Here is a 115,343-nt window from a genome sequence, read left to right as displayed (position 1 = left end):
CCATGGTTTGCATATCGCGATCGCCAATGACGTCGAAAGCTTCGTACTGGGCGGCACGCTGGCGGATATCGACGCTTTTGCCGACGCCGCGCGGCAAGCTGGCGCGAGCACCGTCAAGCGGCTGCGGATCGCGGTGCCGTCGCACACGCAGCTCGTTGCGCACGCCGTGCAACCCTTTGCCGATGCGTTGCAAAACGCTCGACCGATTGCCCCACGCGGCGGTGTGCGGCTGCTCAGCGGCATCGACGCCGAACGCGTCATACGCGTTGATGATGGCGCCCGCAAGCTGGCCGCACAGCTCGCGCAAACGATTCATTGGGGCGAGTGCCAGCAGGCTATCCTCGAGTGCGGCGTGAGCGCGGTGCTGGAGTTGGGTCCGGGCGACGCGCTGTGCCGCATGATGCGTCGTCGCACCGGGATGCCCACCGTGCGCGCGGTCGACGAATTCCGCCAGATCGACGGTCTGCGCGGCTGGGTGGCCAGCTTGCGATAACAGCCAGACTCAACGTTTTCAATCCCGAGCCGCTTCGCTTGGCAACATCTGCTCGTAGTGATGACGGAACATTTCGCGCAGTCTCATTTTCGAGAGCTTGCCCGTGGCCGTGTGCGGCAACTCGGAAACGAAGACGACGTCGTCCGGGATCCACCACTTGGCGACCTTGCCCTCGTAGAACGCAAGAAGCATATCGCGCGTGAGCGATGCACCCGTCGCGCGTTTGACGACAACCAGCAACGGCCGCTCGCCCCACTTCGGATGCGCGCAGGCAATGCAGGCCGCTTCGGCAACGTCGGGGTGCGCGACGGCGACGTTTTCGACTTCGCTCGAGCTGATCCACTCCCCGCCCGATTTGACGACATCCTTGCTGCGATCCGTAATATGCAAAAAGCCTTCGGGGTCGATCGTAGCCACGTCGCCGGTTGGAAACCATCCGGCGACAAGCGGCGACGCATCGCAGCCAAAGTAGCGATCGATCACCCACGGGCCACGCACATGCAAATCGCCGAACGCCACGCCGTCGCGCGGCAATTCGCGTCCGTCTTCGCCGACGATTTTCATGTCGACGCCGAAAATCACTGTGCCCTGCTTCTCGAGCAGGCTCCTCTGCTCCTCGGCCGGCCGCTGCGACTGCGCCCAGTTGAGCCGTGCCAGCGTGCCGAGTGGTGAGAGCTCGGTCATGCCCCAGGCATGGATCACGCGCACCCCGTAGTCGTCCTCGAAGCTGCGCAACATCGCGGGCGGGCAGCAGGAGCCGCCGATTACGGTGCGAGCGAGCGAGGTGAAGCGCTTGCCCGACTCGTGCAGATGGGCAAGCAGCCCCATCCAGACCGTCGGGACGCCAGCCGAGAACGTGACACGCTCCGCTTCCATCAGTTCGTAAAGCGATTTGCCGTCCAGATCCTTGCCGGGCAGCACGAGCTTCGCCCCGCTCAAAGGCGCCGCGTGCGGGATGCCCCAGGCGTTGACATGGAACATCGGCACGACGGGCAACACGGAATCGCGCGCCGACACGCCCATTGCATCGGGCAAGGCCGCGCCATAGGCATGCAGCACCACCGAGCGATGCGAATAAAGTGCCCCTTTCGGGTTGCCGGTGGTGCCCGACGTGTAGCACAAATAGCTGGCCAGCCGCTCGTCCAACACGGGCCATTCGAACAGGCCGTCCTCGGCGTCGACGAGCGTTTCGTAGCAGAGCACCGGCACCTGCACCGATGCCTCGATCGACGGCAAATGCGCGGCGTCGGCCAGCGCGATCCATGCCTTCACGTTCGGGCACCGCGGCGCCAGCGCGGCCACAAGCGGTGCGAAAGTCGTGTCGAAGAGCACGTAGCGATCATCGGCGTCGTTGATGATATAAGCGATCTGCTCCGGGAAAAGCCGCGGATTGATCGTATGGCAGACGGCGCCCATACCGGGGATGCCGTAGTAGGCTTCGAGATGCCGGTAGCCGTTCCAAGCCAGCGTGCCGATGCGCTCGGACGGCTCGACGCCGAGCCGGGTCAGCGCTTGGGCAAGCCGTCTGGCCCGATTTTCGCAATCGCGATAGGTATAGCGATGAATATCGCCTTCGATGCGACGCGACACGATTTCGGTATCGCCGGCATAGCGCGCCGCATGCTGGATAAGCATTGAAACGTTCAGCGGTACATCCATCATCTGGCCCAGCAACGGCTTGGTCATCGCGAATGTCTCCTGGGGGCGCCCGACGCGGCAAGGCCGGCACAGCAGCGGCGGGTTTGGGCGCGCTGATCACGCGCCGCGCCGTGGCGCCTTACAATATCGGGTAACTCAGAGGCAACTCAATATGTCGTTTTCCCCAAGCACCGTCGAGCCGATCGGCTCGGTAGCCGTACTCGCCGAGGCCCTTTGGGCCCAGCGCGAAGCATCGTTCGCGCAATTGGGCGAAGCGTTTTACACGCGTTTGCCCGCAGCACCGCTTCCCGCACCCTATGTGGTCGGTTTTTCCGCTGATGCCGCCACGAGCATTGGGCTCGCCGCAGACATTGCGTTCGCCCCCGGCTTCGCCGAATTCTTCTGCGGCAATACGACGCGCGAATGGCCCGCCCGTGCGCTGCCATACGCATCTGTCTATTCGGGACATCAGTTCGGCATCTGGGCGGGCCAACTCGGCGACGGCCGTGCGCTGACACTGGGCGAACTGGAACTCGAACACGACGGCGTGCGCCACGAGTTGCAGCTCAAGGGTAGCGGCCGCACGCCCTATTCGCGCATGGGGGATGGCCGCGCGGTATTGCGCTCGTCGATCCGCGAATTTCTCTGCTCGGAAGCCATGCACCATCTCGGCATTCCGACGACGCGCGCGCTGACGGTAATCGGTTCCGATCAACCCGTGCGCCGCGAGGAAATCGAGACGGCCGCGGTGCTCACGCGCGTGGCGCCCAGTTTCGTGCGCTTCGGCCACTTCGAGCATTTTTACGCCAGCGGGCAGGCCGACGCGCTGCGCGCATTGGCTGATCACGTGATCGAGCGTTTCTACCCGCACTGCCGTGCCGCCCGCGACCCTTATCTCGCGTTGCTCGACGAAGTGGTTCAGCGTACCGCCGAGCGCGTCGCTCAGTGGCAGGCGGTCGGCTTTTGCCATGGCGTGATGAATACCGACAACATGTCGATTCTCGGCCTGACGATCGACTACGGCCCCTTCGGCTTTCTCGATAGCTTCGACGCCGATCACATTTGCAACCACTCGGATACGCAAGGCCGCTATGCGTATCGGATGCAGCCGCAGATTGCCTATTGGAACTGCTTTTGCCTCGCGCAGGCTTTGCTGTCGCTGATCGGCGCGCACCATGACGAGGCCGCTCGCAGCGAACGCTCGATCGCCGACGCGCAGCAGGTTCTCGAAGGCTTCAAAGCCCACTTCGCGCCCGCGCTCGAGCGGCGTATGCGGGACAAGCTAGGCCTGGCGGAGGCGCTCCCTGGCGACGATCAACTCGCCGATCGGCTGCTGGAACTCATGCATGCCAGCCGGGCCGATTTCACGCTGACTTTTCGGCGGCTCGCGCAGTTGTGCAAGCACGATGCGAGCGGCGATGCCCTTTTACGCGATATGTTTGTCGATCGCGAGGCGTTCGATCGCTGGGCGACGGATTACCGCGCGCGTCTCGCCCACGATCCGCGTGACGACGGGGCCCGGCGCGAGGCGATGAATCGCGTCAACCCGAAGTACGTGCTGCGCAATCACCTCGCCGAAACGGCGATTCAGCGCGCGAAAGAGAAGGACTTCTCCGAACTCGAACGGCTTGCTGCCGTGCTGCGGCATCCATTCGACGAACAACCCGCGTTCGAAAGCTACGCGGCACTGCCGCCCGACTGGGCGGACACGCTATCGGTGAGCTGCTCGTCGTGAGCGCCTGGCGCATCCGAACCGTGCGGCACATCGTATAAGCCATGTATAACCCAGCGCTTGTCGAGGCTTATCGCCGCTTATGGAAATTGGCGGACCGGGCAGGCGCCCATTTTTCGCGGAGACATATCGACATGAATCGTCCCACCGATCCCCATGACGCGCCCGCTTCGGCAGAATCGGCCGGTGAGCACTACCCCGTGCAGAAACCGGACGAAGCCTGGCGCTCGCAGTTGTCCGAGATGGAATACGAAGTGACGCGCCACGCCGCCACCGAACGACCCTTCACGGGGCGCTATTGGGACCACTGGGAGCGCGGCGTTTACGACTGCGTATGCTGCGGCACGCCGCTTTTCGAGTCGTCGACCAAATTCGACGCCGGCTGCGGCTGGCCGAGCTACTTCAAGCCGCTCGACGGCGAGGTGATCGAAGAGCGGACGGACCGCTCGCACGGCATGCTGCGCATCGAAGTCCGCTGCAAGCACTGTGGCGCGCACCTCGGCCACGTATTCGAAGATGGTCCGGCGCCTTCGGGTCTGCGTTACTGCATCAATTCGGCTGCGCTACAATTCGAGCCCAAGTAGCGCCGCTTGTGGGCGCCGCCGATGTTGAAGCGGCGCCATCTGGCGCCTTCGCCGACATTTTGTCGCCTTAATCCGACGCCCTCGGCCATCCATGAAATTTCTGTTCGATCTTTTCCCCATCATCCTTTTCTTCGTGGCGTTCAAATTCTGGGGCATCTTCAACGCCACAGCGGTCGCCATTGCCGCGACGCTGATCCAGGTGGCCTGGGTTGCGTTCCGCCATCGCAAGGTCGACACGATGCTTTGGGTGAGCCTGGTGGTCATCGTCGTCTTCGGCGGCGCGACGCTTGTTTTGCATGATCAGAAGTTCATCCAGTGGAAGCCTACGGCACTCTATTGGCTCTTTGCGACCGGGCTGGTCGTGGCACGGTACGCCTTTCGCAAGAACCTGATCCAAACGATGATGGGCAAGCAACTGACGTTGCCCGACGCCGTATGGGACCGGCTCAACCTCGCGTGGGCGCTGTTTTTCGTCGCGCTCGGGGTGGTCAACCTGTACGTCGTCGGCAACTTTACCGAGACGCAATGGGTCAACTTCAAGCTGTTCGGCACGACTGGCGCCATGGTCGTTTTCATCGTCGCGCAAAGCCTGTGGCTCGCGAAGTATCTGAAGGAGGAGTGAGCGTGACACCGAGCGTCAACACACCGCCTATCGAAGCGTTCGCGACGGGCGGCCAAAAAGAGCGCATCGCGTTTATCGAAGCGCGTCTGAACGCCGCATTGGCGCCCTCGTCGGTCAACGTGCGCGACGACAGCGCGCTGCACGCGGGGCATGCCGGTGCATCAGACGGGGGGCATTACGCGGTCACGGTGGTTTCGTCCGTATTTGCCGGCAAGGCCCGTCTGGCGCGGCACCGGCTCGTGTATGATGCCCTGGCCGACGTGATGCAGCGCGGTATCCATGCGCTCGCCATCACGGCTTACACGCCAGAGGAATTCGCGCGCGCGAACGATGCGCCGCCCGCCTCATCCTGAGCGCGTTCGTTCAACCTCAGCCCGCCGTTTTCCTTTTTTCCCTTTTACCGAACTTTTCCCGCTAGGAACATTAGGAACCTTCAATGACCTATAAGAAATCCCGCCTCTGGATATTGCTGGCCGCGTTTGCGGCAGCGCCTGCCTTCGCGCAGAATATTGCAGTCGTCAATGGCACGCCGATTCCGAAGGCCCGCGCCGATGCGCTCGTGAGCCAACTCGTCAAGCAAGGCCAGCAAGATTCCGCGCAATTGCAGCAGGCGGTACGCGACGAACTGATCAATCGCGAAATTCTGATGCAAGAAGCGGTGCGCGAAGGCATTCCGACCCACCCCGATGTCAAATCGCAAATTGCCGTCGCTCAGCAAACTGTGGTGCTGCGTGCGCTGATCGAAGACTTCACGAAGAAGCACGCCCCCACCGACGCCGAAGTCAAGGCGCGCTACGACGAACTCATCAAACAAGTTTCGGGCAGCGAACTGCATTTGCATCACATCCTCGTGAAGGACGAGCAGCAAGCAAAGGATCTGACCGCGAAGCTCAAGGGCGGTGCTAAATTCGAGGATCTGGCGAAGCAATATTCGATCGATCCAGGCTCGGCGAAAAACGGCGGCGATCTCGACTGGTCGAACCCGAAGGCCTACGTGCCCGAGTTCGCGCAAGCGGCCGAGAAGCTGCAAAAAGGCCAAGTGACGGATGCCCCCGTTCACACCCAATTCGGCTGGCATATCATTCGCCTCGACGACACGCGCGCGATGACGCCGCCGCCGCTCGAACAGGTCAAGGCGCAGATCAGCCAGCAAATGCAGCAGGAAAAACTGCAAACGTTCGAGCAGAACCTGCGCTCGCAGGCGAAGATTCAATAACGCATAACGAAGATGCGACAAAGCCGCCCTTGTGGGCGGCTTTGTTATTTGTGGCGGCTTTGTCGCTTTGTCGCGCGCGTTCAGCCGAGCCAGCGACGTGCGTTGCGAAATGCGCGCATCCACGGGCTGGCTTCGCCCCAGCCTTCCGGATGCCAACTCATTTGCACGGTGCGGTGCACGCGCTCCATATGCGGCATCAGTACCGTGAAGCGCCCGTCGGGCGTGGTCACCGACGTGATGCCCGCGGGCGAACCATTCGGGTTGAACGGATAGCGCTCAGTGGCTTCGCCGCGATGATCGACGTAGCGCATTGCCACACTGACGCGTTGCACGTCGCCTTGTTGCGAAAAGTCGGCAAATCCTTCGCCATGCGCGACGGCAACCGGCAAACGCGAGCCTTCCATGCCGGCGAAAAAGAGTGAAGGCGATGAATCGACGCGCACGAGCGAGAAACGCGCTTCGAACTGCTCCGACTTGTTGCGCGTGAACTTCGGCCAAGCCTCGGCCCCCGGAATCATCGACGCGAGGCTGCTCATCATCTGGCAGCCGTTACAGATGCCGAGCGCGAACGTATCGCGGCGCGCGAAGAACGCGGCGAACATGTCCGCCAGCATCGGGTTGAATCGGACTGTCTTTGCCCAACCCTCGCCCGCGCCGAGCACGTCGCCGTAAGAGAACCCGCCACATGCCACCGCGCCCGCGAAATCGGCAAGCGTCGCGCGGCCCGACAGCAAATCGCTCATGTGCACGTCATAGGCGTCGAAGCCCGCGCGGTCGAACGCATACGCCGTTTCCAGATGCGAGTTGACGCCTTGCTCGCGTAAAATCGCCACGCGCGGACGCGCCCCCGTCGCGATCATCGGTGCCGCAATGTCGTCGGCCGGATCGAACGTCAGATGCGGCGAAATGCCGGGGTCTGCCGTGTCGAGCAGCGCGTCATATTCCGCATCGGCACAGGCGGGGTTGTCGCGCAGCCGCGCAATGCGCCAGCTGACCTCGCCCCACGCCCGCTGCAATTCGGCGCGCGGCGCATCGTAAATCTTCTTGGCATCGCGATAGATTTCGATCGCATCGCGCTCGTTCGGCTTGCCGATCACATGCGAGCATGCGCCGAGGCCATGTTCCCGCAGCACGCCGAGGACGGTGTCGCGCTCGCTCGCGCGCACCTGCACCACCGCGCCAAGCTCTTCGCTAAAGAGCGCGCGCAATGTACGGTCTTCGCGGCGCCCGCTCGTTTGCTTCGCCCAATCCTTCGCATCGCCATGGTCGGACTCGTGCTGCGCGTCGAGCGTCAACATGTCGATATTGAGCGACACACCGAGGTGCCCGGCGAATGCCATCTCGCACACGCTCGCCCAGAGGCCGCCGTCCGAGCGGTCGTGGTACGCCAGCAGCAAGCCGTCTGCGTTGAGTGTTTGAATCGCCGAAAAAAAGCGCTTCAGATCTTCCGGGTCGTCGACGTCCGGCACGCTTGCGCCGACTTGCTGCGTCACTTGTGCGAGGATGCTGCCGCCGAGCCGGTGCTTGCCGCGTCCCAGATCGATGACGATCAGCACCGACGCACCGACGTCCTCCGCGCGGCGCAATTGTGGCGTCAAATGGCGGCGCACGTCGTCCACGGGGGCGAACGCTGAAATGATCAGCGATACAGGCGACGTAACCTCCTTCGTCACGCCGCGCTCATCCCACTTCGTCTTCATCGACAACGAGTCCTTGCCCACCGGGATGCTGATGCCCAGCGCCGGGCAGAGCTCCATGCCGACGGCCCGCACCGTATCGAATAACGCAGCGTCTTCGCCAGGACTGCCGCAAGCGGCCATCCAATTGGCCGACAGCTTGAGCTTGTCCAATGCCACGATGGGCGCGGCTGCAATGTTCGTGATGGCTTCGCCCACCGCCATGCGCCCCGACGCCGGGGCATCGATGACGGCAAGCGGCGCGCGCTCGGCCATCGTCATGGCCTCGCCGCGAAAGCCGGCGTAATCGACGGCCGTGATCGCGCAGTCCGCGACGGGCACTTGCCACGGGCCGACGAGCTGGTCCCTCACACTCGTGCCGCCAACCGAGCGGTCGCCGATTGTGATCAAAAACGATTTGCTCGCGACACTCGGATGCTTGAGCACCGAAAGCGCGGTGTCCTCCAACGAAAGGCCCGTTACGTCGACCTCGGGATGCGCGCGCAGCGCGCGCGTCACATCGCGGTGCATGCGGGGCGCCTTGCCGAGCAGCACGTCCATCGGCATATCGACGGGATAAGCCGCCTCCCCTTCACTTTGCGCGTCAATCAATTGAAGCTGGCGCTCCGAGGTGGCCACACCCACCACGGCAAGCGGGCAGCGCTCGCGCGCGCATATCGCTTCGAAGGCAGGCAGATCGGCTGGTGCAATCGCCAGCACATAGCGTTCTTGCGCCTCGTTCGACCAGATCTCGCGCGGCGACAACCCGCTTTCCTCTAGCGGTACCTGCCGCAATTCGAAACGCGCCCCTTTGCCGGCGCCGTCGACGAGTTCAGGGAATGCGTTCGAAAGGCCGCCCGCACCCACGTCGTGAATGCTGAGGATCGGGTTCGCGTCGCCGAGCTGCCAGCACGCGTTGATCACTTCCTGTGCGCGCCGCTCAATCTCAGGGTTGCCGCGTTGGACCGAGTCGAAATCGAGCTCGGCCGTGTTTGCGCCGGTGGCCATCGAGCTTGCCGCGCCCCCGCCCATGCCGATACGCATGCCAGGCCCGCCGATCTGAATCAGCAGCGATCCGGCCGGCAAATCACGCTTATGCGTATGGGCGTCGGATATGTTCCCGATGCCGCCCGCAATCATGATCGGCTTGTGATAGCCGCGCACGGTGCCGCCGACATTTTGCTCGTAGACACGGAAATAGCCGCCCAGATTAGGTCGGCCAAACTCGTTGTTGAACGCCGCGCCGCCCAACGGCCCGTCGATCATGATTTGCAGCGGCGAAGCGATGCGCTCGGGCCGGCCGTAAGCGCCCTCGCCCGTTTGCTCGCTTGGACGCGAGCCAAGCGGCGTGGCGGCATCGCGAGCGTTCTCCCATGAGGCTACGGCGCCAGGCAGTTCGAGATTCGAGACCGAGAACCCCGTCAAACCGGCCTTCGGCCGCGCGCCGCGGCCCGTCGCGCCTTCGTCGCGAATCTCGCCGCCCGCCCCGGTCGCGGCACCGGCGAACGGTGAAATTGCGGTCGGGTGGTTATGGGTTTCGACCTTCATCAGCGTGTGCGCAAGTTCGACATGACGGCCGTAGCGCTCGTCGAGCATGCCGCTCGTACCGCTTGCTGGCCGTGGGAACCAGCGTTCGGCCGGGCCGCCAGCCATGATCGCCGAGTTGTCGGAGTAGGCGACGATCGTGCCTTGCGGGTTCAGCTTCTCCGTATTCTTGATCATCTGGAAAAGCGATATATCTTGCGGCACGCCGTCGATGGTCCATTCGGCGTTGAAGATCTTGTGCCGGCAGTGTTCGCTGTTCGCTTGCGCAAACATCATCAGTTCGACATCGCTTGGATTGCGGCCGAGCTTTGCAAAGGCATCGACGAGGTAATCGATTTCATCGTCCGCCAATGCCAAACCAAGCGCCGCGTTCGCGCGATCGAGCGCGGCACGTCCGTGCTCCAGCACATCGACCGTCGCGAGCGGCTTGGCCGGCAGTTCGTCGAACAAATGCACGGCGTCGTCGCGCGAGCGTACGACGCTCTCGGTCATGCGGTCATGCAGCGCCGCGGCAAGCGCTGCGCGGACGTCGTCGGCCAGGCTCCTTTTGCTTCCCACACCGAACAGCCCCGCCTTAAGCGTGACCGTGTACTCGATACCGCGCTCGATGCGCCGCACCTGTGTCAGACCGCAGTGATGCGCGATGTCGGTCGCCTTGCTGGCCCAGGGCGACACCGTGCCGAAGCGCGGCAGCACGAGAAACGATTCGGTGGCACCGCGCGCGTCAAGCGCAGCAAACGGCGTACCGTAATGGACGAGTGCCTCGATGCGCTCGTTGTCTTGTGCCGTCAGTGGCGTCAACGCGTTGACGAAATGCAAATATTGCCCCCGCACATCGACGATGTTCGGGTCAATGCGGGTAAGCGTCTCGAGCAGGCGGGTTTGACGGAAATCGGACAGCGCCGAAGCACCGGGAAAACACGAGAAGTGAGCCATGGAAGGACGTGTGCGTCGATGAGTGGCGCCAAGCGCGAGTACCGCGAACGCTTACCGGCGACGTGAGGCGTAAGGAAGACCAAGATTATACCCGGAACTCGGCCCCCAATAAGCCTGCTGCGCACCGCGCCGCCTGCTCGCGCGGGTGCACTCCGCGAATGCCAGACGCCGTTGCGCGCCTTTGCATTTCGCCCGCACGGGCGAGGCGCCCGGCGCCGAATGGCGCTATCATGCGCGGTTTGCTTCATCGGCGCGAAGGCGCGAAGCGAACGCGCCTTGCCTGCTTCGGGGTGGCCTTGTCGGCCCGCGACGCGTGTGCACGGCGCGTCGCATGCGCGTTACGCGTTACTCGCGTTTTTGCCGGGCTCCGAACCAATTATTCATGGATGTTATCGTCATAGGCGGCGGGGTCGTGGGTGTCGCCACCGCATATCAACTGCATTCGGCGGGCCACCGCGTCTGCGTGATCGAGCGTCATGCCACGGTCGCTCAGGGCGCCACCTATGGCCACGGCGGCGCAATCCTGCCGACTCCGCTCGACGTCTGGTTCGGCCCCACCCTGACTAAAAGCCCCAGAGCGCCGCGCAGCGGCGTCGTTTATCGGCCCGGCTTGAATTCGCGTACGCGGCGCTTCATGCAACGGCTTGCCGAGCTGCAGCCGCCCGACGCCTTTCGCAATCAGTATCGCCGGCTCAGGCCGCTCGTCGACGCGTCGCGCGAGGCCGTCGCCGCGATCGAGGCAAGCTTCAATTTCGAGTTCGAGCAGCGTAGCGGCATTCTGCACGTCGTACGGCACGCGCGCGAATGGGAGCAAGTGCAAAGCGCGCTCGATCTTTTGCGCGAATTCGAAGTCCAGCACCACGTACTCACCGCGGCCGAATGCGCCCAAATCGAACATTCGGTGCCGGCAGATCCCGCGTTTGCGGGCGGTGTCTTGTTCGAAAACGAGCGCCTTGCCAATTGCCCGTTGTTCACGAAGCTCGTCAAGCAAGTGCTCGAAGAGGACCGCGGCGTTCGGTTCATGTTCGGCCGCGCAGTCGAATCGATACGGCTGGACAATGATCGGGCCGCCGTCGAACTCGCGCTCACCGACGGCACGCGCTCGAGTGCGCGCGAGGTCGATGTCGTGTCGGCCGATGCAATCGTCGTCGCTGCCGGCGCCGGCAGCCTCCCGCTACTCGCGCAAGCCGGGCTCACTTTACCGCTGCACGCAGCTCGCTTTTTTGCGTTGACCGCGCCGATCGCTTATGAGGAATGCGCGCCGCATCTGGCGGTCGTCGACACCGTAAGGCGCATCACGATGACGCGCGCGAACCAGCGAGTCCGCGTGGCGGGTGCCGCGCTCGTTCAGCCCGAGCGGGAAATTGCCAAGCCGGCCACCGAGCCGCTCGCGAAGGCCGCGACCGCCGTGCTCGCACAAGCAACGCACGACTGGATTCCCGGCGCCGCCAAGATTTCCGCGGCACATGCCTGGGACGGCGTCCAGGTACTGTCGCCCGATGGCCTGCCCGTCGTCGGCCAAGCCCTGCACCCGCGACTTTTCGTCAATGTCGGCCATGGGCCGGCTGGCTGGGGCCTCGCTTGCGGGTCTGCTAAAGTGATTGCTGAGATCGTAAGCGGCGCCACACCGAGCGTTCCGCCCGATACGCTCGCCGCATTGCGCGCAGATCGCTTTACGGATTAACTTGCAGCGCCTCGTTTAGTTGGCTGCTTGAGTTGGGCTGCTTGACGGCCCAACTGTACGAACTGCGATGCCATTTGCGTGGCGTCGGGCGGTCCGTGAGCGTATCGTTCCTTCTTGTTTCGTTTCGTCTCATCCGTTTCGTTGCCCCGCCATGACCGAAACCGCTTCCTCCGCTCAGCAGCCTACGTCTCGGCCGGTGTTGGTCAGCCCGCACGAACGTGCGGCGCCGCTTTATACCGTCGCCCAACTGCGCGAACTGGAAGCCCATTCGGCGGCGCATTTGCCCGATAACACGCTGATGGGGCGCGCCGGCGCCGCAGCCGCACATTGCTTGCTCGAGCTCGCAGCGCACGACGGCTCGCTCGCATCAGGGCGCCCGGTCTGGCTTGCGGCGGGCCCGGGCAACAACGGCGGCGACGCGCTGGTATGCGCCGCGGCGCTGCGCGAAGCCGGCGTGGCGGTCGAGGTCTGCATGCCGGCCGACGTCAAACCGGACGATGCGCGCCGGGCTCTAGCGGCGGCTCGATTAGCCGGTGTGCCGATCTTCCACGTGCCGCCATCTTCGCTCGACGCGTATAGCTGGGTCGTCGACGGGCTGTTCGGCATCGGCCTCGCGCGGCCGCTCGAGGGCATCTTCGCCGAACTCGCACACCAGATCGCGTCGCGCGCCGGGCAAGCCGGGCGCGTGCTCGCGCTCGACGTGCCAAGCGGGCTCGACAGCGATACGGGCAACATCGTCGGCGGGATCACAGCCGCCGCCGCCCGCGCATCGCACACGGTCACGTTCATCGGCGCCAAGCCCGGGCTATACATGACTCACGGTCGCGATCTTGCGGGTGCGTTATGGATCGCCCCACTCGGCGTCGACGCGGCCGCTGTGCCGATGTCGAGCCCCGTCGCCGTGTTGAACGCGCCAGCGCTTTTTACGGCGGCATTTCCGCCGCGCGCATTCGCCTCGCATAAGGGCACGTTCGGCAGCTTGGCCGTCGTCGGCGGCGACACCGGCATGTGCGGCGCGCCGATTCTCGCGGCACGCGCCGCGCTCCACGCGGGCGCAGGCAAGGTACATGTTGCTTTTATCGGTGCCGGCGCCCCTGCTTACGACCCGCCCCATCCGGAACTGATGCTGCATTCGCTCGATACGCTGCCGCTCGACACGATGGACGCGCTTGCCGTGGGCTGCGGCATGGGCCGGACCGAGCGCGCGGCCGATGTGCTCGCCGAGGTACTTGCCATCGACGTGCCAAAACTCGTCGATGCCGACGCGCTCAACCTGCTCGCGGCCGAACCCCACTTGGCTCAGGCACTCGCCCAACACGGCACCACGCACTGCGCATGTGTATTGACGCCGCATCCGCTGGAGGCGGCCCGCTTGCTCGGCTGCGATGCGGCCGCGGTTCAGCGCGATCGGCTCGCGGCAGCGCGCACACTGGCCGGGCGGTTCGGCGCCGTTGTCGTCGTCAAAGGTGCCGGTACCGTGATTGCTGCGCCTGACGGCCGTGCCGCCGTCAATCCAACGGGCAACGCCGCGCTGGCAAGCGGTGGCACGGGCGACGTACTAGGCGGGATCATCGGCGCGTTTCTGGCACAGAAGCTGCCGCCTTACGAGGCGGCTCTTGCTGGTGTTTACTTGCACGGGCTTGCTGCCGATACCCTCACGGGCGACGGCGCGGGGCCGGCCGGGCTGACGGCGGGCGAACTGGCAGTCGCGGTTCGTACGTCGCTCAATCGCCTGATTTACCCAGCGCGGGATTAGCGCGCGGTTTCACCTCGACCAGCGCCCGGCGCGCGGAATCGAACCGCAGAATCATCAGTTTCGATACGGAAGGCGGCTTGAACATCGGCTCGTCGGGCATTCGATCGAGATAACGGACACGCACAGTGTCTCCTTGGAAGGTGATCGATTGCGGGACGATGCGATCGCCAAGCGCGGCCGGTACAGTCGCGTCGCCATCGCCGAACGTCACCCCTGCATACACAAAGCTGCCGCTGCCGCCCGGTTGATCAACGATGAACACGGCAGCGGCAGGCTTGCCCGCCAGTACGCCAAATGCAGGTGTTGCGACTATCTTCGTCACGTGCTGCGCAGCCGAACCTGGCGCCGAGGGCTCGGTATGCGCGCCGCCGGCGAGCGTCAGCACGCGATCGTCGATGCGAAACGACGCGTTGGTGTAGTCCACTCGCCGCTGAGCCGCATCGCCCGCATCGCCGGTTTGCGCATCGCCAACCGACGATGCGGCGAACGTCAACCCCAGATGCCGATGCGCGGTGTTGCTCAACGCGGCGATACGATTGCGATACGCCGTTTCCAGACATGCTGCACGCCGGCCGCATGCATCGCGGACCTGCGTCAGCCAACTCGCCTGCTGATTGCGAAGCGCGTCTCGAAACTCGCGATACGCCATGCCCGCTTCGAGCGGGCGAGCACTAAGGAGCAGCGCGTAATACGTACCCATACGCGCATCCAACGCTGCGAGTGTTGGCTTGCCACAAATGGTGCGCTCGACGCCCGTCGCCGCATTCGAGCAATCGAGGCCGGGACTCTGGCTGAACGCGCTGCCGGCTGCCACCACTAAACAGATGGTGAGCGCGGCTCGGATCACAATGTGGTTCATCTCGTTTTCCCATTGCTGCAATGGTCTGATCTTAACGCCGTCCCTTCCGGTTTTGACGCCGACCTGGCCATTCGGCCGACCCCGTGCACGCAAAACAATGCTGCGAGCGCGCAACTATCGCCGCTATACTGACCGACCGCGCCGCTTGTGCGCCTGGCCGGGCCTCCGGGCCTTCCTGGCTGTGCAGTTCACGTGGCACATTCGTTGAAAAACGCGCTGGACGGCCGGCCGCGCGCGCCGTGGCCTTCGTCCGAGCCTCTTCGATAGACGGAAGTTATGACGCCGAATCCGCTTTCCTCCTGGTCCGCGCTCCAAGCGCATTACGACGAGATCCGTGACGCCCGTCTGCGCGACTGGTTCGCCGCCGACACCGCCGCGCCGGCACGCGCCGAGCGCTTCACGTTCGAAGGCGGCGGCATCGTCGCCGACTTCTCGAAAAACCGCATCACTGACGACACCTTGCATCTGCTCGTGGCGCTCGCGCGCGAAGCCGGCGTCGAACAACGTCGCGACGCGATGTTCGCAGGTGAAATCGTGAACCCGACGGAAGGCCGGGCCGCGCTGCATACAGCCTTGCGCGCCACCGGCGCCGATGCGCCCTACCACGCGCAAATCGTCGCCGAGCGCGCAAAGATGGCCGCCTTCGCCGAACGTGTGCGCAATGGCACATGGACAGGCCACACCGGCAAACGCATTCGCTATGTGGTCAATATCGGTATCGGCGGTTCGGATCTCGGTCCGAAGATGGTCGTGCACGCGCTCGATCACCTCGCGCACCCCGAGATTTCGAGCTACTTCGTGTCGAACGTCGATGGAGCCGATCTCGCGCGCGTCATGGCGCGCATCGATCCCGAAGAGACGCTTGCCATCATCGTTTCCAAGACGTTTACGACGCTCGAAACGATGACGAATGCGCAAACACTGCGCGACTGGTTCGTGCAAAAGGGGTGCCCCGAGCAGGCGCTCGCCAAGCACTTTGTAGGCGTATCGGCGAACCCGTCGGAGGTCGTCAAATTCGGCATCGACGCAAACAACGTCTTCGAGATGTGGGATTGGGTTGGCGGGCGCTATTCGTTATGGTCAGCCGTCGGCCTGTCGATCATGATCGCCGTCGGCGCGCAACATTTCGACGCGTTGCTGGCCGGCGCCAACGCCATGGACACGCATTTCAAAACGGCGCCGTTCGAACGCAATCTGCCGGTGCTGATGGGGCTAATCGGCATCTGGTATCGCAATTTCTTTGGCTCGCAGAGCTATCTCGTCGCCCCGTACTCCGAAGCACTGCATTTCGTGCCCGCCTATTTGCAACAACTCGAAATGGAGAGCAACGGCAAATCGGCAAGGCTCGACGGACAGTTCGTCGACTACCCGACATCAGCGGTGACGTGGGGCGAACCGGGCACGAACGGCCAGCACGCGTTTTTTCAGATGCTGCACCAGGGCCCGACCATCGTCCCTATCGATTTCATTGCGTTGCTCACGCCCGAGCATCCGCTCGTCAGCCACCATCCCAAATTGCTCGCGAACTGCTTCGCACAGAGCGAAGCACTGATGTTGGGTCGCACGATCGAAGAAGCGCGCAAGGTGGCGGGCCCCGACAAACCCAGCCTGGCGCCGCACCTCGTGTTTCCCGGCAACCGGCCGTCCACCACATTGATCCTCGATGCGCTGACCGCGCACAGGCTCGGTGCGCTCATCGCGCTTTACGAACACAAGGTGCTGGTGCAGGCTGCGGTGTGGAACATCAATCCGTTCGATCAGTGGGGTGTCGAGCTCGGCAAGATCCTCGGCAAGGTCGTGGAGGCCGATCTGACTGCGCCAGCCTTCGACGCCACCAAACACGATTCGTCGACCTCGGCATTGATTGTCCGCGCACGCAAAGCAGCGGGCGCTGGCTCGTAGTACGAGTACGCGAGCGGAGCGCGCACGCGTACCGCTCGCTTCACGGGTGAACGATGCGCCCCGCGTCGAGCGTCACGCTGCGCGTGCAGCGGCGCGCCAGCTCGATGTCGTGGGTCACGAGCACGAGCGTCGCGCCGTGCGCCGCGTTCATCTCGAACATCAGATCGATTACGGCGCGGCCTGTGGCGGCGTCGAGGCTGCCCGTCGGTTCATCGGCGAAAAGTACCACCGGGTGCGTGGCAAACGCGCGTGCAAGCGCAACACGCTGCTGTTCTCCGCCCGAGAGCAGTTTCGGATAGTGCCCTGTGCGCGCAGCCAAGCCGACCTGTCCGAGCAACGCGTGGGCGCGCTGCGTCGCCTCGTGCTCGCTAGTGCCGCCTTGCAGCTCGAGCGGCAAACGCACGTTTTCGAGCGCGGTCAAATGCGGCATCAATTGGAAAGACTGGAACACGAACCCGACAGCGCCGCTGCGCAGGCTTGCGCGTTCGTCCTCCGACAGCCCGGTGAGTTCGCGGCCGAAGAGCCGAACCGATCCGGAGGTCGCGTTGTCCAACCCGGCGAGTAGACCGAGCAGCGTCGATTTGCCCGAGCCCGATGCGCCGACGATCGCCACGCTGCTGCCCGGCGAGACATCGAGCGTCACGTCCTCGAGTATCGTCAGTTCGCCGGTTGCATCTTTTACCCGCTTGCACAAACTCCGCACTTCGATGATTGGATCGTTATTCGTTTGCATGAAGGCGTGGCGTCGCTCGAGAACAGATGCGATGGATACGATAGGTGCGATGGCCGGCCGCTCGCGCCATCGCACGCTCGTGCGCGTGCTCGCGCTGGCTGCCGCGAGTGCTGCGCTTGCGCTGACTTCACAGACGGCCAGCGCTGCCGAAACGGGCAAGCCAGTCGTTGTCGTGCTCGGCGACAGCCTCTCTGCCGAGTATGGCCTGCCGCGCGACACAGGCTGGGTAGCGCTGCTTCGCCGCAGGCTCGCGGACAAGCGGATCGATTATAACGTTGCGAACGCCAGCATCAGCGGCGACACGACAAGCGGCGGCCGCGCCCGTTTGCCCGAGTTGATCACGCGCTTGAAGCCTGCGATCGTCATCGTCGAGTTGGGCGCCAACGACGCGTTGCGCGGCGTCCCGCTCGCGACCACCGAAGACAATCTGCGGGCGATCATCGAAAAGGCGCAGCAAAACCATGCGAAGGTGGTGCTCGTCGGCATGTACGTGCCGCAAAATTACGGCCCCGCTTATACCGAACGCTTTCACCAGATCTACAGTTCGCTCGCGAAAGCGCTCGACGTTCGACTGGTGCCGTTCCTGCTCGCCGGAATCGAGAATAAGCCCGAGATGTTCCAGGCTGACCAGATGCACCCGACGCAGCAGGCGCAGCCAGTGCTGCTGGGCAACGTGTGGCCCACGCTCGCACCGCTGTTGCAAGACCGCCCAAACCGTTGAAGGCCAGGGCGGCCTTCGGGCGCCCGCTTACTCGGTGCCGCCGCTTTGCTTGCTGTCGAGCGAACCGTAGAACTTGATTTTCGAGCGAGCCAGCAAGGCGTCGACGTAGGCCTGCATCTCCGCTTGCGCGCTGATCTGCGCGATTTGCTGCTGGGCCGCGGCCAAGCGGGCTGGGTCTACCGGTGCGCCCGGCAGGACCGCGTTGACGCGATAGATGCCGTAGCCCGCGGCGCCGAGATCGACGCCGACGTAAGCCGGCAGCTTGCTCGGATCGACCTTGAAAATCGCCGTCAGCACCGCCGGCGGGGCACCCTGAGAGTCGGTCCGCGAAAACTTCGTCTCCGCCGCGAAGCCGGCCGTCGACTTCGACTTCTGGAGTTCGGCCAGCTTCGCAGCACCGTCTTTGCGCGCAAGTTCGGCAGACTGCTCGGCGATGTAGCGGCTGCGCACCGCGTCTTTGATCGACGCCAACGGCGGCGTCGTGGCAGCTTGATACGCGGTCACGTGTGCGGAAATCAGCATGTTGTTCCCGACGTCGATTGCCTGCGTATTGTTGCGAGCCTTCACTGAATCGTCCGTGAATACGGCGGCCAGGAACTTCGGATTGTTGAGCGGGCTGTCCGGCGGCAGCGTTGGGGTCGGCTTGTTGCTGATCGTCGCCGTTTGGACCGACAGTTTGAACTTGTCGGCCGCAGGCTGCAGGCTCTTTGCCTGCTCGTAGACGAGCGACGTAAACGCTTCCGAGCCATCGCTGAATGCCTTGGCCGCCAGTTGTGCCTTGAGTTCCTTCTCGATCTGATCCTTCACGTCGGCAAACGGCTTGGTCACCGTCGGCTTTTCATCGGTCAGCATGATCACGTGATAGCCGAACGCCGAACGCACGACGTCGCTCACATCACCCTTTTTCTTCAGCGCCAGCGCGGCCGCGTCGAACGCCTTGTCGCCCGTGATGACGTTGCCGGTCGACCAGCCGAGGTCGCCGCCCTTTGCTGCGGAGCCCGAGTCCTTCGACTCCTTCTGAGCAATCTGCGCGAACTGGCCGGGGTGCGCCTTCACTTGCGCGAGGACATCCTCGGCGGCTTTTTTGGCGGCCGCGTCATCCGCGGGCTTCGCGCCGCTCGGCGAAGGAATCAGGATCTGGCTCACGCGGACTTCGCGCGGCGTCGCAAACCGCGCGATGTTGTCGTCGTAATACTTCTTCGCATCCGTTTCGGTCGGATTGGCTGACAAGCCAAGCGTCGTGGGCGAGAAAACGACGTATTGGATCGTCGCGGTAGGCGGCTTGGAGAATTCGCTCTGATGCGCATCGTAGAAGGCCGCAAGTTGCGCGTCGCTCACCTGCACTTTCGACGCATAGTCGCTCGCGCGGAGCACGAGTGCTTGCACGCTGCGTTGCTGCTCCACCACCTTGGCGAGGTGTTCGGCCAAGCTCTTCGGCGTAAATGCTGTCGCCTGGATGCTGTCGGGAATCTGATCCATCGACAAACCATAGCGCACGCGCTCGTCGTATTGCTCGGGCGTCATGCCCTGCATCGCCAGCATTTCCTTGTATCGCTCGACGTCTATCGTACCGTCCGGCTTGCGCAGCGACGTGATGACCGGGTCGGCCAGCAGCGCACGGCGTACGGCGTCGTCAGACGCGCTCAGGTGCTCGCGCTGCGCCTCGTCGGCAAGCGCGCGTTGCTGGATCAGGTTGTCGAGTAGTTCGCGGCGCCGCTCGGGCGTGTCGAACATTTTCGAATCGAATCTCGCGCCGAGAATCTGCCTGGCTTGATCGAGCTGGCGGCGCACCGCGTTATCGAACTCGGCGCGCGCGATCTTGTGCCCGTTGACACTGGCCACATTGGCGCTTTCGTCGAAGAAACCGCGAAAACCCTGGATACCGACGAAGCCCAGCCCCGGCACGATGACGAGGATGAGCATGAGCATCATCAGGCGCTTGTGGTTGCGAAAGAAATCGAGCATGCGTGACCGGTTACGTTGGACAAAAACGCACAATAGTACAACAGCGGACGGCAAATGAGACCAGTCCGATGGCCAGTTGCCCCGAACCTCGCCCGTGCGGCGGTGGCAAAACAACTGGCGGGCTTGCCAGCCGCAGCCCTCGGTCTGCAAAATAAGCAAGCGCACGCACGATGCCCTCGGTTACCGGCAGGCTGCACGACGCGCCGGCCGCCTGCTCTGCATGGGACCCGAGTAAGTGCTGAAGCACTAACTCGGGTCGACTACTCTGCATGGGACCCGAGTAAGTGCTGAAACACTAACTCGGGTCGACTACGCTGCATGGGACCCGAGTAAGTGCTGAAGCACTAACTCGGGTCGACTACTCTGCATGGGACCCGAGTAAGTGCTGAAGCACTAACTCGGGTCGACTACTCTGCATGGGACCCGAGTAAGTGCTGAAGCACTAACTCGGGTCGACAGGAGACAGGCATGCTTTATAACTGGCTGGAAGCGCAGCGCGAGTTGATTGGCTCCGTCCAGGCGTGGACAGACTATGCCGGGCAGCTATGCGGGCTGCCAGAGCAGCGGCGGGACCGTGCCGTCGCCCTGTCTGGCTGCGACTGGCTCGGCCGGCTGTTGCAGGCTGCGCCCGCGCCGCCGCCTTTCGCGATCGGCTCGGTGCTGATCGGTGCGCGGCGCGTGGCTATCGACGAATCCGTGGCCGAGCGAACGCCGTTTTGCGCGTTGCGCCGCTTCACGCGCCGCGGCGAAGCAGCGGGTCCGGCCATTCTGTTGTGCGCACCGCTTGCCGGTCATCACGCAGTCATGCTGCGAGAAACGGTCGAAACGCTGCTGAAGCACGCCGATGTCTACGTGACCGACTGGGCCAACGCACGAGACGTGCCCGCCGCCGAGGGTCCCTTCGCACTCGACGATTACGTTTTGACGCTTATGCGGTTTCTGCGTTTTTTGGCCGACATGCCGCTGCATGTGCTCGCCGTTTGCCAAGCGGCCGTGCCTACCATAGCGGCGGCCGCGCTCATTGCCGCACGCGGCGAGCCGCCGCCGCTCAGCCTGACGCTGATGGGCGGGCCAATCGATACGCGTCTCGCCCCGACCGCTGTCGATCGGCTCGCCGCTACGCACAGCATCGGCTGGTTTCGCGAAACCGTCATCGACACCGTCCCGCGCGGCTACCGAGGCGCAGGACGGCGCATCTATCCGGGCTATCTGCAGCATGCCGCCATCGTCACGGCCTATCCGCATCGCCAGCTTGCACTCGAATCGAACTATTGGACGAGCCGGCTAAGCGGCGACGCAGCGCGAATCGTCGCCAGTTTGCGTGCACTCAACGAATACGAGGCCGTGCTCGATATGACGGAGGACTATTTCCTCGATACGCTGCGAGTCATATTCCAGGAGCAGCGGCTCGCGCGCGGCACGTGGGACGTCGCCGGACGTCGCGTGGACTGCGCCGCGCTCGCGACGACAGCACTTTGCACAGTCGAAGGAGATCGCGACGACATCACCGGCGCGGGCCAAACGCACGCGGCGCACGCCGCATGCGGCGCACTGCCGGAGTCAGCGCGGATGCGTCTGACAATAGACGATTGCGATCATTACGACCTCTTTACCGGCCCGCGCTGGCGCGAGACGATCCATCCCGCGCTTGCCGCGTTCTGGCGCAAGCACGCGGCCGATCGACACTCGTCTTAATGCCCCTCGGTCTGCACATAGCGGTCCTTGATCCGTGTCACGCGGTGCCAGTTGTCGATGAAGGGACCCCGGCCTTCTCCGCGTCATGCCGAACGAGCAGCACGGGCACATCAGTTGCCCGCAACAACGACTCGGCTACGCTGCCTAACATCATCCTGCGCACGCCGCGGCGTCCATGCGTGCCGATCGCGATCAAGTCCGCATCGCATTCACCGGCCGTACGCGCAATCACGGCCGCAATGCTTTCGCCGCAGGCGTCGACAGCGCGCGACGTACCGGTTACCCCATTCGCCTCGAAAAGCGCGTCGGCTTCTTCGAGGGCCGCCGTAGCCGCCTCAATTGCCGCGGGGCTGGCGCTCGCCCCGCCTTGATAGACCGCGCCAACCTCAACGAGCTGCGGCGCTTGCTCGACGACGCTTACAGCGGTGAGCGAAGCGCCCGACGCGCGGGCAATCTTCACCGCTTCGTCGAGAGCGAGGCGTGAAGCGCGACTACCATCGACGGCCACCAAAATACGTGCATACATGATCGTCCTCCGGGGCTTGCGCCCGTTGCCCTTTTTGTGCAGCGATAATCCAGCGATAAAAGTGTGCGACCAGGCGCCGCAGGGCTGCTTGACCGGGATCAACGAGGCTGCGGATTCGACGCGCCTGAACAATCAGCGCTTTTTACGGCCGACGTAGGACAATTCTTACATCGCTTCGTCAACGCTTACCCGATTTTCGTACACCGCCGATAGGTTTCCCATGCAAGGTTCGCCATACTTCATGGCATGGAAAACCATGTGCCACGCATGACCGTGCAGCACGATACGAGCCACCGGCGGAGGCCAATATGTTGCTAGACCTCGATCGCACCAACGATATTTCCCCTTCGCCGGCGCTCACGCAAACGCCGCGCTACGCGCCTGCATCCACGGCGACACGCGCCGGTGGCAACTGCCCGACTTGCTCCCTGCGCGGGGCTTGCATGTCCAAGGATCTCAATATCCACGAGCTCGCGCGCTTCGATGCAATCGTCAGCGCAACACGCATCGTCAAACGCGGAGAGGCGCTTTATCGTACCAACGACGTATTCCAGAGCATCTACGCCGTACGCGCCGGCTCGTTCAAGACTGTCGTCATGCACCGCGATGGCCGTGAGCAAGTCACGGGCTTTCATCTGACAGGCGAAGTGCTTGGCCTCGATGGCGTTTGCGCGGAACGCCACAGCAGCAGCGCGATCGCCATCGAAGACAGCAGCGTTTGCATCATCCCGTACTCGCTGCTGGAGTCGATGTGTGCAGAATCCACGCAGTTGCAGCAACAGATGCTGCGCACGATGAGCGGGGAAATTGTGCGCGAATCGTCGCTGATGATGCTGCTCGGCACGATGAGCGCGGAGCAGCGCGTCGCTACGTTCTTGCTGAACCTCTCGGGCCGCATGAAGGCCCGCGGCTATTCGGCAGCCGAATTCAACTTGCGTATGACGCGCGAGGAGATGGGCAACTACCTCGGCATGAAACTCGAAACCGTGAGCCGCATGTTCTCCAAGTTTCATCGTGACGGTCTGGTGGAAACACGTGGCAAGCAGATTCGCATCGTCGACCCCGACGCGCTCGCGCTCATTTGAGCGCAAGCGCATCGCGGGGACATGACCGGCGCGTCCATCACTGCGTCATCGTCAATACCGCGGCGCCCGCGAGGCGCCCTTCGCGCAAATCGGCCAGCGCGCGGTTGGCTTGCGTCAATGAATAGACGGTCGTTTCGATTTCGAGCGGTATCTCGGCTGCGATGCGCATAAATGCGTGGCCGTCCTCGCGCGTGAGGTTCGCCACCGAAACAATACGCCGCTCCCCCCATAGAAGATCGTAAGAAAAAGCGGGGATCTCGCTCATGTGAATGCCCCCGCACACAACGATGCCGCCCTTCACCACCGCATCGAGCGCGACGGGCACGAGCGCGCCCACCGGCGCGAAGATCAGCGCCGCATCGAGCCGCTCGGGTGCGCGTTCATCGCTGCCGCCGGCCCAGTGCGCACCGAGCCGCCGTGCGAGTTGCTGTGCTGCCGTGTCGCCGGGGCGAGTGTAAGCGTAGACCGTGCGCGCTTGATGGCGGGCCACCTGCGCGACGATATGCGCGGCTGCTCCAAATCCATAAATGCCGATGCGCCCGGCATCTCCAGCCATAGCGAGCGTTCGGTAGCCGATTAACCCCGCGCACAGGAGCGGCGCAGCTTGCACGTCCGAGTACCGCGCCGGCAGCCGCAGGCAGTAGCGGCTATCTGCCACCGCACGTTGCGCGTATCCGCCGTCGAGCGTGTAGCCGGTGAACGCCGGCGCGTCGCACAGATTCTCACGACCGCTGCGGCAATAGCGGCACCCCCCACAGGCATGGCCGAGCCACGGCACGCCGACACGCTCGCCAAGCATGAAATCGGTCACACCTTCGCCAAGCCGCGCGACGGTCCCGACGATTTCATGACCCGGGACCAGCGGCGTCTTAGGATCGCGCAGTTCGCCGTCGACGATGTGCAAATCGGTGCGGCATACCCCGCACGCATGCACATCAATCAGCAACTGACCAGCTTCTGGTACCGGCTCGGGCAGCTCCCGCTCGCATAAGAGCGGCGAATGCCCATCGAACACCATTGCGTGCATCGTCGTTCTCCCCACTCGGGTACGACCAGTCACGGAAGGCCAAACGCCGGGCTTTTCCGATGAGCCAAGCATAGTCGAATGCGCGCGCTGCGCAACTTGACCTGAGTCAACGATGTCCGTGCCGATGTTACGTACACTGGTCATCGTCGGCTCACGCGACCCTTTTGAGGTATCGAAGCATGAATGCGCCGCATCGTCTGCCACTCGCGGCACTCGCCGCGCTCGTCGGCTTGGCTGCCATTAGCAGCCAGGCGCTCGCGCAACGTAACGAGCCCACCGCGCTGATTGATCAGCAACATTGCATGTTCTGCCACACCGTCGATGCCGCGTTTCTCGCTCCGTCGTTTCAACAGATCGCCGAGCGCTATCGGAACGACCCGAACGCACGCGTGATGCTCGAGCACAAGCTGCAGCGCGGCGGCCATGCGCATTGGGGCGACATGCCGATGCCGCCACCTTCGGAGCGTGGCGGACCGCTCTCCGAGCAAGACGCGCATACGCTCGTGGATTGGGTGCTCGCCCATTGAGCGGCAGCTCGCTTGCCTCGTACTCACTACCAGGAGAACAGCACGATGCGCATCACCGTCCACCTCAGCACATTCGATCATCTCAATGCCTGTGCCTATGCGATTCTCTGGCTTGATCCCGAGCGCGGTCAGTGGTCGCGCGAGAGTCATTTCGGCTTGGATCTGCCTGCTTGGGGGACGCTGCGCAACGCGCCCCACGCCACGGAGATCTGCGCGCAACGCGGCGGCTCGCCGCTTTTCTTGCTCGAGGGGCTCGAACTCAACGGGGACACCGGACCGTTCGAGGGTGAGACCGGCGGCGCACTGTGGCGCGGCGGACGGAAGCACTCGACGGGGCATTGGTATGTGCAATGCGTCGATGAGGATACCGTTCAGCCGGAAAACAGCGTCTTTGCAGGCGACGACATCGTCTGATAGAAGGCAAGCCGCCCCCATCGATCGCGCCGCCGCATGACACCGGTTCAGCCCGCCGCGACCGTACGTTGGCGCTGCTCGCCGAGGCCAGCGATGCCCAGACGTATCGACTGCCCGGCTTTCAGATAGACCGGCTCAGGTTTGATGCCAAGCCCGACGCCCGGCGGGGTGCCGGTCGAGATCACATCGCCCGGCTGCAAGCTCATGCACTGCGACAAATATGAGACGAGCTTCGCCACGGTGAAGATCATCGTGCGCGTATTGCCGTTTTGATAGCGATGACCATCGACTTCGAGCCATAAGTCGAGCACCTGTGGATTCGTCACTTCGTCGCGCGTGACAAGCCACGGTCCGATCGGGCCGAAGGTGTCGAAGCCCTTGCCCTTGTCCCACTGCCCGCCCCGCTCGATCTGCCATTCGCGTTCGGACACGTCGTTGACGACGCAATAGCCCGCAACGTAATCAAGCGCATTCGCCTCGTCCACGTTTTTGCAGGCGCGTCCGATCACCACACCCAACTCGACTTCCCAATCCGTCTTCACCGAGCCGCGCGGGATCTCGATGTCGTCGTTCGGTCCGACGATGGCGCTCGTCCACTTGTTGAAGACGACAGGTTCGCCCGGAATGGGCATGCCCGATTCCGCCGCGTGATCGGCGTAATTGAGGCCAATGCACACCATCTTGCCGACGCGGCCAACGCAAGCTCCGATGCGCGGTTCGCCGTCGACGAGCGGCAGCGTCGCCGGATCGATCGCACGTACGCGGGCAAGCGCGGCATCGGAGAGTGCCTCGCCGGCAATGTCGTCGATATGCGAGGACAGGTCGCGAATGTTGCCGTCGGCGTCGACGAGACCTGGTTTTTCCTGGCCTTTCGGCCCGTAACGAAGCAGTTTCATAAAGGTGTAATCGCGTTAAAAATGATAGCTTAAATTAATTAGTTCAATCAATTCAATCAGTTGGACCAGCCGCCATCAATTAGATGGATTTGCCCCGTCGTAAACCCAGCTTCGTCCGATGCGAGATAAGCGGCGAGCGCGGCGATTTCTTCCGGTCGGCCGATGCGGCCCATCGGCTGGCGTGCGACAAAAGCCGCCTCGATTTCGGCCACGGACTTGCCCTGCTCCAGCGCCTGCGCGGCGACACGCGCCGTCAGCGACGGTGAGGCCACCGTGCCCGGGCAGATTGCGTTGCAGCGCACTCCGCGTGTGACGAAATCAGCCGCCACCGATTTCGTCAGGCCGATCACGGCAGCCTTCGACGCACCATAGGCGAATCGATTCGGCACGCCCTTCACACTCGAGGCCGCGGACGCCATATTGACGATCGAGCCGCCACCGCGCTCGAGCATCGCCGGCAAAAACGCGCGAATCGTACGGTACATCGATTTCACGTTTAGATCGAACGAAAAATCCCAGTCGGATTCCTCGCATTCCAGCACGCTGCCCGCGTGAACGAAACCCGCGCAATTGAGCAGCACGTCCACGCCGCCCAGTTCGGCGGCCAGCGCGGCAATGGCCGTCGCGTCCCGCACATCGAGCGGACGTGTCTCGAACGGTGCGTCGCCCAACAAATCGATGCGCACATCGGTGGCAATGACGCGCGCACCCTCGCGAGCGAGTCGCTCAGCGCAGGCGCGCCCAATGCCCTGCGCCGCTGCCGTGACGAGTGCGGTCTTGCCGGCGAGCCTGCCGGCCGGCGGTTGCGGAAAACGTGTTTCGGTCGCGTTCATGAATGCTCCGTTGAAAATCGGTCTGGGCCGTCACAAGTCATGGCAGATGCTTGTTGCGGGCGTTCGAATCGGGTTCAAGGCGTAGGCGCGTTCGCACGCATCAACCCATTCGTGCGCAGCGCGGCCCACAACGCGCTCGGAATGGCTGCAGCGAACGCATCGACATTGCCGCGCACTTCCCCGGCACTGCGCGCGCCGGTCAGCACGCTCGCCACTGCGGGGTGTGCGTACGGGAACTGCAACGCGGCGCTCGGCAGCGCCACACCGTGCACCTCGCACAGCCCTTCGATTTGCGCCACGCGTTCGATCATCTCGGCAGGCGCTTCGGCATAGTTGAACTTGAGCGCACTCGGGTCGCCTGCCCCTGCCGCTCGCGGCGCCCTGAGGTGACGGACGCCATGCGCGAGAATTCCAGAGTTGAACGCCCCGCCGATCATAATCGACACCCCGCGCCGCTGGCACTCGGGCAAAAGCGTATCGAGCGCGGCCTGCTCGATCAGCGTGTAACGTCCGGCCAGCAAAGCGCAGTCGAGATCGAACTCGCGCATCGCGTCTTCGATGACGGCCGCCTCGTTGACACCCAGGCCGATCGCGCCTACTGCGCCGGCCGCGCGTAGCTCGTCGAGCGCTTTAAAGCCGCTCGCGCTCAATTGCCGCCAATAATGGGCGTGATGTTCGCCGTGCGTCAGCGCGCCGATATCGTGCACCAGCAAGACGTCGATGTGTGCGAGCCCGAGCCGCTGCAAGCTGTCGTCGAACGAACGCAAGATGCCGTCGCGCGTGTAGTCGTAGACGGGTTCGAACGGCAGCGGATTCGCCCAACCGTCGCGCGAGGCCCGTGCCTGCGCGTCGCGGCGCGGCCGCATCAGCCTGCCGGCTTTCGTCGAAAGCACGAAGGCGTCGCGTGGGCGCTCGCGCAGCGCCGCGCCGACAAAGTGCTCGCTCTTCGTGTAGCCGTAATACGGCGCGGTGTCGAACAGGCGCATGCCGGCGTCCCATGCCGCGTCGATGGTCGCACGCGCGTCGGCCTCGCCGACCTCGCTATAGAGCCCGGCGAGCGCCGCGCAACCGAGCCCGAGCGCCGTTGCTTCCACGTCCGAGCGGCCAAGCCGGCGCCGCTCGCCCACCGTTCGACGCTCAGCAGCGCTCATGCGTGCGCCCGCGCCGAAGCAATCGGAACGATCGGCAGGCAAGCGGGGCCTACCGGCTCGAACGTCTTGTACGTCAAAATGAATTCCTGATGGCCGAGCAACTCGGACTTCGAGCGCTGGCCGTTCGCCACGGCCACAGTCACATCGACGATCTCGTGGCCGAGCTCGTCGAGCGTGCCCCGGCCTTCGAGAAGGCGCCCCGCGTCGATATCCATATCGCCCGACAAATTGCGATAAGTGGCGGGATTCGCACAGATTTTGATGACGGGTGAGATGGCCGAACCCACCACCGACCCGCGGCCCGTTGTAAAAAGAATCACGTGACAGCCGCAAGCGATCAGCTCGCCGATCTCCGCGTTGTCGCTGATATTCGGAAAGCCGAAGCGCGGCTCGCCGTCAGGCACCACGTCGAGCAGATAAAGGCCGCCTGTCGGCGGGATATCGCCCGGCTTGACGATGCCCACGATCGGCGAAGCGCCGCTTTTCGCATAGGCGCCGAGCGACTTTTCTTCCTGTGTGGTCAGTCCGCCATCGGCGTTGCCAACCGCAAAGCTGCCATGACCCATGATCGTGTAATAGCGCGCCGCTTTCGCCACGCACGCGACGATCTCCTCGCCGAGTTCCGGTCGCGCCGCGCGCGAACGCATGTGGAATTCGCAGCCCACGAGCTCGCCCGTTTCCTCGAACACGCACGCCGCACCCCGTTCGATCAAGGTATCAAAAGCCCGTCCGACTGCCGGGTTCGCCGTCATCCCGCTGGTGCCGTCCGAGCCGCCGCAGATGGTACCGACGATCAGTTCGTTCAAGTGCATCGGTACCGTGAGCTGCGTACGTAACGCTTGCCGCGTGCGTTTGACCCAGTTGATACCGCGCAGCACGGTGCTGCGTGTGCCCCCGGTTTCCTGAATCGTCAAAATCTCGGCCGGCCGCCCGCTCTCTCGGACGAGATCGGCCAGATAGTGCTTGTTCATGCTCTCGCAACCGAGCGACACGAACAGCACCGCGCCGACATTCGGATGCGTCGCGATGCGCGCCAGCATTTTTTCCGCGTAAGCGTTCGGATAGCAGCCGGGAAAGCCGATCAAATGCACATCGGGCTCGTCGTCGTGCGCGTTCGTGGCGTCGAAATCGGCGTCGAAGGCGTCCAGCGCATCGGCGGCATCGAGGTCGTCGGGCAAAGTTGCGTTGTCATAACGCGCGCCAAAGCGTGTGACGATTTCGCGCGCGACGTGATGCGCGCATTCGACCAGATAAGCCACGGCGATCACGTTACGGATGCCCTTTCGCCCATCGCTGCGCAAATAGCCGCGCAGCGGCGCCGAATCGGATGGGAGGTCGTTCATGAGCGTGTCCGTCCAAGCACTAAGCAAAGTCACGGTTTGTCGTGATCGACGAAGCTGTGGCCGTCGTCGTGCGTATAGGTGGGTAGGTAATCGCTCACCAGATTGTGCAGATGCAAATGCTCACCGCGCGCCACGTCCGCCGTAACATGGCCGATCGGCGCGCCGTACCGGATGACCTTCTCACCCATCGCCAACGCCCGGCGCGCGAGCTTATGCGCGAGTGAGACTGTTTTGCCGAGTACGACGGTCTCTCCATCGATGACGAGCGTCGTGCCCGCTTCGAGCGTCGTCGCGGCGATCACGCAATTATCCTCCGGCGAAAGCAGGATCAAGCGTGCATCGAACATCGGGGTTGCATTCATGCGTCACCACCGGTCAGTCGCGTCACCATCAGAGACCTCGGAATAATGGCACCATAAATCACATGAATCCAGAACGACGGCGCCTGTGTGGGCATCAACAGGTTTTGCACGACGCCGAGCAACCGCATGCCCGTCAATGTAGCGAGCATCGTCCCCTTCCCGGTATGCGCTGGATCCGTGCTGAACGTCATTGCCGTCTCCTGTCGGCCCAAGTTAGTGCTTTAGCAGTTACTTGGGCCCCATGCAAAGCTGAGGATGCGTCTTCGCGACGCAACAACCGGCCATAGCAGCCGGGATCTTTTGTCCCGCTCTGCGGCGGCTTGGTTATGCTGCGGGTGAGTGCCGATATCGAGAGAGCTTGTTACCCATCAATTCATGTATGAATCTATTATTTATATATGGATGATCGGACGTCAAGCTCCGCGATTGCCGTGTTTTCCCTAGGTCCTTGGTCCTCAAGTTCTTAAGCCCTTACAACGGACCATTCACTGAGGCTGCATCCAATTGAACCCAGCGAAAAACGCGAACGTGGCCGATCAGGCCAACGACCCTTCTGCCGACGATGCCGAGCGTTACCGCGCGCCTGCACTCGACAAAGGACTCGACATTCTCGAATTGCTGTCCGAGCAAAAGGAGGGGCTGACGCGCGCCGAGATCATGAAGGCGCTCGAGCGCAACGCGAGCGAGATTTATCGAATGCTCGAGCGGCTCGTCGCACGGCAGTACGTCATGCGCTCGCCGAGCGGCGACCGCTATACGCTGAGCCTGAAGCTGTTTGCGCTCGCGCATCGCCATCCGCCGATGACGCGTTTTCTGACCGAGGCCGTGCCCGAAATGCAGCGGTTTGCGGATACGGCCGAGCAGTCATGCCATTTGACGGTCTACGACCGAGGCAATCTGCTCGTGATTGCGCAGGTCGACGGTCCCGGCACATGGGGCTTGTCGATTCGGCTCGGCTCGCGAGTGGGTTTGATCGATACGGCGTCGGGACAGGTGATGCTCGCATTCCAGACGGAGAGCGAGCGCGCGCGGATGCTTGCGGAGCACACGCGTGTGAAAGGCGAAGTCGCGTTACCTGAGACGGCATTGACAACGATGTTCGAGACGATTCGCACGCAAGGACATTTGCGTAAGGAAAGTACGCAGACGTTCGGTGTCGTGGATATCACGTTCCCGATTCTCGGGCCGTCGGGTCAGGCAATTGCATCGCTGACGAGCCCTTATATGCGCCGCATCGACAGCTATGTCGCACCATCGCTCGACGACGTCACGGCGATGCTCGGCGCGGCGACAACAAAATTGTCGATGTATCGGCCGAGTTGAGCACTGCGCACCGCCGAGAGCGGCATAGACGGTAGTTGGAATTGCCGTGCAATAGCATGTGCGACGCGGAACCCTATACGTCCGCTGCACTGTCCGCCACTAGCTATTCACCGAGGTTTTCTCGCTTGCGGTCCGCCTATCATCGACTCCACATTTGCGACGTTCGGGAGCTGAAAATGGGCGTGATCATCGACGTAGTGGCACTCGTCTGCGCCGACGATGTACTAGCCAAATACGGAACAAACAATACGCAAAGCAGCCCGACGGTGCTTGCCGAAGACTACGGTGGGCTCATCGTCGCAGGGGCGTATGGCGGCGGACGCGCCCTCTTCGGCCTTCGAATCGTCGCGCCGGCGGGCAGCGAAGGAAGCCGGCCGGTGGTTCGTTGGCGAGCCCGCACACTTTCGATGAACAGCGATTACCGATGCGTTATCGACGCGGTGTCGTTCGACGCAGGGGTGGACTGCATGGCGGCCGCAACGCAGAACAGCGCACCCTGCAATTCCTATCACACTGATTTGGTCGACCCCGGCGATGCGTCGAAGCTGACCGCACAGCCGATGATCGATCAATATTGGGAAGCTGCAGTGAAAGGATCGGGCACGGCACCCTATCAGATCGACGTCAAGATCGTGGACCATCATGGCGCCACGCAAGGGTATTACCGAATCGGCTCCGGAGCGACCCAACCGTCCGTGCTCATCCAATGATCGGCGCATGTCGCCGCGCCACACCGAGCATGCGGTTCATCGAAAGAATTCAGAGAGGCACCTATGTCCATTGCCAACATCGCGGTGATCGTCGATTCACAGTTTGTAATCAATACATACGGAACCAATACCGCGCTCAACCCGGGGGTTCCCGGTTTCCACGAGAACATCTATGTGACCGTGAGAGGCGAGCGCGTCGAACAGGGTAACGCGTCCGGCTACCTTGTGATGAAAGCAAAAGAAGAAGGCGAGACGGACGTCGACCTCCTCAGATGGCGAATGCAAGACATATCGCTCGGTTCAAACAATCAATGCTTGATTACCAAGTTCAATTTCGTTGCCGGCGGCACGTTATTGACGGCGCCCGAGCAAAAGCGACTTTCGTTGGGAACAGGAAACGGCCACGATTGCTTCTGGCAATCCGAAATACTCGAACAAGGACGCGTGCAGTACTACCTCAACTTCATGATCGTCAACAACCAAGGTCGGGTACAAGGCTTTTATACCTATGACCCGCTGATCGATATTTCCTAGCCGACTCTTCACGACGCGGGCAAGCACTTGACATCCTATCTACTGGTAGATAGGATGCTTGCATGGAAACGACGAAGACTGTCCGCGAACAAATTCTCGAACATGCCATCACACTGATGATGGTGCGTGGTTATAACGGGTTTAGTTATCGCGACCTATCGGCGTTGATCGGCGTGAAGACGTCGAGCATTCACTACTACTTTCCGTCGAAAGACGATCTTGTGCTCGAAGCGGTCAACGCCTATAGCAATGAAGTGATGCAAGCCGTTCAGTCGCTGGAACTCGCATTGCCGGCCGACATCAAACTTGCGAAATACGGCAAGATGTTCGGCCGCGTGCTTGGCGACGGCGAACAGATTTGCCTGTGCGGCATGCTGGCAGCCGATATCGCCTCGTTGCCGCAGAGCGTCCGGCTTGCAGTTCAGGCGTTCTTCAAAGCGAATGAAAGTTGGTTGGCGAAAGTGTTGGCACAGGGCTTGCGCGAAGGAACGGTGGCCGTGGCCGGCAAGCCGGAGCAGGCTGCCCGAGCGCTTTTTGCCGCGTTCCAAGGCAGCGTCATTACGAGCCGGTTGTTCCATACGAAGAGCCGTCTGGAAGACATTGAAACATCGTGGAGGACTCCTAAGTAAGCCGATTCAGCTATGTCAAGCCAAGCCCAAAGAACAAGGAGTTGTCGCGGTTTTGTTGATCGTTTTATCTATCTATCAGTAGATAAAACGAATTGATTCGATGCAGTACCACCCACCCCGCCACTTGAAAGGAGCTTTACTATGTCGATCGAAAAAGTGCTCTACCGCGCTCATGCCCGTGCCACTGGTGGCCGCGATGGCCGGGCAGTCGTCCCCGCAAGCAACCTTGATTTGAAACTGACGACTCCGCGCGAGTTGGGCGGTGCCGGCGGAGACGGCACGAATCCGGAGCAATTGTTCGCGGCCGGCTATAGCGCGTGTTTTCTCGGCGCGTTGAAATTCGTTGCCGCGCGCGAAAAGATTGCACTGCCCGCTGATGTCTCGATCGAAGGCAGCGTCGGCATCGGCGCTATTCCCACCGGCTTCGGAATCGAGGTGGAGCTCAAGATCTCGTTGCCCGGCATCGAGCACGGCGTGGCGCAATCGCTTGTCGAAAAAGCGCACATCGTCTGCCCGTATTCGAATGCAACGCGCAATAACATCGACGTCACGTTGACGCTTGTTTGACGTCCGTTTGCTGACGAATACAAAAAAGCCCAGACATGAGTCTGGGCAAAACCACCGGGAAAAGTCGCGCCGCTTGGCGCTGCAGTCACGAGGCTGCCCTTCTTGGAGGCAGCCTCACCATACCGTTAATTAGTTGTGCTGATAAACCGGCGGCGAATAAGCGCTCGCGGCGCGCTCGGTGCGACGACCGGATTCGGTATTACCTTGCACGCCCCCTACGCCGTTAGCATCGGTCTGCAGCGCGGCGGCTTGCGCCGTGCCCTGGGCCGCGTCTTCAGCCGCGACGCGCGCTTCGGCCGCCTGAATATTTTGTGGATAATGCATCCAGTCCGCAGGGTTATAGCCCGCTTTCATTACGCGTTCGAGATCCGCACGGACTTCCGCCCGAGTGAGAGGCTGCTGATTCGATTGAGCAAACGCGACGACCGGTGCGCCAAGTGCAACCGCGATGGCAATAGGCTTGATGAACGATTTCATGACGACCTCCGAATAACTGTTTTTACGAAGCTGCAATGGTCTATCTGCAGCGGTGAGACCAGTGTAGGCGGCACGCCGGAACGGATAAATAGTCGATTTCAGAATTCACTGGTGCACCAGAAAGAACAATCGGAGGCCTACCATGGACCGCTTTGCTGCAATGAAAGTCTTCACACGCGTGGTCGAATCGCGCAGCTTCGTCAAAGCCGGCGAATCGCTGCAGCTGGCCACGCCGCAGGTCTCGCGCATGGTCCAAGCGCTCGAGGCGCATCTCGGCGCTCGGCTGCTGAACCGCACGACGCGCAGCATCAGCGTCACGGAAGACGGTGAGGCGTACTACGAGCGCTGTATTCGCGTGCTGGCCGAAGTCGATGAGATGGAAGCCGAACTCACGCACGCGAAACTGAGCCCGAAAGGAAAGCTCAAGGTGAACTTGCCGTCGCTCATTGCAAAAACGATGATCGTCCCCGTGTTGCCTGAATTCTTCGCCCTGTACCCGGACATTCAAATCGAAATGGGCCTGAGCGACCGGCAAGTCGATGTCATCGAAGAAGGCGTGGACTGTGTGATCCGCACGGGCGACCTCGAAGATTCGGGCTTGGTGGCACGCCGTCTGGGCAACATCCCGCGCGTCACGTGCGCGGCGCCCTCTTACCTCGAAAAGTACGGCGAACCAAAAACGCTCGACGAGCTGCGCGAGCATATCGCCGTCAACTATGTGTCGAGCAATACCGGCCGGGTGCGGGGATGGGATTTCCTGGTCGACGATGCGGTGGAAACCATCGACATGCGCAGCATGATTGCCGTCAACGAGGTCGATGCTTACGTGACCTGCGGCCTGTACGGTCTGGGCCTACTGAAGGGACCGGTGTTTCCGCTGGCGCCCTATATCGAGACCGGCGCGCTGTGCCAAATTCTGAAAGACTATCCCTCGCCTGCGCGCCCCGTTTCGATCATGTATCCGCGCAATCGTCACTTGCCGCGTAAGGTGCGCGTGTTTTCGGACTGGGTCGTCGACGTGTTTGCGCGCATGACGCTGCTGCAAACGGACCGGGCGAACGCGGATGCGGTTGCGCGTTGAATGGGTTGAATGTACTCGGTTAGCCGAAGAACGGGACCGTCGTCGCCGGCACTCACATATACGGGTAATTCGGCCCGCCGCCGCCTTCGGGAGCGACCCAGACGATGTTCTGCGCCGGATCCTTGATATCGCAGGTTTTGCAATGCACGCAGTTCTGCGCATTGATGATCAGGCGATCGCCGCCGCGCTCGCTTTTGACGAACTCATACACGGCCGCCGGGCAGTAGCGCCCTTCGGGGCCCGCATAGATGTGAAGGTTCACGTCGACGGGCACCGATGGGTCTTTCAGCGTCAAATGCGCGGGCTGGTGTTCCGTGTGGTTGGTGTTCGACAGGAACACCGACGAGAGCCGATCGAACGTGAGCTTGCCGTCGGGCTTCGGATAGACGATCGGCGTGCATTCGGAAGCCGGTTTCAGCATCTCGTGATCGCGATGCCGATGATGGAGCGTCCACGGCACGTTCCCGCCGAGCAGCTTTTGCTCGATGCCCACCATCAGCGTGCCCAGGTACAGACCCTTGCTCATCCACTGCTTGAAGTTGCGCGCGCGATAAAGCTCCGTGTGCAGCCACGATTGCTTGAACGCGTCTGGGTAGGCCGATAGTTCGTCGCTTTGGCGGCCCGTCTGCACAGCGTCGAATGCCGCTTGCGCCGCGAGCATGCCGCTCTTGATGGCCGCATGGCTGCCCTTGATGCGCGCGGGGTTCAAAAAGCCGGCATCGTCGCCCACAAGCGCGCCGCCCGGGAATACGAACTTGGGCAGCGACAGCACGCCGCCGGCCGTCATCGCACGCGCGCCATACGAGATGCGCTTGCCGCCTTCGAGGAACTTGCGGATCTCGGGGTGCGTTTTATAGCGCTGGAATTCCTCGAACGGCGAGAGGTACGGATTGGTGTAGCCAAGCCCGACGACGAAGCCCACCATCACCTGATTGTTGTCGATGTGATAAAGGAACGAGCCGCCGCCCCAGGTATATTCGAGTTCCAATTTTTCGAGCATCGGAAAGCGCCGGTCGAACGAGCGCTGGTGCAGGCTCTTAGCCTTCGCCAGATCGCATTCAGTGACTTCAAGGCTTGGCCTGAACGCAAAATGATTGCGCACGCAAATGCGATGGCTCGCCAGGCGCCGAACGGTGGTGCCCATCGGATCCGCCGGAATGAGCGCCCATGAATGCGAGCCGCTGAGGCTGGCGATCTCGCTGGGTGTCATCACGCGCGTCATCGATGCAAACGTGTAGACGGGCAGCAAGCCGTTCTGATGCCCGCCGAACTTTGCCGCATAGGCGTTAGTACACAGAATGACGCGCTTGGCTGTGATCGTTCCGCGAGCGAAGGTCAGCGTTTTCACATCGCGGCGATCATTGATTTCCTTTACCGCACTCATTTCGAAGACCTTCACGTTCGCAGGTAGCGTCGCTGCAAGGCCCCGCATCAACGCAGCCGGTTGAACCGTGGTGCATCCGGGGGTGAAAAGCGCACTCTTTTAGAAACCGGTACCCGTGACCCTGCCGATTGCAGCCTCATCGAGCCATTCGCACGGCTCGCCTATGCGACCCAAACCATCAGCAAAGTGGACAAGCGCGTTCCGCCCTTTTTTGTTGACTGCTGCATGAAATTTGCCGTCGTCGCGCCAATCGCAATCGATGTTGTGCTGACGCACGATCGAACGAACATAGTCAATGCCATGCCGCTGGAGCCGCACGTCTGCCTTGTCGGCTTCCACACTGCGCGAATAGCTTTCGCTGCTAATGGCGTGTGGCAAGTCGACGAAGAAACCGGAATTACGTCCAGCAGTCGTGCGTCCTATTCGGTCAGCTTCCGCCAATGCGATCGAAGCATCGGGCGCGAGTTCGGCCAGGCGGCGCGCAGCGCACAACCCTGTAATGCCTCCGCCGATGACGACCCAATCGTATCGTTGGTCGGACACGACAATCTCGGGCGGCGCCGCTGGCGGCAGACTTTCCCACCATCCGTTCACGCCGTCCGGAGAGGGAAATCGCGCAAATTCCAGTTTCGAGGTCATGCGAGTTATCGAGCACTACGCAGCATCGGTTTGATGAGCTTCGCAAACGCACCGCGCTCATCGTCGGAGAGCCCACCAAGGGGCGCACGTGCCACACCGACCGGCAAACCTGCCAGTTCACAGCCATAGCGAACGTATTGAATAAATTTGCCGCTGCGCTCGAGCAGCTCAAGGACGGGCAGAAGTTGTGCCATTAGTTTGCGGCCCAACGTGAAGTCGCTGTTGTTCACGCATGCATCGAATAGCGCCGTGTGCGCTTCCGGCAAGAAGTTGGAGGCGCCGCCGACCCAGCTCTTTGCGCCCCATGCGAAGAATTCGAGGGCCTGGTCGTCCATGCCGCAACTGAGCGTCAGCCGGTCCCTGAAGTGCGTGGCCAGGTGATGCAGGTGCGCGATGTCGCCGGTACTTTCCTTCATGGCTTGGAAATTCGGACGCTCGAGCAGCTTTTCGAGCACGCCGTCGCTGATTTCCGTTCCTGTCCTGGCCGGAAAGTTATAGAGCATGATGGGCATGTCGAGCGCGTCATCTACCTTCAACAGATGAACGAGCAGTTCTTCCTGCGTCGGCTGCGCGTAGTACGGGGCGGCGACCAGCAACGCCTGCACTCCGGCGCGCTTTGCTTGCTGGCCGAGGAGTACGACTTCGCGCGTCGTCGTCGCATTGATGCCCGCGGTCAAATACGTCTTGCCGCCGGCTGCCTCGGCAACCGTATTGAACGTCGCCACGCGCTCGTCGAAACTCAGCGCATAGTACTCACCCGTCGTTCCGCCAACGCCAAGGCCCGAGACACGGCCGGCCAGATTGGCGGCGTGCTTGCCGAGCAAGTCATGATCGATCTCGCCATCCGCCTTGAACGGCGTCACGAGAGGCGTATGTACACCCTCGAAGCTCATTTCATTTTCTCCCGTCAGTAATCTTCAAATCGACAATCGAAACACCGGAGCCGACGGTCATACGCGACCGCTCGTCATACGACGTCCACCGCGTGCGAGTAAATCGGGAACTGCGCGCAGAGATCTCTCACTCGAGCGCGCACCGCACGCTCGACCTGGTCGTCGCCGCCTGGCTCTTGCTCCAGCGCTGACAAGACCTCAAGAATCATTTCGCCTATCTGCTCGAATTGAGCCGTGCCGAAGCCGCGCGTCGTGCCGGCTGGCGTGCCGAGCCGGATGCCGGACGTGACCGTCGGGCTTTGCGTATCGAACGGAATGCCGTTCTTGTTGCACGTAATGCCGGCGCGTTCCAGCGCCTTCTCCGCCTGCGTTCCCGTGAGCCCCTTCGGGCGCAAATCAACCAACTGCAAATGGTTATCTGTACCGCCGGTCACGAGGCTGAGCCCGCCCGCCTTGAGCACTTTGCCGAGCGCCTGGGCATTGAGCAGCACCTGATCGATATAGGCCGTGAACTCCGGGCGCAGCGCTTCGCCGAACGCCACTGCTTTGCCGGTAATGACGTGCATCAGCGGGCCGCCCTGCAATCCAGGGAACACCGATGAATTGATTTTTTTGGCGATCTCGCCGTTGTTCGTGACGATGAAGCCCCCGCGCGGCCCACGAAGCGTCTTGTGCGTCGTCGAGGTCACCACGTCCGCGAAGCGAACCGGATTCTCGTGCCGTCCGGCGGCGACGATACCCGCGATGTGGGCCATGTCGACCATCAACAGCGCACCGACGCTGTCCGCGATGTCGCGCAACGCTGCGAAATCTAGCGCGCGCGGATACGCCGAATAGCCGGCGATGATCAGCTTCGGGCGCTGCGCTTGCGCAAGCGCGCGAAGGTTGTCGTAATCGATGCGGTATGTTTCCGGACTCACGCCGTACTGCACCGCGTTGAACTATTTGCCGGACAGCGCCGGGCGCGCGCCATGCGTAAGATGGCCTCCAGCGTCGAGCGACATGCCCATGACTGTGTCGCCCGGTTTGACCAGCGCAAGCATGACCGCGCCGTTTGCCTGTGCGCCCGAATGCGGTTGTACGTTTGCGTACTCGGCTTCAAAGAGCGCCTTGACCCGATCGATGGCCAATGCCTCGATTCGGTCGGCGTGTTCGCAGCCGCCGTAGTAGCGCTTGCCCGGATAACCCTCGGCATACTTGTTCGTCAGCACCGTCCCTTGCGCCTCCATCACGGCAGCCGAGACGATGTTCTCTGAGGCGATCAACTCGATCTGCGTTTGCTGGCGGCGCAACTCAAGCGCGATCTCAGACGCGATGACTGGGTCACGGCTTTGTAGCGTTTCAGAAAAAAAGCGCGCGTGTTCGTTCACTGCTAACTCCCGAAAATAATCGCAAGACGCAGTCCTTACGAGACTGCAATCATCGTTGGGAAGGCGGGCGCTCTCTCGCCCGCCGCAATACAGGTCGAAGCCGTCCGTGAATGTATGCAACGTACGCATTCACCGGCGTCGACCTTCGGCTTACTGCTGCAACCAGGCCTTCAGCTTTTCAGGATGCGCATTGACAAACTTCTTCGCCGCCGCTGCGTAGTCGTTCGAGGTGTTGCCGTCGAACTCGATCGCTTCGACATCGGCGAGCGTCAGCTTGAAGTGTTTGAAGAACACATTGACGCGCGGGAATTTGGTCGCGAACTGCTTCGATGCAAAGGCATGGATATGCTCTTCTCCGCCGAGCGTGCCCTTCGGATCCTTCAGGTAGCGCATCTTCCACTTCTGGAAGAGCCAATGTGGGCTCCATACCGTTGCGACGACCCATTGGTTGGACTGATAGGCGCGCGACACCGCGGCGAGCATGCCGGCTTCGCTCGACGCTTGCAGGTTGTATCCGGCCAGGTTGTAAGCTTTAACCGTCTTTTCCGATGCCTGCATCAAACCACCACCTGGCTCAATACCCTGAATGGTCGCGTTGAGCTTGCTCTTGACCTCGGGCTTGTTCAGATCGGTGATCGACGACAGCTCGGACTCCGGCACATAGGCAGGGACAGCCCAGCCGTTCTTGCCGCCGGTGTAGATAACGCCAACATCGTCCATGTCGTTCTTGTATCGGGCGTAGTAAGTCGCATGCGTGACGGGCAGCCAGCCCCCGACCATGATGTCCAGATCCCCGCGTGCAACACCTTGATACTGGATACCGATATCGGCCTGCACGAATTGAACGGGCTGGTTGAGATTGTTCTCGAGCACATACTTGGCGACGTTTGCCACAGCCAGCACGTCAGCCCAGTTAGTTACCGCTACCTTCACGGGTTCGGCAGCCATCGCGGGCGCGACGCCGATCCTCACAGCAACGACCGTCGATATCGCCAGCTTCGCGAGAAGTGACTTTAATAAACCGCTTTTCATTTAGTACCCCTTAGCTATCAAAGAGATGATCACCATTCGACGGATGTCGCCGACTCTCCGGCCACCGCTGCAGCAGCCGGCCCAACCACGGCCTTTGCCTGTCAGTTGCTTGCCGCGCCGCTTGCCTGCGGCTTCACCGTCCGGGTGACGGATTTCGTTTTCTTTTTTGCCTTCACACCGAAGCTTTCGGTGAGCCGGTCAAGCACGATGGCGAGCAGTACGACACCCAAACCGCCCTCGAATCCGATACCGATATCCAGGCGTTGAATGCCGCTGAGAACATACTCGCCAAGACCGCCGGCACCGATCATCGACGCAATCACGACCATCGATAGCGCCATCATGATGGTTTGATTCACACCCGCCATAATCGACGGCAGCGCGTTCGGCAACTGAATCTTCCACAGCAGTTGCGAGTCAGTGCTTCCGAATGAGCGACCGGCTTCCAGCAATTCTTCGCGAACCTGCCGAATGCCTAGCGTCGTCAGACGCACCACCGGCGGCATCGCAAAGACCACGGTCGCGATCACCGCGGGCACGCGCCCCAGGCCAAATAAGATGACGGCCGGAATCAGATAGACAAATGCCGGCATCGTCTGCATGAAATCGAGCAGCGAGCGCAGAATCATTTCGATCCGTTTGTTTCGAGCCCCCCAGATGCCGAGCGGCACGCCGATGACGAGACTGAAAAACGTGGCAGCAATAACGAGTGCAAGTGTGGACACAGTCTGCGTCCACAACCCCATGTAATGAATGGCTTGCAGCGCGAGGCCGACGAACACAGCGAATACGATGCCACGGCGCCACAATGCCAGCGCGACAAAAATCACGAGCATGACGATGAACGGAATCGCCCCAAGGCCTGCCTCCAACAGCTTGACTACTGCGCCCAGTGCGGCGGAAAACGCATCAAAGCCGCCCCGGAAATGATGGAAGAGAAAATTGACGGCGTTCTCTGCGAACGAGCCGATCGCTGACGAATTATTCATCCCGCCCTCCGTTCCATAACCTGCTTCAATATCGTGCGGCACGACACCACGCCCGCGAGCTTCCCGAGCGCATCGACGACCGGTACGTCGTGTCGCTGGGCCAGGGCGATCGCCGCAAGATCGTGCAGGTCCGCATCCAGCGCAACCGCTTTCAAGTCCGGGATGAATGCTTCTCGGATGGGGCGCGCGCCGGCCTTGTGCAGCGATGCAGGTGTTACGCCGCCTTGGAAGCGTCCCGAGTCGTCGCAGACGTAACCGCACTCGACGCCACTGTCGATGAGTTGATTGAGGTAACGATCGGCGGGCGCCCCCACGTCGCACGCGATCACCCCTCGCTCGACACCGGCCAACAGGCTGGAAGCTTTGAGGAAGCGCGAGACGTCGACATGGCGGAAAAAGTCCCGCACGTAGTCGTCGGCCGGCGATTGGATCAATTCCGCCGGCGTGCCGACTTGAATCAGGCAGCCGTCTTTCATGATGCCGATCCGGCCGCCGATCTTGATCGCTTCCTCGATGTCGTGTGAGATGAAAACGATGGTGCGCTGCTCTTTCTTTTGGAGCCGCAGCAGTTCACTCTGCATCTCGTGCCGAATCAGTGGATCTAAAGCGGAGAATGCCTCGTCCATCAGAAGCACAGAAGGATTCACCGCGAGCGCACGCGCAAGACCGACGCGCTGCTGCATACCGCCCGACAGCTCATCGGGCAAGAGTTTTTCGTACGAACCGAGGCCAACGCGTGTCAGTGCGGTACGAGCGATCTCGTAGCGCTCCGCCTTTTTCATACCCGCGACTTCCAGCCCGTAGGAAATATTGTCGAGTACCGTACGATTCGGCAGCAGTGCAAAAGACTGGAACACCATTGCCATCTTCTTGCGGCGCACGTCGCGCAACTCCACCGTGGACATCGGCGCAATATCGCGGCCTTCGAGAATGACCTGACCGGAGGTCGGCTCGATCAGGCGGTTGAGCAGACGAACCAGCGTCGATTTACCGGAACCCGACAACCCCATGATGACGAAAATCTCGCCCGCTTTGACGCTGAGGCTGACGTCGTTGACAGCAACCATATTGCCCGTGCGCTTGAAGATTTCATCGCGCCCCAGACCCTGCTTGATCAAATCGGACGCGCGCTCCGGTTTCGGACCGAAAATTTTCGATAGGCGGTGGACCGTCAGAATATCGGAACCGGGCACTGCAACCGAGGTCGCAACCGGCGAGACGGCTTTCGCATTGATCGCGCCGGACTCGACGACGTCCTGCGGTGCGAATGTCAGATTCGGGGGTATGCTTTCTTCCCAACTGGCAAGTTCAAGAAATCAAGGGCCGCGATTAGGTAGCCTTCGGTCGAAGCAACCATCCTATTCGGGGGTATGCTTTCTTCCCAACTGGCAAGTTCAAGAAATCAAGGGCCGCGATTAGGTAGCCTTCGGTCGAAGCAACCATCCTTGGTCTCGTCTGTTTTTGTAATCCACCGGGCACTCGTGTTCGTGTATTTAGCGCTGCCCGTATCGAGCAGCGAATATTCCGACGCGCCTGATTGCATCAGTTGTCGCTGGTGGCCAATCGCTAATGGATAGCTGCCTGACCTGCCCGGTTTTTTAAGACCATTCCGTTCTAGCAATAACGGCGTTGGTTGAACTGCTTTCTAGCCGCTGGCGGTACGCCAGCGGCGTCTCGTAGTTTAGGCTCGAATGGGGTCTGACTTCGTTGTAGTGCCGGCGCCAGTCGTCAATCACAATTTTCGCTTCGATTCGGTTGCGAAACCACTCCATGGCCAGACACTCGTCGCGGAATTTTCCGTTAAAGCTTTCGTTCGTTCCGTTCTGCCATGGCTTGCCTGGATCGATCGTAAGCGACATTTGGCGGCCGTCTTGACGATCAGAATTTGATCTCGAAGAGGCGTTCGTTGGCGGTGTGAAGGTCGAAGGCTGCTGGATCGAAGCCACCGCCACACCAGTCGAGCAACTGCTGGTGTTCCTCATGAGCGGGGTCGATGATCGCATCGAGGAACTCGATGTAGCCGGGTCCACCGCCAACATCTTCCGGCGGACAGGCATTGCGGCCATCCAAGCAGATAGGCGAGCGCAACTCCGGATCAGTCGGCAGGACCTTCTCGATCTTCACACGATGTTGCCAGTTGTCACCATAATCGTAGAGGTAAGTGAACGACTTGCGCGTACCCAGCGCACGGTCCAAGGTCACTCGCGCCTCGTTAAGCATCGGCGGGTCACTCGGGAAGTCCAGATCGGGTACACCGTAGTTGGTGTCGCCGAACATGAATTCGTGCAGGTGGCCACCCTCCCAGCCCATTGCCAGCAGCAACACAACGTGCAGCTTCGGTAGTCTGATCGAGGCGGGAACCAGCACCCGTCTCCAGACTGCCGGCTTCAGATACTTCAGCTCAATGTGCAACTGATAGACCGGTGCCGGTGAATTGACCGCGCGTACCGCGGGTTTGCGAGTTGATGCCATCGTCACGCAGCCTGCTGGAGCGGCTGCTGCGCCGGCATCAAACGCCACGGCAGCAACTGATCGATTCGGTTGATGGGATGATCGGCAATGCGCTCGAACACTGTGCGCAGGTAAGCATACGGTTCGACACCATTCAGGCGTGCCGTGCCGATTAGGCTGTAGATGACCGCCGCACTTTGTCCACCACCGTCAGAACCGGCAAACAGGTAATTGCGCCGGCCGATCACGAGCGGCCGGATCGCGCGTTCCGCCGTGTTGTTGTCGATCTCGATGCGCCCGTCTTCGCAGTAGCGCACCAGCGCAGGCCAGTTCCCCAGCGCATACCGGATGGCACGCCCCAGGCTCGACTTCGCCGAGACCTGCGCGAGCGTGTGCTCCAACCAGTCCTTCAGCGCACGGGCAAGCGGTAGCGCCCGTGCCATACGCACCGACTGCCGCAACGCCGGCTTTCGGCCGCGAATCTCGCGCTCGATGGCATACAGAGCCGCGATGCGGCCAAGTGCCTCCTGTGCCACCGGCGAACGCTCCAGCTCGTACAGGTCGTAGAACTTGCGCCGCACATGCGCCCAGCACGCGGCCTCGATGATCATGCCATCGCGATACAGCGCATCGTAGCCGCTGTACGCATCCGCCTGCAGGATGCCCGACCAGCCCTGCAGATGCGTACGGGGTCGCTCGCCCTTCCGGTCGGGCGAGTATCGGTACCAGACGGCCGGCGGCGCCCGGCTGCCCGCCGGCCGATCATCGCGCACATACGTCCACAACCGTGCCGTGCGGGTCTTGCCACGCCCGGGCTCGAGTACCGGAACGGGGGTATCGTCCGTATGGATTTTTTGCGCCTCGCGCACATACCGGCCAACGGCATCGGCCAGCGGCTGCAGTAGCTTGGCGCACTCGCGAACCCATGAGGCCAGCGTAGCCCGCTCGAGGTCAATGCCGGCGCGGCGATAGATTCCTGCCTGCCGGTACAACGGCGTATGGTCAGCATACTTGGCGACCACCACCTGTGCCAGCAGACCCGCACCGGCCATGCCGCGTGCGATCGGGCGCGACGGCGCCGCTTCCTGGACCACCTTTGCACAGCGGCGGCAGCTTAGCCGGGGACGCACGTGGCGAATCACCCGGAAGTACCCTGGCACGTAATCCAGCATCTCGGAGGCGTCTTCCCCCAGCTTGCGCAACCGCCCGCCGCATTCGGGACAGTCGCAATGCTGCGGCTTGTGCTCGATGGTCTCGCGCGGCAGATGCGCAGGAAATGCGCGTGCGCGGCGGCGCAATGGAACCACCGGTGCTGTCGTGCTCACCCGTTCATCCTGCTCGGGTTCAGGAGGCGGCGCAGACACCTCATCGGGCTGCGGCAGCGGCCAGTCACTGAGCGCGAGCTGCAGTTGTCCCGTCAGTTCCACCATGCGTTCCGACGACCGACCATACTGCCAACGCTTCAGGCGCGAGATCTCGGCCAGCAGGCGTGCGATAGTTTCTTCGCGCACGGCAAGCATGCGCTTAAGGGTGTCGATGTCGTCGGGGAACCGGCTGGCTGGCATGCCCGGAATTTTATCAAGCACACGCAGACGCGGGAGCAAATTTACGCGGCGCATGTGGGCCTCCACGTTCGTTGCGGGCGTCGCCAGTCGATGCCTTCGAGCAGCATCGACAATTGTGCTGCCGACAGGTGGAGGCATCCCGCGTCAGCTTGCGGCCAGATGAAACGACCGTGCTCCAGCCGCTTGACGTACAGGTTCATTCCATCGCCACTCCACCACAGCAGCTTGAGCAGATCACCCCGGCGACCACGGAACGCAAACACGTGGCCCGAGAACGGGTCTTGCTCGAGCGCCACCTGGGCCAGTGCCGCCAGACCATCCATGCCACGGCGCATGTCGGTGACGCCTGCGGCTAGCCAGATGCGGGTGCCGGTCGGCAGCGCGATCATGCCGACCTCAGACAATGCAGCACCAGTCGCAACTGAGCCGGATCGACCTTCCCGTTCACCCACACGCGTGCGCCATTGAGTCCGATCTCAATACTTGAGGGTGCTGCTTCCTGTGCGCGTAATGGCAATTGCGCCGTTGGCAACGGCAGCGACGAAACCGCCGTCGACTCATCCGGCGATATCGCCACCGGAACAAACACCGCCGCCTTGCTCGCCGTCTTACTGTCCAGCAGACCGGCACGATACTGCCTGCGCCACTTGAACACCATGTTCGGATTCAGGCCGCGCGACTGTGCGAGCTTCGCCACCGAGATGCCTGACTCGCACGCTGCTATCGCAACCTCACGCCGGAATTCAGGTGTGTAATTCGGCCGCCCTTTGCGGCTCTTTGCACTGTCGATCTCTGTCATCAAAGTGGTCCCCACTACTCGAAGTGATGGGCATCACTTTGGACTCACGCGGCTACGCTGTCGATGCGGCCTCGAAATAACGCTTACGATCGATCAGCGCCGACTCAATTTTCTCCGACACGATCCACTTGAGCAACGCAGAACTCACGAACTCGGGACCATTGTCGCTTCTCATGTATCGCGGTGCACCGTGAACACTGATCAGCCGGCTCAACACCTCAATGACGCGTCCAGACCGGATCGAGCCGGAAACGTCGATTGCCAGACATTCACGCGTGTATTCGTCTACGACCGTCAGACACTTCAGCTGCTGTCCATTGGCACACGCGTCAAAGACAAAATCGTAGCTCCACACGGCATTGCGCATCTCCGGTACAAGTGGCCGCGGGCGCGAGCCGGCAACACGACGCCGGCGCCGCTTGCGAGGCACCTGCAGCCCTGCCTGCGCCCACAACCGGCTGCAGCGTTCCTTGCCTACGACTATGCCTTCGCGAGCGAGCATGATGCGGATCCTGCGCGAGCCGAAACGCGGATAGTCTCCTGAGAGCCTCCGCATCGTCTCAACTACTGGAGCGTTCTTGCCCGGCATCCTGCTCATGTAGCCGAGATTGGCGCGGCTGACCTGGATCAGCGCACACGCACGCCGCTGGCTCAACCCGCGCGAAATCGCATAGCGGGCCTGCTCGCGGCGCACCTGTGCGCTCACCACTTTTTTCCCGAAATCTCCTTCATGACCTCAATCTCGAGATCCCGCTCAGCGACCAGCTTCTTCAGCCGATTGTTCTCCAGCTCCAGGGCCTTCAGACGCCTCACGTCGTCGCTGACCATCTCTCCGAAACGCTTGCGCCACGCGTAGATTGACGCGTCACTCACGCCGTGGCGCTTCGCCACCTCGGCAATCGGCGCACTGTCTGCCTCCCGCAAAATCCGAACAATCTGCTCATCGCTGAATCGACTCTTCTTCATGACGCGCTCCACGTGGATGCGCCATTATCCTAGTTCAAGCTGGTCTCAGATTCCCGGGGCAGGTCATGCCGTCTATTGCATTGATTCAAGCGTACCAAGCCAATTGAATGTGTCCCGATACATTTCCTTCGCCTTTTTCCCTACCTGCGGTTATGCACCGAATACACGAAGCGTCGTTGAAAACTAGGCGGAATCGTCTCTTCTGGGCGGAACCTTTTAGTGGCGCGGGATTCGGGACGGCAGGGAGTGTGCTGCGGCAGTGGCGCCAGGCCTTTGCTTCATACGTTGAAACGACGTGGACATAGGGAATTTACCGACGACGACGACGCAGCACCGAACCTGGCCCGATCGATTTCAAGCGATGGTGGACCTATCGGAGTGTGCTCGGGGAACTAGACGTACGCGCGCTAACCGTGGCGCTCGCCGCAAATGCGCTTGACGCAGCAGAAGCCGAGACCATCAAACAGCGCAAATTCGAAAGGTGTCCGGCGCCAATCGCGCGCGCTTGAGGGAGATCGAAGACACCCTCGCCAAACGGAAAATGCAACGATCAATGTGCGAGTTCTAATCGCCGACTGCGGTCCCCTTGGGCTGTCCAAGTCCAACGGCAACAAAAAACCCGCAGAGCCTATGGCTATGCGGGTTTTGGGATACTGCTGCAGAACACTATGGAACTGCCTGGAAGCGATTCGCGAAACGGAATGGTGGGTGCTGAGAGGCTCGAACTCCCGACCTACGCCTTGTAAGGGCGCCGCTCTACCAACTGAGCTAAGCACCCGTTCGCGCTACGGTGCGACATCATGTCAAATCACGCTAGCCGGCAGCGATACAGTGCTTCAGCGCATGCCAGTCAACGAGCCCGCTAGTTTAGCGCATCTTTTAGCGCTTTGCCAGGCTTGAATTTCGGAACCTTCGCCGCCTTGATCTTGATCGCCGCTCCGGTGCGCGGGTTGCGCCCCGTACGTGCGGTACGCTTACCCACCGCAAATGTGCCGAAGCCAACCAACGTCACCGAGCCACCCTTTTTCAACGTGCTCTTGACGCCGGCAATGACCGCGTCGAGCGCGCGTCCCGCAGCCGCTTTCGATAAGTCGGCTTGTTCTGCGATGTGGTCGATCAGTTCCGTCTTGTTCATCCAAACCCCCGAGAATGATTGTTGAGTAACCGATAAGCGCCCCCGAGGCGCAGTCGATTGAAGCACAGCGAGCGCGCTGAACCCCCGCTCATTAAATGTAGCCGAAAGACGAGTGTCAACCAGGGTTGCCCCGACGATCTGTCGCATTCGATAACGATTCGCTGTATGGCATCCAGCGCCCGATCATCGGTTCTTGCGAGCGACGATCGATATACCGGTATCTTGGTAACCCGCGAACCATGCGGACTCCGCTCGCATGTTTCGCTGCATTTCATCGAAATTTTCAGCGGTCTTGCCTGTTGCGGGGTCCATATAACTACCGTCGGCGCGATGCATGACCCAATGCAGGCCTATCGGCACTTTAGCAATCGTTACTGCCAGCGCTTTGAGTTCCGCCTCGCCGTGACGCAGTTCCGGCGCGTCCGGTTTGACGACGGTACCGGGAGGGAGCTCTTTCTTGACATTGGGGTATAACCAATTGAGCGCCGATGAGAGCGGTCCAGGCTGCTCGTGAATTTCCATTTCAAGTCCGAGCAATCGCCCTGCGAACAAAAGATGTTGCGGCAGTGAGTATCCGGCTTCTTGTATGCTGCGGCTTTGCCGACGCTGCGTCGTCATCCCGCTCGTGATCGTGAAGAGATCTTGCTCGCTCTCGTGGTTAAGCTCGAGATTACCGCCTCCAAGTTCGCTCAATGAACCTTGGTAAGCCGGTATTTTCTCGATACCGAGTTCCTTCGCGACGCATAGCAGACTCGCCGCCCCACACGAATTCTGAAAGATCTGCTTGCGTTCGGCGCGCGTGGCGGCGGACGGGTCAAGCGGCCTATCGTTAATTTGGGCACCGGGTAACGGCGAAACATCTCCGTGATTCGACGTGCTTTCGAGCATGTTGGGTAAACCATCGGCTGATTTAGTTGCCTCGGCGCTGTCGTTTTCGACGGTGTCGGAAACCACCTTTTTGGACCCAGACACATCGGCAACGAGCCCATCGTTGTCGGCCAGCGTCACAGGGTTGTTTCGTACCATGCGGTAAAGGTTCAATCCATCGACAGTGCCGGCCGGATCTGTGTTCAACCATCGTCCAGCCCAGGGCTGATAGTATCGATAACCGTAGTAATACAACCCCGTCGCGTCGCGCTCCTTGCCTGAGTACCGCACGAACTTGGTATCCGCCTCGACTTGACCGCGCGCTGTCCATACCGCCGTGCCGCCATACGGGTAGTATTCCTCTCGGCTGATCAATTCGGCATTGGCATCGAGTTCCACCGTGATCGAGTTGATTGGATCGCTCGTTCCATAGCGCATCACGTTGCCCGTCACGCTCGCCGGTTGCCCTACCTCCCAATGTAGGCAACGCGCGTGGATGCTTCCCGCCTCGCAACTGATCTCTTGCAGCTTCTCGCTCACGGTCATGGCCTTGCCATCGCCGCTTGAGGTCACCCGCAGCGTCAAGCCTGGTAGATAAATTACCTCGACCGTTCGCATCACGCCTTTGGCCTGGGTCGTCATGCGTTTGCGCACCCGCATGCCGTCGCAGTCGTATTGATATGTTTCCCGGTCATCATCCGGCCCGTTGCGCTTGATCAGCGTCACCTTCTGCAGCCGGTTGCGGCTATCCCACGCAAGCGGCTGCACACTACCGGGCACCAGCATCCGCTGGTTGCCCCGCGCGTCGAACCATGTGCCGTTGTCGATGTCCCCAGGACCCAACTGCAACGATGCAGCTTGCAATACCGCGTGGTTACTCCGGTCGGATACGACAATCGCCTGCGTGTAGCTGGACGTCCCTTGGTGCTGAATCGTTGCGAGGTTGCAACCCGTATCGTAGGTGTACGTGCGCGTGTAGTTCGCATAGACCGAATCGTCGCTCGGCAGCGGCATCGTCGGCGTGGGCAAGGTCGCCGTCTGCGCGCCTCGGTTAGCCGTCTCGCGGCCGGTCGCGCTGATCAACTGATACAGTGCGTCATAGCCATAAATGCGCGCCGGCTCGATCTTCTGGTTGCGCCAGTAAGAGTTCACCTGCGCCGCGTCACTCACTCGCACAACATTGCCCACCGGGTCATACGTATAGCTCAGATCTTGCACGACGGTGGCGCGATTGGCCTGCGCCGCACGCGTCACCTTGAGGCCGATCAGCCGTTGCGTTTGTGGCTCGTAGGTATGGCTGCTGATAGCGCCATTGCCCGCCGTTTCACTGAGTACTCGACCTGCCGCACTGTAATCGATCGCCGAAAGCACTGGCTTCGCTACCCCACCCGCCGCCAGCGCCAAACTGCTGTTCGCGAGCCGCCCCGCAACGTCGAAACCTCGCTGCTCGACATTGTTCTTTGCATCGGTCTGCGTTACCCACATCCCCATCGCGTCGTGTACCCAGGTGCTCAGATACGCCGTCCCGTCCAGTTCGCTGACCCAGGCACTCTCGTCGTCCTGGCCGAACCAGTCAGGATCGGCCTCCGCATCGCCCAGCAACCAACAGGTCTCGTCGAGGGGCTGGCCCGTCAAGCGAAATCCGCCCCAACTTCGCTTGCCTGCGGTGTCATAGCGGCGCACGCACTGGCCTCTGAGGTTGTGCGCCTGGGCGTCCACTTGTTGCTCACCATAGATCCACACATCGCGCGTCGCGCTTGCCGTCTCCACTGTCTCGGCGATCGTCCACGGCCGTCCAAGCTTGTCGTATGTCCGCGTCGTACCCGTGCCGCGCGCATCCAGCGCCCACACCGGACGGCCATCTATATCGCACAGCGTCCATTGCATGCCCGCGTCGACGCTGTCAGTCCGAATCACGCGACCCGATAGCGACGAGATATAGGCGAAGTTCGGTGAGCCCGAGGCACACAAACGCGCATCGATACGGGATGCGACATGGTCCAGCGAATCATACGTCGTACATTCGATCAGCTCATCGACCGCGTTTTCGGCCGATCGCCGGTTGTACCGCAGCATGCGCACCGCTGTGCCACGGTTGCTCAGCACCGTTATCGTTGGAGTACCGAAAGCGGGATTCGACGAAGTCATATTCACATCCTATTCATCGGTTCGACCTCGTGAAGCGTGTTAATCGTCGCAGCCGAGGCGTCGCAGCAGCTGCTCCGATTGCGGACCGATGGCCCGATGTTAAACACCAGATACCAGTCGATCGCTCGTTCATGTGCCTTTGCCGCCTTTCGTCACGCAATCACGCCGCTCCGATCGTTTCGCCGCACTCTCAGAGCGGATTACCGCGATGCGCATGGAATTGACTATCATATTTTTTGACAAGTGCATGTGCATTCTCATTAACCTGGACGCCGTCGTTATCTCGGTAGCTGGCTGAAATACTATTTAAATCCGCACCTCTACGTTGCAGCGCCTTTAAAAATATCGCGAGATTTCCGGGCTTCGGTCGATAATGACCGCTCTCCGCTTCGACACCGATGATTTTCCAATAAGGATCCATAGAGATCATGCCGGCGGCTCGAACTTGCGCCCCTCCCATTAACGAAGAGTGGTGTCGATAAAATCTATCTTTATGCATTATGTAGATGTTATTGTCCTTATCCATGACAAACATAGCCTCTCGCACCTGCCCACTCCTATGGATCGCTGCTCTTTGATCACGCGGAAAATTCCAGGGAGCTCTCACGGTATTTCCGGCGAACGAATCTACTTTATGCTGATTTCGATCCGTGGAAGTCTGTAAGTAACGAACCCCAGCAAGATGCGGCCTGTTTCTGGGCGTTGCGGCGAGCGCCCGCTCCAACCAATCGAAAAAATTGTGCTCGGTGTCGTACCCTTCCCATTGTTTGCGATAGCCCTCCAGTGCTTTTCCGTATCTATGCTGCGGATCAAGCCGCTCCAGATGGTACGCGGGATCGAGAGGCAGTCCTCCTTTAAAACTGCCGGCGGTTAGTCGCATAGCAACACTTCGTACACGCCCCCAGTTCTGTTTAGCTCGCTCGCGTTGCTCGTGCGTCAGCGGAGGCTGCACTCCAGGCTCTTGATCCGGCGTTAATCCATTACTATCGAGCAGCGTCACAGGGTTGTTCCGGACCATCCGATAGAGATTCAGCCCATCGACAGTACCGGCCGGGTCTGAGTTCAGCCATCGTCCGATCCACGGCTGGTAGTAGCGGTAACCGTAGTAGTACAGTCCCGTCGCGTCGCGTTCCTTGCCCGAATAGCGCACGAACTTCGTATCCGCTTCAATCTGGCTGCGCGCCGCCCACACTGCCGTGCCGCCGTACGGGTAGTATTCCTCGTGGCTGATCAGCGCCGCATGGTCATCCAGTTCCAAACCGATCGAGTTGATCGGATCGCTCGCTCCATAGCGCATCATGTCGCCCGTTGCGCTCGCCGGTTGTCCTACCTCCCAATGCAGGCAACGCGCGTGGATGCTTCCCGCCTCGCTGTTGACTTCCTGCAGGCTTTCGACCACCGTCATGGTCTTACCATCGCCGCTTGAGGTCACCCGCAGCGTCAAGCCTGGTAGATAAATTACCTCGACCGTTCGCGTCACGCCTCTGGCCTGGGTCGTCATGCGCTTGCGCACCCGCATGTTGTCGCTGTCGTATTGATACGCCTCGCGGTCGTCGTTGTTAAGGCCATCCCGCTTGACTAACGTCACGCGTTGCAGCCGATTGCGCCCGCTCCATCCAAGCGGCTGAGTATGATCCGGCGACAAGAACTGGGCATTGCCCGCGGCGTCGAACCAGCCATTGCCGTCGATGTCGGCCGGCTTCAAGGTGCACGCCGCGTTCTGCGACATCGCATGGTTGCTTGCGTCCGAGACCACAATGGCCTGTGTGTAATTGGCCGCGCCCTGGTGCTGGATTTGCGTGAGGTTGCCCCCCCGATCGTAGGTGTAGGTGCGACTGTAGTTCACATACACTGAATCGTCGGCAGGCAGCGGTATCGTCGCCGGCGGCAACGCCTGGGACTGCTGAACGCGGTTGGCCATCTCCCGCCCCGTCGCGTTGATCAACTGGTACAGCGCGTCATAACCATACGTGTGCGCCGCTTGGATCTTCTGGTTGCGCCAGTATGAAGTCGCCTGCGCGGCATCGCTTATCTGCACGACGTTGCCCACCGGGTCATACGTGTAGCTCAGATCCTGCACGGTCGTGGCGCGGCTCGCTTGGGCTGGACGCGTCACGGTCAAACGAATCAGCCGCTGCGTCTGCGGCTCGTAGGCATGAGTGCTGAGAGCGCCGTTGCCCGCCGTTTCACTCAGCACCTGGCCCGCCGCGCTGTAGTCGATCGCCGAAAGCACCGGCTTCGCCGTGCCGCCGGCCAGCATCAAGCTGCTGCTCGCAAGGCGACCCGCCACATCGAAATAGCGCCGCTGCACATTGCACTTTGCGTCAGTCTGCGTCGTCCATGTACCCGTCGCATCGTGCGTCCACGCACTCGTGTATGCGCTCGTATCCAGCGCGCCAGCATTCGCCGACGCATCCCCGCCTTTCCAGTCGGGCTCGGCTTCGGCATCGATCAATAACTGGCGCGTTTCATCAAGCGGCTGCCCCGTCAATCGAAACCCGGTCCAACTCAGTTTGCCGGCGCCATCGTAGCGATAGACACACTGTCCGCGCAGGTTGTGTGCCTGCGCATCGGGCTGGTTCTCGCCGTAGACCCATACCTCGCGCGTCGCAAGTGGTTGATCTTTGAGCGCCTCTTGAAGCGACAGCGGCCGGCCCAGTTCATCGTATGTTCGCGTCGTACCCGTGCGGCGCGCATCCAGCGCCCACACCGGACGGCCATCTATATCGCATAGCGTCCACTGCGTGCCCGCGTCGACGCTGTCAGTCCGAATCACGCGACCCGATAGCGACGAGATATAGGCAAAGTTCGGTGAGCCCGAGGCGAACAGACGGGCATCGACACGGGATGTGACGCGGTCCAGCGAATCATACGTCGTCCATTCGATGAGCTCATCGAGCGCGTCTTCGGCCGATCGCCGGTTGTACCGCAGCATGCGCACCGCTGTGCTGCGATTGCTCAGCACCGTTATCGTTGGAGTACCGAAAGCAAGGTTCGCTGACATATCTATGATCCGCCTGAAGGGAACGGCACGCTTGAGCCGATGATTACGACGGTCTCGGTGAATCACATCCCATTCGTTCGTTGGTTTGCGCCGCAATCCGCTCCGGCCGCCTCGGTCCAGTCAGTCCTTGACTGACACGCTCGGTGTCGGAGCGGGCGCAGTCGGGTCATAAGTGTCACTCTCATCCTCGGCCACGGTAAACCACGGGAAATAGCTGTTGCGCCGCAGGTAGCCCTTCGCCGTCAGGACCTCGATTTCTCGTCCCACTGCATCATAAAAATGCGTATCCGCATACCCGCAACTGCGCATCGCCTTATCGTCGACATATCGCCAGTCGTCGATGTAATACGGCTGATAGCTGCGCACCGGTTTCCCTTTATTGTCGTACTCGACCTTGCCGGACACCGCCCAGCGGGTCGTCGCATTCGCCGTAACGGGATTGCCTCGCGGATCGACGACGATTTCTCCATGCGGATCGCGCTCCCAGGCAAGTCCCCCGGGCGTCTTCATCACATGTTGCAACGTACGGCCCAAACCATCGAAGTAGGCCACGCTCACACGAACCTGCTGTGCGGTGTCGGAGGGATAACGATCGGCAACCAGTGTCGCCGCCTGGACCGGCAAACGGTCCGCATCCGCAGCTTGCATCAGTGGCCGAGCCTTATCGACATCCGGCAACGAACCCGAGCCGGCTGCCCATGCACGCCCCGCCGCCAAAATCCAGCCATCGGATGTAATAAATCCATGGTCCTGCAGCGCGCTCCACAGCCCCGGCACATCGCTTGTGATGTCACTCAGCGATGTTTGCTCGAGTTGTCCGATCCAACTGAAAGGGTCTTCGATCTGAATGCTCGCGACTTGCTGCTTCGCCGTATCCGCATCCTGGATCGCTTGAGCAACGCTCAGCCCACTCGGCGAAAAGTTTGCCACCGGAACGAAGCCAACGGCCTTAGCCTCCTCGGTTCCGTAAAAGCTCGTGGCCATCACTCGCCCGAGTGCATCCAGCAGAACCTCATGACTGTTCGCATTCGCATCGATGATGCGGGTTGGATGTAAGAACCGATAGTCGTACTCTGCGGTGGTCTGATTGCCCAGGGCGTCGGTGGTATTCGTCAGCGCGCAAATGTATTCGTCGTAGCCATATGTCGTCGGCCCCACCAGATGACTCATCGTTTGACTGCTTGGCCGATAGAAACCGGACGCCGCTTGATAAACGATATATCCGCGAGCCGCTATCCAGACCTGAGCTTCCTTGTCTTCACTCGGCGACAAGACGCGGTCGGCCAGTGCATATCCTGCTTGCTTTAGCAGCGCATCGCGCGATTGACTATCGAGAGCGTCGTCGAACGCCTTAAGAGCGTCGTCATCGAACTCGGCGATCTCTGTATGGTCGACGAGGGCGGTGAACTGCACGGGGCTCGTCGCGTAGACGATCAACTGCTGCCCAGCGTAGGTACGCGATTTACTGGCATCGAGCAAGCCGCCGGTTTGCACCAGCGTTTCAAAACTGAGCCCTCCAGCGGAAATCTCGTTGCCGTCATAGGCGAGGACATCGCCGCGTTGCTGGAAAGGCAAGTGCAGGCGCCACGCTTGAGCGCTGTCCAGATGAATAGGCTGACTGCGTCGTTCGGTCAGAATCAGCTTGTTTTGCTGATCGTCGTAACTGCTGGTCCAGCTCGAGTCGGGCAACGAGGCAGGATAAGGATTATTCTGCGGCTTGGCGCGCCGCGGATAGCTAGCGCCAACCTGCCAAGTGACCGAGCCATACTGATCCCGTCGTAGCTGAACCTCCTGGTTAACCATCGGGTCGACAGCAATCCGTTCGTAATCGTAGCTGACTTTTTCGAGCAGTCCTGGTAGCACGACCGGACTTGCATCGTCGGCCGCTGGCTGGACGAGGCGGACCTGATGGCGCCACGTCGACGCTGTGTATGGGATAGCCTCGTTGTCGCTACCGTCAAGACCGTAGGTTTCCTGCCGCAGCGGGACACCCTTGAGAGCACGAAACATCCAAAAGCGGGTGGCCACGTCGACGGAGTCTAAATCGACGTCATCGTTGCTGTCCGAATCATATTGCGTCAGTCGAGTCGGTTTGACCGCGATTGCGTTGTCGTCTTTATATGGCGAACCGAACAATGTCCTTTCGTCGGTTTCCCTCCCCGAGTGGTACCACGTCTTGGTAACGAACGGCGGAGCGATCGGGACGTCTGACTTGACCGTCGCGGCCACTTGCTGCGCATCTTGACCAATAACATACGTGAAGCCGCGAAACTCGCGCTCGATGCCGTCGAAAACGCCGCGATGGAAGCTGTACTGTGAGGTCACAGAATTCCCCGTGATCTCGTCGATCGTCGCAACTTGTGCAACTGTATGTATTGGCATCGGCAACGCCGACATCAACGTGGGGTCAGCAGCCTTGTCGTCCAGCCAGTATTGAACCGAGCTGCGATAGCCGAGGGTCGTGCCCGCGCCCATGTTGTTGTTGATGGATGTCAGCAGGTACGGCTTTACGTGGGCGAAATCGAAGCGCCAATGCCGCGGATTCATATGGCGGTGAGAGATCACCAGACTTGCAACGCCGAGGCCCTGAAGGTCTGCAAAACTGACCTGACACAATCGATCGAATGTGAGCCCGGTGGGCAACGGAAGCGCAACCGGCGCGGCGAAACCGTTGCCAGACTGGTTCATGTACAGCATCAGTTGGTTCTGCTCAATATAAATCAAGTCGGCAGCGCCGCTGCCATCCACATCTGCCAGAAATATTCGGTCGGGGTTGAATGTATCGCGATCGAGGTTGAGTGACGCAATGCGGATGGCTTTGCCGAAGTTCCCGCGGCCGAGATTCGGCCAGCAGGTGACCCCATCGCATCGAATTCTGACGAGGTGCGGCTGCCCGGACCCCAACACGTCGCTGAAGGCAACCACCTCGCGCTTGTCGCGTCCGGCAATCGGCAGGCCCATCTCGCTGTCGTCTACATCGTGAGCGACGTCGGTTCCAGGCGAGAAGCCGTCGCGCTGATTGGCGTAGAGCCGCACGCTCTTTGGGCCGATCAACGCGAGGTCGGACAGCCCGGAACCGACAAGATCCGCTAATTGCGCTCGGGGATGAAGAAATTCTAGCGGCAGCGCGCTAAAGGGCGTAAAGCCAGACCACTGATTGCCCTCCTTCAGCGAAAAGCAACCCGCCATTCCTGGCTGCGTCACGAGCCAATCGAGGCGGCCATCGCCGTCGACGTCCATAAGAGCGATACGCGTTGGTTGCATGGACGGCACCGCGGGCAGCACTTGCCATGCGTCGTAGGCGATTTCGTCGGTGTCGGGTTTGCCTCGTACAGGCTGCCGATACCGCCAGCCATCGCCGTGACGAAACAGCACGCCGGGGACACCGTCGCCATACAGATCGACCATCTGGTAATGCACGCCGTCATTCAGTTCGGCGATACCTTCGAACACCTCATAATCGCTTGCAACTTTCGTTGCGTCGAAGGTGTTGTAGCTCAGTTCAAGCGGCGGCAGGCTTTGCATAGTGCCGTCCGCTGCGTACGCGACCGTGCGCGCGAGTGCAAGCTCGCTGATGACGGGCGATTCACGATACGTCAGTAGCAAGCGTCTCACCAAGGTATCGTCTGCCTTGAGCTCGGTCGGAAAGTGATGAAACATGAGCACCTGCCGACACAGTCGATGAGTGCGCACTTCGAACCCGTACTCGTACCGGGAGAAACTATCGGCACGAAGCGGCCACTTGTTGTTGGCCGGCACAGCATAAGAGGGAGGTTTGTCGATGTCGACGCCACGCTCGCCGTAGTCCAGTACCGCGCTGAATAGCCAGCCCTCGCCGCTTGCGTCCGACTTGCCCCAGAGGTACAGGTCCGCGGAGGCGGTTACGTTGCCGTAATAAACCTCCGCCAGATATCGATTGGACGTATGGTCGCGGTTGTTCTCATTGTCCGCGACAACGTTATCCGCGTTCTCGGCGACATAGCGATAATAGATATGCTCGCCTTCCGGGTTGACGGATTCCTCGATGCGCCACTGTGCGATTCGTTCAGGATTCGCGGAATCCGCCACGCGCGCCGCGGGCGTTTTGCCGAGGCAGTGAAGTTGTCCGTCCGCTCCGTGAACGAGCCAGAAATCGTCCGTTGCGGCCACGCCCCGCCAACGCTCGATGCGATTGAACGCGCCTTCCACTCGCGGGAAGTAGCGTGTGACGGTGTAGCTACCTCCCAGATCCGTGTCGCCGTACTTTTCGGTTGTCGAGTTGATCGTCTGTCCATTCGCATCGCGCTCGGTCACCAGCACTTCGCCATCCGGGCCTACGAACTCGTCTTCCGCGCCCCCGTCGTAGCGGGGTACGCCGCGATTCGTACGGCGTTGAATGGTCAACACGGCCAAACGCCATCCGATGCCGAACTCGCCGTTTCCCACGCCGCTGCTATAGCTGAGTGTTAACGCCGGCGCGTAGCCTCGGCCGGCCGAAATGGGCAACGGCAACGATAGCTGGGCCATCCCGGTGGGGCCGACCGGGCTCAGGCTCTCGCCTAGTCCAACGATGGCGCCGCCAGTCTTGGGCAACGCGAGACCCTTGATCGACATGGAGGTGTCGCGCTGCGTGGTTGAGTTATTCCCGTAGAGCGACACGATTCAGCTTCCCAGTGTCGTTTCGACCTCAGAGGCGAATGTGTCTCCGCCGTCAAGCGCCGTATAGCGCACGTGGACAATCACGTCGGTCAGCGCATTTACGACGGCTTGCTGGTCTGCCGACTGCGTGTACCGCGGAAAAGCGAGCGTCCAGCCCGACACCGCGCCCGTTCCTTCGAACGGCACGTAGCGCTCGTCGCCGAAATTGAGTTCGAAGAGGCCGGCATCGTTCAAGCCCGATGACAACGCAATCTGCTGGCTGGCGCGTAAATTCATGACGATATTCCCCGTGCCTTTCGAATTGCTCTGCCCCCCCAGGTACTTGACGCCATCGAGGCTGGTGTTGAGCAGCGTGCTGCTTTTCGTCTGGGTTAGCGTAGCTTTCACGTCCTGGTACGGGCCGAGCAACGTCGGCAGACTGATCGATATGGATTTAATCTGACGCATGTAGTGCCCTGGGTAGTCTCGATCGAACAGCTCTTCTGTCAACTCAAAGACAAATTGGCCAGTCGATCTTTGCGCATCGAATTTGTCTTGACCGCCGTATAGATCCAAAAGCGATACGGTTCGGGTAATCTCCAGCCGGCGCTCATAGCGTGCCAGATAGGCTGCCTCCATTTGTCGCAGATTGAGGTTGAGCGTCTTGCCGACGTGCAAACCACGATACTGGTCGTTCCACGCGCCGGTCTGTACAAACGTGGTCTCGAAATCGCACAATTCATACTGCCAGCAGGCCTGTGCCGAGAGACATAACGACATTACCGCGTCGTAAATCTGAAAGAAGACAGCCGCCAGTTGACCACTCAACCATTGATAAAGCGACGCTTGAGTAAATCGCTTGTTGCGCATGAAGGTAAGCATCGTCTGGATTTGTGCTTGTTGCGCGGTCAAGCGTGTCAGCTCCATTGTTGCCGCACTCGTGCGAACGGCATGTGCATTGAGTTGCTTGCCGACCGTGTCGACCTCATGCTGCGCCTGCACGTATTGGATCTGCCAATCCTCACGACGTCGCCGGTAACCTTCGGTGGTTGACAAGCGCTCGGCGGAAACCTCCTTTCCTTGCCCCGACGCGATGAGCCCGTGCGCGACTGCTTCTGTCGCACCCTCAAATCTCGAGCCGCCGTCAGAAAATCCAAAAATATTGGGAAGCAACTTGAGTGCTCCGCTCGCAGTCATCACACCCTCGGAACCTTTGAGGATCGATTGCGCGACGTTATGAGTATCCATGACTAACTGCTCACCGCTCGATACGTTGCCCTCGTAGAGAGCGCTATAGCTGTCGTACCGATGCTGGGCCGTCGCCTGACTAGCCGTCAACGATTCGCGGTCGGCGGCGAGGCTGCTGATTGCCTGTTGCTGCAGTGTGATGGCATAGCTGGACATGTCGAGCAACTGCTGCTGCTGCAGTTCTTCTCGGCCGGCGTTATCACCTCGCTCGATGAGCGACAAGAGACTCTCGCCAAAAGTCGTCAGTGCGGCAACAGCGTTATAGGCGCGCTCCAGGACCGCATTGAAGCGGTACGGGGGCACGGCCAGCTGGGCTCCCCTGATTGCATTGACGACTGTTCCTGACTGCGCCCGCTGCACGAGTAACGCGATCGGATCGGCAGGGGGCTCGTATAGCGCGAGCGACATCGGCTTGCCATCGATCGTCAAGCTGTGTCGAAGGTTGTAGACGCGTGAGTCCAAGGTATCCCAGTGGCCAAGCAAAAGCGTGTCGAGGGGAGCGATGAAGTTGGGGTTGTCCGCGAGCAGTAGGTAGCCGGCCGCCTTGCCCGACGATGCAACGATATTTGTTTTAGTGAGATCGATCGCCGCCTCGAAATCCCGCAGCGCATCGTTTTGCGCTTTGGCCAGCGCATTGAGCGTTTGGGGCGTCCAAGTACTACTCAACGTGACATCCGGGCGTCGCCCGAGCAACTGAGCGGCGAGACCGTAGAACACCCGCGCTTGAGTCAATCCGTCCCGCGTCAGTTGCCGGTAGCAAACATCGCCCTGAGCGACGAGATTGCTTACGTACGCGATAAAAACGGCTTTCTGATAAATGACTGGGTCCGCGTACGCGCACGCGTCCGGATCGAGCGGTGCCGCAATCATCAGCGACGGTTGACCTGACGTTGTGAGCGGCCGCACGTTCCAATAATCAGGCGCGCCGCTATCCTTGTCCGCCGCAGATGGATCGAAGATGTAGTGTAGCCACGTTTGTGCGTCGCCAAATTGCTGTTCGTTGGCAAAGCGCCATGCGACGAGGAACGGCATATGGAAAAACAATTCCCAGAAATACAAGCCGTTAGCGCCGTTGAAATCCATCGGCTCGGCTTGGCCGCCCGGGACTAAGGGGGCCTCGAGCAACCGCGTCTGCAACGTATAGTCGAGCAAGCTATCGAGGCTCAGGTTTGCCTTCTCGATAAGCGTTCGTACGAATGTCGTGTTCAGACGCGTGTTAGCCGGAAGCGATGGATCGCAAAAGTCGAGATATTGGGCGAGACCGAGCACCGGATCGTAGTTCGATTTTATCTGTGGCAGTGGCCCCACCGCGCCCATGTTGACATTCGTTATGTATACTTTGAACCACTTCCATACCGACGCAGTCCCCCCCATGTCCGACTGGTCGGGCCACCTGAGACGCCCCACCTGGACGGCCAGACAAACGGAAACGTAGCCCTCCCCGGGAGGCAACGCGAAATCGGATAGCACGAGGCTGTTAGTCCACGTCGAATCTTTGCCTAACTCGTAGGTATGTGTCTGCGGAGCGGACACATTGTCGTAATGCGACGTCACCAGTCTGATTGCGCAGTTAAAAGGGCGAACCATGCCAACTTGACCGAAGTTTTTAATTTCTGCTATCTGCGGCGATCCGTTCTCATTAACAAAAAAATAAGCAGAGAATGCTCCAGAATCAGCTGATCCCCAAATCGGACCTTTTCCTATTTTCATTCCACTCAAATCTAGGAATTTATTACTTGTACCGGTCCCATGGAATCCAATATTATTATTAACGATATCTACCGTAAAAATAGGTGCGTCCGAAAATATATTACTACCGCCCAGGACGCAAACATCGTAGGTCCCATCCGAGACGGATCCCGATCCAAACGTTGTAGGATCGTATCGTAGGGCAGTATTTACAAAAGTATGGCTATCATCATCATGGTACTGGATCGTTGCCCCCGCACTGCCGTCTGGTGGGCCGAATCCGTATCCGGACGTTCCACCCGAGTTCGTATCTCCGCTTTGAAAATCATATTCGTTCAAGAAATCATCGTTAAGCGTCATTTCGACGAATAACGTGAAATCGTCTTTCATATAAACATACGACGATGATCCGCCGTCACTAGCAACGAGGTCGTTTATTTTTTCCCACCAACTGCCGGTGTAGCTCTCGTCACCCTTATCCGCACCATTCAGATCCCCCGCCCCCAGCGAACCGTCGGGCCCAGGAGGCGTGTCGCTGTCAGCGTATGGAGCAACGTGGTCAATCGTGTACTTGTGGGTGAAAAGCGGATACTGAAGCGTATTGGTTGCATCATCCTTGTCCTGGAAGCTGCCGAACAGTTTTTGCCTGATAACGGAATCGAGCTCGCGACTATTGAACGCGGAGTCGCAGTACTGATAACCATAAACGCTGGGCGCGTTCTGTTCCAGCTCCTCTGACCACGCGCGAACGAACACACCCAGCATCAAACGGCCATACGAATTCGCAGCCTGCGCTCCTCCATCATCGCTAAAATCAGTTATCGCCAACAGATTAACATCACTTGAATCAACTCCACTAGACTCTGTAATTACCAATGTATCGCTCGCGGCTTCGCCTTGCGTCGTCGAAATTTGCATCATCGCACCGTTTGGTGCCGTCCACGTATCATCGAATCTTTTATATCCAAAATTCAATCTATAGGCATAATTGGATGTGCTATTGCCGTATGCATCCATTTGTGGTGATGGATTGCGCTCAACCCATGCGACGTACAATCTTTGGTTATAAAACACTGGCCGCACTGTATGCTTAAGCACGGTATCCGGCGCCAGTGGCAGTGAAACAGGTAACCAATCACTCCAGCAATTCGGAGTAACAGGTGTGCCACCCGCATTGGCCTGATCGTTCAGACTCAGGTCCATCTTACGCCAATAATATTGATACGGTTTGGTAGTGGTTCGACCGATAAAATAGTAAGTGGCCGTCGTGAGATCGGCTTGATCGATGTACCCACTTACTACATATAAGTTGCTGACGGCCTCGAATTGATTAAGGTAAGAAAGTGCAGCGTCCTGAACACGATCCGGATCTAGTTGATTCTGGTTAAGTGTCGTTTCGAGGTCCGTGAAGTAATGGCTTTTCTCCTGCCGAGTTACAGGCGAGATATAGTTCTCCGCATAGTTCTGAATCTCCATCGACGCGGCCCAAATTGCGTATTGGCTGTCGTTATCCCGCCATACGTCGGCATGGGCAGGGTCCACCGGCGGAAATCCAGGCTCCGACCGGTTGACGATACGCGTCATATACGTTTGGACACTCGAAATTGCGCTCGCGACCCTGCTCGTCATTGCCTCATCCGCGACCTGCGGATCGAGCAGCAGATATTCATATAAATCTTCATTGGTAAGTTGCGTGCTGCCCACATTATGTAAGGTGGGACCAACGAATTTGAGGTAGCCGGTAACCAGCGCATCGCGCTGCGCCTCGCTCAATTGCTTTTCCAGTGTCGACAGCATCAGAAGTGACCTCGATGAAACGGTGCGCAAAAATCAGCACGCCCCGGAGTATTGACGTTTGCTCTCATCAAACGGTTTGCACCGTATAGAAATAACGATGCGCTATTGCACGGGTTGCATGGAACTTGCCGCCGCGACCATCGTTCGGCCAACTGCTTGCCATGTCGCATAATCGCTTTCGCGATCGAGTGAGAAAGCTTGTTGTTGCTGGATGACTGTGAGCCCCGTTTCGCTTTGAGCTCGCCGCAAGCGCATCACCACATCGATCTGCGCGATGGTCATCGCAGTGCCGCCGATCGTCGTCCATGCATCCTGAACTTGCTGCTGCTCCCAACCCAATAGCGTCGCAAGCTGCTGGGCCGCTGTCGCCGCGTCAGGTGGCGACTGACTATTGACTGCCCGCAAATAGGCCAGCACGTCGTCTTCGTGGCCGCTGTCCGTAGCGCTGGCCATATGGAGCAGATCGTCGTAGCGCCCGAGCATGTAGAGCACGCTGAGAGTCACCTCTCCAGCGTATTCCGACGACAACCCGAATTGATCCGGACAATCGAGCACGTATTGGACTGCGGGCACGCTCAGCGAGAACTGGTGGGATACGAGCACGCGTCGAGCGATATCCTGCAGCACGTTCAGGTACGTGGCGGGGATATCCGCTGCTTGTTGCACGGTGCCCTTCAGTGCCCATGTGGCGCTGATCCACTGATATGGCGTCTGCTGCGCCCAGCGGAGCGCAACCGCAGCTAGGGATTGACTAACCTCGAGGGTTTTTGCTAGCAGACTAGTGGCGACACCGGTTTGCGTTTGTCTCGCTTGCATCACCGCTGCGTTCAACGAAACGATGGCTTGCGCCTCCAGGTCAGCGTCATCGAGGGCATTGATCACGGCATCGCGAATCGCTTCAATGATTGGTGTGGTTACGCCGTCTATCTGCACCGGCACCATATGGTCGGCAACGTCAGTGACGAGGCCCGCAGCGTCAATCAGCGCCTTGTCCGTCAGCACTTGCTTCCAGTCAATGGATATTCCGTGATCGTCGACGAGTGGAGCCCCGCTGCGCTTGAACAGCATAGAGTCAATCAACGTATTCGGTACTTGTTGCCAAACCTCGTGAATCAGCGCGAATTGATAATTGGCGCCACCTGCATTCGCTATGTTTGCGGGTGGCGTGACCATCGCCAATACCGCAGGAGCCGATAATTTCCTGGTTTGCAGCCACCGCGCAACATGGCTCAGGGCCTGCAGCAAACTCAAAAAATCGGATGCGAGCGAATCGCCGTTCTGCGGGGCGGAGATGCTCGCAGCACCTGCAAGTTGACTCAAGACAGCGCCGGTGCCCTGGTCCATCGCCTGCGCGAGAGCATAGAAATCGTCAGGCGTCATTCCTAACGCGCGCGCGAGCGAAACCATCCGATAAAGCGACGATAGGTTGGACAGCGACAGTTGCAGTTGACCATTTTGTTGAGCTTGGTATTGTTTCGCGACCTCTTGAGCCAGCATCAAGAACTGAGTGCGGTTGAGCGCTAGCGCCGCGCAGATCTTTTGTACGGCTTGGCCGTCCGCACCGGTCGTGCTTGTGTACTGAACCGGGCTTCCATCCACCATCAGTGGGGTATCGAACGCGCCCGAGTTATTGAAAACTTGGTCCAAAAAAGTGTTTGCGGGTGTGATCGCAAAGGGCGTCACAATATGCAGCCACGCAGAGAACTGTTTCGCAGAAACACCATACGTCCTCTGATAATGCTTGAACATACCGAGCGCACGCAGCGTATTGTCGTTCATCCCCAAGCTTTGATTAGTGCTGCCTTCCGCTTCCATCGCGGAAGTGACGAGTAGATCGACATCCTCGAATGGGAGGTCGAGCCATCGCTGAAGGCGTACGATTCTGTTGAGGCGATCCATGCGATCATCGGTAACGGAATTCACCTGAAGCGGGGTGGCGTTATCTTTTTTACAGAGATAAATACTGTCGTGCGTACCGGTTCCTGCATTGATGAACTTCGCACCAAAGAGATCCGGATCAGCTATGAGTGGCGCGCTTTTATCTTTCGCGTTAATACCAGATTTTTCTGAAAAAGCGCTAATGGCGAAAGGTGAGCAATTGGCCGATAGCATCACAGTGAACGCGGCTTGCCCTCCTGCCGTTGCACAAAACATCTTTTCCACCTCAGGCACAATCAATCCAGTTCGAGCCGTCAACACATCCATGGAACCAAAACGGTCTGCGGTCAAGGCCGAGTCGCCAAAATTATTCTCATAGAACGCTTTTTCTGTTGCCGCCGATACGGAGTTACCAAAAAATGCAGGCTCAACAATGATCTTTTGCTGCTCCGGCGCTAGTTGGCTGGCCATAATTTGGAGCCGATTAAGGTCTGCAGCTTGCGATGCGCTTAGTTTTTCGGTCGGCGACCACGATGCCTGAACAACAGCAATATTTTGCATCTGCAAATGATCTGATACAGAGATGTTCAGTGACGACTCGACCGCCCTCATCTGTTGATTACTCAAATCGAATGGGAGCAGATTCGGATAGCGCGTCGTCGAGAGCAATGCATTGACGCCCTCGGTATTCCTCAAGTTCTGCGCCAACTGAATTGCGGCGGTCATCACCTCGTTAACTAGTTCTATCTGATGGATTTCCTCGTTGATCGCCGTGTTGTTTACTATCAGCGCACCGAGATCTGGTCGCCGCTTTGCCAGAGTATTCATGGCTCCCGCGTTTACATTCGGGTCGTTTTCTAACTGCAGCGCCCGCGAGTAGATATGCGTGAGATAAGCGATAGGCCCGTCGTTTGCCTCTGGCGCACCGCTCGGCGCTTTGTCCCGCCATCCTGATGGTCCAAGAAATTGATTTGCGTAGTCGGGGCCGGCCACAGAGAAAGGACCGGTCGCCGCCATACCGAGACTACCCACTGCATCTCGCCTGCTGAATTTATGCGTGACTTGTATGGCGTATCCAACTAATAGATCATAGATCGATCCAGCCCTTCTGCCCAATACATCACGATGCAGCCGGACGAAGTGATCTCGCGGCACACGTATTACGTCAAAAACAGAGTAATACCCGGTGGACGCTAGGGCGTCGGGCAGGCTGTACAAAGCTTCGGCACGCGTGATCAGGGGGCTCGGGTTGGTTGTCATCTTTATTCCATCGTTAAAACGATAAACCAGCGATATTTACGTATGGTGGCTGCGGAGATGTTACAGCGGCCGGCCCTTTCTTTGAGGCCATTATTAGTCGACCGCTTTCCATGAGGCAAGTCGCCGCATGGGTTTCGCTAGCATAATCCCACCTATCGAGATAATCGCGTGATTCGTTGACGACAGCGATAGTAGCGACGCCCTGGTAACGCGCGCGTCATCGCCGAATCGAGCCGATGGGGTCATCGCTTAGCAGCATAGCAGGCTTCGTCTACACCGATGATCTAAACGTCGATTAGCATGTTTTTGCTCTCGCCGTTAGCGACCTTGGCAGACCAACCTAGCAATTTTGTTAGTACAGAGCAGGCATCGGCTTGGCATTATTGGAGCAACGTGCCGCGGCGCCAAACCTATCGCGAGAGTGCGGCGTGTACGGCCACGGACTTATGTATCGCTCAAACAATCCATATGGAGCATCGTGACATGCCACAACTTACGTTTTGCCTTCAATCCCCCACCGGAAACTGGCTTGCGATTGATAGCGGCACCGGGCAGTTATCGGCCAACGCTAAGACTGTTGATGAGGCCTTGAGATTTAAGCTGCAAGACAAGGACGATCAGGTGGATCAGAGCGATACAAACACAGATAAGTATGTTTTTTTATGCGTCAAACCGGGCGACAACTCAGTGGATAGCAAGTATTTATCAGAAAATAACGACTATATATTTGCCTCCGATAGCCTGCCAACTTTTTTTCAATTCGATAACGCAGGCTTCGATCCGAGTACAGTTATTCAATCGTACGTTTGCTACAACAGCAACACGTCAAACGCATGGTATGTAGATAACAACAACATGATCACCACCAACTCTGGCAATGCAAACCAAAACATAGACAATAATTACTTTGGTTTTGTTGTTCATCTTCTAGCCTAATTTCACACACGAGTATTGCGGAATTCAGGAGCATTCATCATGCAAAAGCTATCTTTTATCTTGCAATCCAAAAAATCTAAAAAATGGATCAATGCAAACGACGATGGATCGTTGGTGGCGACTTCATCGGATCCAGGTATAGCTACGACGTTTAATCTGGACTATTATGACGGGATCGACGCATACGCACTTTACAACATCGACCGTAAAAAATATCTTTCCGTGACAGCGGATAACCGGGTAGCAGCGACGGCAGATCTCCCAGGTTTTTTATACGCCCAATTGAACCACATTGACGGCGATGATCCGCGAGCGTTCACATGTAGCGACATCGAGCGCAAAGTCATGTGGGAAGAAGACGATTCGGGAAACATCAAGACCGTAGCCAATAGTACCGGCTCGTTTATCTTTGCGTTACAGTTTAACTTCTAAAAACGCCCAGGCATTAAAAAACCTGCGAGCAGCGCGGACTGCGCCATTCGCAGGTTTTCACGGCCGCGCGCGGCCGTCCGTCCTCAATGCTTGACGACTTCCGTCGTCGCCGCATCCTTCGCAGCCTCGCCAACAGGAGCCGCCTTCGGCTCTTCTTCCAAGATCGGCTCCGGCACACGCTCGAGCGCGAGCTCGAGCACCTTGTCGATCCAACGCACCGGCACGATCTCGATCGAGTTCTTCACGTTGTCCGGAATCTCCGTCAAGTCTTTGACGTTTTCCTCCGGGATCAGCACGAGCTTGATGCCGCCGCGATGCGCCGCCAGCAACTTCTCCTTCAGCCCGCCGATCGGCAGCACTTCGCCCCGCAACGTGATCTCGCCCGTCATCGCCACATTGGCACGCACCGGGATACCCGTCAGCACCGAAACGAGCGCTGTCGTCATCGCAATACCGGCAGACGGGCCATCTTTCGGCGTCGCCCCTTCCGGCACGTGAATGTGGATGTCTTGCTTCTCGAACGCCTCGTCCTTGACGCCAAGACGACGCGAACGCGAACGCACCACCGAACGAGCCGCTTCCACCGACTCCTTCATCACATCGCCCAGCGAACCGGTTCGGATGATGTTGCCCTTACCCGGCATCGCCGCTGCTTCGATCGTCAGCAAATCGCCGCCCACTTCTGTCCAGGCAAGGCCGGTAACCTGCCCAGTCTGATTCTGCTTCGCCGCGAGCCCGAAGTCGTACTTGCGCACGCCGAGGAACGTATCGAGATTACTGCCGTCGACCTTGACCGCGCCATCAGCCTTCTTCAGCAACAGCATCTTCACGACCTTGCGGCAAATTTTCGACACCTCGCGTTCGAGCGAACGCACACCCGCCTCGCGCGTGTAATAGCGAATGATGTCGCGAATCGCCGTTTCGGTGACGTCAATCTCGCTTTCCTTCAAGCCGTTATTCTTCTTCTGCTTGGGCAACAAGTAACGCTGCGCGATGCTGACCTTCTCGTCTTCCGTATAGCCCGACAAGCGAATGACTTCCATCCGGTCGAGCAGCGGCGGCGGAATATTCAGCGAGTTCGAAGTCGCGACGAACATCACGTCCGAGAGGTCGAAATCCACCTCGACGTAGTGATCGGCGAACGTATGGTTCTGCTCCGGATCAAGCACCTCGAGCAACGCCGAAGAAGGATCGCCGCGGAAATCCATTCCCATCTTGTCGACTTCGTCGAGCAGGAAAAGCGGATTGCGCACGCCGACTTTCGTCAGGCTCTGCAAGATCTTGCCCGGCATCGAACCGATGTAAGTACGGCGGTGACCGCGAATTTCAGCTTCGTCGCGCACGCCACCGAGCGCCATGCGCACGAACTTACGGTTCGTCGCACGGGCGATGGACTGTCCCAGCGAAGTCTTACCCACACCAGGAGGCCCAACGAGGCAGAGAATCGGCGCCTTGACCTTATCGACACGCTGTTGCACCGCGAGGTACTCGAGAATGCGTTCCTTCACTTTCTCGAGCCCGAAGTGATCTTCGTCGAGCACGTGCTCCGCATTCGACAGGTCGTTATTCACCTTGCTCTTCTTGCGCCACGGCAAGCCGATCAATGTGTCGATGTAGTTGCGCACGACCGTGGCCTCAGCCGACATCGGTGACATCAGCTTGAGCTTCTTGAGTTCGGAGTCCGCCTTCTTCTTGGCTTCCTTCGGCATACGAGCGGCTTCGATGCGTTTTTCGAGTTCCTCGAGATCCGCACCTTCCTCGCCTTCGCCAAGCTCCTTTTGGATCGCCTTGACCTGTTCGTTCAGGTAGTACTCGCGTTGGCTTTTTTCCATCTGACGCTTCACACGCCCACGGATGCGCTTTTCGACCTGCAGGATGTCGATCTCGGCTTCGAGTTGCGCGAGCAAATGCTCGAGCCGCTCGATGACCGGGAACATCTCAAGAATGTGCTGTTTCTGATCGAGCTTGAGCGGCAAGTGCGCAGCGATCGTATCGGCCAGCCGGCCCGCTTCGTCGATACCCGCGAGCGAAGTAAGGATTTCGGGCGGGATCTTCTTGTTCAGCTTCACGTATTGATCGAACTGAGAGACGATCGCACGACGCAGCGCTTCTGTCTCCGCACTATCCGCATGATCGGGTTCGAGCGGCATGACCTCGCACGAAAACTGTGTTTCCTGCTCTTCGATCGTCAGCGTTTTCGCGCGTTGCAGCCCTTCCACGAGCACCTTTACGGTACCGTCAGGCAGCTTGAGCATCTGCAGGATGTTCGCGATACATCCCACTTCGTACATGTCTTTATCGGTCGGCTCGTCCTTCGCCGCCGTCTTTTGCGCGACCAGCATGATGTGCTTGCCGCCCTCCATCGCGACTTCGAGCGCTTTGATCGACTTCGGTCGGCCCACGAAGAGGGGGATTACCATATGCGGGAAAACGACGACATCTCGCAATGGCAACAGCGGGAGCGTCGTGCGCTCCGAAGGGAGGAGTTGGGTTCCTGACATTTCATTTCCCCATGAGTGGATTCAGAACGTTTGGTAGTTGAGGCCCGCTAAACAGAATGCAAGCCTTAGCGTTTGGGAAAAAGTTCAGTGGAAGTGTCGAAGCAGTCAGTGTTACCCACAAGATAAACGAAAAAAGCCGTTCACGTTGCCATGAACGGCTGTATCAGAGAAAACCTTTAGGCCGATCAGTCAATTAGAGCCCGCCACTTTCGGCGCTTCCTCGTAGATCAATAGCGGCTTGCCGTCTGAGTCGATGACATTGTCGTCGATGATGACCTTGCTGACCCCTTTCATCGTCGGCAATTCGTACATCACGTCCAGCAATGCCTGTTCCAGGATCGAGCGAAGCCCGCGTGCGCCCGTCTTACGGCGGATTGCCTTGCGTGCCACGGCTTGCAATGCAGCCGGCCGAATTTCGAGTTCGACGCGCTCCATCGCAAAAAGCTTGTGATACTGCTTCACAAGTGCGTTCTTGGGCTCGACGAGAATCTTCATCAGCGCCGTTTCGTCGAGCTTGCCGAGCGTCGCCACGACGGGCAGACGGCCGATCAGTTCGGGGATAAGACCGAATTTGATCAAATCCTCGGGCTCGACTTCGCGCAATACCTCGCCTGCGTCGCGCTCCTGCTTGCTTTTGACGGTTGCGCCAAAACCAATGCCCGTCTTTTCCGTACGGTCAGTAATGACTTTCTCGAGGCCATCGAACGCACCGCCGCAGACGAACAAAATGTTCGTCGTATCGACCTGGATAAAATCCTGGTTCGGGTGCTTGCGGCCCCCTTGCGGCGGCACCGAGGCCATCGTGCCCTCGACGAGCTTGAGCAGAGCCTGCTGGACGCCCTCGCCCGAGACGTCGCGCGTGATCGACGGATTGTCCGATTTACGACTGATCTTGTCGATTTCGTCGATGTAGACAATGCCGCGCTGCGCCTTTTCAACTTCATAGTTGCAGTTTTGCAGCAGCTTCTGGATGATGTTTTCGACGTCCTCGCCGACATAGCCGGCTTCGGTAAGTGTCGTTGCATCAGCGATCACAAACGGCACATTCAAAAGGCGCGCGAGCGTCTGCGCAAGCAGCGTCTTGCCGGAACCCGTGGGGCCAATCAGCAAGATGTTGCTCTTCGAGAGTTCGATCTCGTCCTTCTTGTCGAGGTGCTTAAGCCGCTTGTAGTGGTTGTAGACCGCCACAGCAAGAATCTTTTTCGCGCGCTCCTGCCCGATCACGTATTGATCGAGGATGTCGCGAATCTCTTGCGGGCTTGGCAAGTCGGACTTCGACAAGCCTGCGTCCGTGCCTGCTCCCGCGGCTTCGTCGCGGATGATCTCGTTGCACAGGTCGATACATTCATCACAGATGAACACCGACGGGCCGGCAATCAGCTTTTTCACCTCATGCTGACTCTTGCCGCAAAACGAGCAATACAACAGCTTTTCGCTGTTCGAACCTTTTTTGTCCGCCATGGATATGCGAGCCTCCGGACACTCGAAAAACAAGGCACGCCGTACATCGCCCCACTATTGAGGGTCTGATGATTACGGCGAGACGTTCGTTGGCGTCCCCGCCGTCGGCGCCCAGATCGTATTATCGACCATTTATAGCATCGCTTGAGCCGGCAACCACACCTAGCGGCGAAAGATTGCCAACTTATGCGATGTGGCTACGGGCGCTTTTGCAGGACTTGATCGATCAGTCCGTACGCCTGGGCATCCTCCCCGGACATAAAGTTATCGCGATCGGTATCGCGCGCGATACGCTCCACCGGCTGGCCAGTGTGATGCGCCAGCAGATGGTTGAGGCGGTCTTTCAGGTAAAGAATTTCACGCGCCTGAATCTCGATATCGGACGCCTGCCCGCGCGCACCGCCGAGCGGCTGGTGAATCATTACCCGTGCATTCGGCAACGCGAACCGCTTGTTCTTTGCACCGGATGCAAGTAAGAACGCGCCCATACTGGCCGCCAAGCCCATGCAGAGCGTGGAGACATCAGGCTTGACGAACTGCATCGTGTCGTAAATCGCCATGCCGGCCGACACTGAGCCACCCGGACTGTTGATATAGAGACTGATGTCCTTGTCGGGGTTTTCACTCTCGAGAAACAGCAACTGCGCCACCACGAGATTCGCCGTCTGATCGTTGACTTCGCCGACCATGAAGACAACGCGCTCTTTCAGCAAACGCGAATAAATATCGTATGAACGCTCGCCCCGACCGCTCGTTTCCACGACGATCGGAACGAGCCCCAACGCCTGCGCTTCCAGATCCCGCGGCGCGTGGGAGGCCAACGTGTCCAGCAATTGAGCGCGAAAGGTCATGCAATGGTTCCTTCTTCGGAATGGGTCTTGGATGGCATCAGCCGAGTGTGGCACACGTAAAAACGGCGTGCGGCCGTCACTTCGACAGCTCGCACGCCGTTCGCGGCGATGCCTTACGCTTGCGCCGAGGCGCTCGCCAATGCTTCGAAGCTGACTTCCTTATCCGTCACATTCGCCTTGCCCAGGACAAATTCCACGACGTTGCTTTCCACGACGTAGGCTTCCATTTCGGCCAGGCGCTGCTGGTTGGAATAATACCAGCGGATGACTTCTTTCGGGTCTTCATAGCTTTTCGCGAACTCTTCGACCTCGGCGCGGATCTGCTCGGGCTTCGCCTCGAGCTGATTAGCCTTCACGAGCTCAGCCACCACCAAGCCGAGTTTGACGCGACGCTCAGCCTGTTCCTTGAACATTTCAGCCGGGATCGGCGCGGTCGCGGCGTTCGGTACGCCGCGTTGCGTCAGGTCTTGCCGCGCCATTTCGACGAGCCGCTCCTGATCCTGCTCGATCAGCGCCTTCGGCACTTCGAGTTCGGAAATTTTCAAGATAGCGTCCATCACCTGGTTCTTGACGATTGCTTGCGTGCGGCGCTTCGCCTCGCGCTCGAGGTTTTCCTTGATCTCGGCGCGCATCTTCACGAGATCGCCATCGGCCACGCCGAGCGATTTGGCGAATTCGGCATCGACCTCGGGCAGGTGCGGCCATTCGACCTTCTTCATCGTGATCGTGAACTGCGCCGTTTTGCCAGCCACTTCCTTGCCGTGGTAGTCGTCCGGGAATTTCAGATCGAATTCGCGGGACTCGCCAACCTTCAAGCCCATCGCCGCCTGCTCGAATTCGGGCAACATCCGGCCCTCGCCGAGCACGAACGAGAAATCTTCCGCGCTGCCGCCTTCGAACGGCACGCCGTCGAGCTTGCCGACGAAATCGACCGTGACGCGATCGCCGCTTTGCACCGCTTGATCCCCGCCGCCGTCGCCATGCTCGCCCGACTCGCCGCGTGCGTGATAATGCACGCGCTGCTTGCGCAGGATTTCGAGTGTGCGGTCGACTTCGGCGTCGGAGATCGTCGTCACCGCGCGCTCCACTTGCGCCGTCGACAAATCGCCGAGCGCCACTTCCGGATAAACCTCGAACGTCGCGTCGAACGCATAGGCGTCAGCGGTTGCGTCGTCTTTCGGACTGAAGCTCGGTTGGCCCGCCACGCGCAGATTTTCCGCACGGCTGATATCGAAGAACTGCTTGCCCACTTTGTCGCTCAGCACTTCGGCCTCGACTTGCCCCGCGTACTGCTGCGTCACCATCTTGAGCGGCACCTTGCCCGGACGGAAGCCCGGCATGCGCACATTCTTCGCGATCTGGCGAATACGGGATTCGATTTCCTTTTGCACCGCCTCCTTCGGCAGTGAAATGGTCACGCGGCGTTCGAGCTTGCCGAGGTTTTCAACAACGTTAGCCATGGCTTCAATCGTCCTAAAATTGGTCTAGCGAATCGGGTCACCTTCTCCGTGCATGCCGGAGCACCGCCACACGAAAACGGCGCCGCATCACTTTTTTCGCGCCGGCAGTTTCCCCACCACAACGTCGCATCGGATAACGCATTGCGTCGGCATTACGTCGCCGCATTACGTTTTCATCAGCAAGCCGGGAGCACAGTCTGGATCGGAAGAATCGAATATTCTAGCAAACTATTCGTTCGCCCAGCCCGGATTTGCGCTTCACTTGCGAAAATCGGCCATGCTATCGCTAATCGACGCGGCGCTGATAAGCTGTCGGCCGGACGTCAGCAGTCAGTCATGGCGACCGCGCTATTGCAGCGGCAGATACATTACTACATACCAATTCGATATCCGGAGACACCATGCCGAATACGCCGCCCTCGCCGGTCGTCGTCATCGCCCCTGACTCGTTCAAAGGCTCGCTCAGCGCGCAAGGCGTTGCTGATGCCATCGCAACCGGCATCATGCGGGCACGCCCGGACGCCATCGTGCGCATCGTGCCGATGGCCGACGGCGGAGAAGGGACGCTCGACGCCCTGCTCGCGCGCGGCGGTGAGCGTCGCATGTTGAGCGTGCCCGGCGCCGCCGACGACGAACGCCAAGCCGCCGTCGGGCTGCTCCCCGACGGCAGTGCCATCGTCGAGACCGCGGAAGTCGTCGGCATCACTGATGAAACAGCTATGCACGCGCCCGTCGAGCGGCGCAGCACACGCGGCATGGGTGTCGCTATCCGGTCATTGCTCGACACGGGCGTGCGGCGCTTTTTCGTCGCGCTAGGCGGCAGCAGCACCAACGACGGCGGCGCGGGCCTGCTCGTCGGCCTCGGCCTCGCGCTGTTCGATGCCGATGGCCGCGAAATCGAACCCACGCCCGAGTCGCTCGCGCGGGTTGCGCGCGTCGACGCCTCCGGCTTCGATGCACGGCTCGCGCAAGCTTCATTCGTTGCGATGTCGGATGTCGACAACCCACTGACCGGCGAACATGGCGCAACCGCCGTCTTCGGCCCTCAAAAAGGCGTCGGCGCGGCTCAGATCGCCTCGCTCGACGACGTACTCGGCCGCTTCGCGACGCTTGTCGAAGCGGCACTTGGCCGCCGCGCGCGCGAGTTGCCCGGCGCAGGCGCGGCGGGTGGACTCGGCTTCGCCTTGCACATGCTGGGCGCCGAATTCCAGCCCGGCGCGGAGGTGATAGCGGCCCAACTCGGGCTCGATGCGGCGCTCGACGGCGCTAATTGGCTCATTACCGGCGAAGGCCGCTCCGATGCGCAAACGCTGCGCGGCAAAGCGCCCTTCGTCGCCTGCCGGCATGCGCGCGCGGCCGGTGTACCGGCGTCGTTGCTATCGGGCGCAGTGGACGCCGCGGCGCTTGTCGCGCTGTCGGAGTATTTCACCGGCTGCTTTTCGCCCGCGCCCGGTCCGATTGCGCTCGACGTGGCGATTCGCGACGCCGCCCGGCTGTTGGCTAACGAGGCCGAGCAGTTGACTCGCCTAAAATACGGCAACTAAGTCGCACATGCAGCCCCCCTGACTGCGTTTTTCGCGGCACGCCGGGCCACTTGCTTTGCCATCCAACCCACGGGATTCCTATGAAGGCCGCTGCCAAAGCCGGGCTCGACAAATTTCTGACCTACCGTATGCACGTTTTGAACAAGCTTTCGGATCGCTTCATCAGCGAACGCTATCAGACGAAGCTTGAAATCACGCTGCCGGAGGCGCGCGTCATCGCATCGGTCGGCTCGTTCGGGCCGTTTTCGATCATGGATCTCGCCAAGCGGGCCAACCTCGACAAAAGCCAGGCGAGCCGCGCAGCCGAAGCGCTAATCCAACGCGGGCTCGCGCGGCGCGAGTCTTGCAGCGACGACGGGCGTGTCGTGTTGATCTCTCTGACCGAGGAAGGTCGCGAGCTTTATCGCAAAGTGATGCCGATCGCCCGCAAATGGAATGCAGATCTTTTCGGTTGCCTCGATGACGCCGAAAAAGCCGCGCTCGGACAGATGCTCGACAAGGTCATTACGAACCTGCTAGCGCCCGACTAGTCTGCGCTAGCAGGCAGCTAGTACAGCCCGCTGTTGACGGCGCGCTGGCGCACGAGGCCCAGCACGGCATCGCAATATGGCGTCGGCACGCCGATCTTGCGGCCCAACTCGGGAAAGACGCCGAGGATCGGCTCGATTTCGAGCGGTCGGCCCGCTTCCAGGTCTTGCAGCATCGAGGTCTTGAACGCTCCGAGCTCGCGCGTGATGGCGACGCGCGCATTCGCGGCCATGCCAGTGGACAGCCCGAGGCAAGCGCCAATGGCATCGGCCTCCTCCATCATCCGGAGCACCAACGCATGCGTAAGCGGATCGTCGAGCAGGCGGTCAGCCGTGGAGCCCGTCAGCGCGCTGAGCGGGTTCATGTTCATATTGCCCCACAGCTTGGCCCAGATTTCGGTGCGAATATCGTCGGTGGCGACGGCATCGAACCCGCCCGCGGACAATGCCTGTGCGAGTGTTCGCGCGGTGTCGGCAAGCGCGCGCTGTGCCGCGCCGATGATGAGCCGATTACCGCGGCCGCGCCGCACGATGCCCGGTGCGTCCGTCGATGCCGAAAGATGCACTACGCAGCCGATCGCGCGTGCAGCGGGCAGCGCGCGGGAGACCGCGCCGCCCGGGTCGACGGCCTCGATGCGCGCGTCGGCAAGCGAGCGCTGCATGCCATCGAGAAACCACCACGGCAAGCCGTTCGTCGCGCTGACAACCGCGGTTTCGGCGCCGATGAGCGGCTGCATGGCCGAGGCCAGCGCCGGTACGGACTGCGCCTTGACCGCGATCACGACGAAGTCCTGCTCACCAAGATCCGCCGCGTCAGCGCTTACGCGCACGTCGAAGCGGCGGACCTGCCCACCCGTTTCGATCACGCGAATGCCCTCGTTGCGAATCGCTTCGAGTGTTTGTCCGCGGGCAAGTACGCTGACCACGTGGCCGGCCTGCGATAGCGCGGCGGCAAGCAACCCGCCAATCGCACCGGCACCGACGATGGCGGTGCGCGGCGGTCGTGCTGAGTTCCCGGTGAGCTCGCTCATGGCGTTCGTGTCTGAATTCGCGCGGGACGCGGCAACGCCTGCAACTGCAGGCGCTTCGATGACAGGAAAAAGAAACGAGAAATAAGTGGTGCGAGGAGCGGGACTCGAACCCGCACACCATTGCTGGCGTCAGGACCTAAACCTGGTGCGTCTACCAATTTCGCCATCCTCGCAGCCGAATCGCGCATAGGTATGCAATGCGCGTTCGTGTTCGCTGTTCATGCTGCGGCCGCTTGACGGACTGCCGTGTGGAAAGATTCACGCCATTTCTTCCACTCGAGCGCCTTTCAAACGGCGAACGCAAGATTGTAACCGATTCGCGAAGCACTGTGGCCAAGCGACATAGCGACGGCAGGTTTGCACTTGCACCGACGATACGCCGCACCCTGGATCGGTCCGCTTTTAGTTGTGCACTCAACGAAAACAGCATCGACGGCACTGCCTGCCGTTTCGGTTCTAATCATTCCCGTAGTAGGCGTTTTTTGGGTTTGGCCCATCGTATTTCGCGCAACGCCACGCCGGTCAACGGCTTGCGTACATTGCGCGTGCGCTTCGCCGAAACACGCGACTCCGAAACACGCGCTCCGCGCAAGCACGCAATTTTCCTAACATTGGGATTGCAAATCCCATCGACGAGCACCGCGTTCGCCATTGTCGGAAAAAACCCATTGGAGGCGTCATGCAAGGCTGCACCGGCGGACCGGCTATGAGCCCTGGAGCCAGGCGGGTTATCGACGATCCCGCGTTGCGCCGGCTGCAGCGCAAACACTTCGTCATTTTCGACATTCTGCCGATTCCGGTAACGCTGGTTGCATTCGCCACGGCACGTTCGTTTCACGTCGGCATGCAAGAAGCCGTAGTGTTCTTGCTCATGTGGGCTGCGACGGGGCTCAGCGTATCGGTTGGCTACCATCGGCTCTTCACGCATCGCTCGTTCAAAGCAAATCGCGTGTTGGCCGCAGCGTTGGCGATCGTCGGGCAGATGGCCGGTCAAGGCCCCGTCATCTCATGGGTGGCAATGCATCGGCGGCATCACGAATTAACCGATCGAGACGGCGACGTCCACTCGCCGAATTTGCATGGCGCCTCGCTGCGCGGGCGCCTGCGAGGGCTGGCTCATGCCCATTTCACCTGGATGGCGGGGCACCCGTATCCCAATGTGGTTCAGTACGCGCCGGATCTCGTGCGCGAACGCCTGCTGGTTGCCATCAATCGGCGCTACTACTACTGCGCGATCGCGGGAGTCATTTTGCCGGCCATCTTGTGTGCGGCGCTGCGAGGTGAATGGATAGGACTCCTAACGGGTGCGCTGTGGGGTGGCGTTGTGCGAATGTTCATTCTCGAACACTCGATTTGGGCCCTCAACTCGTTTGGCCATATGCTCGGTACGCGACGATTTCGCGCGCGTGACGAAAGCCGCAACATCGCGTTATTGGCGCCGTTCGTTTTCGGCGAGCCGTGGCATAACAACCATCATGCGTTCCCCGCGTCGGCGTCATTCGGCCTTGCGTGGTATCGCATCGATCCCGGCTATTGGTTCATCTGTCTGCTCGCGCTGACCGGGCTTGCGCGGGAGGTCAACGTGCCCACGAAAGCCCAAATGCAAGCGCTCGAACGACGGCCGCTCGCCACTCGATAAGGAAAGCCAACATGCACACAGAACTCGCCCAAGGCAGCCCCGCAACCGTCGATGCCGCGATGATCGTCGCGTGGTGCAAGGCTTATCTCGCGCAGGTGCTCAACTTCTCCGAGGCTGAACTCGACGAACATGCCGAGCTCGACAGCCTCGGGCTCGACTCAGCCATCACGACTTCGATGCTGCTCGATCTCGAGGTATATGTCCGCCAGGAAATCCCGCCGTCGGTGATATTCGAAAATACAACGCTGGCCGAGCTCGCCGCGGACGTTGTGCGCCGCCTGCCGCAAAGGCACGCTGCATGAGTACCGCCGCAACGAACTATGGGGGTTCGGCCTCCGCGATCGCCTATCACTACGACGTAGGCCGTGCCTTCTACGCGCTCTGGCTCGACGATACGCTGTCCTACTCGTGTGCACTCTGGCCCGACGCGAGTGCCGGCGGCGAACTGCGTGACGCACAGCTCGCGAAGATCCGCTTGCATCTCGACGCGGCGCATGTTCAAGAAGGATCGAACGTACTCGACATTGGCTGCGGATGGGGCGCGCTGTTACAGCTCGCGTGCCTCGAACGGCGAGCCGCGAGAGCCACGGGGCTCACATTAAGCCACGATCAATTCGACTATGTCAGCGCGCTTGGCTTGCCTCACGCCGACGTGCGACTCGAGCATTGGGCCGATCACGAACCCGAGGCGCGCTATGACTCCATCGTCTCGGTCGGCGCATTCGAGCACTTCGCCTCCCCCGAGGACAGCGACACCCAAAAAATCGCGCTCTACGCCGATTTTTTTCGTCGCTGCCGCGATTGGCTCACGCCCGACGGGCGCCTGTCGCTGCAAACGATTGCATACGGAACGATGAAACGCAGCGAAGCCAGTGCCTTCATCAATAACGAAATTTTTCCATCGGCAGACCTGCCTACATTCGAAGAAATCGTCAAAAGCACGCAAGACCTGTTCGAGATCACGAGTGTCGTCAATCATCGCTTGCATTACGCCCGCACACTCGAGTGCTGGGCGCGCAATTTAGCGAAGCGAAGAGAGCAAGCGGTGCAACTCGTGGGTGAAGCGGTCACGTCGCGCTATGAACGCTATCTCAAACAATCGGCCATCGGCTTTCATATGGGAAAAATCGGCCTGCTGCGATTGGCGCTACGCCCGATCACCGGCCGTTGGAAGCACGATGCGCGATGGTGAGATGGCGAAACGCCAGATCCGCATTGCATTGCACCGCTTTGCATGACGAACTAACTCCATTGATTCACGAGTCGATTCTCGATGACGATGACACTGCGCCTTGCTTTCGATCGCGACCCGACCTGGCACGCAGGTGCCGTTTCGACGCTCGCGCAAACGCTGCGCCACTGGGCAAGCGTGAAACCCGATGCGACGGCGTATACGTTCCTCGTGCGCGGACAAGCCGTCGATAGCATCAGCTATCGCGAACTCGATCGCGCCGCTATCGGGCTCGGCAGCGCGCTCGCCGCGGCCACGCGTCCCGGTGCGCGGGTCATGCTGATGCTCGGGTCCGGTCTCACGTTCATCGTCGCGTTCTTCGCGTGTCAATACGCGGGCGTGGTGCCCGTTCCTATTCCGTCGTTGCGCAACAAGCGCCTGCGCGACGCAACGACGGCGATTGCGCGCGATTGCGGCGCGACGGTTTGTCTGGTATCGGAGGACGTGCCGCGCTCGATCGCCGATGAACTCGATGGCGCGACGCCAGACATGGCGATCTGGCCGCTGAACGATTGGACGCCGTTCGTCGACGACGAGCGCGGCACCGGCGGTGCTTTTCATCCTGCGCACGACACCGCGTTCATCCAATACACGTCGGGCTCGACCTCACTGCCGAAGGGGGTCGTCGTCCGACAAGCGAACGTATTGTCCAATCTCGCGATGCAGTGCGATGCGTTACGCAGCTGTCCCGGGGTGATTTATGTTGGATGGGCGCCCTTTTACCATGACATGGGCCTTATCGGAAACATCCTTCAACCGCTGTACATGGGTGGACATTCGGTGCTGATGGCGCCGGGCGACTTCGCGCGCGACCCGACGCTATGGATGCGCGCGATCAGCGAATACCGAGCGCAGGTCAGCGGCGGCCCCAATTACGCCTATGACCTGTGCATCAAGGCGTTCGAAAAAATTCGCGCCTGCGAGGTCGATCTGTCCTGTTGGGAGGTGGCATTCAACAGCGGCGAGCCCGTTAGGGCGAACACCGTCGAGACGTTCTCAGCGCGATTCGCCGCACTCGGTTTGTCTGCTACCGCGATGTACCCGTGCTACGGCATGGCGGAAGCCACGCTGATGATCTCGGGCAAAGACCCGGCTGCTGCCACCGTCGTCATTAGCGCCGACAAGGCCGCGTTGGCCGGCGGACGGCTCGTGGCGCCCACGCTGCCCGACGGCAACTCGCGGCTCGTCGGATGCGGCCACGCATTGGCCGGCGAGTCGATCGCCATCGTCGCGCCACACACACGGCAAGCGCTGCCGCACGGCATGGTCGGCGAAATCTGGGTAACCGGCTCACACGTGCCCGAGCGCTATTGGGAGAACGAAGCGGCGTCTCGCGACACGTTTCATGCGCATATCGAGGGCGACGAAACTCGCACTCGCTATTTGCGCACCGGCGATCTCGGCGTGATGCGCGACAACGAGCTGTTCGTCGTCGGCCGGCTGAAGGACGTCATCATCGTGCGTGGGCGCAACTATTATCCGCAAGACATCGAGCGCATCGCCGAGCAGGCAAGCCCTGCCGCGCGCGCCGGCAGCAACGCGGCTTTTTCCGTTGACGGGCCCCACGGCGAGGAAAGGGTCGTACTCGTACAGGAGATCGAACGTGCGAGCCGGCGCAATGTCGATACTGCCGAGCTAGCCGCGCACCTTCGCCGCGCCATTTTCGATGAATATGAGCTAAGCCTGTTCGACATTGTCTTCATCGAGCCAGGCACCATCCCGAAGACATCGAGCGGAAAAATCAAGCGGCGTGCAGCGCGCGAGTCCTATCTCGCAGACACGCTCGCAAGAGTGCGCGCAGCAACGCCGACCGCATTGCCGGCCTGACACCGTTCGACGCAGCTATTCTATTGCGGCGCGTGTTCGGCCAGCGCGTTGGCGCCAGCCTGCGCGACTTGCGCATCTTGCTCCGAACTCATCCCCGATACGCCGATTGCGCCAACCACTGCTCCGTCGCGCATCAATGGAATGCCGCCATTCAGCGGCACGAGATTCGTCATACCGAGCAACCGCCAGTGGAGCCCGCCTTGTGCCACGGCATCCTCGAAAACTCGCGTGGGCCGGCGAAATCTGACTGCGGTCTCGGCCTTTTGTTTGGCGACTTCGATACTGCCAAGCTGTGCTTGATCTAGCCGCTCGTGGAGCATCAGGTTCGCTCCGCTGTCGACAATCGCAATCACCATCGGCCAACCGTTACGCACGGCTTCTTGTTCCGCCGCTTGAGCGACGCGACGCGCATCCGCGAGCGTCAATTGGCTGCTATAAGTAAGCGGGGTATCGGTTGTGTTCGCTTGTGTCATGTCTTGTCTCCGGTCACGTGAAACACCTGTGATTCGCCCTAATGCAACGAACGCGTCAGTAGACTGTACGCTTGCATCCCTGCCGCGCATAGCGCGCAGAGCCGTCAAACATTCTTCCGAAAATCGAGAGAATCCGTGAGCCGAGACGAATATGAAGTATTGCTGGCCATCATCGACGACGGCAGTCTCACTGCCGCGGCGAAATCGTTGGGGCGGACATTGCAATCGGTGAGCCGCACCCTTGCGGCAATCGAAGGCGATCTGAACGCGACGCTCTTTCATCGTACGACGCGCCGCGTCGAGCCCACTGCGGCATGCCTGAAATTCGCGGCGAAAATCCGCCCTGCCGTCCATGCGATACGAACGGCGCGGGAGGAAGTTGCAGATCTCGCCAAGGAGCTGCGCGGCAGCATTCGCGTCGGAGCACCGACCACTTTCGGTGCCGATTTCGTCGCACCGATCATCGCGCAGTTCTTGCAAGCCCATGCGAACATTCGAGTGGAATTGCTGCTCGACGAGCGACATGTGGACCTCGCGCATCACGACATCGACATTGCTATCAGGCTGGGGCGCCTGCCCGATTCGAACTTGCGAGCCAAGCCGATCGGCGCATTGCGACGTGTGGTTTTCGGTGCGCCTCACTACTTCGAGTTACACGGCTGGCCCGCTCATCCGTCCGACCTTGCTACGCACGAGTGCATCCTGCGCCAGGACACAAAGCGCGAGACATGGACATTCAACCGTGCCGGCGGCTCCGTCGATGTGACCGGCCGCTTCAGGTCGCCGAGCGCCATGGCCTGCAACCAGGCTGCGCTCGCCGGTGCGGGCATCGGACGCGCGCCCATCTTTCAAGTGCAGTCGCTGCTCGATTCCGGGGCGGTCGTGACTGTGCTCGATGCATTCGAGCCCGCACCGGCGCCGATGCACCTCGTTTGGCTCTCAGGGCGTACGATCCCGCGCCGCGTGCGCACATTGATCGATTTCCTCGCTGTGCGTCTCGCGTGCGTCGGTTGCGTTACTTCGGAGTCCTAAATATGACCTGGCCGGGTACGCTATCTCAGGCAACGACCACATGCGGCGCGCCCTGCACGAGCGTACCAATGACTGCGGCTTCGTCGAAGCCGCCTGCTTTCATACAGGCAAGCACCTCGCCCACCGCGTGCGCCGCACAGGACACGAGCAGACCGCCCGATGTCTGCGGATCGGTCAGCAATGCCTGTGCAAACGGCGGCAGCGCTGGTGCGAGCGTGACATCGGCACCATAGGCAGCCCAGTTGCGAGCCGACGCGCCCGTGATCATGCCGCGCTGCGCCAGTTCGATCACGCCTTCCAGCCAAGGCAGCGCAGAGAAGTCGACGCGTGCAGCAAGTTGGGCACCACGGCATAGCTCCAACAGGTGCCCGAGCACACCGAAGCCCGTCACATCCGTCATGGCATGGACGCCATCGAGCGCGGCCAGCGCGGGGCCAGGCCGGTTCAGCCGCGTAGTCGCGGCAATCATTGCCGCATATCCTCGAGCATCGAGTTGCCCCTTCTTAAGAGCAGCCGACAATACGCCGACACCAAGCGGCTTACCCAGCACGAGCAGATCGCCTTCATGCGCGCTCGCATTGCGCGCGATATGCTGCGGGTGCACGACGCCGATCGCGGCAAGCCCATAGATCGGCTCGACCGAGTCGATCGAATGCCCGCCCGCCACAGGTATGCCGGCTTCTGCACAGATTGCTTCGCCGCCGCGCAACACACTCGCGATGGTCTCGCGCGGCAGCACGTTAATCGGCATGCCAACGATCGCGAGCGCGAACAGCGGCTTGCCGCCCATCGCATAGATATCGGAGAGCGCGTTGGTTGCGGCGATGCGGCCGAAGTCGTACGGGTCGTCGACAATCGGCATAAAGAAGTCAGTCGTCGCGACAATGGCCTGCTCGTCGTTGAGCCGATAGACTGCGGCGTCATCGGCCGTATCGGAGCCGACGAGCAGATCCGCGAAAGCCGGCATTGGCACCGTGCGCTTGAGCAACTCGGCCAGCACGCCCGGCGCGATCTTGCAACCACACCCGCCGCCATGGGAAAGCTCAGTCAAACGCGGCACCGCGGCAGCTGTCGTCGAAGTCGAAGTCGAAGTCGAAACCGATGTCATCGCAGTGTCTCCAAAGAACGCGCGAAAAAAAGCCGCAAAGCACTCATAAGTGCAACGCCGCCGCGATGCAGCCCGCCATGATTCCCGTGGCCAACACCATCAGCAGCATCATGACCACCACGCGCGTACCCAACGCGCGCGCAGTCATCACGAGCGACGGAACACTGATGGGCGGCAACGTCATCATGAGCGCCGCGGCAGGGCCTGCCGCCACACCGAACGAAAGCATCGTCTGAACGATCGGCACCTCGCCCGCGGTCGGAATGACGAACAGCGTACCAGCCGCGGCGAATGCGACGATCCAACTGATCGCGTTGTCGACCTCGGGGCCGACATGCGGGAAAAGCCAGGCGCGCGCCGCACCCAGCAGCAATACGAGCACGATGTATTCCGGCACGAGCCGAACGGTCATCTGCGCAAGCAGCTTGAGCCAGCGGGCGAACGCGTTGCCCTGCGGCGACTCGCCAGCTATCTCCAGCGATTGCAGTTGCGCTCGCGCGGACGCGCGTTCGGCGGCGCTCGCCGTCGCATCTACGAGCCACCCGCCACCGAACACCAGCAGCACACCTAACACCAGGCGCAATGCGGTCCAATGCCAGCCGAGCACGAACCCCATGAACACCAGCGTGGCCGGATTGAGCACGGAATTGCCGAGCCAAAATGCCACGGCAGCGCCTTGCGACGCCTGGCGCTTGCGCAGCCCCACCACGACGGGCGCGGCACAACAAGTGCACATCATTCCTGGAAGGGCAAGCACGCCACCGGCTGCGACACTGCGCAACCCCGCTCCCCCGAGTACGCGCGCAATCCAATGCGCGGGCAGTAGCGTCTGCACAGCCGAGCCGAGCAGCAAGCCGAGCACCATCGCTTGCCAAATCGCACGACCATAGGTGCTCGCGTAGTGCAGCGCCGCTTGCCATGATGCGGCGGGCGGTGTCGAAGCCGTGCCGCTGAGGATCGAATGTCCGATCGAATGGGTGCCCGCGGCGACAAAGAGGCGCGCGTAGTACGGCGACCACTTGACGTAAAAGAGCCCGGCCACCGCAATCAGCACAAAAACTGCAACGGCGATGGGCGATGCCGCCGGGCGGCGGGTTTGAACAAATGATTCCATGGTCCGGTAGGCGTGCGCTTGGTTTTGTCGTACAGGGTTTGTGTCGCTGATCTCGCGCGATTCGGTTCAGCTATCCGCAATGCCAGCCGGTGCGCCATGCCGTCCGTTGCGTTGCGCGCTCGATTGGTTCGTCGGTGCGGCAGATGCCGTGCTCGGCGCACCTGGTATGGCGCGAGCAGCAATGGACATCATGCCGTTTGCTTCGAGTTGAGCGAGGAGTTCGCGCGCCTGGTCGATGCGGTTGGCCACGCACGCGCATGGGTCAAACGAAAACTGCATCGCATGGTCGATTCGGCCAAACGAGCGCTCGCTGCTACGCGCGTAGGCAGGATCGTAATGCGCTTCGACGAGTTCCGTAAACAGTTGCGTCCGCTCGTTCGCATCGATCAGCGTATGCCAGCGCTCGACGGTCTGGCGGCTTTGCAACCCGATCAATCGCGCCAGTTGATCCTTGAAATGTTGTGGCGTATCGAAAAGATGCGCGTAGTCTTCGAGCAAAAACTTCACACGCATCGGCAACGGCGCGCTCACGCGCACGCAACGGCCGGCACGAAACGCGTCGAGCAATGAAGTCGGGACAGTGATCTTGCCGATACGGCGGCTTTCCGCCTCGATGAACACGGGACGATCCAACTGCATTGCCGAGAGCGCCGTGGCCAATGCAGTGTCGAACGCCTTTTGGGTCGGCTGCGGCGAATCGGGTAATGCGCCCAACAGCGAGCCACGATGCAGCGCGAGCGCTTCCAGATCGAGTACCTGGGCGCCGGCTGCGGCGAGTGCCTGCAGCAAGCGGGTTTTGCCCGTTCCGGTATGGCCCGTCAGCGCGATATACGTCAACTGCGGCGCGAGATGCTCCAGTTGATCGAGCACGTGATGCCGATACGCCTTATACCCGCCGTCGAGCTGGCGAGCCTGCCAGCCGACCATGTTGAACCAGGCCGTCATCGAACCCGAGCGCTTGCCGCCTCGCCAGCAGTAAATGAGCGGGCGCCAGTTGCGGGGCCGATCGGCAAAGCAGGTGTCGAGGTGATGTGCGATATTGCGCGCGACCATCGCGGCGCCGATGCGCGTTGCTTCGAATGGCGAACGCTTGTAAAGCGTGCCGACGATCACCCGTTCCTCGTTGCTGAGCACGGGCGCATTGATTGCGCCGGGGATGTGGTCTTCCGCGAACTCGAGCGGCGTGCGCACGTCTACGATCTCGTCGAACGAGGCGAGCGCATCGATTGGGACAACGAAATTTTTCACGGGGAATGCGTGCCCGGCGCCAAGCTTTGGATCAGGCCATGTCCGCGCGCCGTATGGAAAAGAAGTGATCCGGCATTATCGCACGTCGGCCCGGCTCCCCGTTTGGGGGCCTCTGCCGCTCGGCGCCAGATAGACCGTCGCGGCAGACGTGCGCGGAAATTTAACTGTACAAATAGAGGAAAGCGCGTACGATCGGGCGAAAAGCCGAGTGCTCTACCCCTAGCGCACGAAAGGCGCACCAAAAGGTGCGCCTTCTTCATTTTTTATCGGCCAGCGAACGCAAAAGCAGCGCCCAGTTCATCGCGGCTGCGCAATCAACCCGGCAGCGTGTCCATTGATCCGTTGCGCTACGCCACCTACATCATTACGCCGCGCGCGAGCGCGGCCACGGAGCAGTCCATGACAATCACCGCCAACCTTCGCCTGTATCGCGGCTTTGAGATCTATCCCCTCGTCTTTCCCCACCGGGCAACCCAGCCGGGACTCGCGCGCGATTACGAGGCAGGCTTCGACGCAGCCGTCAGAATCAGCGAGCTCGCATCAGGCACGCTTGCGGCCCGCAGCCGCGTGTTTCGGCTGGCCTCGCCCAAGCCGTTCGAGAATACCGGCGACGCACGACGTGCCTCGACGCTCTACGCCGAACAATTGATCGATGCCAGCACCGGCGGCGACAGTCTATGGGATGTGCAATGACGTGAACACGCCCATCCATCCGCACTATCTCGTCATCCGCATCGGACACGAATCGTATGTTCTCGACGAGAGCGGCACGTTGATGCGCCGATCGGCCAGCCGAATGCTGCAATCGTTCGCGCGCACGCGTGGGCGGCCTATCTCGCTCGAAGATGCGCGCTGGGACCGGTTCATCGACGACAACGGATGGACGCAGCAAGAACGCAAGCAGGCGTGTCTCTATTCGCTCGTAAAAGGCGGCGAAACGCGGCATCAGCTTGCGCTTTTGGCTTTCCTCTGACCGCAAGCAAGCTTGCGGGTATCGCCTGGCATACGCGTGACCGAGCCGATCAACCGCGCGAGTCGATCCAATGACGCGCCCAGCGCTTCGAAAAATCGATTGCTTCGGCTTCGTTCGAAAAATAATCGAGCGCATAAAAATCGTAGCGATCCGACGAGACCGGTAGGGTCGATCGCTCGATCATCAGGTTCGAGGAAAAATACCCGTCGGGCAAACGATGCGCCGAAGACTGTACCGCATAACCGCGGTAGTGCTGAACATGTGAGTGTGAACGTGAATTACGCATTTTAATTTTGTTTTGAACGGAACTTGCCTCACGCTGCATTGCGCACGTGAAAAGCGTTTATCCGTGGAATGATTGACCAGCAGCAGGGCGACTGACCTGCAGATTGAAGAGCCGTAGTAAACCGAGGCCGAAGGAATCGAAGCTGGAAAAGTAGCGCACGACATCGAGCATTCGATGCCGTGCAACGGCACCGGCGCTGAGGCCGGCGCAGGCACTTCAAATTACAGCGCCGTGATATTCGCGGCCTGCAGGCCCTTGGGGCCACGCTTGGTTTCGTACTGCACGCGTTGGTTCTCGGCGAGCGTTTTGAAGCCTTCGCCACGAATCTCCGAAAAATGCGCGAACAAATCGTCGCCGCCTGCGTCAGGCGTAATAAAGCCGAAGCCCTTGCTGTCGTTGAACCACTTGACGATACCCGTATCCATAAAAATCCTTAAAGCAAAAAATAAACATATACGCGCCCAGCGAAAAATTTCGCGGGTGCAGAGTCAAAGTATCAAGCAGGGAGAGGACAACGAATACAGCGCGACAAGCGGTGAACTGATGAGCAGCAATCGGACTTCTTGAAAACTTCAGATTCGAATAGTATCCGGCACCGTTCGGACTGTCAAGCAGCTTGTTGCGCTGCCTCTCGAAATAACGCGGAAAGCCATGATCCGGCTCGCTTTTCGAGCGCTACTAATGAAAAAACGTCGGGTCAACCGGGCAATAACGTGTATAGTGACTTGCCCTTTGCCGCGGAACGATCGCATCGGCATCGCCCTGATGCCCGGCCGGAGCCCCTCGCTCCCCTTCTTTTTTCCGCGCGCGCTCGAGCTTTTTCGCCGATAGATTGTGTTGGCAGGCCGTTTGCAAGGCCGATATGGCCCAACCCGTCGGCTACGGCTCATGGAAACGGGGCACGATATCATCGACAGATATAACACTTGGCGCGTCTGTCCTTGACTGATGAATGACTCATGCGCCTGGGCGGCGAGTTGATGCGCTCAAAAGCGCTTAGCACGACGCCGCTGGAGTCCCAACCAAGGAACGACTTGACAACCGTTACGCCTAAACTGAATGAACCGCTCGAAGTTGCACTCCGCCGCTTTCGGCGCGCTATTGAAAGCACTGGTCTCCTGAAAGAGCTTCGCGCCCGGATGAGCTACGAAAAGCCCACCGCCGAGCGCAAGCGCAAGAAAGCCGCCGCAGTGGCCCGGTTGCGCAAGCAGGTTCGCCGCTCGCAACCGCCGAAGAAGATGTACTGAGTGTCCTGATAGATGCACCGACGCCCGAAGCGTCTCTCGTGCCTTGATACCACGCCGGCAACGTCGCTCGACTTTGCCGGCAAGGTATTGCCCCAAGCAACGCTTCCCACGCAACGCATCAAATGCCTAGCGCCCGCGCGAAGCGCTGTCGCAAGAATTGCGTGAACGCGCGGATAGTGAGCGAGCTTTCGCGATGTTGCGGGCACACGGCATAAAGCGCGAGCGCAGGCGCCGCGAATACATCGAGCAATTCGATCAATTCCCCATTCGCAATCGCAGCCGAAACGATGAATTCGGGCAGTAGCGCTACGCCCAACCCCGCGATGGCGGCATCACGAATCACTTCACCATTATTGGCACGCAGCGGGCCCCGCACTTCGATAGCGCGCTTTACGCCGTCGATGACGAACTCCCAACCCGTGCGCCCTTCCTGCCCGTAGAGCAAACACGGGTGCCGAATCAGGTCCTCCGGTGTCGCCGGCGGCCGGCGCGCTGCGCGATAAGCCGGCGAACAACAGGTCACCATCCGGATCTCGGCAAGCTTTTGTGCGATCAGCGTCGAATCCGACAGCGTTCCGATGCGCAGCGCCATGTCGAAGCCGTCGCCAATCAAATCGACGACCCGGTCACTCAGTTCGATATCGACACGCACCTCCGAGTTGCCACGCATGAAGTCGGCAACGAGCGGCGACAAATGCGTCGTGCCGAACGACATCGGCGCGCTGACGCGCAGCAAGCCCCGCGGCTGCGAGCGTCGCAGCGACATGGCCTGCTCGGCATCCGTCACCTCGGCCAGGATTCGCTTCGCCCGCTCGTAAAGCTCCTGGCCCAGGTCGGTTACCGTGAGCTTGCGCGTATTGCGCACGAGCAAGCGCACACCGAGACCGGCCTCGAGTGCCATTACGCGGCGGCTTACGAACTGCTTCGACAATTGGAGACGATCCGCCGCGGCGGTGAAATTACGCGCTTCGACCGTAACAACAAAGATTCGCAGATCGTCGAGTTGCATAGGAGTGCTTACTGAATGTCCACTAATTTGAGACAGTGATTCGCATTCTCCCATGATTTAAGCCGTTTAAGTTGACTTACACTGAGCGAATGGTGAATGGCAGCGAACGGCTCGCGGCCTCAACCCAACAACCGGAGGTCGATATGTTTGAAATCAGACGCGCTGATGAACGAGGTCATGCGGAACACGGCTGGCTCAACTCCCGCCATACGTTTTCGTTTGCGAATTACTACGATCCGAAGCAGATGGGGTTTTCCGACCTGCTCGTCATCAACGACGACCGGGTCATGCCGGGTCGTGGCTTCGGCAAGCATCCGCATCGGGACGTCGAGATTTTTTCGTACGTGCTGGAAGGCGCGCTCGAACACAAGGATTCGATGGGCACGGGTTCGGTCATCACACCCGGCGACGTTCAATTGATGAGCGCGGGTACGGGCGTCGTGCACAGCGAGTTCAACCATTCGAGCAGCGAGACCGTGCATTTTCTGCAGATCTGGCTCGCTACCGAGAAGAGCGGCGCCACACCGCGCTATCAGCAACAGATGTTTTCGCCAGCAGAAAAACGCGGCAAATTGCGGATCATTATGTCGCCGGACGGCGCCGATCAGTCACTGGAATTGCGGCAGGATGCCCGCGTTTATGCGGGGCTATTCGACGGTGACGAGCGCGCGAGCCTCACCCTTGCTGCGGAGCGCTTCGCTTATGTGCATGTCGCGCGCGGCAGCGTGATGGTGAATGGGCACACATTGTCCGAGGGCGATGGCATGCGGGTGCGCGGCGAGCGCAGCCTCGATTTCGCCAACGGCCACGACGCAGAGGTACTCGTGTTCGATTTGCGCAATATCGAGGTGTCGGACTTTTGGTCGTGAAGCCGGCGGGTACCTAGCCTGTAGTCAGTAATCGTGCGAAGCAAGGCTGTGTTCATCAGCCGTGCTTCGCACAAATTAGGCGGCGGGGATCATCGGTTGCTGCTCGACAAGTAGCTCAGGAAAACAAACCCTTACGATGCCCTCCAATGCGGGGACTTGATCTTCGCGATTACCGCACTTTGCAGCCATCGTCATCAGGCGCCCTACCAAACGATCACGCTCATCCGCTCGGTGATTCATCAAGGCTTCCTGTGCGATCCGACGAAAACAATGCAGCTTGTCGTCCTGCGGGATAACCGATAGATCCCATTCGATAATGGCATTTACAAGTTGTCGCCGAACGTTGTCGGTTAATGAAGGGCATTCGCTCAACGCACGCTTTACATTGCTGCTCATAACCTTCGCCGGCTGCATCGTCCACTTTGCAACGATATCCAATAATTCGGCGCATTGCTCGGGCGTTGCCGTGCGCATCACTTGCAACACCGTTGGAAAATCTTCTTCAAAAGACTTCTCGGGATGAGCGCGCCACTTGGCAAGCTGCGCATGCAGCTTGCGATAGTCGATTAGCGAAACCCCTTCGGTTACATTCGACGCTTGAGGGGCAATGCCAATAGCACGCATGCCCCCCTCAAGTCTGGGCAAAGACGCGAGCAGCCCCTCCCTCGCACGTATCGCCATGTCACTCGACGGACGCGTAGCGCCGTCCTCATCAAGCGGTTGCAGTGGAGTAGTCGCGCCAACGCGCGGCATCACGACATTTGCGTCTCCACCAAAAGAAGATACTGACGGCATACCGGCCCCCAAGGCATTAAAACAGGTGCCAAGCATAGCGAGCCGCGCAATTGAATAAAATCGCTGCACGAAGATGCGATTCGCAAACCGAACGCGCGCGCCGTATTCATCGCATTTGCGCTGCATTCCCGCTGTGTCGTATTCGATCAGCTCTGCTTGCGTTGCGCCATCACGCGTTCGAGCGACGCCTTCATATGACGTTGCATTGCCGCCTGCGCTTGCACGCTGTCGTGTGCTTCGAGCGCCTCGAGAATGTCCCTGTGCTCGCGAAGCGCTGCGAGCCACGTGCCCTCGTTTTCGAAGTGGCCGCGCAACTTCGTCGAAAGCGGACTGTGCCGTTCGTCGAATAGCGAACCGACGAGCCGTGTCAGCACCTCGTTGCCGGACATCTGCGCGATCGTCGTATGAAACGCGCGATCGGCGGCGTCGGGCACCTGACCCGCGCGAACCTCCGACTCCATCTTCTCGTAGATTGCACGCAGCGCTTTCAGCGCCCGGGCCTTGGCAAAGGGCGCCACGCTTGCCGCAACGGCGCCTTCAATGACAGAGCGCGCCGACATGATATCGACGAGACTGGCGCCGAGTTCCGCCTCGCGTGGCAGCGCTGCGGCAGCACTATCGGCATCCGTATCCGCAAGCGGGCACACGTAGACACCGGAACCCATCCGAATTTCGACGCGTCCTTCGAGCTCCAATGCGACGAGCGCCTCGCGCACCGAAGGACGCGATACGCCAAGCCGCTCCGCGAGTTCGCGCTCGGGCGGCAGCCTGCCGTTGCGCGCGAAGTCCGGTTGCTCCATCAATGCGCGCAGCTTGTCGGCGATTTGCAGATAAAGACGTCGCGTCTCGGCGGGTTTGGCAGCCACGGGGCGGTTCCTGTTGATGAACGGTCGGCCTGCTGTCGCGGCCGGCGGAGAGCGGCGATTGTAAATCGAGGCCGGATTGTTTCGTAGTCCAATTGAAAATTGGCTTGACCAATTCGTCGTTATTTTATATTTTGATGCCCGGTAAGACCAAAACTCTTTCGCGACTCGTCCTCAGGTACCTGATCATCGATGAAAACAGTCATTTGCGAACAACCGGGCAAGCTTGCCCTGGCCGAGCGCCCGATGCCCGAAGCGGGCCCTGACGACGTCCTCATTCGTATCAAGCGTGTCGGCGTGTGTGGCACCGACCTCCACATCTTCACCGGCAATCAGCCCTTCCTCGCATACCCACGCGTGATGGGTCATGAGCTAGCCGGCATCGTCGAGTCGGCACCTGCCGGTGCACATGTCAAAGCGGGCGATCAGGTCTACGTCATGCCCTATCTGTCATGCGGGCAGTGCGTGGCGTGCCGGGCGAACAAGACCAACTGCTGCGTCAACATTCGCGTGCTCGGCGTGCATGCCGATGGCGGGATGGCCGAGTACCTCGCTGTGCCGCAAGGGTTCGCCTTCAAGGCCGACGGCGTGACGCTCGATCAAGCCGCGATGCTCGAGTTCCTCGCCATTGGTGCACATGCGGCGGCGCGCGCGGAGGTTGCAGCCGGGCAGCGTGTTTTGGTGGTCGGCGCCGGGCCGATCGGCATGGCCGCCGCGATCTTCGCCAAGCTGCGCGGCGGCGTGGTGACGGTACTCGACGGCCGTGCCGACCGGCTCGCGGTTTGCGAGTCCGAATTACACATGGACCATACCGTGCTGCTCGATGCGAGCGAAGCCGAGACGGACAAAGTGCAGCTCGCGCAGCTCACCGATGACGAGTTTTTCGATGTCGTTTTCGACGCCACCGGCAACATCAAAGCAATGGAGCGTGGCCTCGAATTCGTCGCGCACGGCGGCAAGTATGTGCTGATTTCCATTGTGCGAGACAGAATTTCATTTGCCGACCCTGAGTTCCATAAGCGAGAAACGACGCTGCTGGCAAGCCGCAATGCAACGCCGGCCGACTTTGAAACGGTGCTCGAAGCGATGCGCGCCGGCAAGATTCCGACTGCCGCGCTCAACACGCACAGGCTTTCGCTAGCGGAGTTGCCCGTGAGTTTTCCCACCCTGCTCGATCCGCAGGCCGGCGTAATCAAAGCGCTCGTCGATTGTTGAGTGCGCGAAATCGTCATGGGAAATCCGATTCTCCAATTCGGCACGAGCCGGTTTTTGCAGGCTCACGCCGATCTCTTCATTTCCGAGGCGCTGCAAAGCGGGCGGGCACTCGGTCATGTCACCGTCATCCAAACCACGGGCAACCCCGATAGCCGGGCGCGCATCGAAGCGCTGCGCGCGCAACGGCGTTACCCGGTGCGAGTGCGCGGCGTGCAGCGTGAGAAGGTTGTCGATACGACGATCGACAGCACGGCGATCAACGAAGCGCTCGATGCGAACACCGATTGGCCGCTCGTATGCGAGCGCTTCGCACACGATGCGCAAGTGGTGATCTCGAATACAAGCGACAGCGGCTACCTGTCGTTCGCCGACGACACGGCCGAGTTGCTCGCGCCCGGCGCGCGCGTGCCGCGCGGCTTTGCGGCCAAGCTCGTCGTTCTGCTGCACGCGCGGTTCGCAGCGGGCGCCGCGCCATTGACGCTGCTGCCTTGCGAACTCATCACCAACAACGGCGACACACTGCGCGCGCTCGTGAGCGGTATCGCTCGGGAATGGCACAGCGACCCCGCGTTTGTGCGTTATATCGAAGACACTTGTGTCTGGGTCAATTCGCTTGTCGATCGTATCGTGTCCGAGCCGATTCAGCCCGTTGGTGCGATCGCAGAGCCCTACGCGTTGTGGGCTATCGAGCGTCGCGACGGCATGGTGCTGCCCTGTGAGCATGACGCGATGATCGTCACCGACGATCTGATCCAATACGAACGGCTCAAGCTGTTTCTGCTGAATCTTGGTCACACCTATCTGGCCGAACGCTGGCTCGGCGATGGCCGCGCAGCCGACGAGAACACGCTGCACGCGATGCGCGATACGGCATTGCGGGCGGATCTCGAATCGGTCTGGCAACAGGAAGTGCTGCCGGTATTCGATGCGCTCGGTCAGGGCGATACAGCGCGCCGTTATCTGCAGGATGTACGAGAGCGGTTCGAAAATCCGTTTCTCGATCACCGCTTGGCCGATATCGCGCGCAATCACAGTGAAAAGAAGATGCGACGCTTTCAGCCCGTGGTAGAGATGGCCGTGGAGCTAGGCTTGAAGATCGATCAACCGCGGCTTACTACGGCGCTGCGGACGGTGGCATCCGCGTAATGAAATAGTAAGCACTACTAAGTAATAACGAATGGAGACGTGTAAATGAGAAAAATGCGCTGGGTGGTCATCCTCCTATGCTTCCTCGCGATAGCAGTGAACTACATCGATCGCGCCAACCTCGCCGTCGCGGCACCTCAAATCGAAAAGGCACTCGGCATCGGCCCCGCACAAATGGGGCTCATCCTGAGCGGGTTCTTCTGGACCTATGCGCTGATGCAAATTCCGTTCGGCTGGTTCGTCGATCGCGTCGGCGCCCGCATCGCGCTGCCGCTCGCCGTGGGCTGGTGGTCGTTATTTACGGCCGCAACGGCAGGCGTATCGAGCGTGGCAGGCATGTTCGGCTGCCGGCTGTTGCTCGGCGTCGGCGAGGCCGGTGCCTACCCCTCTTGCGCAAAGCTCGTCAGCCAATGGTTCAAGCCAAGCGAACGCGCCCTTGCCACGAGCATCTTCGACAGCGGCTCGCGCGTCGGCTCGGCACTTTCGATTCCGGTTGTCGCGCTGATCATCGGCACACTCGGATGGAAAGCCGCGTTCATCATCACAGGTGCGCTCGGTGCGGTGTGGATCGCCGGTTGGTTCATCATCTATCGCAGCCCCGCACACGGCGACATGACGGGCGAGCACGATGTGATTCCCGACTCGCTCGCCCACTCGGCGGACACGCAAGTAACCTGGGCATCGCTCTTTCGGCATCGCACGCTCTGGGGCATGATGCTCGGCTTTTTCTGCCTGAACTTCGTCATCTACTTCTTCATCACCTGGTTTCCGAGCTACCTCGTGCAAACGCGCGGTTTCTCGCTCAAATCGCTCGGCACACTGGGCATGATCCCCGCGTTGATGGCGATTCCGGGCGGATGGATCGGCGGGCTCGTCTCCGACGCGCTCTATCGCCGCGGTTGGAGTCTCACCGCCGCACGCAAAACCTGCATGGTGGGCGGCATGCTGATGTCGTCGGCCATCACACTCTCGACGTTGACATCCAACGTGTATTGGATGCTGGCTTTTTTCGGCATCTCGTACGGCAGCCTCGCGTTTGCCGCTGCCAGCATCTGGTCGCTGCCTGCCGATGTCGCGCCAACCCCGCGCCACGTAGCATCGATCGGCGGCATTCAAAACTTCGCGTCGAACCTGGCCGGCATCGTCATTACGACGTTTACCGGCTTCATGGTGGCATTGAGTAAGGGCTCGTTCACGATCCCGCTCGTCGTTGCCGGCGGGTTTTGCTTTCTCGGTGCGTTCAGCTATCTCGTGATCGTCGGCAAAATCGAGCCGCTGCCGATCGAGCCGCAACCGCGCAGCGAAACGAATGCCGCGCGTTCGACGATCTGAAATCGGCTTACCTTTCCATTTGCGTCAGCGTTAGCGTTACGAGGCCTCTCATGTCTTCCCTCGATTCTCAGGCACACGCCGTTATCCGCCTGCACCCGAACGACGATGTCGTCATCGCCACGCGCCAGTTGATGTCGGGTGCGCGTCTGGACACCGAAGACCTCGTCGTCTCGGGGCTGATTCCGCCCGGACACAAGATCGCGACGCGTGCGATCGGCAAAGGCGAGCCTGTCAAACGCTATAACCAGATCATCGGGGTGGCGCGCGAAAACATCGCGCGCGGACAACACGTGCATGTACATAACCTCGGCATGGCCGAGTTCGAACGCGAGCATGCTTTCGGCATCGACGTGCACCCGACCACCTACGCCCCTGTGCCGGCGCACTTCATGGGCATCCGGCGCAGCGATGGCCGCGTGGCCACGCGCAATTACATAGGAGTCCTAACGAGCGTGAACTGCTCGGCAACAGCCGCACGCGCGATCGCCGATTATTTCCGGCGTGACGTTCATCCCGACGCGCTGGCCGACTATCCGAATGTGGACGGCGTGGTGGCACTCACGCACGGGCTCGGCTGCGGCATCGACTCACACGGCGAGGGCATCGCGATTTTGCGGCGCACGCTGGCAGGCTACGCTGTGCACCCGAACTTCGCATCGGTGCTGTTTGTGGGGCTCGGCTGCGAGACGAATCAGATCGAAGGCGTGCTGGCGGCCGGCGGCCTCGACGGCAACCAGCCAAAGCTGCGCAGCTTCACGATCCAGGACAGCGGCGGCACACGCAAGACCGTCGAACGCGGCATTGCGATGGTGAAAGACATGCTCGCCGAGGCCAACCGCGTGGAGCGTGTGCCTGTTCCGGCTTCGCACCTCGTGGTCGGGTTGCAATGCGGCGGCTCGGACGGTTACTCGGGCATCTCGGCCAATCCCGCGCTCGGCGCGGCGGTGGACCGGCTCGTGCAGCACGGCGGCACCGCGATTCTGTCGGAAACACCGGAGATCTACGGCGCGGAGCATTTGCTGACACGACGTGCCGTCAGCCGCGAAGTCGGCGAAAAACTGCTCGCTCGCATTGCCTGGTGGCAAGACTACTGCGTGCGCAACGGCGCCGCGCTCGACAACAATCCGTCTGCCGGCAACAAGGCGGGTGGCCTCACCACGATTCTCGAAAAATCGCTCGGCGCCGTGGCGAAAGGCGGCACGACGAACCTCGTCGAGGTGTACGAATACGCGCAGCCTGTCACCGCCAAAGGCTTCGTCTTCATGGACTCGCCAGGCTACGATCCCGTCTCGGCGACGGGGCAAGTCGCTTCGGGCGCGAACCTGATTTGCTTCACCACCGGGCGTGGCTCCGCCTATGGCTGCTCGCCCGCGCCGTCGCTCAAGCTCTCGACCAACACAGCCTTGTGGGAGCGCCAGGAAGACGATATGGACATCGACTGCGGCGGCGTGGTCGACGGCACCGCGACTATCGACGCGCTGGGCGAAGCGATCTTTCGCATGATGCTCGATTGCGCCTCCGGCACGCGTTCGAAGAGCGAGTTGCTCGGCTACGGGCAAAACGAATTCGTGCCGTGGCAAGTCGGCGTGATTGCGTAACGTCATTGCGTCAGGCCCGCATCCGGTATTAAGGACTCCGAACCAACATGAAAATGACGTTTCGCTGGTATGGCGCGGCGGACCCCGTGCCGCTTTCCTACATCCGCCAGATTCCCGGAGTAGGCGGGATCGTTTCAGCAATCTACGACGTGCCCGTCGGCGAGACCTGGCCGATCGAAAAAATCGCAGCGCTCAAAGCAACAGTCGAAGCGCACGGGCTCACACTCGAAGTCATCGAAAGTGTGCCGGTTCACGAAGACATCAAGCTCGGCAAGCCCACACGCGATTCGCTGATCGAGCATTATGGCGAGACCTTACGCCACCTCGCCGCATGCGGCATCAAGGTGGTCTGCTACAACTTCATGCCGGTGTTCGACTGGACCCGCACGTCGCTTGAAATGCGCCTACCCGACGGCTCCACCACGCTCGCCTTCGATGCGCAGGCGATCGACGCGCTCGATATCGAGGAAGGCATTGCGCTGCCGGGCTGGGACACGAGTTATCGGCGCGATGAGCTGAAGTCGCTGTTGGCCGAATATGCCGCGCTCGACGAGGCAGGGTTATGGGCCAACCTCGCGTACTTTTTGCACGCCATCATTCCGGTGGCGAAAGAAGCTGGCATCAAGATGGCGATTCATCCTGACGATCCGCCCCGCCCCATCTTCGGACTGCCGCGCATCGTTAAAAATCGTGACGACCTCGATCGGCTGTTATCGATCGTCGACGATCCAGCAAACGGGCTGACCCTGTGTTCCGGCTCGCTCGGTGCCGACGAGCACAACGACATCCCCGCGCTGGTACGCGAGTTCGGCGGCCGCGGCCGCATTCATTTTGCGCATCTGCGCAATGTGCGCACCAACGCTGCCGGCGACTTCCACGAAACGTCGCATCGCTCCGCCGACGGCTCGCTCGATATGGCGGAAATCGTCAAGGCTTACTTCGAAGTGGGCTTCGAAGGTTACGCGCGGCCCGATCACGGCCGCATGATCTGGGGCGAAACCGGGCGCCCCGGTTATGGACTCTACGATCGCGCGTTGGGTGCTGTCTATTTGAACGGCATTTGGGAGGGATTGCAAAAAAGGGCACGATAGTTCGGAGTCCTAACGACGCTAGCATGCGCCCGCTCTCTGATATGGGGTTCGGGGAGCAACGGAACAGCCAACCAACGTAAGGAATACACCACCCGCCGGGAAGCCCGTGGATAGGTCATCCGTGCGGCCCGACGTGCACAAACGATCCTTTGTGCATTGCCTACGTACAGTCCGCCAACTAAGGCCGGAGCCGTTGCAAAACCCTGTTGCCATGGCGTTTTCGATGGCACAGGGTTTTGCATTCCAACGAAAACCGTCTTATCTCGGTTGGCTGTTCCGTTGATCCCCAGACTCCTATCCCTGCACCAACGCCACAGGGCACGACCTCAAATCTGGGCCATAGGTGCTGACGGGGAACAATCGAGCTTGACCTGATCGCGCTCTCGGGTCGCTTCGTCGAAGAAGCGTTCTAGCTTGCCGACGACGTTTTCGGGGGCGGGCCACTCGTACTCGGTTTCGGCGGTGAACTCCCGTGGGCCGGCTTCGCTGAAGCCCATCTTGGCGAAATCGACAGCTCGGCCTTTGTGCACGGACAGGAAACCCTTGGTATAGGAGTCGACCAGATCGTTGAACGCCAAGGCCACGGGGTGGTCCGCGCGCTGAGCCGCGCATTCTTCGGCGAAGCTCCGCAGCTGCGGTCCGTTTGCGACGCTCTGGATAAAGCATTGGTGGTTGTATTGGGTCTGCTGGAACGCCTTGAGCGACGTCTTGCCCAGCTCCGTGGCAAACGTCTTTCGCCCGAGGAAGGCATCGATCAGGTGAACGCACGGGGTTTGCGGTCCAGAGAGCCCGAGGTGCCCGCCGTAACCCGACGTGTACTTGACGATGTCGCGGTGCCAGACGACTGGATCGACCGTTCGCCGGGAGAGCAACGCGAAGCCTTTGCGTAGTCGCGTGAACGACTCCTTGGCTCTCCCGATTTGGTGCAAGATCTCGACGACCAGCCGGTCCTGCTCCTCGCTCGACGACAGCGCCCGATAGTCATCGATCGCGCGCTGGGTGTTGGCGACGATCTCGACCAGGTCGCTGACGCGGTACTCCATCATCGTGGGTGTGTTGTGGAAGCGGTTCTCGGCTTGGCCGCGGATGCGTGCGGGTTCGAGGTCGTTCCTCGCCTCTTCCTCGTACGTGGGTGCATTGTTGACCGGGCAGATCAACTTGAAGTCGTCGAACGTGCAGTCGAGTAGGTCGGCGTCGTCGTTCACCAGGATGGATGCCGTGAGGCTCATGTCCGCGAGCGCACAGTAGTCCGGGCAACGGCAGAACTCGGCGAAGCGATTCATCGCGCTCTGCACCTGCTCGGGCAGCGGCTCGGGCTCGGGCATCTCCTGGGCGATCACGCGGTCGAAGTCGATGCAAGCCTGCGCGATGCAGAAGACGATGCTCTTGGTCTTCATGAAGGCCAGCGGGTCATCGCCGCACTCTGCATGAATGGCGTCGACGTTCAGCGGCTCCGCCTCGTGAACGCACAGATCGCGGACCCGCTTCTGAATGAAATGCCCTGGCAGTTCCTGCCAAAGGCTCAGCCACGAATCTGGCAAGACGACGCGGGCTTCGCGCATGGCTCTCGGGTCGAACATGAACCCGTACTCGCGGGAAACCGGGCCGAGCCGCGGATCCATGCCGTGCGCCAACCACTCCCAGGAAGTTTTCTGCGTGTCGTGCATGAACCCATCTCCTGACTGATCAATTGGTCACTGCCAAATGTTCGATAAGAACGCCTGAATACACCCGAGGAGCAGGAAGTTTCCGATAAACTTCCCGAGGTAGCGCAGGATCGACGTCCACGTGAAAGGCACCGAGCAGCTTCGAAAGATTGGCATCCGGTATTCTGCCGAGCAACAAGCAGCCGATACCGGCACCCAGCACGACGCCCGCGGCATAAGCGGACAACAATCGGGTTTCTATCCCGATCGCTGCCATGAACACCGAGGTTGCAAAGCTCGCTCCGGAAAGAACGATGGGAGAAGTATCGGGAGACACGAGCACCACCTTAGGAGTCAATGATCAAATATTAGCCAGACTGACTCGCGAGATGATTTCACGCAGGGCGCCATGGTGCGTATGCGGCAACGCCTCCGCTTCGCTGCCCGGTCGCGCGCGCATCGCCGCCGCATTGAGCTCGCTCGCGCGCGCGAGTTCGTCGAGCACACGCACAAACCATTTGAGCGAAGTCAGATGGTCGTGGCAGTGATCGCGCAGTGTCGTCGACTTCGCCGGCATCAGCAACCGCCAACGCGACATCATGCGCGGCCCGCTATGCCCCACCATGTGCGCGAGCGCCGGACGAAGCTCGCCATATCGGGCGTTTGCCGTTCCGATCGTGACGAAGAGCACCATCGCAACGAGCCGATAGTTGACCATTAGGACTCCTGTCTTTTTGTCGGCGACCGCCACGCGAGAGCCCGACCCGGGCCAGCGGCTTCGAAAGGACGTCGCGCACGTTTTGCGCATCGAGCCCATAAACCCTCGAGCCGGGCTCGCATCCAACGAGCTGCGGGCTGCTGGCATGCTCGCACAACATCTTGTCGGTCCCGACCCAGCGAATCGGTCGCAACTGCATCGCAAGGTCGAGCAATCTCGCCGCAGACGTACGCCAAAACGAAAACATTGTCAGTGTGTTCATGAGTGCGCCCTTCGATTGCCTGGAAGCATGCGCCGCACCACGGCCATCGCCGTAGACGATGGGCAGAAAAGCCCATGCGCTCATGCGCCTAATCGATAGGCTAGACACTGCGGCAACACTGCGTGGCATAGCGTTTCTGAGTGAACAAACGAGAAAGCACGCGATCCTACGATCTCGCGCGCAGGCGCACCGCGCTTGGGCACCGGTGCGCGTGATAAATCATGGCGGCACACCTTGCGTCGGCGGCACGGCTACTACGAAACCGCACAACGGCGAGCTTCACACGGCCCTCTACGGTAGCGCCCGAGATCGCCGCGCACAGCCGCGCAGCCCGCGCGCGGACTTGATGTCCGAACGAGGGATCGAGGTGGATCACTCGAGCGTTCACCGGTGGGTGATCAAGCTCGTGCCGTTGTTCGAAAAGGCGTTTCGCAAATGCAAACGCCCGGTGGGTAAGAGCTGGCGCAGGGACGAGACCTACGGTACGCCCAGCCAACGTAGCCCGCCCGCATGGGGGTGAAGTTGCTTGAGCATGTTTGGAATGACCTTGCCCCTGTTTCGCGAATCCCATAGCTGAGAGATTTATGCGGCTCGCCTCTGTTGGGCGGCAAACCAGTTTTTCTCGAACGTCATGGGGCTGACGTAGTCGAGCGTCGAGTGTAGCCGGCGCGAATTGTAAAAGCCAAGCCAGTCCACGATTTCATCCATTGCCGCACGCCGGGTCGCAAAGTGCCGGCCATGCAGGCGTGCAACTTTCAACGAACCCCACAGGCTTTCGGTCGGTGCATTGACGCTCCTATGTCAAGCGACACGCGTCGAATCGGCCAGATCAGCCAGAATGGGGTAGTGACCACATAGCCGTCATATGTGCCATGTGGCTCGCGTTCCTCGATCAATAGGTTTCTTGATGTCCAGGAAACTTCCTATCGAAATTCGGAATGTGGTCTATTGATCGGGTTTTCGGCCACGGGGCAACGCTCTCACTGGACCTAGCCCTATCGAGAGCGGAACCAGTTGAAAGCCTTGCCGGTAAAGGGTTTCAACTCACAGATGGCATATTTGGCGGCTATGTGGTCACCACCCCTATCCGTGAGCGCGATCAAGAGCCCATGTCATGGGATACCGCGCGCCAGGTTCTGGAGAACCGACTGCAGTTCTACCGGCTGGCGATCTCAAACCTGAAGCACGACCCGCGCTACATTGGGCCTCGATATCCGGACACGCCCGAGGAAAAGGCCTACGTGAAAACGGTAACGGAAACACGGGTCCGCGCGAAGCACCCGGAGTTGGCCAAGCAGATCGACGGCGCACGGCAGATCGTGAGATGGCACAACGAGATGGAGGAGCATCGGCGCCATGCAGAGTACGTGCTACAGGAGCAAAAACGCTCAATCGAGCGCGAACAGCAGCGTTCGATTGAGCGTCCCTACCCCGGCCCTAGCCATTAGATGAATTTCCCTGCGGGGAGAAACGCATTCCAACATAATGCGAAGCCTTGTCCAGCAAGGACTTTCAGGCATTTTTCTGCACCGCGATTCAGCGATAACCATAAGAGCTTCCGTGCGCGCACGGTACCAGCACGTTGAACCACTTCGGGGTTCAACGTGCTGGTTCGTGTGTGGCGGGGCGGGCCTGGCGAAGGCGCGTTAAATTGGGCTTTTAATTGAAGTCAACTCCTGTTCATGGACCGGGTTCCACTGATCCTGCCGATTATTCGCCAACGGGAGAACCTAATGCGGCAGCTTCGTCCTCGGACACGGGCCGTCCTACACGAAGTCCGACGTCTGGATCGCTTGACGGGCTGCCGTCCATGTCGGCTACGCCTGGGGTGGCCCGATCTAGGCAGCAGTCTCCAGGGTCTCTTGCAGACCCCGCAATTGGGCGCCGTCTGCTCGCCGAGGTTGGCGGCGGCGCAGCGGCGCATCGGCGCAGCAGCTCATCGACCAGCATGGCATTACCACCCCGACGTGATCCGAAGCCTTCAAGCCGTGGAGCAGTACCGGCTGCGTTGATCGATTCTGACCCAATAGAGGTTTCTCCCCGCAGGCCTGCGGGGAGAAACCTGTAATCGCGCCGAACCGAAGATAAATCGGTGGTCAAACGAATCGTTCGTGGCCGCGTCGTAGCCGGTCGAGCATGACCAGGTTGAGCAGGCGCAGCGCGCTCAACCTCCCCGTCAATATCGCCATCGCGCAAATCGGCGACCCACGCTTGTTGAGGAACTCACCGGAGTATCGCGATCGCTCGAAGCTCAGGCGACGGGCCTCGATGGCGCGGTTTCGGTCTTCAAGCTGGCCGATTCGTGCTTGCCGATTAGTTCGGGCGGGGCGTCCGCCATGGTGCCAACTGTTTTTTTGCTGCGGCCGAACGCGCCGCTGCGCCCCATGTGCCCGGCGCCTAGCCCGCGCGCTTGCCAGCGCGTGCGCGCGAGACGGTTTTCTTCTCACGCATGGCAGTTCTCGGAGTCTGGGGATCAACGGAACAGCCAACCGAGATAAGACGGTTTTCGTTGGAATGCAAAACCCTGTGCCATCGAAAATGCCATGGCAACAGGGTTTTGCAACGGCTCCGGCCTTAGTTGGCGGACTGTACGTAGGCAATGCACAAAGGATCGTTTGTGCACGTCGGGCCGCACGGATGACCTATCCACGGGCTTCCCGGCGGGTGGTGTATTCCTTACGTCGGTTGGCTGTTCCGTTGCTCCCCGAACCCCGATATCATCGTCGCGGTAGGAATGTCCATTACTGGACACCCCCCGCACAGATCCCGGCGTGCGCGATTCGCGCACCGGGCTCCGGCCTCGGGTAGTTGGCGTCAAACCGCACGACCGGCCAGGGGTGAAGGATGCGAGCCTTGGGTATCCACTGCTTCGCAAGCCGTTGCATCTTCGCCCACGTGGTGTCGTCCTTCTGACTGCGGCGCCGTAGCGCCAACCTCCAGAGGTCAATCACGCGTGCGCGCAAGGCCCGCAGCGCAGCGAAGTTGGTCGGCACCGCGTGGTAGTTGAAGTACCCTTGGACCACGCGGCGTAACCAGTCCCCTTGCTCGGGAATCGACTGGTGCCATCTGTGCCGCAACTCATCCTTGATCCCCTTCAGCGCCGTGCGGAGTCGGTCGCTCCGCGTTTTGCGCATGAGCATGAACCTGCCGTCTCTAGCACGGCCGCTGATGTGGGTGAATCCGAGGAAGTTGAACGTCTCGGGTTTGCCCAGCCCTCGGCCGGCTCGGTTGCGGGCCGCAAAGCGCCCGAACTCGATCAGCCGGGTTTTCTCCGGGTGCACCGACAGCCCAAACTGCTCCAGTCGCTGTTGCATGGCCCGCCTGAACCGCTTCGCATCATGTGGTTTATCGAAACCAATCACGACGTCGTCGGCGTATCGGACGATCACGACGTTACCCTCGGCATGGCGCTTACGCCATTGATTTGCCCAGAGGTCGAAGACGTAGTGCAGGTAGATATTCGCCAGCAGCGGCGAGATGACAGACCCTTGCGGTGTCCCCTCGTCGGTGGGCTCGATCACCCCGTCTTCCATCGCTCCCGCCTTCAGCCATTTGCGGATCAGTCGAATCACGCGCTGGTCGCCTATGCGGTGCTCAACGAATCGGGTCAGCCAGTCGTGGTTGACCGTATCGAAGAACCTGCTGATGTCGGCGTCCAGTATCCAGCTCACGCTCGTGCGAGCGATTCCCGTTGCGAGTGCATCCAACGCATCGTGCTGGCTGCGTCGCGGACGAAAACCGTATGAGAAGCCCAGGAAGTCCGTCTCGTAGATCGCATTGAGGACCGCCACCAGCGCGCGCTGGACGATTTTGTCTTCCAGTGCGGCAATGCCCAGCGGTCGCTGTTTTCCATCCGCTTTCGGTATGTACCGCCTGCGACTGGGCAGCGCCCGATAAGCCTGCCGGTGGAGTCGGCCATGCAGGTCTTCGAGATTTCGATCCAGATCTAGCTCATAGTCGTGCCACGTCACGCCATCAACCCCGGCTGCCGCCTTCCGTTTCAGCCAGAAGAACGCCGTCGCCAGTAGGTCGAAGTCGATCAGGTGGAACAACGCCGTGAACCTCTCCTTCTTCCTTTGCCTTGCGGCTTGTCGCACACGGTCCAGCCTCTGGGACACGCTTATCCGGCTCTGCGTCCGGCGCATGCGCGACCAGCCCGTGTTCCCCTTGGCCCCGCCCCTTCGCTCCGCCGGCTCCGCGTCTGGTTGCCCGGATTTGTTCGCCAGCTTCTTCGCTACTATGGGCGAGTCCGACTTCTCCCATTCGTTCGTCATCGGCTTTGGCTCCTCACCTTCCCGATGCGGACCGCTCGACGACACCTCCGTCCGCGGCCAAATAGGAGATCTCCCGGTTCCCGCATAGAGATCGTACTGACATGCCAGGGTCTAAGACCGCGCCGAGTCCGCATGGCGCTTGCGATGGCGCGCCCCGCGGTATTGCCTTCCGCATACAGTAGTACGTCAGCACTCGGGAATGTATCCATTTCGTGGCTCGATGGCTGGCCTATCAGCACCCCTGTCAACGCTTCGCAGCCCGCCTCGCGGCTGACCACGCATGACTCGGGGACATCGTGAATCGCTAGTTCTTGCAATGTCGGGGACTTTCACCCCTTGATCTCTACCGGTCTCCCGGCGCACGTCGCGGTAGGAATGTCCATTACTGGACACCCCCCGCACAGATCCCGGCGTGCGCGATTCGCGCACCGGGCTCCTGCCTCGGGTAGTTGGCGTCAAACCGCACGACCGGCCAGGGGTGAAGGATGCGAGCCTTGGGTATCCACTGCTTCGCAAGCCGTTGCATCTTCGCCCACGTGGTGTCGTCCTTCTGACTGCGGCGCCGTAGCGCCAACCTCCAGAGGTCAATCACGCGTGCGCGCAAGGCCCGCAGCGCAGCGAAGTTGGTCGGCACCGCGTGGTAGTTGAAGTACCCTTGGACCACGCGGCGTAACCAGTCCCCTTGCTCGGGAATCGACTGGTGCCATCTGTGCCGCAACTCATCCTTGATCCCCTTCAGCGCCGTGCGGAGTCGGTCGCTCCGCGTTTTGCGCATGAGCATGAACCTGCCGTCTCTAGCACGGCCGCTGATGTGGGTGAATCCGAGGAAGTTGAACGTCTCGGGTTTGCCCAGCCCTCGGCCGGCTCGGTTGCGGGCCGCAAAGCGCCCGAACTCGATCAGCCGGGTTTTCTCCGGGTGCACCGACAGCCCAAACTGCTCCAGTCGCTGTTGCATGGCCCGCCTGAACCGCTTCGCATCATGTGGTTTATCGAAACCAATCACGACGTCGTCGGCGTATCGGACGATCACGACGTTACCCTCGGCATGGCGCTTACGCCATTGATTTGCCCAGAGGTCGAAGACGTAGTGCAGGTAGATATTCGCCAGCAGCGGCGAGATGACAGACCCTTGCGGTGTCCCCTCGTCGGTGGGCTCGATCACCCCGTCTTCCATCGCTCCCGCCTTCAGCCATTTGCGGATCAGTCGAATCACGCGCTGGTCGCCTATGCGGTGCTCAACGAATCGGGTCAGCCAGTCGTGGTTGACCGTATCGAAGAACCTGCTGATGTCGGCGTCCAGTATCCAGCTCACGCTCGTGCGAGCGATTCCCGTTGCGAGTGCATCCAACGCATCGTGCTGGCTGCGTCGCGGACGAAAACCGTATGAGAAGCCCAGGAAGTCCGTCTCGTAGATCGCATTGAGGACCGCCACCAGCGCGCGCTGGACGATTTTGTCTTCCAGTGCGGCAATGCCCAGCGGTCGCTGTTTTCCATCCGCTTTCGGTATGTACCGCCTGCGACTGGGCAGCGCCCGATAAGCCTGCCGGTGGAGTCGGCCATGCAGGTCTTCGAGATTTCGATCCAGATCTAGCTCATAGTCGTGCCACGTCACGCCATCAACCCCGGCTGCCGCCTTCCGTTTCAGCCAGAAGAACGCCGTCGCCAGTAGGTCGAAGTCGATCAGGTGGAACAACGCCGTGAACCTCTCCTTCTTCCTTTGCCTTGCGGCTTGTCGCACACGGTCCAGCCTCTGGGACACGCTTATCCGGCTCTGCGTCCGGCGCATGCGCGACCAGCCCGTGTTCCCCTTGGCCCCGCCCCTTCGCTCCGCCGGCTCCGCGTCTGGTTGCCCGGATTTGTTCGCCAGCTTCTTCGCTACTATGGGCGAGTCCGACTTCTCCCATTCGTTCGTCATCGGCTTTGGCTCCTCACCTTCCCGATGCGGACCGCTCGACGACACCTCCGTCCGCGGCCAAATAGGAGATCTCCCGGTTCCCGCATAGAGATCGTACTGACATGCCAGGGTCTAAGACCGCGCCGAGTCCGCATGGCGCTTGCGATGGCGCGCCCCGCGGTATTGCCTTCCGCATACAGTAGTACGTCAGCACTCGGGAATGTATCCATTTCGTGGCTCGATGGCTGGCCTATCAGCACCCCTGTCAACGCTTCGCAGCCCGCCTCGCGGCTGACCACGCATGACTCGGGGACATCGTGAATCGCTAGTTCTTGCAATGTCGGGGACTTTCACCCCTTGATCTCTACCGGTCTCCCGGCGCACACTGTACAAATATACAGCTAATGAACGTCCGTGCCGAACGCCATTTCTTCTCCCAACGCCCCCTACTACCTGCTGAATTTCGAGCGCGCGCTCGCGTGGATATCCGAACGCTACAACGATCTTTTCGATGCGCTCGAGCGCGCGTTTCTGATCGAATTCGGCCGTCTGCCGCTAGTGTCACGCGCGCTGCTCGTGCGTATGCTGATGCGCAAGGGCCCGCATTTTCGCGCGAGCAAACTGCGCTACGACGAAATCGGTTGCCCGTTGCAAGCTGCGGCGCCTTTGGTGTCGCTAGGCTGGGTGAACGCGGACACTGCCTTGACGATCGAAGAGTTGTTTCCGCTTGTGACGCGCGCCGAACTGTCAACCCTATTTGGCGACGCCGCGGTACGCAAGCATTGCCGTAAGCCGGAACTGCTCGATGTGCTGCGCGCAACGTATGGGACGGAGGCGCGTCCATATCGGGGCTGGAACACCACAGCCGCAACGCCCGAACGCGTACTGCAAGTGACGATCGCGCCGCTTTGCGACCGACTGCGGCTGATGTTTTTCGGCAATCTGCAGCAGGACTGGTCGGAGTTCGTGTTGGCCGATCTTGGTTTGTTGCGCTACGAGACGGTCGCATTTTCGCAATCGGCCCGCGCGTTTCAGCGGCGCGCGGATATCGATGCCTATCTTTCGCTGCAAGCGTGTCGTGAAGCATTTGATGCATTGATTGCAGGCGATGTGCTCGATGAATCGGCGTTCCTGCGCACACTTTCCGAAGCCGCCGTTACGATTCGCATCGAGAATGCATGGATCGAGATGCGTCGTGCGAAGCTGCTCTATCGCATCGGTTATCGTGCCGAACAACAGCAGGATTGGGACCTCGCACTCGAGATCTACGCGCAGTGCCGATGGCCCGAGGCGCGCTATCGACGCATACGTGTGCTTGAGCGCGGCGGCCGCTACGGTGAGGCATTCACGCTGGGCTTGCAAGTGGGCGGCGAACCGGCAAGCGAGGCCGAGCATCAGCGCGTCATGCGTATGTTGTCCCGGCTCGCGCGGCGGCTCGGCGAGCCAATCGCACGCCGTCCGCCATCGCCAGCGATCGAGCGTGCCGCACTCGTGCTTGCCCGGCCGGCCGAGCCTACGTCGGTCGAACATGTCGTCCGCGCACATCTGCATACGCCACATGCACCGGCGTATTACGTCGAAAATGCGTTGATCAATTCGCTGTTCGGCTTGCTGTGTTGGGACGCAGTGTTTGAGCCGGTGCAAGGTGCCTTCTTTCATCCGTTTCAGCGCGGCCCTGCCGATCTACACGCGCCCGACTTCCACACGCGACGAGCCGAACCTTTCGAACGCTGTCTGGCGCAACTCGATACGGGCGCTTATCGCGACACGATCATTCACCACCTGCACGAGAAGGCCGGCATGCAGTCGCCCTTCGTTTTCTGGGGTGTGTTGAACGACGAGCTCGTTACACTCGCGCTAGCGTGTCTGCCCGCCGCACACCTGAAGCTCTGGTTCATTCGCTTGCTCGACGACATCCGATCGAACCGATCGGGGCTCCCCGATCTGATCCGGTTCTGGCCCGATGAGCGCCGCTATGAACTGATCGAAGTGAAGGGCCCGGGCGACCGGCTGCAGGACAATCAAATTCGTTGGCTCTCTTACTGCGCGCAGCATGGCATGCCGACGCGGGTAGTCGATGTGCGATGGGCTGACGACGCAGCAGATGCGTTGACGGGAGCGAGCGCATGAGCTACGTCGTCGCGGTGCGCGCGCTGTGCGAGTTCACGGCGAAACGTGGCGATCTCGATTTGCGCTTCACGCCTGCACCGAGCGCGCTTGAAGGCATCGCCGGGCACGCGACTGTGGCAGCCCGGCGCGGCGCCGGCCGCGAAGCCGAGATTGCACTCACCGGCACCTATGGCGAGCTTACCGTGCGCGGGCGTGCCGACGGCTACGACGCGACGCAAAACCGCCTCGAAGAAGTGAAGACCTATCGCGGCGAACTCGATGCGATGCCCGACAATCATCGCGCGTTGCATTGGGCGCAGGCATTCATCTACGGGCATTTGCTTTGTCAAACGCGACTGCTCGAACGGATTTGCGTTGCGCTCGTGTATTTCGATGTGGCAAGCCATCACGAAACGGTGATCGAAAAAACGTGCGACGCGGTATGGCTCGAATCGTTTTTTACTCAGCAGTGCGACCGATTCATCGACTGGTCGCGACAAGAGCAAGCGCACCGCGATGCGCGCACAGTGGCGTTGCGTGCACTGGCGTTTGCTCATCCGACCTATCGCAGCGGTCAGCGCGAGTTGGCGGTCGCAGTGTATCGAGCCGCACGCGACGGGCGAGCGCTTTTGGCACAGGCGCCAACCGGCATCGGCAAAACGCTCGCGACGATTTTCCCGGCACTCAAAGCGTGCGGCGAACAACATGTCGAGCGCATCTTTTTTCTGACGGCGAAAACGCCCGGCCGCGCGTTGGCGTTGGAGGCCATTCAAACACTGCATGAGCGTGGAGGCGGATTGCCGCTGCGCACGCTCGAACTCGTAGCACGCGACAAGGCATGCGAGCATCCGGCACTCGCCTGCCACGGCGATTCGTGCCCGCTTGCACGCGGCTTTTACGACCGACTGGCCGCGGCGCGCGGCGCGGCGCTGAATGAGCGACAACTCGATCGCCCCACCGTGCGCAACATCGCCCTCGCCCACGATGTCTGCCCGTATTACCTCGCTCAAGAATTGGCGCGATGGAGTGACGTGGTCGTTTGCGACTACAACTATTACTACGATGGCAGCGCGTTGCTCTACGCGTTGACGCGGGCCAATCAATGGCGCGTGGCGGTGCTTGTCGACGAGGCGCACAACCTGCTCGATCGCGGCCGCAAAATGTATACGGCAGCGCTCGATCTGCCTGCCTTGCGGCGAGCACTGACGACGGCGCCGGACACACTCAGAAAACCGTTGCAACGTCTACAACGTGTATGGAGTGCGCTGACGCGTGATCAAGCGCAACGCTATCAAGTGCATGAACGAATCGAACCGCGGTTACTTGCTGCTGCACAGAATGTGACGAGCGCCGTCACTGATCGGCTCGCGGAGGATCCATCCGCGATCGACGAACCGTTGCTGCGCTTTTTTTTCGATACGCTGCAATTCGTTACGTTGGCAGAGCAATTCGGCGATCACTCGATCTTCGATGTAACGCTTGGGGCGCATGAGGACGTGCACCCGCAGCGCTCGAAGCCGATATCCACGCTATGCATACGTAATGTCATTCCTGGTGCGTTCCTCGCACAACGACATGCGGCAGCCCATACGACCGTCATGTTTTCCGGCACGCTGAGCCCGGCGCACTTTTATCGGGACACGCTGGGCCTGCCCGCATCGACGGACCATATCGAAGTGGACGGTCCATTCCGGCCAGAGCAATTGAGCGTGCATGTGGCCGCTCATGTATCGACGCGCTGGCGCGATCGCGAGCGTTCGCTTGCGCCGATCGCCGAACTCATTGCGGCGCAGTATGCGGCGACCCCCGGCAATTACTTAGCATTCCTTAGCAGTTTCGATTATCTCGAGCGTGTCGCGGCGCTGCTTGGCGAGCGCTACCCCGAACTGCCGATCTGGACGCAGGCGCCACGCATGGACGAAGCGCAACGCGCAGCCTTTATCGCTCGCTTTCGCGGTGCGAGCCGTGGCGTCGGGCTCGCCGTGTTGGGCGGCGCATTTTCCGAAGGCGTTGACCTCGTCGGCGAGCAATTGATCGGAGCGTTCGTCGCCACGCTCGGTCTGCCGCAACTCAACGACGTCAACGAACAGATGCGGCGTGCGATGGAAGCGAAGTTCGGCAATGGGTATGACTATGTCTACCTTTATCCCGGGCTGCAAAAAGTCATACAGGCGGCAGGCCGCGTGGTGCGCACCGAGCGGGATGTCGGCGTGCTGCATTTGATCGACGACCGTTATCGTCGGCCGGAAGTTCGGCGTTTGCTGCCGGCGTGGTGGGGGGTAACTGGGGTCGAGTCTCGGATGCGCGGATGAATGGCGAGTATTCGGAAAGCATCACGGTCGAACGGTAACAAGCGGCGAATTGGTCCTATTTTGTAGCGAGCTAACCGACAGCATTTGGAGACGCTGTTACGTTCGCGCGTTTCACTGACAAAACGCCTCTGATCTTCGGTTGCTGACCGATTAGGTCGTTCGGGGCGATGCCGACGACGACCATGCAAACCGTCCATCCCTTCTACGGCCTGCACGTACCCCAGGCACGCAGTTCGGCGCTCGCCGATATTTTCTCGTTCGAGGGCACACGCGCCATCGGCGAGCCCTCTCGGTACGTGATTCAGTTCACGCATCCGCAGCACGATCTGTCGCGTACCGAGTACCTGACCAAGCCCGCCACATTTCTGATACAGCCCCCAGCCCCTGACCGTTGGAGCGAGGCGGAAGCGGCGCGGCGCGTTCAAGGCGTCATCACTTGCTTCGCGCTCCTAAGCAGTAACCGAGATCAGTCCGTCTACGAAGTGGTGCTGGAGTCCAGGTTAGCACTGCTGCGGAACAATCCCAAATGCCGCTTCTTTCTCGAAAGCAGTATCCCGGACATCATCCGCAAAGTTCTGCGTGAAAACGGTTTCGATCAGTTGATGGCGGACTTCGAATTCACGCTATATCGCCAGTATCGCAAGCTCGCCTTCGTGATGCAGTGGGGCGAAGACGATCTCGCGTTCATTACGCGGCTGTGTCGCCGCAGCGGTATCTGGTTCGTCTGCGAGGCGGGCAAGCGTTGCGAGCAAGTGCATTTTTGTGACGACTTCACGCACTATCGGCGCGGCCCGAATCTGACGGTGGCTTATCGCGAGGCGAGCGGCTTGCACAGTAGCGGTGTCGAATCGGTCAGTTCACTGCAAATGCATGCAACGACGATTCCGAGATGCCATAGCGTGCGCACGTACAACATCGAGCGGCGTACGCACACCCCGATAAATGGCGTAAAAGAATTGCATAACGATACGACGACGTATGGCGAGGCCTACGTATGGGGCGGTCCTTACCTGAATGACGATGAGGCGAAAGAAGAAGCGCTGCTGCGTCACGAAGCGGCGCTTGCCACACAAATCGAGTATCGCGGCACCTGCGACATGCTGGATCTGGCGCCCGCGTCGGTGCTGAAATTTTCCAATCGCAAATTGCCCGATGCCAAGCATGGCTTGCTGGCGGTGCGGTTGACATGCCGCGCGTCGCGCCAGCAGTCTTATCGGGTGGAGTTCACGGCGATTCCCTCGCACCTTCTCTACCGGCTGCCGCTCAATGAAAACACGTGGCCGAGAATCGATGGCGTCATCACGGGCACCATTGCGTCGCCAAGCAACCACAAGAATCCGTACTTGGACGAGAAAGGCCGCTACATTGTCCACCTTCATGCTGACCGCGATGCCCGCGTGCCGGGACTGCAAAGCTGTCCGATGCGGCTGGCGAAACCATTCGCGGGCGCGGGACGCACAGGGTTTCACTTCGGGCTCGTCGAAGGGACGATGGTTACGGTGGGATTCCTGTGGGGCAATCCTGATTTGCCATATATCAGCCAGGTGCTGCATACGGCGGAAGATCCGGACCCGATCGTCGCCGGTGCGCCGTGGGGCACACGCAACACGATTCGCACGCGCACGAACAACACGCTGCAGATGGACGACCGCGCGGACAAGCAGCACATCAAGATCGCCACCGAGCACGGCAAGACGCAGCTCAACATGGGCTACGTGGTCGATCGGAACAACAAGGAGCGCGGCGCAGGTTTCGAGCTACGTACCGATATGCGGGGGCATCTGCGTGCAGGCGGCGGCATGCTCGTATCGGCCGATATACAGGCGAAGGCGCAGGGTCAACAGACGGATATGAGACCCGCGACTGATCAATTCCAGTTCACACAAGCCCAGGCACGCGAGCTGGCCGAGGTGGCACGAGCCGCGCACGCGGATATCGCCAATGTAAAGGCGGAAAACCAGTGGCTGAAGGAAGAATTAGCGGGCTTGAAAAAGTCGGTCATTGCATTGTCGGCGCCGAATGGCATCGGCATGGTGACGCCGGATCGAGTGATGGTTTCGGCCGGCAAAGATGTGAGCGTAACCACATCATCGCGATTCAACGTGAGCGCAATGAGGCATGTCGCCATTGCGGCCGGCGAAGTTCTTTCTCTGTTCGCCCATCGGCTCGGCATCAAGCTATTCGCAGCGCGCGGCAAAGTGCAGATTCAAGCCCAAAGCGACGAAGTCAGCATCGCCTCGGAGAAGGATACGACTATTAGCAGCACGGGGGGGCGAGTACTAATCGAAGCAAAAAAAGAGTTGCTATTCAAGTGCG

General features: G+C 60.5%; 90 protein-coding genes, 2 tRNA genes and 7 pseudogenes (2 of these 99 cut by a window edge). 44 read left to right on the top strand and 55 right to left on the bottom strand.

Annotation, left to right across the window (positions count from 1 at the left end):
* Positions 1-493, top strand: partial view of an acyltransferase domain-containing protein gene (locus ACSQ20_RS09295; protein WP_436019189.1) — the 3' portion only. 434 nt of this gene lie to the left of the window's left edge; the window shows 493 of its 927 coding nt (coding positions 435-927); the start codon falls outside the window, past its left edge; the stop codon is at positions 491-493.
* An 18-nt stretch (positions 494-511) separates the two neighbouring features.
* Here the strand turns inward: ACSQ20_RS09295 and ACSQ20_RS09290 are convergent, their stop codons facing one another.
* A complete protein-coding gene (locus ACSQ20_RS09290; protein WP_436019187.1) occupies positions 512-2,179 on the bottom strand; it encodes a 3-(methylthio)propionyl-CoA ligase in 1,668 nt (555 codons plus the stop codon).
* Between the two features lie 124 nt (positions 2,180-2,303).
* Here ACSQ20_RS09290 and ACSQ20_RS09285 point away from each other — a divergent pair, with 124 nt between their 5' ends.
* The 5 genes from ACSQ20_RS09285 (at position 2,304) to ACSQ20_RS09265 (ending at position 6,285) form a co-directional block, all read left to right on the top strand.
* On the top strand, positions 2,304-3,866 hold the full coding sequence (locus ACSQ20_RS09285; RefSeq protein ID WP_436019185.1) for a protein adenylyltransferase SelO: 1,563 nt from the start codon (positions 2,304-2,306) through the stop codon (positions 3,864-3,866).
* A 131-nt stretch (positions 3,867-3,997) separates the two neighbouring features.
* On the top strand, positions 3,998-4,447 hold the full coding sequence (msrB, locus tag ACSQ20_RS09280; protein ID WP_436019183.1) for a peptide-methionine (R)-S-oxide reductase MsrB: 450 nt from the start codon (positions 3,998-4,000) through the stop codon (positions 4,445-4,447).
* 91 nt (positions 4,448-4,538) lie between these two features.
* Positions 4,539-5,069: a septation protein A gene (locus ACSQ20_RS09275; RefSeq protein WP_436019181.1), complete on the top strand. Its 531-nt coding sequence runs from the start codon at positions 4,539-4,541 to the stop codon at positions 5,067-5,069.
* 29 nt (positions 5,070-5,098) lie between these two features.
* The gene (locus tag ACSQ20_RS09270) at positions 5,099-5,422 is read left to right on the top strand and encodes a BolA family protein (protein WP_436023008.1); all 324 of its coding nucleotides are present in this window, start codon (positions 5,099-5,101) and stop codon (positions 5,420-5,422) included.
* Positions 5,423-5,505: 83 nt separating this feature from the next.
* Positions 5,506-6,285, top strand: coding sequence for a peptidylprolyl isomerase (locus tag ACSQ20_RS09265; protein ID WP_436019179.1), 780 nt, complete (start codon positions 5,506-5,508; stop codon positions 6,283-6,285).
* 80 nt (positions 6,286-6,365) lie between these two features.
* On the opposite strand, the gene purL is transcribed toward ACSQ20_RS09265, so the two are convergent.
* Positions 6,366-10,442, bottom strand: coding sequence for a phosphoribosylformylglycinamidine synthase (gene purL, locus ACSQ20_RS09260; RefSeq protein ID WP_436019177.1), 4,077 nt, complete (start codon positions 10,440-10,442; stop codon positions 6,366-6,368).
* Positions 10,443-10,824: 382 nt separating this feature from the next.
* Here purL and ACSQ20_RS09255 point away from each other — a divergent pair, with 382 nt between their 5' ends.
* Positions 10,825-12,126, top strand: a complete 1,302-nt coding sequence (locus ACSQ20_RS09255; RefSeq protein ID WP_436019175.1) for an FAD-dependent oxidoreductase — start codon at positions 10,825-10,827, stop codon at positions 12,124-12,126.
* Positions 12,127-12,277: 151 nt separating this feature from the next.
* The gene (locus tag ACSQ20_RS09250) at positions 12,278-13,882 is read left to right on the top strand and encodes an NAD(P)H-hydrate dehydratase (protein ID WP_436019173.1); all 1,605 of its coding nucleotides are present in this window, start codon (positions 12,278-12,280) and stop codon (positions 13,880-13,882) included.
* Here the strand turns inward: ACSQ20_RS09250 and ACSQ20_RS09245 are convergent.
* Positions 13,851-14,741 (bottom strand): lysozyme inhibitor LprI family protein, encoded by an 891-nt coding sequence (locus ACSQ20_RS09245; RefSeq protein WP_436019171.1) that lies wholly within the window; start codon positions 14,739-14,741, stop codon positions 13,851-13,853. The two genes, ACSQ20_RS09250 and ACSQ20_RS09245, sit on opposite strands and share 32 nt — an antisense overlap.
* Positions 14,742-15,017: 276 nt before the next feature.
* Here ACSQ20_RS09245 and pgi point away from each other — a divergent pair, with 276 nt between their 5' ends.
* Positions 15,018-16,643, top strand: a complete 1,626-nt coding sequence (gene pgi / locus ACSQ20_RS09240; RefSeq protein WP_436019169.1) for a glucose-6-phosphate isomerase — start codon at positions 15,018-15,020, stop codon at positions 16,641-16,643.
* A gap of 40 nt (positions 16,644-16,683) precedes the next feature.
* On the opposite strand, the gene ACSQ20_RS09235 is transcribed toward pgi, so the two are convergent.
* Positions 16,684-17,376 (bottom strand): ABC transporter ATP-binding protein, encoded by a 693-nt coding sequence (locus ACSQ20_RS09235; protein WP_436019167.1) that lies wholly within the window; start codon positions 17,374-17,376, stop codon positions 16,684-16,686.
* 49 nt (positions 17,377-17,425) lie between these two features.
* On the opposite strand from ACSQ20_RS09235, the gene ACSQ20_RS09230 reads away from it, so the two are divergent.
* Positions 17,426-18,097, top strand: coding sequence for an arylesterase (locus ACSQ20_RS09230; protein WP_436023006.1), 672 nt, complete (start codon positions 17,426-17,428; stop codon positions 18,095-18,097).
* A gap of 27 nt (positions 18,098-18,124) precedes the next feature.
* Here the strand turns inward: ACSQ20_RS09230 and ACSQ20_RS09225 are convergent, their stop codons facing one another.
* Complete coding sequence (locus ACSQ20_RS09225; protein ID WP_436019165.1) at positions 18,125-20,062, bottom strand: SurA N-terminal domain-containing protein; 1,938 nt, start codon at positions 20,060-20,062, stop codon at positions 18,125-18,127.
* Between the two features lie 468 nt (positions 20,063-20,530).
* Between ACSQ20_RS09225 and phaZ the strand changes: the two genes are divergently transcribed.
* Positions 20,531-21,757: a polyhydroxyalkanoate depolymerase gene (phaZ, locus tag ACSQ20_RS09220; RefSeq protein WP_436019163.1), complete on the top strand. Its 1,227-nt coding sequence runs from the start codon at positions 20,531-20,533 to the stop codon at positions 21,755-21,757.
* 37 nt (positions 21,758-21,794) lie between these two features.
* Here the strand turns inward: phaZ and ACSQ20_RS09215 are convergent, their stop codons facing one another.
* Complete coding sequence (locus ACSQ20_RS09215; RefSeq protein ID WP_436019161.1) at positions 21,795-22,283, bottom strand: universal stress protein; 489 nt, start codon at positions 22,281-22,283, stop codon at positions 21,795-21,797.
* A gap of 308 nt (positions 22,284-22,591) precedes the next feature.
* Between ACSQ20_RS09215 and fnr the strand changes: the two genes are divergently transcribed.
* Entirely contained in the window at positions 22,592-23,368 is a 777-nt protein-coding gene (fnr, locus tag ACSQ20_RS09210) for a fumarate/nitrate reduction transcriptional regulator Fnr (protein WP_436019159.1), read from the top strand.
* Between the two features lie 37 nt (positions 23,369-23,405).
* Here the strand turns inward: fnr and ACSQ20_RS09205 are convergent, their stop codons facing one another.
* Positions 23,406-24,395: a zinc-dependent alcohol dehydrogenase family protein gene (locus ACSQ20_RS09205; protein ID WP_436019157.1), complete on the bottom strand. Its 990-nt coding sequence runs from the start codon at positions 24,393-24,395 to the stop codon at positions 23,406-23,408.
* A gap of 179 nt (positions 24,396-24,574) precedes the next feature.
* Here ACSQ20_RS09205 and ACSQ20_RS09200 point away from each other — a divergent pair, with 179 nt between their 5' ends.
* Complete coding sequence (locus tag ACSQ20_RS09200) at positions 24,575-24,922, top strand: c-type cytochrome (RefSeq protein WP_436019155.1); 348 nt, start codon at positions 24,575-24,577, stop codon at positions 24,920-24,922.
* A 45-nt stretch (positions 24,923-24,967) separates the two neighbouring features.
* Positions 24,968-25,336, top strand: coding sequence for a DUF3564 family protein (locus ACSQ20_RS09195; protein ID WP_436019153.1), 369 nt, complete (start codon positions 24,968-24,970; stop codon positions 25,334-25,336).
* Between the two features lie 47 nt (positions 25,337-25,383).
* Here ACSQ20_RS09195 and ACSQ20_RS09190 read toward each other — a convergent pair whose 3' ends face one another.
* From ACSQ20_RS09190 to ACSQ20_RS09165, 6 genes and pseudogenes are all read right to left on the bottom strand, one after another.
* A complete protein-coding gene (locus ACSQ20_RS09190) occupies positions 25,384-26,232 on the bottom strand; it encodes an ureidoglycolate lyase (protein WP_436019151.1) in 849 nt (282 codons plus the stop codon).
* A 56-nt stretch (positions 26,233-26,288) separates the two neighbouring features.
* Entirely contained in the window at positions 26,289-27,065 is a 777-nt protein-coding gene (locus ACSQ20_RS09185) for an SDR family oxidoreductase (RefSeq protein WP_436019149.1), read from the bottom strand.
* A 74-nt stretch (positions 27,066-27,139) separates the two neighbouring features.
* Positions 27,140-28,216, bottom strand: a complete 1,077-nt coding sequence (locus ACSQ20_RS09180; RefSeq protein WP_436019147.1) for an aldo/keto reductase — start codon at positions 28,214-28,216, stop codon at positions 27,140-27,142.
* Positions 28,213-29,559, bottom strand: coding sequence for a UxaA family hydrolase (locus tag ACSQ20_RS09175; RefSeq protein WP_436019145.1), 1,347 nt, complete (start codon positions 29,557-29,559; stop codon positions 28,213-28,215). Before ACSQ20_RS09175 ends, ACSQ20_RS09180 begins: the two co-directional genes overlap by 4 nt.
* Positions 29,560-29,588: 29 nt before the next feature.
* Positions 29,589-29,921, bottom strand: a complete 333-nt coding sequence (locus ACSQ20_RS09170) for a UxaA family hydrolase (protein WP_436019143.1) — start codon at positions 29,919-29,921, stop codon at positions 29,589-29,591.
* A pseudogene (locus tag ACSQ20_RS09165) lies at positions 29,918-30,082 on the bottom strand (ABC transporter permease); the annotation flags it as partial. The pseudogene ACSQ20_RS09165 and the gene ACSQ20_RS09170, both read right to left, overlap by 4 nt.
* A 337-nt stretch (positions 30,083-30,419) precedes the next feature.
* On the opposite strand from ACSQ20_RS09165, the gene ACSQ20_RS09160 reads away from it, so the two are divergent.
* From ACSQ20_RS09160 to ACSQ20_RS09140, 5 genes are all read left to right on the top strand, one after another.
* The gene (locus tag ACSQ20_RS09160; protein WP_436023004.1) at positions 30,420-31,244 is read left to right on the top strand and encodes an IclR family transcriptional regulator; all 825 of its coding nucleotides are present in this window, start codon (positions 30,420-30,422) and stop codon (positions 31,242-31,244) included.
* A gap of 176 nt (positions 31,245-31,420) precedes the next feature.
* Positions 31,421-31,954: an AidA/PixA family protein gene (locus ACSQ20_RS09155; protein WP_436019141.1), complete on the top strand. Its 534-nt coding sequence runs from the start codon at positions 31,421-31,423 to the stop codon at positions 31,952-31,954.
* 63 nt (positions 31,955-32,017) lie between these two features.
* Positions 32,018-32,488 (top strand): AidA/PixA family protein, encoded by a 471-nt coding sequence (locus tag ACSQ20_RS09150; protein ID WP_436019139.1) that lies wholly within the window; start codon positions 32,018-32,020, stop codon positions 32,486-32,488.
* Positions 32,489-32,550: 62 nt separating this feature from the next.
* Positions 32,551-33,117, top strand: a complete 567-nt coding sequence (locus ACSQ20_RS09145; RefSeq protein ID WP_436019137.1) for a TetR/AcrR family transcriptional regulator — start codon at positions 32,551-32,553, stop codon at positions 33,115-33,117.
* Positions 33,118-33,258: 141 nt separating this feature from the next.
* Entirely contained in the window at positions 33,259-33,684 is a 426-nt protein-coding gene (locus tag ACSQ20_RS09140; RefSeq protein WP_436019135.1) for an organic hydroperoxide resistance protein, read from the top strand.
* 129 nt (positions 33,685-33,813) lie between these two features.
* On the opposite strand, the gene ACSQ20_RS09135 is transcribed toward ACSQ20_RS09140, so the two are convergent.
* A complete protein-coding gene (locus tag ACSQ20_RS09135; RefSeq protein WP_436019133.1) occupies positions 33,814-34,161 on the bottom strand; it encodes a DUF4148 domain-containing protein in 348 nt (115 codons plus the stop codon).
* A 142-nt stretch (positions 34,162-34,303) separates the two neighbouring features.
* Here ACSQ20_RS09135 and ACSQ20_RS09130 point away from each other — a divergent pair, with 142 nt between their 5' ends.
* Positions 34,304-35,242 carry a LysR family transcriptional regulator gene (locus ACSQ20_RS09130; RefSeq protein ID WP_436019131.1) on the top strand — a complete coding sequence of 313 codons (939 nt, stop codon included), beginning with the start codon at positions 34,304-34,306 and terminating at the stop codon, positions 35,240-35,242.
* Between the two features lie 52 nt (positions 35,243-35,294).
* On the opposite strand, the gene ACSQ20_RS09125 is transcribed toward ACSQ20_RS09130, so the two are convergent.
* The 20 genes and pseudogenes from ACSQ20_RS09125 to ACSQ20_RS09030 form a co-directional block, all read right to left on the bottom strand.
* Entirely contained in the window at positions 35,295-36,029 is a 735-nt protein-coding gene (locus ACSQ20_RS09125; protein ID WP_436023002.1) for an electron transfer flavoprotein-ubiquinone oxidoreductase, read from the bottom strand.
* Positions 36,030-36,038: 9 nt separating this feature from the next.
* Positions 36,039-37,265, bottom strand: a pseudogene (locus tag ACSQ20_RS09120) (NAD(P)/FAD-dependent oxidoreductase); the annotation flags it as partial.
* 5 nt (positions 37,266-37,270) lie between these two features.
* Positions 37,271-38,158 (bottom strand): dihydrodipicolinate synthase family protein, encoded by an 888-nt coding sequence (locus ACSQ20_RS09115; RefSeq protein ID WP_436019129.1) that lies wholly within the window; start codon positions 38,156-38,158, stop codon positions 37,271-37,273.
* A 74-nt stretch (positions 38,159-38,232) separates the two neighbouring features.
* Positions 38,233-39,528: pseudogene (gene glyA / locus ACSQ20_RS09110) on the bottom strand (serine hydroxymethyltransferase).
* Positions 39,529-39,678: 150 nt separating this feature from the next.
* Positions 39,679-40,560 (bottom strand): glycine betaine ABC transporter substrate-binding protein, encoded by an 882-nt coding sequence (locus ACSQ20_RS09105; protein WP_436019127.1) that lies wholly within the window; start codon positions 40,558-40,560, stop codon positions 39,679-39,681.
* A 101-nt stretch (positions 40,561-40,661) separates the two neighbouring features.
* Positions 40,662-41,549: an ABC transporter permease gene (locus ACSQ20_RS09100; protein ID WP_436019125.1), complete on the bottom strand. Its 888-nt coding sequence runs from the start codon at positions 41,547-41,549 to the stop codon at positions 40,662-40,664.
* Entirely contained in the window at positions 41,546-42,835 is a 1,290-nt protein-coding gene (locus ACSQ20_RS09095) for a quaternary amine ABC transporter ATP-binding protein (protein WP_436023000.1), read from the bottom strand. The genes ACSQ20_RS09100 and ACSQ20_RS09095 overlap by 4 nt, the downstream gene beginning before the upstream one ends.
* Before the next feature lie 312 nt (positions 42,836-43,147).
* A pseudogene (locus ACSQ20_RS09090) lies at positions 43,148-43,396 on the bottom strand (integrase core domain-containing protein); the annotation flags it as partial.
* Positions 43,397-43,427: 31 nt separating this feature from the next.
* Positions 43,428-44,021 (bottom strand): plasmid pRiA4b ORF-3 family protein, encoded by a 594-nt coding sequence (locus ACSQ20_RS09085; RefSeq protein WP_436019123.1) that lies wholly within the window; start codon positions 44,019-44,021, stop codon positions 43,428-43,430.
* Between the two features lie 2 nt (positions 44,022-44,023).
* Complete coding sequence (gene tnpC / locus ACSQ20_RS09080; RefSeq protein ID WP_436022998.1) at positions 44,024-45,565, bottom strand: IS66 family transposase; 1,542 nt, start codon at positions 45,563-45,565, stop codon at positions 44,024-44,026.
* Positions 45,566-45,606: 41 nt separating this feature from the next.
* Positions 45,607-45,954 (bottom strand): IS66 family insertion sequence element accessory protein TnpB, encoded by a 348-nt coding sequence (gene tnpB, locus ACSQ20_RS09075; RefSeq protein WP_436019121.1) that lies wholly within the window; start codon positions 45,952-45,954, stop codon positions 45,607-45,609.
* A complete protein-coding gene (gene tnpA / locus ACSQ20_RS09070) occupies positions 45,951-46,364 on the bottom strand; it encodes an IS66-like element accessory protein TnpA (RefSeq protein ID WP_436019119.1) in 414 nt (137 codons plus the stop codon). The genes tnpB and tnpA overlap by 4 nt, the downstream gene beginning before the upstream one ends.
* 88 nt (positions 46,365-46,452) lie before the next feature.
* A pseudogene (locus ACSQ20_RS09065) lies at positions 46,453-47,330 on the bottom strand (IS3 family transposase); the annotation flags it as partial.
* A 702-nt stretch (positions 47,331-48,032) separates the two neighbouring features.
* Positions 48,033-48,108: transfer RNA gene (locus ACSQ20_RS09060), tRNA-Val, on the bottom strand.
* 84 nt (positions 48,109-48,192) lie between these two features.
* The gene (locus tag ACSQ20_RS09055) at positions 48,193-48,465 is read right to left on the bottom strand and encodes an HU family DNA-binding protein (protein ID WP_436019117.1); all 273 of its coding nucleotides are present in this window, start codon (positions 48,463-48,465) and stop codon (positions 48,193-48,195) included.
* 183 nt (positions 48,466-48,648) lie between these two features.
* On the bottom strand, positions 48,649-51,480 hold the full coding sequence (locus ACSQ20_RS09050) for an RHS repeat-associated core domain-containing protein (RefSeq protein WP_436019115.1): 2,832 nt from the start codon (positions 51,478-51,480) through the stop codon (positions 48,649-48,651).
* 190 nt (positions 51,481-51,670) lie between these two features.
* Complete coding sequence (locus ACSQ20_RS09045) at positions 51,671-54,445, bottom strand: RHS repeat-associated core domain-containing protein (RefSeq protein ID WP_436019113.1); 2,775 nt, start codon at positions 54,443-54,445, stop codon at positions 51,671-51,673.
* A 159-nt stretch (positions 54,446-54,604) separates the two neighbouring features.
* Positions 54,605-59,077 (bottom strand): SpvB/TcaC N-terminal domain-containing protein, encoded by a 4,473-nt coding sequence (locus tag ACSQ20_RS09040; RefSeq protein WP_436019111.1) that lies wholly within the window; start codon positions 59,075-59,077, stop codon positions 54,605-54,607.
* Positions 59,078-59,125: 48 nt separating this feature from the next.
* Positions 59,126-63,835 carry a neuraminidase-like domain-containing protein gene (locus ACSQ20_RS09035; RefSeq protein WP_436019109.1) on the bottom strand — a complete coding sequence of 1,570 codons (4,710 nt, stop codon included), beginning with the start codon at positions 63,833-63,835 and terminating at the stop codon, positions 59,126-59,128.
* A 102-nt stretch (positions 63,836-63,937) separates the two neighbouring features.
* Positions 63,938-66,973, bottom strand: coding sequence for a Tc toxin subunit A (locus ACSQ20_RS09030; protein ID WP_436019107.1), 3,036 nt, complete (start codon positions 66,971-66,973; stop codon positions 63,938-63,940).
* A 300-nt stretch (positions 66,974-67,273) separates the two neighbouring features.
* Between ACSQ20_RS09030 and ACSQ20_RS09025 the strand changes: the two genes are divergently transcribed.
* Both ACSQ20_RS09025 and ACSQ20_RS09020 read left to right on the top strand, forming a co-directional pair.
* Positions 67,274-67,909, top strand: a complete 636-nt coding sequence (locus ACSQ20_RS09025) for a hypothetical protein (protein WP_436019105.1) — start codon at positions 67,274-67,276, stop codon at positions 67,907-67,909.
* A 39-nt stretch (positions 67,910-67,948) separates the two neighbouring features.
* Positions 67,949-68,341 carry a hypothetical protein gene (locus ACSQ20_RS09020; RefSeq protein ID WP_436019103.1) on the top strand — a complete coding sequence of 131 codons (393 nt, stop codon included), beginning with the start codon at positions 67,949-67,951 and terminating at the stop codon, positions 68,339-68,341.
* An 83-nt stretch (positions 68,342-68,424) separates the two neighbouring features.
* On the opposite strand, the gene lon is transcribed toward ACSQ20_RS09020, so the two are convergent.
* The 4 genes from lon to tig form a co-directional block, all read right to left on the bottom strand.
* Entirely contained in the window at positions 68,425-70,842 is a 2,418-nt protein-coding gene (gene lon, locus ACSQ20_RS09015; protein WP_436019101.1) for an endopeptidase La, read from the bottom strand.
* Positions 70,843-71,031: 189 nt separating this feature from the next.
* Positions 71,032-72,303, bottom strand: a complete 1,272-nt coding sequence (clpX, locus tag ACSQ20_RS09010) for an ATP-dependent Clp protease ATP-binding subunit ClpX (protein WP_436019099.1) — start codon at positions 72,301-72,303, stop codon at positions 71,032-71,034.
* Between the two features lie 197 nt (positions 72,304-72,500).
* Positions 72,501-73,154 (bottom strand): ATP-dependent Clp endopeptidase proteolytic subunit ClpP, encoded by a 654-nt coding sequence (gene clpP / locus ACSQ20_RS09005; RefSeq protein ID WP_436019097.1) that lies wholly within the window; start codon positions 73,152-73,154, stop codon positions 72,501-72,503.
* A 113-nt stretch (positions 73,155-73,267) separates the two neighbouring features.
* Positions 73,268-74,614, bottom strand: coding sequence for a trigger factor (tig, locus tag ACSQ20_RS09000; protein WP_436019095.1), 1,347 nt, complete (start codon positions 74,612-74,614; stop codon positions 73,268-73,270).
* A 401-nt stretch (positions 74,615-75,015) separates the two neighbouring features.
* On the opposite strand from tig, the gene ACSQ20_RS08995 reads away from it, so the two are divergent.
* The gene (locus ACSQ20_RS08995) at positions 75,016-76,158 is read left to right on the top strand and encodes a glycerate kinase (protein ID WP_436019093.1); all 1,143 of its coding nucleotides are present in this window, start codon (positions 75,016-75,018) and stop codon (positions 76,156-76,158) included.
* A gap of 80 nt (positions 76,159-76,238) precedes the next feature.
* Positions 76,239-76,688 (top strand): MarR family winged helix-turn-helix transcriptional regulator, encoded by a 450-nt coding sequence (locus ACSQ20_RS08990; RefSeq protein WP_436019091.1) that lies wholly within the window; start codon positions 76,239-76,241, stop codon positions 76,686-76,688.
* Positions 76,689-76,705: 17 nt separating this feature from the next.
* Here ACSQ20_RS08990 and ACSQ20_RS08985 read toward each other — a convergent pair whose 3' ends face one another.
* Positions 76,706-77,716 (bottom strand): 2-dehydropantoate 2-reductase, encoded by a 1,011-nt coding sequence (locus ACSQ20_RS08985; protein ID WP_436019089.1) that lies wholly within the window; start codon positions 77,714-77,716, stop codon positions 76,706-76,708.
* Between the two features lie 86 nt (positions 77,717-77,802).
* Positions 77,803-77,889, bottom strand: a tRNA-Leu gene (locus ACSQ20_RS08980).
* A gap of 75 nt (positions 77,890-77,964) precedes the next feature.
* Between ACSQ20_RS08980 and ACSQ20_RS08975 the strand changes: the two genes are divergently transcribed.
* From ACSQ20_RS08975 to ACSQ20_RS08955, 5 genes are all read left to right on the top strand, one after another.
* Entirely contained in the window at positions 77,965-78,426 is a 462-nt protein-coding gene (locus ACSQ20_RS08975; protein WP_436019087.1) for a hypothetical protein, read from the top strand.
* A complete protein-coding gene (locus ACSQ20_RS08970) occupies positions 78,423-79,355 on the top strand; it encodes an acyl-CoA desaturase (RefSeq protein ID WP_436019085.1) in 933 nt (310 codons plus the stop codon). The genes ACSQ20_RS08975 and ACSQ20_RS08970 overlap by 4 nt, the downstream gene beginning before the upstream one ends.
* A gap of 11 nt (positions 79,356-79,366) precedes the next feature.
* On the top strand, positions 79,367-79,657 hold the full coding sequence (locus tag ACSQ20_RS08965; RefSeq protein ID WP_436019083.1) for an acyl carrier protein: 291 nt from the start codon (positions 79,367-79,369) through the stop codon (positions 79,655-79,657).
* Positions 79,654-80,547 (top strand): class I SAM-dependent methyltransferase, encoded by an 894-nt coding sequence (locus tag ACSQ20_RS08960; protein WP_436019081.1) that lies wholly within the window; start codon positions 79,654-79,656, stop codon positions 80,545-80,547. The genes ACSQ20_RS08965 and ACSQ20_RS08960 overlap by 4 nt, the downstream gene beginning before the upstream one ends.
* 81 nt (positions 80,548-80,628) lie before the next feature.
* Positions 80,629-82,413, top strand: coding sequence for a fatty acyl-AMP ligase (locus tag ACSQ20_RS08955; protein WP_436019079.1), 1,785 nt, complete (start codon positions 80,629-80,631; stop codon positions 82,411-82,413).
* Positions 82,414-82,433: 20 nt separating this feature from the next.
* Here the strand turns inward: ACSQ20_RS08955 and ACSQ20_RS08950 are convergent, their stop codons facing one another.
* Entirely contained in the window at positions 82,434-82,886 is a 453-nt protein-coding gene (locus ACSQ20_RS08950; protein WP_436019077.1) for a GlcG/HbpS family heme-binding protein, read from the bottom strand.
* 135 nt (positions 82,887-83,021) lie between these two features.
* Here ACSQ20_RS08950 and ACSQ20_RS08945 point away from each other — a divergent pair, with 135 nt between their 5' ends.
* A complete protein-coding gene (locus ACSQ20_RS08945; RefSeq protein ID WP_436019075.1) occupies positions 83,022-83,918 on the top strand; it encodes a LysR family transcriptional regulator in 897 nt (298 codons plus the stop codon).
* Between the two features lie 25 nt (positions 83,919-83,943).
* Here the strand turns inward: ACSQ20_RS08945 and selD are convergent, their stop codons facing one another.
* The 3 genes from selD to mnmH all read right to left on the bottom strand — a co-directional run bounded on the left by selD (position 83,944) and on the right by mnmH (position 87,388).
* Positions 83,944-85,026: a selenide, water dikinase SelD gene (selD, locus tag ACSQ20_RS08940; protein ID WP_436019073.1), complete on the bottom strand. Its 1,083-nt coding sequence runs from the start codon at positions 85,024-85,026 to the stop codon at positions 83,944-83,946.
* A 43-nt stretch (positions 85,027-85,069) separates the two neighbouring features.
* Positions 85,070-86,140 (bottom strand): permease, encoded by a 1,071-nt coding sequence (locus ACSQ20_RS08935; RefSeq protein WP_436019071.1) that lies wholly within the window; start codon positions 86,138-86,140, stop codon positions 85,070-85,072.
* A gap of 66 nt (positions 86,141-86,206) precedes the next feature.
* Positions 86,207-87,388 (bottom strand): tRNA 2-selenouridine(34) synthase MnmH, encoded by a 1,182-nt coding sequence (mnmH, locus tag ACSQ20_RS08930; protein WP_436019069.1) that lies wholly within the window; start codon positions 87,386-87,388, stop codon positions 86,207-86,209.
* Between the two features lie 399 nt (positions 87,389-87,787).
* Here mnmH and ACSQ20_RS08925 point away from each other — a divergent pair, with 399 nt between their 5' ends.
* Together ACSQ20_RS08925 and ACSQ20_RS08920 are read left to right on the top strand one after the other, a co-directional pair.
* Positions 87,788-88,081 carry a hypothetical protein gene (locus ACSQ20_RS08925; protein WP_436019067.1) on the top strand — a complete coding sequence of 98 codons (294 nt, stop codon included), beginning with the start codon at positions 87,788-87,790 and terminating at the stop codon, positions 88,079-88,081.
* A gap of 1 nt (position 88,082) precedes the next feature.
* Positions 88,083-88,361, top strand: a complete 279-nt coding sequence (locus ACSQ20_RS08920) for a hypothetical protein (protein WP_436019065.1) — start codon at positions 88,083-88,085, stop codon at positions 88,359-88,361.
* 49 nt (positions 88,362-88,410) lie between these two features.
* Here ACSQ20_RS08920 and ACSQ20_RS08915 read toward each other — a convergent pair whose 3' ends face one another.
* Together ACSQ20_RS08915 and ACSQ20_RS08910 are read right to left on the bottom strand one after the other, a co-directional pair.
* Positions 88,411-88,647, bottom strand: a complete 237-nt coding sequence (locus tag ACSQ20_RS08915; RefSeq protein WP_436019063.1) for a hypothetical protein — start codon at positions 88,645-88,647, stop codon at positions 88,411-88,413.
* 221 nt (positions 88,648-88,868) lie between these two features.
* The gene (locus ACSQ20_RS08910) at positions 88,869-89,072 is read right to left on the bottom strand and encodes a cold-shock protein (RefSeq protein WP_436019061.1); all 204 of its coding nucleotides are present in this window, start codon (positions 89,070-89,072) and stop codon (positions 88,869-88,871) included.
* A 609-nt stretch (positions 89,073-89,681) separates the two neighbouring features.
* On the opposite strand from ACSQ20_RS08910, the gene rpsU reads away from it, so the two are divergent.
* On the top strand, positions 89,682-89,894 hold the full coding sequence (gene rpsU, locus ACSQ20_RS08905; protein WP_436019059.1) for a 30S ribosomal protein S21: 213 nt from the start codon (positions 89,682-89,684) through the stop codon (positions 89,892-89,894).
* A 118-nt stretch (positions 89,895-90,012) separates the two neighbouring features.
* Here rpsU and ACSQ20_RS08900 read toward each other — a convergent pair whose 3' ends face one another.
* Positions 90,013-90,903 (bottom strand): LysR family transcriptional regulator, encoded by an 891-nt coding sequence (locus tag ACSQ20_RS08900; protein WP_436019057.1) that lies wholly within the window; start codon positions 90,901-90,903, stop codon positions 90,013-90,015.
* A gap of 143 nt (positions 90,904-91,046) precedes the next feature.
* Here ACSQ20_RS08900 and ACSQ20_RS08895 point away from each other — a divergent pair, with 143 nt between their 5' ends.
* The gene (locus ACSQ20_RS08895; protein WP_436019055.1) at positions 91,047-91,772 is read left to right on the top strand and encodes a pirin family protein; all 726 of its coding nucleotides are present in this window, start codon (positions 91,047-91,049) and stop codon (positions 91,770-91,772) included.
* Between the two features lie 75 nt (positions 91,773-91,847).
* Here the strand turns inward: ACSQ20_RS08895 and ACSQ20_RS08890 are convergent, their stop codons facing one another.
* Both ACSQ20_RS08890 and ACSQ20_RS08885 read right to left on the bottom strand, forming a co-directional pair.
* Positions 91,848-92,693, bottom strand: coding sequence for a hypothetical protein (locus tag ACSQ20_RS08890; RefSeq protein WP_436019053.1), 846 nt, complete (start codon positions 92,691-92,693; stop codon positions 91,848-91,850).
* A gap of 20 nt (positions 92,694-92,713) precedes the next feature.
* Complete coding sequence (locus ACSQ20_RS08885) at positions 92,714-93,433, bottom strand: FadR/GntR family transcriptional regulator (protein ID WP_436019051.1); 720 nt, start codon at positions 93,431-93,433, stop codon at positions 92,714-92,716.
* A gap of 189 nt (positions 93,434-93,622) precedes the next feature.
* Between ACSQ20_RS08885 and ACSQ20_RS08880 the strand changes: the two genes are divergently transcribed.
* From ACSQ20_RS08880 to uxuA, 5 genes are read left to right on the top strand one after another with little or no spacing between them, the layout of a single operon-like run.
* Complete coding sequence (locus tag ACSQ20_RS08880) at positions 93,623-94,645, top strand: zinc-binding alcohol dehydrogenase family protein (RefSeq protein WP_436019049.1); 1,023 nt, start codon at positions 93,623-93,625, stop codon at positions 94,643-94,645.
* Positions 94,646-94,660: 15 nt separating this feature from the next.
* Positions 94,661-95,791 (top strand): mannitol dehydrogenase family protein, encoded by a 1,131-nt coding sequence (locus ACSQ20_RS08875; RefSeq protein ID WP_436019047.1) that lies wholly within the window; start codon positions 94,661-94,663, stop codon positions 95,789-95,791.
* 45 nt (positions 95,792-95,836) lie between these two features.
* A complete protein-coding gene (locus ACSQ20_RS08870; RefSeq protein WP_436019045.1) occupies positions 95,837-97,123 on the top strand; it encodes an MFS transporter in 1,287 nt (428 codons plus the stop codon).
* Positions 97,124-97,173: 50 nt separating this feature from the next.
* Entirely contained in the window at positions 97,174-98,721 is a 1,548-nt protein-coding gene (locus tag ACSQ20_RS08865; RefSeq protein WP_436019043.1) for a UxaA family hydrolase, read from the top strand.
* 47 nt (positions 98,722-98,768) lie between these two features.
* Positions 98,769-99,812, top strand: a complete 1,044-nt coding sequence (gene uxuA, locus ACSQ20_RS08860) for a mannonate dehydratase (protein ID WP_436019041.1) — start codon at positions 98,769-98,771, stop codon at positions 99,810-99,812.
* 326 nt (positions 99,813-100,138) lie between these two features.
* Here the strand turns inward: uxuA and ACSQ20_RS08855 are convergent, their stop codons facing one another.
* Genes ACSQ20_RS08855 through ACSQ20_RS08845 form a run of 3 tightly spaced genes read right to left on the bottom strand, consistent with a single transcriptional unit; the run spans position 100,139 to position 102,176 of the window.
* Entirely contained in the window at positions 100,139-101,479 is a 1,341-nt protein-coding gene (locus tag ACSQ20_RS08855) for a hypothetical protein (RefSeq protein ID WP_436019039.1), read from the bottom strand.
* A gap of 19 nt (positions 101,480-101,498) precedes the next feature.
* Positions 101,499-101,795 (bottom strand): hypothetical protein, encoded by a 297-nt coding sequence (locus tag ACSQ20_RS08850; RefSeq protein WP_436019037.1) that lies wholly within the window; start codon positions 101,793-101,795, stop codon positions 101,499-101,501.
* A 24-nt stretch (positions 101,796-101,819) separates the two neighbouring features.
* Complete coding sequence (locus ACSQ20_RS08845; protein ID WP_436019035.1) at positions 101,820-102,176, bottom strand: hypothetical protein; 357 nt, start codon at positions 102,174-102,176, stop codon at positions 101,820-101,822.
* A gap of 602 nt (positions 102,177-102,778) precedes the next feature.
* Between ACSQ20_RS08845 and ACSQ20_RS08840 the strand changes: the two are divergent.
* A pseudogene (locus tag ACSQ20_RS08840) lies at positions 102,779-102,919 on the top strand (IS6 family transposase); the annotation flags it as partial.
* Between the two features lie 101 nt (positions 102,920-103,020).
* Here ACSQ20_RS08840 and ACSQ20_RS08835 read toward each other — a convergent pair.
* A pseudogene (locus ACSQ20_RS08835) lies at positions 103,021-103,227 on the bottom strand (IS3 family transposase); the annotation flags it as partial.
* A gap of 149 nt (positions 103,228-103,376) precedes the next feature.
* Between ACSQ20_RS08835 and ACSQ20_RS08830 the strand changes: the two are divergent.
* A complete protein-coding gene (locus tag ACSQ20_RS08830) occupies positions 103,377-103,886 on the top strand; it encodes a hypothetical protein (protein ID WP_436019033.1) in 510 nt (169 codons plus the stop codon).
* Positions 103,887-105,179: 1,293 nt separating this feature from the next.
* Here the strand turns inward: ACSQ20_RS08830 and ltrA (ACSQ20_RS08825) are convergent.
* Both ltrA (ACSQ20_RS08825) and ltrA (ACSQ20_RS08820) read right to left on the bottom strand, forming a co-directional pair.
* Positions 105,180-106,712, bottom strand: coding sequence for a group II intron reverse transcriptase/maturase (gene ltrA, locus ACSQ20_RS08825; RefSeq protein ID WP_436019031.1), 1,533 nt, complete (start codon positions 106,710-106,712; stop codon positions 105,180-105,182).
* A 382-nt stretch (positions 106,713-107,094) separates the two neighbouring features.
* Positions 107,095-108,627: a group II intron reverse transcriptase/maturase gene (gene ltrA, locus ACSQ20_RS08820; RefSeq protein WP_436018321.1), complete on the bottom strand. Its 1,533-nt coding sequence runs from the start codon at positions 108,625-108,627 to the stop codon at positions 107,095-107,097.
* A 393-nt stretch (positions 108,628-109,020) separates the two neighbouring features.
* On the opposite strand from ltrA (ACSQ20_RS08820), the gene ACSQ20_RS08815 reads away from it, so the two are divergent.
* The 3 genes from ACSQ20_RS08815 to ACSQ20_RS08805 form a co-directional block, all read left to right on the top strand.
* Positions 109,021-110,736: a VRR-NUC domain-containing protein gene (locus tag ACSQ20_RS08815; protein ID WP_436019029.1), complete on the top strand. Its 1,716-nt coding sequence runs from the start codon at positions 109,021-109,023 to the stop codon at positions 110,734-110,736.
* Positions 110,733-113,027: a helicase C-terminal domain-containing protein gene (locus ACSQ20_RS08810; RefSeq protein WP_436019027.1), complete on the top strand. Its 2,295-nt coding sequence runs from the start codon at positions 110,733-110,735 to the stop codon at positions 113,025-113,027. The genes ACSQ20_RS08815 and ACSQ20_RS08810 overlap by 4 nt, the downstream gene beginning before the upstream one ends.
* Before the next feature lie 182 nt (positions 113,028-113,209).
* Positions 113,210-115,343, top strand: the 5' portion of a protein-coding gene (locus tag ACSQ20_RS08805; RefSeq protein ID WP_436019025.1) for a type VI secretion system Vgr family protein. It continues 194 nt past the right edge of the window; 2,134 of the gene's 2,328 nt are visible here — the first part of the coding sequence; it begins with the start codon at positions 113,210-113,212; its stop codon lies off the right edge, out of view.

This window comes from Trinickia sp. LjRoot230, assembly GCF_964253315.1.
GTDB lineage: Bacteria > Pseudomonadota > Gammaproteobacteria > Burkholderiales > Burkholderiaceae > Trinickia.
This window is presented reverse-complemented; position numbering and strand designations above follow the sequence as displayed.

Bases quoted from the DNA above. Each gene is read 5' to 3' on its own strand.
- ACSQ20_RS09100 (WP_436019125.1), bottom strand. From the start codon at position 41,549: ATGAATAATTCGTCAGCGATCGGCTCGTTCGCAGAGAACGCCGTCAAT.
- ACSQ20_RS08995 (WP_436019093.1), top strand. From the start codon at position 75,016: ATGCCGAATACGCCGCCCTCGCCGGTCGTCGTCATCGCCCCTGACTCG.
- ltrA (WP_436018321.1), bottom strand. From the start codon at position 108,627: ATGACGAACGAATGGGAGAAGTCGGACTCGCCCATAGTAGCGAAGAAG.
- ACSQ20_RS08985 (WP_436019089.1), bottom strand. From the start codon at position 77,716: ATGAGCGAGCTCACCGGGAACTCAGCACGACCGCCGCGCACCGCCATC.
- ACSQ20_RS08870 (WP_436019045.1), top strand. From the start codon at position 95,837: ATGAGAAAAATGCGCTGGGTGGTCATCCTCCTATGCTTCCTCGCGATA.
- ACSQ20_RS09085 (WP_436019123.1), bottom strand. From the start codon at position 44,021: ATGGCATCAACTCGCAAACCCGCGGTACGCGCGGTCAATTCACCGGCA.
- tnpB (WP_436019121.1), bottom strand. From the start codon at position 45,954: ATGATCGCGCTGCCGACCGGCACCCGCATCTGGCTAGCCGCAGGCGTC.
- ACSQ20_RS08845 (WP_436019035.1), bottom strand. From the start codon at position 102,176: ATGGTCAACTATCGGCTCGTTGCGATGGTGCTCTTCGTCACGATCGGA.
- ACSQ20_RS09135 (WP_436019133.1), bottom strand. From the start codon at position 34,161: ATGAAATCGTTCATCAAGCCTATTGCCATCGCGGTTGCACTTGGCGCA.
- ACSQ20_RS09145 (WP_436019137.1), top strand. From the start codon at position 32,551: ATGGAAACGACGAAGACTGTCCGCGAACAAATTCTCGAACATGCCATC.
- ACSQ20_RS09155 (WP_436019141.1), top strand. From the start codon at position 31,421: ATGGGCGTGATCATCGACGTAGTGGCACTCGTCTGCGCCGACGATGTA.
- ACSQ20_RS09245 (WP_436019171.1), bottom strand. From the start codon at position 14,741: ATGAACCACATTGTGATCCGAGCCGCGCTCACCATCTGTTTAGTGGTG.
- ACSQ20_RS08910 (WP_436019061.1), bottom strand. From the start codon at position 89,072: ATGGATACGGGTATCGTCAAGTGGTTCAACGACAGCAAGGGCTTCGGC.
- ACSQ20_RS09225 (WP_436019165.1), bottom strand. From the start codon at position 20,062: ATGCTCGATTTCTTTCGCAACCACAAGCGCCTGATGATGCTCATGCTC.
- ACSQ20_RS08865 (WP_436019043.1), top strand. From the start codon at position 97,174: ATGTCTTCCCTCGATTCTCAGGCACACGCCGTTATCCGCCTGCACCCG.
- ACSQ20_RS09040 (WP_436019111.1), bottom strand. From the start codon at position 59,077: ATGTCGATCAAGGGTCTCGCGTTGCCCAAGACTGGCGGCGCCATCGTT.
- phaZ (WP_436019163.1), top strand. From the start codon at position 20,531: ATGCTTTATAACTGGCTGGAAGCGCAGCGCGAGTTGATTGGCTCCGTC.
- uxuA (WP_436019041.1), top strand. From the start codon at position 98,769: ATGAAAATGACGTTTCGCTGGTATGGCGCGGCGGACCCCGTGCCGCTT.
- ACSQ20_RS09140 (WP_436019135.1), top strand. From the start codon at position 33,259: ATGTCGATCGAAAAAGTGCTCTACCGCGCTCATGCCCGTGCCACTGGT.
- ACSQ20_RS08830 (WP_436019033.1), top strand. From the start codon at position 103,377: ATGTGGTCTATTGATCGGGTTTTCGGCCACGGGGCAACGCTCTCACTG.
- ACSQ20_RS09230 (WP_436023006.1), top strand. From the start codon at position 17,426: ATGGCCGGCCGCTCGCGCCATCGCACGCTCGTGCGCGTGCTCGCGCTG.
- ACSQ20_RS09200 (WP_436019155.1), top strand. From the start codon at position 24,575: ATGAATGCGCCGCATCGTCTGCCACTCGCGGCACTCGCCGCGCTCGTC.
- ACSQ20_RS09290 (WP_436019187.1), bottom strand. From the start codon at position 2,179: ATGACCAAGCCGTTGCTGGGCCAGATGATGGATGTACCGCTGAACGTT.
- ACSQ20_RS09115 (WP_436019129.1), bottom strand. From the start codon at position 38,158: ATGAGCTTCGAGGGTGTACATACGCCTCTCGTGACGCCGTTCAAGGCG.
- ACSQ20_RS09185 (WP_436019149.1), bottom strand. From the start codon at position 27,065: ATGAACGCGACCGAAACACGTTTTCCGCAACCGCCGGCCGGCAGGCTC.
- pgi (WP_436019169.1), top strand. From the start codon at position 15,018: ATGACGCCGAATCCGCTTTCCTCCTGGTCCGCGCTCCAAGCGCATTAC.
- ACSQ20_RS08935 (WP_436019071.1), bottom strand. From the start codon at position 86,140: ATGGAATCATTTGTTCAAACCCGCCGCCCGGCGGCATCGCCCATCGCC.
- ACSQ20_RS08855 (WP_436019039.1), bottom strand. From the start codon at position 101,479: ATGCACGACACGCAGAAAACTTCCTGGGAGTGGTTGGCGCACGGCATG.
- ACSQ20_RS09020 (WP_436019103.1), top strand. From the start codon at position 67,949: ATGCAAAAGCTATCTTTTATCTTGCAATCCAAAAAATCTAAAAAATGG.
- ACSQ20_RS09025 (WP_436019105.1), top strand. From the start codon at position 67,274: ATGTTTTTGCTCTCGCCGTTAGCGACCTTGGCAGACCAACCTAGCAAT.
- clpP (WP_436019097.1), bottom strand. From the start codon at position 73,154: ATGACCTTTCGCGCTCAATTGCTGGACACGTTGGCCTCCCACGCGCCG.
- purL (WP_436019177.1), bottom strand. From the start codon at position 10,442: ATGGCTCACTTCTCGTGTTTTCCCGGTGCTTCGGCGCTGTCCGATTTC.
- ACSQ20_RS08925 (WP_436019067.1), top strand. From the start codon at position 87,788: ATGACAATCACCGCCAACCTTCGCCTGTATCGCGGCTTTGAGATCTAT.
- ACSQ20_RS09215 (WP_436019161.1), bottom strand. From the start codon at position 22,283: ATGTATGCACGTATTTTGGTGGCCGTCGATGGTAGTCGCGCTTCACGC.
- ACSQ20_RS08965 (WP_436019083.1), top strand. From the start codon at position 79,367: ATGCACACAGAACTCGCCCAAGGCAGCCCCGCAACCGTCGATGCCGCG.
- msrB (WP_436019183.1), top strand. From the start codon at position 3,998: ATGAATCGTCCCACCGATCCCCATGACGCGCCCGCTTCGGCAGAATCG.
- ACSQ20_RS09195 (WP_436019153.1), top strand. From the start codon at position 24,968: ATGCGCATCACCGTCCACCTCAGCACATTCGATCATCTCAATGCCTGT.
- ACSQ20_RS08875 (WP_436019047.1), top strand. From the start codon at position 94,661: ATGGGAAATCCGATTCTCCAATTCGGCACGAGCCGGTTTTTGCAGGCT.
- ACSQ20_RS09250 (WP_436019173.1), top strand. From the start codon at position 12,278: ATGACCGAAACCGCTTCCTCCGCTCAGCAGCCTACGTCTCGGCCGGTG.
- ACSQ20_RS09205 (WP_436019157.1), bottom strand. From the start codon at position 24,395: ATGCACGCAATGGTGTTCGATGGGCATTCGCCGCTCTTATGCGAGCGG.
- ACSQ20_RS09105 (WP_436019127.1), bottom strand. From the start codon at position 40,560: ATGAAAAGCGGTTTATTAAAGTCACTTCTCGCGAAGCTGGCGATATCG.
- ACSQ20_RS09125 (WP_436023002.1), bottom strand. From the start codon at position 36,029: ATGACGGCCGGCGGCGTGCTGTCGCTGCCCAAGTTCGTATTCCCGGGC.
- ACSQ20_RS09255 (WP_436019175.1), top strand. From the start codon at position 10,825: ATGGATGTTATCGTCATAGGCGGCGGGGTCGTGGGTGTCGCCACCGCA.
- ACSQ20_RS09180 (WP_436019147.1), bottom strand. From the start codon at position 28,216: ATGAGCGCTGCTGAGCGTCGAACGGTGGGCGAGCGGCGCCGGCTTGGC.
- ACSQ20_RS09285 (WP_436019185.1), top strand. From the start codon at position 2,304: ATGTCGTTTTCCCCAAGCACCGTCGAGCCGATCGGCTCGGTAGCCGTA.
- ltrA (WP_436019031.1), bottom strand. From the start codon at position 106,712: ATGACGAACGAATGGGAGAAGTCGGACTCGCCCATAGTAGCGAAGAAG.
- ACSQ20_RS08970 (WP_436019085.1), top strand. From the start codon at position 78,423: ATGAGCCCTGGAGCCAGGCGGGTTATCGACGATCCCGCGTTGCGCCGG.
- ACSQ20_RS09175 (WP_436019145.1), bottom strand. From the start codon at position 29,559: ATGAACGACCTCCCATCCGATTCGGCGCCGCTGCGCGGCTATTTGCGC.
- ACSQ20_RS09050 (WP_436019115.1), bottom strand. From the start codon at position 51,480: ATGACTTCGTCGAATCCCGCTTTCGGTACTCCAACGATAACGGTGCTG.
- ACSQ20_RS09190 (WP_436019151.1), bottom strand. From the start codon at position 26,232: ATGAAACTGCTTCGTTACGGGCCGAAAGGCCAGGAAAAACCAGGTCTC.
- ACSQ20_RS08810 (WP_436019027.1), top strand. From the start codon at position 110,733: ATGAGCTACGTCGTCGCGGTGCGCGCGCTGTGCGAGTTCACGGCGAAA.
- ACSQ20_RS08890 (WP_436019053.1), bottom strand. From the start codon at position 92,693: ATGCAGCGCAAATGCGATGAATACGGCGCGCGCGTTCGGTTTGCGAAT.
- ACSQ20_RS09035 (WP_436019109.1), bottom strand. From the start codon at position 63,835: ATGCTGTCGACACTGGAAAAGCAATTGAGCGAGGCGCAGCGCGATGCG.
- ACSQ20_RS08960 (WP_436019081.1), top strand. From the start codon at position 79,654: ATGAGTACCGCCGCAACGAACTATGGGGGTTCGGCCTCCGCGATCGCC.
- lon (WP_436019101.1), bottom strand. From the start codon at position 70,842: ATGTCAGGAACCCAACTCCTCCCTTCGGAGCGCACGACGCTCCCGCTG.
- ACSQ20_RS09265 (WP_436019179.1), top strand. From the start codon at position 5,506: ATGACCTATAAGAAATCCCGCCTCTGGATATTGCTGGCCGCGTTTGCG.
- tig (WP_436019095.1), bottom strand. From the start codon at position 74,614: ATGGCTAACGTTGTTGAAAACCTCGGCAAGCTCGAACGCCGCGTGACC.
- selD (WP_436019073.1), bottom strand. From the start codon at position 85,026: ATGACATCGGTTTCGACTTCGACTTCGACTTCGACGACAGCTGCCGCG.
- ACSQ20_RS09030 (WP_436019107.1), bottom strand. From the start codon at position 66,973: ATGACAACCAACCCGAGCCCCCTGATCACGCGTGCCGAAGCTTTGTAC.
- ACSQ20_RS08900 (WP_436019057.1), bottom strand. From the start codon at position 90,903: ATGCAACTCGACGATCTGCGAATCTTTGTTGTTACGGTCGAAGCGCGT.
- clpX (WP_436019099.1), bottom strand. From the start codon at position 72,303: ATGGCGGACAAAAAAGGTTCGAACAGCGAAAAGCTGTTGTATTGCTCG.
- ACSQ20_RS09235 (WP_436019167.1), bottom strand. From the start codon at position 17,376: ATGCAAACGAATAACGATCCAATCATCGAAGTGCGGAGTTTGTGCAAG.
- tnpC (WP_436022998.1), bottom strand. From the start codon at position 45,565: ATGCCAGCCAGCCGGTTCCCCGACGACATCGACACCCTTAAGCGCATG.
- ACSQ20_RS09055 (WP_436019117.1), bottom strand. From the start codon at position 48,465: ATGAACAAGACGGAACTGATCGACCACATCGCAGAACAAGCCGACTTA.
- ACSQ20_RS08895 (WP_436019055.1), top strand. From the start codon at position 91,047: ATGTTTGAAATCAGACGCGCTGATGAACGAGGTCATGCGGAACACGGC.
- ACSQ20_RS09130 (WP_436019131.1), top strand. From the start codon at position 34,304: ATGGACCGCTTTGCTGCAATGAAAGTCTTCACACGCGTGGTCGAATCG.
- ACSQ20_RS08955 (WP_436019079.1), top strand. From the start codon at position 80,629: ATGACGATGACACTGCGCCTTGCTTTCGATCGCGACCCGACCTGGCAC.
- ACSQ20_RS08990 (WP_436019091.1), top strand. From the start codon at position 76,239: ATGAAGGCCGCTGCCAAAGCCGGGCTCGACAAATTTCTGACCTACCGT.
- tnpA (WP_436019119.1), bottom strand. From the start codon at position 46,364: ATGACAGAGATCGACAGTGCAAAGAGCCGCAAAGGGCGGCCGAATTAC.
- fnr (WP_436019159.1), top strand. From the start codon at position 22,592: ATGTTGCTAGACCTCGATCGCACCAACGATATTTCCCCTTCGCCGGCG.
- ACSQ20_RS09150 (WP_436019139.1), top strand. From the start codon at position 32,018: ATGTCCATTGCCAACATCGCGGTGATCGTCGATTCACAGTTTGTAATC.
- ACSQ20_RS08915 (WP_436019063.1), bottom strand. From the start codon at position 88,647: ATGCGTAATTCACGTTCACACTCACATGTTCAGCACTACCGCGGTTAT.
- ACSQ20_RS09275 (WP_436019181.1), top strand. From the start codon at position 4,539: ATGAAATTTCTGTTCGATCTTTTCCCCATCATCCTTTTCTTCGTGGCG.
- ACSQ20_RS09170 (WP_436019143.1), bottom strand. From the start codon at position 29,921: ATGAATGCAACCCCGATGTTCGATGCACGCTTGATCCTGCTTTCGCCG.
- ACSQ20_RS08880 (WP_436019049.1), top strand. From the start codon at position 93,623: ATGAAAACAGTCATTTGCGAACAACCGGGCAAGCTTGCCCTGGCCGAG.
- ACSQ20_RS08950 (WP_436019077.1), bottom strand. From the start codon at position 82,886: ATGACACAAGCGAACACAACCGATACCCCGCTTACTTATAGCAGCCAA.